Genomic DNA, 115,343 nt, shown 5'->3' with positions numbered 1-115,343 from the left:
AACGCATCTGCAATTTTTTGTTTTGCTTCTGCTTCCGCTTTCCCTTTTGCTAAGGTGGCTTCTGCCTCGGCTTGTCCAGCTAAACGAGTTTGGTTGGCTTGGGCTTGGGCTAAGGCTTCGATTCTAAATTGTTCTGCTTCTGCCTCAGTCACTTCTTTGACTTTTTGCGCTTGGGCTTCTTGTTCTTTGGCGTAACGATCCGCATCGGCTTTTTTCTTCACTTCAGAATCGTATTGTTTTTCACGACGAATGATTTCTTTTTCTTCTAATTCGATTTGTTTTTGACGTTCGACGACTTTTACTTGCATCTCTTGTTCGATTACTTGTTGTTGTTCTCTGGCACTTTCTAAATTATACGCTTGGTCAGCTTTTGCTCGTGCCACATCTTGTTCCTGTTTATAGGCAGCTAATTTCAATTCTTTTTCTTTTAAAGATTCGGCGATCTCTGTTTGGCGTTGTAATTCTGCGGCTTGAGATTCTTTCTCTGCTTCCGCTTTTTTGATACGCGTTTCTTTAAGTGCTTCTGCTTCTGCAATATCTGCATCACGTTTGACTTGAGCAATCCGTGGTTTCCCTAAAGAATCCAAATAACCATTTTTATCACGGACTTCTTTGATCGTGAACGAAACAATGATCAATCCCATTTTTGCTAGATCCACCGAAGCAACTTCTTGCACACTTTGGCTGAATTTGTCACGATTCTGGTAAATTTCTTCTACTGTCATCGAACCTAGGATCGACCGCAAATGACCTTCTAATACTTCACGTGCTTCATTTTCAAGTTCTTCTCGCGTTTTTCCTAGAAATTGTTCCGCTGCTGTCGCAATTTCTTCGACAGAAGAACCGATCTTGATGATCGAAGTACCATCACACATCACCGGCACGCCCTGCTCTGTATAAACTTCTGGGGTAGATACGTCTAATTTACTTGATAATAAACTGATACGATTCGAACGTTGGAAAACTGGTAGTACGAATGCACCTCCACCGCGGACGATTTTGATTTTATTGTTACTCTCGTCGGCATGGACATTTTTACTTCCTAAGTAACTACCACTAATGATCAATGCTTCGTCAGGCTTTGCCGTTTGGTACTTAGCAACAAAGACGATCAATAACATTAAAACGATCAACACTGCTAAAACAATTGCAACAAACACTCCAGATATTTCCATTTCTTCCACTCCTTTACATTTTCAACATACTTTCGTACGGTGTAACATAACAAACACGGTCTCTTACTTCAATGATCAAAACTTTTTCGCCACGTCCGATCATTTTCTCTTGGGGCGTATAAAAACAAGCAGGGCGACTGATTGAACCAGTAACACTTTTTAATTGGATTTCTCCCATTCCTTGGATCGGTATCGGGGTCACGACTGTCGCGATTTGACCTTCTAATGTTTTTTCAGAAGTTGATAGCGTCGATTCTGCGTGCTTCATCGGCATCAAGACATAAAAATTCAACAAAAAAACTAAAACGGTTGCAATAATCGCGCTGATCACGAAAATCACTAACGAGGACTGGTCGGTCAAGGATTCACCTAAATAACCTAATAAACTGGTAAAAGTCAACCAGGGAACGATCAGCATCGGATCAATAGGTCCATCGAAATCAAAGACATCTCCAAAAATAACAAGTAACACTGCAACCCCAGCGCATATGAGTAAAACGTACCAGTAAATCGTGATGATTGCGATTCCTCCTATCATCTCATTCGCCTCCTTTGTGTACAAGATTATCATATCATACTAACCTATATAATTAACCTACTTTGGATAAAGTTTTCACTTTTAGTCCGTTTGGTTTTGGATTATACTAACAAAGGAGGTGAACGAATGAAAAATTTAAAAAAACTATGGGGTACATTGATCTCTATAGTTGTTTTTGGCGCAATTGGCTTTATCGGAATGGATCTAGTGAATGTAGAACAACCGATCTCAAGGGATTACAGTGAATCTAGTTATACTGCTTCAATCGATAGTGAATCGGAAGTTTCCACTGACCAACGATCAAACATGCGTACATATAGTATGGAATCTTCTGATAAACCAGTCGAAAGTACAAGCAAAAGTGAAGCTACTATCACAAGTAGTATACCTGACTCATCTGAACCAAGAAACAACGGCTTACCACAAGAAGAAGACTTAGCACCGACTGGAAACAATCCTGGGCCACAAGAATTAGGAACAGCTTCCTTTGATGGGGCTGAACTCTCAACAAACAAAGGATGGATCGAGTATCATGAGCTTGATCGATTAGGACGTCCCACTGGTGCGGATGCCTTATTGGAAAAATCAATGATCAATACAGGAACCAGCGCAAACCGTGACATCCGTCCTCCTGGATTTATTTCTGGTCCCAGATATGATCATTCTCGCGGACATCTGATCGCTAAACAGTTCGGCGGTAGTGGCGACGACGAAAGAAATCTAGTTACTTTGTTTCAATTTCCAGTCAATGATCCTTACATGAACTACTATGAACTAAAAATCCGTAAGGCGTTGAATCATGGTGAAACTGTACGCTATCGTGTTACTCCACATTATGTTGGCGATGAACTCATCCCTGAAAGTGTCGAGTTAGAGGCAAAAGGAACAGGCAATAATCCAACGATTGATTTTACGGTATTGATACCAAATAAAAAGTAGGTGAAACGATTGTTTGAACAATTGAAGCAACATCGTACATTAGAAGAAACACTCGCATGGCTGGAAGAAAACGAGCTGTTCGATTATGAGGAACTTGTGTTTTTCCCTTCTTACCAACATTTCAAAGCTAGTATTCTGCGAACAATCGATTATACCTCACTGGATGAAGCGGATGTTGCGAATCTCCTTTCATCCTTGCACTTGGTTGCTCGCACGATCGATGGTGATTATCTCTTAGCAAATGAAAAAACGGTTTGTTTGTTTCCCCGCTCTCACCAAAAAGAAGAAATCCAGCGATTTAATGGGAGTTTAGCCGATCTACTAATAAGATACGCAAACTCTTCGAAATCCATTGTCGAATTTTTTACCTTTTCTACTAACTAAGGTTGCTCGCATTAACAATGACAGACTGGGGCTTATATTTGAACATTTAACAAAAAACGTATCGCGCATGTTTAGGTTTATGAAACAAAATATCGTACAAAAAAAACGTCCGAAATGATCATTCTCATTTCGGGCGTTTTTACTAACTTATTTTATAAACTAGTCTCTTCCAATGTTACTTGGGTTTAGTGTGAATAAAAAGCACCTAGTTACTTTGCTATCTTTATATGTTTCATTTCAATAATATGAATGATCAAGCACCTACCCTGTAACTTCTAGCTGATAAAACATATTTTTCAATTTCTACTAAGAAGAATAAAAGTAATCCAGGTAAAAGACTGATGACGACTTCCGTACTTGATAGTAGGTTTGTTCCTAAAGCCATTCGTAATGGTGGGAACCAGATCATCGCGGCTTGAAGCAAGATCATGATCCCAATTGAATAAAACAATGCTGTATTTTTCCATAATCCTCTATCTAAACTAAATTCGCTAATCCTACGACAATTGATCATATAGAAGGCTTGACCAAACACCATTGCATTGATCAACACGGTCTGACGTGCATCGTTTGAGACATATTCCATCGCAGTTAAGCCTAAGATCGTTAAGATCATCCCTACATATAAAATGCGCATCAACGCATATCGTGACAAAATCCGTTCATTCAATGGTCGTGGTCGTCGACTCATCACTTGTTTTTCTGCCCGTTCAAATCCTAAAGCATAGGACAAGGTGATCGAAGCAACTAGATTCAACCATAAGATTTGCACAGTCGTCAAAGGTAATGGGTAGTTTCCGATCAATGAGAAAAGTAACAATAATCCTTGCGCCAAACATGTTGGTAAATAAAAGAGAATCGTTTTCTTCAAGTTGTCGAATATCCGACGTCCTTCTTTGACTGCATAAGCGATCGTCTCAAAATTATCATCGACTAAAACCATATCTGCTGCTTGCTTACTGACATCGCTCCCTTTGATTCCCATAGCAATCCCGACGTCAGCTTTTTTCAAAGCTGGTGCATCATTCACACCATCACCGGTCATCCCAACAATTTCACCTTGCGCTTGTAGATAAGAAACGATTGCCAATTTGTGTTCTGGTGTCGTTCGCGCAAATACATCGTTTTCACTTACTGCTCGTTGCCATTGTTGCTCTGACAGTTGATTCAGCTCTTTTCCTGTGATTGCTGTTTGATGATTTTGCAATCCTAGTTGTTTTGCGATGGCTTTCGCTGTCAGTGGATGATCGCCTGTGATCATTTTGACACGTATTCCTGCCTGTTGCATCGATTTCACTGCTTCAATCGCTGACTCTTTTGGTGGGTCGATCACGCCGCATAAGCCAATCATCGTCAATGCTTCATCTAGTGAATCATGAGATAAGTCTTTATCGCCGATTTCTTTCATCGCAAAAGCTAACACACGTTGCCCTTGACTCGCTAAATCCTCATTTTTCTTATGCCAACGTTTTTTATCGATCGATTGGCTCATACCTCTAGCGTCCATTTGTTGCCCCGCTTTTTCGATCAATACATCCGGTGCACCTTTTACGAACAAGATATTCTTCCCATTGATCTCATGAACAGTCCCCATGTATTTATACGCTGAATCAAAAGGGATTTTGGCAATAGGTGAATGGATTATCGCCTTTTTTGTATTTGTATAACGTAATAATGCAAGTTCTGTTGCATTTCCTGTTGCAGGACAAGCCCCATCTGCTAATTGTGTTTCTTGACAATTATGCATCGCTTGTAACAAATATTCTTCAACTTTTGTATGCGATACTTTCGCAAATGTTTCAGGCGTATACCAATCATTTATTGTCGCTATATGAACTAAAGACATTTCATTTTTTGTCAATGTTCCTGTCTTATCTGAACAAATAACCGTCATCGCACCTAAGGTTTCTACTGTAGGCAATGTTTTTACGATGGCATTCTTCTTTGCCATTCGATTCACGCCGATCGACAAAATGATCGTTAAAATCGACGGCAGGCCTTCTGGGATCGAAGAAACGATCAAAGCAATGATCGCCGTAGCAATATAGCCCCATGTCATACCGTAATAAAAATACGAAACAAGAGCAATTAACAAAATCAATGCACTGATTCCTTTAAATATACTTGTATTCATTTCCTTGATTTTCTTCAATAATGGGGTTTCTTGTTCCTCAACAGTAGATAAAGAATGGCTGATTTTACCGATTTGAGTATTCGAACCTACTTCAACAACTACACCTAATCCATTACCAGACTCAACTTTTGTGCCCGAAAAAGCCATATTTACTTGTTCAGCTAATTCTGTATTTTCAGGTAAGCTCTCAACAGTTTTGCTGACAGAATGTGTTTCTCCTGTTAAAATCGCCTCATCCACTTGTAAATTGAATGATTCGATGATTCGAACATCTGCTGGTACGATATCTCCAGCAGTCAAGACGACTTGATCGCCAACAACCAAGTCTGCCGGATCGATCTCTCGTTTTTTACCATCTTCTAAAATCACTGCTTTATCACTCAATAATCCTTTGATACTATCTAAAGAAGAAGCTGCTTTTCGTTCTTGGAAGTACCCGATCATCGCATTTAGAAAAACAACTAAAAAGATCATGCCACCTTCCATCAATGCACCAGTTGCTACTTTCAATATCGCTGCCCCTAATAAGATGTACATCAACGCATCATGGAAATAAGATAAGAATTTTTGCCATTCTGGTGTTTGATCTTTTTCTTCCATCTTATTTTCTCCATATTTTTGTTGACGTTCCAGCCGATCACTCTCTGTGATATATTCTGTGACTTGAACTTGTTTGATTGTTTCTTCCGTTGACTTGTTATACCATTCCATACTTTTTCTCCTCCAACACTGACTAATCTATAATCAGCTTACAGGTTAGAGTAACTCTAAGGTCAAGGATTTCGTGTAAATAATTTAAAAATACTCGCTTTTTTGAATCAACTAATAGTAAAATGAGGGACAGATATAAAGTATAAATAAAATCAAACGGGAGTGAATCGATTGAAAATCAATGAATTAGCAAAATTATATGATATTACCCCACATACTTTACGTTACTATGAAAAAATCGGTTTGATCCAACCAGATTATGACGATAACGGTTATCGAAATTATTCGTACAAAGAATTAGAACAACTAAATACGATTCGCGATCTGCGATATTTTGATGTTTCTTTGCCTGAGATTGTCGAATACCTGAATAATAAAAATATTGATCGAACAAAAAAACTTTTACGATTTGAAATAGACTCCTTGCATCGTTTGATTGCTGAATCAAAAGAAAAAATCTCCTTATTAGATGATCGCTTACAGTTGATCTATGAAGTGGAAGATACTCCATTCAATCAACCGATCGTGATGGAACATCCGTTACGTCAAGTAATCAAAGACGATGAAATGACGAATAGCGATGATGTCGATTACGCATTGAAACAGCTGCATAAAAAGCATGAGAAACACCTCAGTGCCAACAATCAAAATTTATTTGGAAGTATCTTACATGAAGAGTCAGATCCTTTTGCCTATCAAGTCTTTTATTTCTATCCAGAAACTGCCTCTTTGATCAACGAGGTGTCCACGTTACCATCCGGGAAATACTTGACCTACACTTACCAAGGAGCCTACGAGCAACAAGTCACAGGCATTCAAGAAATAAAAAAATATGCACAAACACATCAATTAGAATTAAAAAGTCCATTTTATGAACTCTATCTCGTAGATTTCCATGAAACCAATGACCAGAATGAATTTATTACACGCTTAGAAGTATTGATCCAATAACCAACTATTTATCTAAAAAACAGCCAAAAGAGAGTAAAGCTACGAGTTGCTTCTTCCTTTTGGCTGTTCATTTATGCTTTTTTACGCATGATAACGTTCAACACCATCTAAATAGGTGGCATCTAAGGTCATGTCAGGATTCAAGACGATGAAATCAGCATCTCTTCCTTTAGCAATCTTTCCACATGTATCGTCGATCTTACAGCTAACTGCAGGAACGTACGTAGCCATCATGATTGCTTGTTCTGGTGTAGCTAAGCCCCAATCTACGACATTTTTGATTGCTTCTTTTAATCTTAGGATACTTCCAGCTAGATTTCCAGATTCTAAGCGAGCCGTTCCATCTTTTACGACTACTGGGAACTCACCTAAATTGTAGTTACCATCAGGCATCCCACCAGCCATCATGCAATCCGTGATCAAAGCCACATGTTCATGTCCTGCTTTTTCCATCAGGATCTGTGCTGCATTTGGGTGGACATGGTGACCGTCACAAATCAACTCAGAAAATACGTGATCCAATGATAATAACGCACCGACCATACCTGGCTCACGATGGTTCAAGCCGCGCATCCCGTTAAACGCATGAACAAATACACTTGCACCTGCTTCAACAGCTGCTTGTGCTTCATTGATCGTTGCATTACTATGACCTAAAGCAACGACAACGCCTTCATCTGTTACTTGTTTTACAAATTCTTCCACACCTGCGCGTTCTGGTGCTAATGCGATTTTTTTGATCAATCCGCCTGAAGCTTCTTGCCATTCATTGAAGACTGCCAGATCGGGGTCGCCAAAATAACTTGGGTTTTGCGCGCCTTTATGCTCTTCTGTAAAGAATGGTCCTTCAAAATAGATCCCTTTGATTTTAGCGCCAGGAGCTTCATGGTACATTTTTCCAATCGTCTCTGCCACATCTTTTAGACGTTCTTTACTAGAGGTTAATGTTGTAGGTAAAAAGGCAGTTACCCCACAAGATAATAAGCCTTCTGACATGGCTTTGATTCCTTCTGCGTCATTATCCATAACATCGTGATTCATAAACCCATGAATATGTGTGTCTACAAGTCCAGGGGCGATCCATTTACCGCTTTGATCAATGATCGTTACTTCACCTGTTGGTTTTTCTGAAAGATATTCGCCAAAAAGCCCATCAGTGATTTCAAGATATCCAGTGTTTTTCACACCAGATGCTAAAAAGAATTTGTCAGCATAGATATAAGTTCTCATTCTATTCTCTCCTTTGATGATCTACCTTTAAATTACTCTTATTTACGAAAGAAGTCAAGAATGGTCTACACCATTTATATACTTTTAGCAATCTTTTTTACTGCTTGAGCTAATTCTTCATAAAACAATGCTTTTGATAGTTCATTTTGCTGTTTGTAGATCAAACTTTTTAGAATAAATAAATCATTTAAATAATAATAGCTATTTTTTTCTTGTGCCCAACGAATCCCTTGATTCACTTGTTCAAGAGCTGCTTGGCGTTCTCCTTGATGAAATAGAAAACTACCATAATTATAAAAAATCTGCGTCAATTCGCTTTTGTTGTGCTCGTTGATCGTATCATGCAAGAGTTGGACACTACGACTTAAATAATATCTTGCTTCTGTACTTCTCCCTGCAACCCCATAGACTTTACCAATACAGCTGATCAATTGGATCTCGATATCACAGACATGTGTCCGATCTTTTTGGCTGGAGTAAGTCAATGCTTCTTTCAAGTAACTAAGTGCCTTTACTAGGTTTTTCCTTAATGTAAATTCACAAACACCTAAATAATAATAATACCGTTGAAAATCCTCAGCTGAATAGAGATTCTCTGTCACCTTCGCTGATTTTAGTTCTTGTTCTAATTTACGATAATCTCTTTTTAAAAAGTAAAGGTCCAGAAGATCAAACTGTCTAGTTGCTGCTCGCATCTTGTCCTTGGATAAGTTCATTACATAATCGATCGTTACACCAAGCCTGTGACAGATTTGGGCCATCACTAATACATTTGGTAACTCTTCGTTATTTTCGATTCTACTTAGCACACTTTGAGAACAAATGCCTTGTGAAAGCATTTGTTGAGTCATTTTTTGTTCTTTTCGGATTTCTTTGATGATCGTACCAAAGGAATCGACTAATGCTTCCATAAGTATCCCCCTCTCAAAAAAAATATGCGTATTCGCATGACTACATGTATTGTACTTGACTACTTTGTAAACTTCAAGAAAAGTCCAATAGCAACGAATCATTTTTCAAAAATTGACATTAAAAAAACGCCTCGGTATCCGGACGGCTTTTAGGTGAAGTCGTATTTACTTTATAAAAAAACTTGCCAATCACATCGTTTTTACTACTCGTTGGCTATTACTCGAAAATGGTTATTGCAGGTGTTAAGTGAGAATAAACCCCAGACAAAAACGGTTGATTTAGTGAAGTAAGCAAACGCCTATAAGAATCGTTGATTCCAATTTTTATAGTGATTCACTTACTTCATAAAATCTTGATTTGTCCCGTCAGTTACTCGCTTGCGCTTAAAACTACCTACTTAATACACACGCACAACAGCCAAAATATGACATTTCCTATCTTTGTTGGTAGGTTGTCAGGAATTCACGCATTTTTTTCGCCGTTACTTTTAGATCGTCTAATTTTGGTAAGTAAACGATTCGAAAGTGGTCTGGATCAGGCCAGTTAAAACCGCCTCCGTGAACCAGTAAAATCTTATGCTCGTGTAGAAAATCTAATACGAATTGCTCATCATTGGTAATATTAAAGCGTTTCGTATCGATTTTTGGAAAGATATAAAATGCTGCTTTCGGTTTAACTGCTGATAATCCAGGGATATCGTTGATTGCATTATAGATGTATTCTCTTTGTTCGTAGATCCGTCCACCTGGCAATAACAATTCATCCACACTTTGGTAGCCACCTAATGCAGTTTGGATGATTTGTTGTGACAGGACATTTGAACAAAGACGCATAGAGGAAAGCATATTCAACCCTTCGATATAGCCTTTTACATTTGATTTGTCACCACTCAACACCATCCAGCCGACACGGAATCCCGCCACACGATGTGATTTAGATAGGCCATTCAATGTGACAACGAATAGATCAGGTGCTAAAGTCGCAATCGGGATATGCTCTAAGCCGTCCATCACTAAACGATCATAGATTTCGTCTGAATAAATGATCAATTGATGTTCTCGTGCGATTTTCACGATTTCTTCTAATAACTCTTTCGGATATAAAGCTCCTGTTGGGTTATTAGGATTGATGATCACGATTGCCTTTGTTCGGCTAGTAACTTTGGATTTGATATCCTCAATATCTGGATACCATTCGGCTTGTTCATCGCATACATAATGAACTGGTTTTCCTCCAGCCAAAGAAACAGAAGCTGTCCATAAAGGATAATCTGGCATTGGCACTAATACTTCATCGCCATTGTCCAGTAGCCCTTGCATACACATCGTGATCAGCTCACTGACCCCATTACCAGTATAGATATCATTGATCGTCACATTTGGAAATTTTTTCAATTGACAATACTGTTCAATCGCTTTTCGTGCAGAAAAAATCCCTTTTGAATCCGAATAGCCTTCTGAATCTCTAGCATTCATGATCAAATCACGGATCACTTCATTTGGTGCCTCAAATCCAAATGGTGCTGGATTTCCCGTATTCAATTTTAAAATACTGATGCCCTCTTCTTGCATTCGCTCTGCTTCTTCAAGAACCGGTCCCCGGACATCGTAACTTACGCCTTCTAATTTGTTGGATTTTTCAAATTCTCTCATAGTGATCCAATCCCTCGTTTCAAAAAAGTTAGAAATTTCTGATTATACCTATTTATTTCCATATCATACTCCATTCATCTGGTTTTTGCCACCGTTTTAAAAAAATCCTAGATGAAAATCAACTTTTTTTACTTTTATCTTTCATGTCGATCGTTCCAAAGATTTGCTGCCCAATCCATAGCGATCCCAATGATCACACCTAAGAATATCCCCATGATCAATTGTCCGAATGCTGATCCAATGATCATGCCTGCCACCATTCCTAAAATGGAAAATTCTCCATCATATTTATTCATGATTTTCCTCTTTCATATCTTGACATCTATTTCGTTACTCGCTATGATTAAAGTGTTGTTTCTTGCAGACGTGATGGAACGGCAGACATGCAAGATTGAGGGTCTTGTGAGCGCAAGCTCGTGTGGGTTCAAATCCCATCGTCTGCATAAATAAGTAAAACTCATGGTTTATGCCATGAGTTTTTTTGTTTTTATTTGAAAAACAAGGCAGTTCAACGAGTCAATTTACATTTTTTTCTACCTATATAAGAGTAATCCATTCGTCATTGCTATCAAACATTGTTTTTGTTCTCTCATTTGATGATCTTCTGTTTAGGGAAGAGACTATTTTCAAAAGCGACAACAATGTTTGGTTTTTCTAATACCGTGTAGTCTTTGACGACAAATTGCTTACGGTTATTATAGTAGCCTTTCACAAATATCTTCATTCCTTCATCGACATCGGCAATAAAATTAAGACTATGATTAGCAATCAAGCAATTCTCTGACCCTAAAGTAAAACGGATCAGTGGTCGTTCCCCTAGTTTGATCGTTCTGATTTTTGAGACCGTGCCATATTTTCTTTCCATTGTCATCTCTCCCCTCATCACCATTATACGAACAAACGTTCCGTTTTTCAAGTGATTTTCCTTGAAAAAACAACTCTAAAAAAAGTATCTTTAACGTCTACTTATTCACTTGGCGATCAACGATTTGTTGAGATTTTTCCGCCGTTTGCTTTGCATCGTTTCTCGCTTTTTCTAATTGTGCGATATAACTTCTCAAATTACTATTTTCTGCTGAAATAGTTTCTAATTGTTTCTTCGTGGTTGCTAAATCAGTTTGTAAATTTGTTTTTTCTCGATTTAATTGGTTGATTTGCTCGTTTAACTGATTGACAGTACTTTGCATCTCTGTATATTTGCCCTGAATCTCTTGGAGTCTAGTATTCCATTGACTATTTAGGGTGTTGATTTCGTTTATTTTTTGAGTGATTTCATTGATCTTATTGTTAATCTCGATTTGTTTGTCATTTAGTTGGTTTTCTTTACTGGTTAATTGGTTTTGTAAATTTGCATGTTCAGCAACCAATTGGCTTTTTTGCGTTTCCAAGTCAGTGATCTTTGTTTGGTATTCTTGCGCTTTTGTTTGTATGTTTTGAAGATCTTGATTTTTTATTGCTAATTGACTATTCAAGTCAGTGATTTTTTGGTTATGGTTTGTTAACTGTTGATCAAGTTTTTCTAAATTTTCGTTGATCTTAGTGATATCAGATTCCCCACCCCAGAATAAAACTTCTCCTGCAAACCGTGTGCCTGTATAACCAATCCCCCCTAGCAACAATGCAATCAATCCAGTAATCATCCATTTTTTTTTCATGTTCTTCTCCTTAATAAATATTATTATTTTATAACCAGCTAAATCTAATCTTTTACTTATCTATTGTCAAGACATATCTATTTTTAATTTTCAAATTCTATAAAACGTTGAAATGAAAGGACTATAAATTAAATTACAGGCAATATTTTAGTACAAATTCTTTAATTGTTTTATAATAATAGTATGTCATATAGGAAAGGGGTAATTTCAATGAAAACTTTAGATATGATTGCTTTAACATTGTTGATTGTTGGAGGATTGAACTGGTTATTAGTCGGTTTATTAGAATTTGATTTAGTTGCGACGATTGCAGGCGGCTCTACGACTATTTTAGCTAAAGCTATATATATTATTGTTGGGATTTGTGCTATTTATTGTTTGAAATTCTTTCCAATGATCTCCAATCGTGTAGAACATCAATAATTGGGATTTGATTTTTTTAGAACATGGGGCAAACATTTGCTCCATGTTTTTTTATTGATTAACTTCTTCGTATTGTCGTCTATAGACTTAAGAATAGCTATTATGATTGATTGATATCCAGCCATTTTATCTTCTACAATAGAAAAAACATATTTATTGCCCGCTTAATATTTTCTTAACTAATTTTTCTTATCAAAAAACGAGAACATACATTCTTTTAATTAAAGGAAAGAAAGCGTTTTTCGGTTACATATGTTTCGTTAAATATTACAAAAAAGGTAGCTTTGTCATAAACTGTTACGTTTTTATCACCTATGAAATGTCTCATCATGGTAAAGTATTACTCGTTAGCGAAAACAGCTAATCAAAATAACTTTTTAAAATACGAAGGAGATCTTTCATGAAATCACTTAAAACTATTCTTTTTGGAACAACTTTGGCCGCCGGCGCTGCATTATTTATGGGTACTTCTGCACACGCAGACGAAGCCTACACTGTTCAATCAGGTGATACTTTATCAACGATTTCTCAAAAATACGTTGGTGACAACTCCTTGATCCAAACAATTGCCGAAGCGAACTCAATCTCAAACATTCACCTGATCTTTTCAGGTCAAGAATTAACTATTCCTACTGGTGAACAAGCAGCTGCTCCTGTCGCTACTCAAGCGCCTGTAGAACCTGTTCAAGAAACAGCTCCAGTTGTGGAAACACCTGTAGTGGAACAAGCTCCTGTAGTAGAAGAAGCGCCAGTTGTGGAACAAGCACCTGCTACTGAAGTAGCTGTTTCAACTGGTACGAACGATGCCAAAGAATGGATCGCACAAAAAGAATCTAGCGGTTCTTACACAGCAACAAACGGACGCTATATCGGCCGTTACCAATTAGACTCTTCTTACTTGAACGGTGACTACTCTGCTGCCAATCAAGAAAGAGTAGCAGAACAATATGTTGCCTCTCGTTATGGCTCTTGGGAAGCGGCACAAGCTTTCTGGTTAGCTAACGGTTGGTACTAAGAACGATTTAACATTGAGTTAAAAGCTAAATAAATAAAAAATGGAAGGCTCGAAAATAGATTATCTATTTTCTGAGCCTTCCATTTTTTATTTATGTTAACTTCAATCAGCGATCAACTAATATTGATTGTACCATCGATCGTTGTTGTATTGACCAATTTTTCTTCGTTATAAATATTGTATAAAATTCTAACATCATGACTGCCAGCATCAGGTAGATTCTCAAAAGGGATAGAGTCTATTCGGTTGTTTGGAGGAATCAATCCTGATTTATACAATTGTTTATTATTGGATGCTAGATAGTATTCTACTTGGATATTGAATGCATTCTGACCATTATTACGTACATCGACACTCGCTTTTCCTTCTTTATCAACCTCTATATCATGTTTCAAAAGAATACGCATTTTGTCTTTATCCACTTGATCTTGCATTGCTTTTAAAATATCTTCATTACTCAATCTTGACAGATTATCATCTAAATCAGGCAACCCTGCCACTACTTGAGGAGGAGATTGATTAAAATAAAAGTATCCGCCAATCCCTGCTACAAGACATACGAGTAGCAAAGAAAACAAGATATAAGTTCTCTTCTTTTTACTATGATTCTTTTTTTCAATATTATTACTATGTGCCATTTTTCTCAACCTCCTTTCTCAAATTATAAGTGAAAAGTCTGTCATTCAGACTCTTTCTACTAAATTAGGTAATGGAATACTTATCAACTTTGCTAAGATTAGTTAGCCAATGCAGAAAAATGGAATGACATCGTGTATGCAGGTGTCACAATAACATCTTGTTGGAATGGACTAGTGATTGCTCCTTCAAATTTCAAGGATTTTGTTTGGCCTGTCCCAATAGTTGTCAAATAAGTACGAGTATCCAAGAACTGTCCAGAAGCACTTTGCAAACGAACCGCTGCTTCATTTAATGGTGTAAAGAACAAATCTTGAGTGATCCCAGTTGAGCTTGTCTCCGCAAAACTTTCTACTTCGATCATCACTCTATGTGAAGTTGAATTATTTGTCATTGCATATAATGGTGAAACGATCTCTGGTTGAGGCGTTCCATCTTCTGCCATCGCATTTGCATATCTTACAGTCGTAGGGATCGTGATATCGATATAGCGTTTATCTTCTGGATCAACTGGATCCCATTCTCCGATCCACCCTGAAACTTGAACATCGGCTTTGTCATCACCTTTAATCGTTTGCCCCGGTGTATTATCTGGTTGTCCAGGAATCCATCCCAAATCATTGGCAGCAGCGTTCATTGATCCAAGTCCCAAACCACTTAATAAAATTGTAGATACAATCGCTAAATTACTTAGCTTCTTCATATTGAATTTCTCTCCTTGCTGAAATAACCTATATTATTTCACTAAATTTTTTGTAGTCGTTCTTCTTTTTGATTGAACGTATAAAACAATCCTATCGAAAAAAGAGTAAGCAATAAACCGATCAAAGCAATTCCATTGGTCAAACGTTCCCCAGTTTGTGGGAAATTAGAGGAAGAACCTTCACTTTTGTTTGATGTTGGACCTGTAGCTTGCTGTTCTTCATTTTGGGTACTCTGCCCTGTGTCGTCTTGATTTTCGGAACTATTACCTAAATCACCGATCGTTGCTTCGACATGAACTGTTTGTATTTCTGATTGTTGAGCATGATAGACAGTTGGGCTCATAACGCATAACAGCAACACACCTATCATGTAATACATCGTCTTTTTTATCTTACCCTTCACCTCCTAATATAAACGACACGATTCCCACAAAACAATTATCCTTAAAAAACCAACACTTTTAAAACCAAGTTTTACCGCCAGTTTGGTAAATAAAATAAGAATATATAGTTATTTATTTTAGTAACAAATACAAACAAGACTTACACTTATTGACTAATACCCCATATATAACAGTGATAAGATAGCATTATAGAGTCCATATGAAACCAAGAAAAAATAAATAACATATTATTTTAACCAACCAGTCTGAACTTTTCTTAATAATTCCCACCAAAAGAAATAATTGAGTAAGATATCGCGGAATCGAATAACTATCCTGAAACAATTGCCAACTGATTTTTGTATAGTAGATCAAATCTCAGCAAGTTCATCCACTTTGATGTGATAGTACTCGACCAATTTATCAATGATCGCTTCATCTAAATAGTTAGAAATCCCAAGAGTAGGCACTTCAAAGTAGTCATTGGAATATATATCTGTCAGAAGACAATCAAACTTTTTTAAATAATCATTTTGTATTTTTGTCGCAGGGTTGAGAATCTCTATACTGATATTATGTCGAAAATAAAATTTGATTTCCTCTTTGAGCATACGCATATGATCATAAGAACTATCTAATAATAGTGCGACATGGAGTTTTATCTTTTGCTTCCGTACTTGTACCCATAGCTCTGACCAGGAAGTCAACAACTTGAAGACGGATTGATGGATCATTTCATCTAGATAGCTATGAAATGCAGATCCTAATGTCTGATAAATCTCAAAAAAACGTTCTTCTAGATCTTTAACTAGTGTGGGACTGTCTCTTTTTACGTTTTGAAAGAATTCTCGTTTCTTATTATGTAAAATATAGGTGGGTCTTACCATATTCATGGTTGTCCAATAAATATCATGAATCAATTGATCACGATTTTCACAAACTATACCAAACTTATTTTCTAAGTATTCTATTACTTGATTAAGTTTATTTTTTTGATTTACTGCATCAACTTGGACATTTAAATATTGTAATCGTAAAGTTGGATGAATCGGTTGATAAAACTCATAGAAAAGTTGTTGGAGGTTTTCTTCTCTTAGATGGACAGCAAAATTTTCATCGATACGTCCTAAAAGTTCTGTTTCATTTGCGAAATGTTGAAAAATAAACGGTACATTCCCCGATATCAACTTATAATCTTGCTTTAAACGAATAAAACATATAAATAAATGAAATTTCATATTTCCTAAAAACAAGTGGCTGTCATTATTGACTAATGCCCAGATCGTATTCTCTTTTACAAATACTTCGATGATATCCGTGATCAGAGAGATATCATCGATTTTCATTAGATTCTCAGGTAAATTATATTTTTCTGCAAAGAAAGCAGAAAAAAAATCTCTAATATTCCCTTCATTACCTACAATATCGAGATGATTATTGATTTTAAAATCATACTTACTGATGACTTGATTAATTCGATTAATAATACGTGATACTTGTGTTTCAGATATATATAAACTATCACTTAGATCATCTTTTGAACTTACTTTTCTAAAAAATAGTGTTTCAAGTAAGGTGTATTCCAAACTCTTACTTGAAATTTTTGAATAGATGAATGCTTTCGGTGTTTTCAGATTTTTCTTTAGCAATACTCCTGATCTAAAGGAGGTTTCAATTGTCAGTGGTGCAATCATCTCATTGATTTGCGAAAGATCATTTCGAGTTGTTTTTTCTGAGCTTTCGATCATTTCGGCTAATTCAGCTGTCGTCATCCACTGAGTATCCCATAATATTTCCAAAATCTTCAACTGACGTTTCAAACGTCCATCTAAGATTTCTCTCATTTCGTTTCCACCTCTCCAAACAAAAAATATTGAACGTCTACATTATTTTTAACATAGTGATTTATCTAAAAATAATCTCAATCTACCGACTGCTTGGTAAAATAACGATAGAACTTATAGGGAAATGTATTGAAAATATCAATAATTCCATCATTAAAAAAATTGGTATAGTTGAATAAAGATAAGGTATTCTCATTTATTCAGTGATTGCTCTATTTACAACTATTTTCAAAGTGAGTATTTACCAATGGTTTATTGGATTTTTATTAATTAAGAACAAGAAAAGATATGCCAGTTTAGGCATATCTAATAAATTGGATTATTAAATAGATTGCATCACAAGTTCTTTTCTAAATAACTGGATACTTTCTTTTCTGTTTATAATAAAAGTATGCAATTTGTGAATGAACTCATTATCGAAATAATGGGGAATACCAATGACCCTCGATTGTTCGACGGACCCTCGGATTGTACAAACATCTGTCAACACACAGTCATATTTTTCTAATTTTGCTTGGCTAAACAGATCAAATGGTGACAAGATATCAACGGAATATGTACTTCTAAAATGCATTTCGATTTCTTCTTTTAACATACGCAAATGACCGATGGGTACATCCAAGATCAATGCGGCTTTGATCTGATGAGTCTTTTTCATCTCGATCCTAAAATCAGACCACTGCGTAACCAAACTATAAATCGATTGATACACCATATTTTTCTTATCAAATGCTTTAAGTTCAAGTTCTTCATATATTTCTGCAAAACACTCTCTTAATTCAATCATGATCGTTTGATTTTCACCCATTAATTCCAAAACAAATTCTTCAATCACATTATTCAATATAAAAGTCGGCCCAGTGATTCGAAAACTACTCCATAAAATGTCAGCAATCAATGTATCACTATGGGAACACTCAATATTAAATCGTTGGGATAAATCTTTGATCAGTCGTTCAATTTTACTATGTAAGGATGATTGGAAAATACCTAACTGTTGACAAGATCCGGTCACTTTAAAAGGTTCGCAATAGTTGGCAAATAAGTTGTATAATACGTCTTCGTTCAGTTTAATTTCAAAGCATTCTTTGCATTTACGTTTTAATTCTTCATCATTCAAAATCGTTTTGTAGCTAAACACAGTTGCTTTTTTTTCAATAAAAGCGCCTTGCTTGCATCGATATAGCGCAGCTAGTACTTTTAAATGTATTTTATTTAATAAAAAATGATGTTGGTCATTCGCTTCAATGATCGTTATGTTTTCCTCATAAAAACATTGGATCAATCGATCGATCAGGTCAAACTCTTCTTTTAAAAGAAGCGTTTCCGCAGACAGATATTTTTCATACATCAAACTAGCAAATAATTTACGAATATTTATCTCTGAACCTTCAATCGTCAATTCGTGACTGATTTGTATCGAAAATTTATCTAAAACTGAATTTAGCTTGGTCAGCAAGCGGTTCAACTGTGTCTCTGAAATAAACAAGCAATCACATAACTCACCTTTAGTAAGATTCGGATTGATAAAAATTTCTTCAATGATCTGACATTCGATGCAGTTTTGTAAAAATAAAGAATAAAGATGTGTCTTTGAGACTCCGAGTGTTTTATCCAAGAAAACACCATGTTTAAAAGATGTTTCAATTTTAAGCGGTTTGATTATTTCATTCAAATGTTTGATATCCGTTCGTATCGTCTTTTCCACTCCCCCGATGACTTGAACAATTTTTGATACGGTCAACCATTCATTCTCCCACAGCAATTCTAATAATGCCAATTGCCTGGTACTTTGTTTATTTAATATTCCTTTCATTTTACTCCCCCAAATCTAATAAAAAAGCACAGTAATAAACAAAAAAATAACACCCCGACTGTGATTTTTCCATTTTTTTCTTATATGATTATTCAATTTTTATTTAAAGTTATCATTGAAATAAGATTTCCCCAAAAATATATGTACTATTACTTAATCATAATTTTAAAATATAAATCACCTTATGTCTACAAGAAAAATGAAGATAACGTGAGATATTTTTAATTTTTGACTAAATAATATCCGTAATGATAAATGATCGAGTAAAAGCATCCAAAAAATTATGCCTTTATTCGATCATTTCTTTATTTGTTATTCTAATACGTTTTTAAATAACTTTTATTGATTTATACCTTCTTTAGTGCAGTTATCTAAATAATTCATGGATCACATATCTAAAACATCCAAATGAATCAAATCTGCTTCCCACTTAAAAATGCAAAGACATTTTCTCTAGATATCTCTCCAATAGGTATTTCTTGCTTGTAGATGTTGACTTTTTCGACTTTTTCTAATTGAGCAAATAATTGTTTTAATGGTGTATCAATCTGAACCACTCTTCGTTGTTCAGTGATCTCTTTCAAAAAAAAGCCAGCAAGAATAAGTTGTTCAACTGTCTGGTCATTGTCTTGGATCGATTCCTCGAAGAAACTACGAACAAAGTCATTTTCAGGATGCATCAATAATCGCTCTGGTGTATCACATTGGATCAATACCCCGTCTTTCATCACAGCGATCCGATCCCCTAATTTGATTGCTTCTTCCATGTTATGGGTAACAAAAACAATTGTCGTACCTAATTCTTTATGAAGTGACAAAACGAGCTCCTGTAAGGAAGTTCTTGATAGAGGGTCCAATGCACTGAAAGGTTCGTCCATCAAGATTACTTCTGGATTTGCTGCTAGAGCCCGAATGATCCCTACACGCTGTTGTTCTCCTCCAGATAATTCTTGTGGCATTCGATCACGATAGACATCGGGATCTAAACCAACTTTTGCCAGTAACTGATCCGAAGTCTCGGATCGTTTCTGTTTTTCCCAGCCTAACATTTCAGGGATCACTTCGATATTCTGCTTGACAGTCATCGTTGGAAACAATGCGATCTGTTGCAAGACATACCCCATTTGCCAACGCATTTTTTGCAAGTTATAGTCCTTTAATGATTTACCTTTGAAATGTACCTCCCCCACACTTGGTAAAGACAGCCCATTGATCATTTTTAGTGAAGTTGTCTTGCCACTTCCCGAAGGACCTACCAATACAAAGATCTCTCCCTCATTGATCGAAAGGTCTAATTGTCTAATTGCATATTTATCATTAAAGATTTTCTGGACGTTTTTAAATTCAATCAGTTCGGTCAATTGTTACCCTCCTTCACTAACCCTTGGTCAACCAGAAATTGTCTTGCCACTTCAGCTGGTTGTTTTTTCTCGACATTTACTTGATAATTCATCGTTTGCATCTGTTCCTCAGTTATTTTACCGCTAAGTTTCTCTAGAGCAGCCACGACTTCTGGATGGTCATTGGCAAAATCTTCATTCATCAATGGTGCGCCTTGGTACGTAGGGAACAATCCCCGATCATCTTCTAGGACGACTAAATCGTATTGTTTCAGTTCACTGTCGGTCGAATAGGCATCCACAACATTGACATCGCCATTATTTATTGCTTGATAACGTAAACTAGGTTCCATGCTTTGGACACTCGGAAAATCTAACTGATAAAGTTCCTGTATCCCTTTGTACCCATCCGCACGATCGATAAATTCTAACGTGAATCCTGCCTTGATTTGATTCTCGATTTTAGCTAAATCAGAAATTGATTTTAATTGGTGTTCATCCGCAAAGTCACGTTTAACAGCAAGAGCATATGTGTTTTGATAAGCCATCGGACTTAAAAGTGTCATTGAGAACTGTTCATTTAACAGTTTATTGGCCTCATGATAAGTTTCTTCTTTGGTTAATTTTTGGTCCTTGACTGATTCAGGAACTGTAACCAAACTCTCTAATACTGTTCCAGTAAACTCTGGATAAATATCGATTTGTTTGTTTTCTAAAGCACTGAATAAAAAACTCGTTTTGCCGAAATTCGGTTTTAATTCGACTTCCGCTTCGGTTTCTTCTTCGATCAACCCTTTGTACATCTGGATCAATATATCTGGTTCTGCACCAAGCTTACCGGCAATCGTGATTTTCTCTTGTTTCAAGAAACCAGTTTGATATATGGAAGCACCTGCGACTAAAGTCAAAATCAAGCCTAAAGTGATCATCGTATAACGAGGTTTCAAGTGTTGTAATAGACGGATCAAGCTACTGAAAACAATGGCTAACAAGGCAGAACTGATTGCGCCGATCAAAGTTAAAACAGGTGTATTCCGATCGATCCCTAACAAGATAAATGTTCCTAGCCCGCCTGCACCGATCAAGGCTGCTAATGTTGCTGTCCCAATGATCAATACCAACGCAGTGCGGATACCTGAGATTATGACAGGCAGCGCGATGGGTAACTCTACTTTGATCAATCTTCGAAAACGAGACATCCCAAAAGCAACTGCTGCTTCTTCGATTGATGGATCGATTTCTGCTAACCCTATATAAGTGCTTTGAAATATTGGTAATAAGGCATATAAAATCAAGGCGATCAACGCCGGTAAAGTGCCGATCCCTACAAATGGAATCAATAATCCTAAAAGTGCAAGTGAGGGAATGGTTTGCAGTACACTCGTTACTTGTAACAAAAATTCTGCCATTCTTTTATGGTTGACTGCCCAAATAGCAAGTGGGATCGCAATTACTGCGGCAATCAATAATGCAATCAATGAAATAGATAAGTGCTGAAATGTTGCTGCGAATAATTCTTCTTTTCTCTCATTGAGCGTTTCGATAAACGTATTCATATGACCTTCCTTTCTGTTCTCCTTTAAGTATAAACATAGCGAAGTAAATCCCCAACTAAGTTGTTTTAAAAAAAACTTGCAATCGACTAGATGGTGAGAAGTGATTGCAAGTTTTGTTTTTGTATTTAGTTATTTTGAATCATACGTAGCTCTATGTTGATAGAAGGTTTCTTCATACCTGCGTTTTCGTTCATTTTGTCGATACTTTTTTTCATCCCACATCACAAACCATAATACAAACGAAGGTAAAAAAATCAATAATGCTGTTTGTAACCCATAATTACCTATAATAATTCCAAAAAATAAAATCAACAACATCGCACCAAAACGTCTCATTGATTGCATCTCTGATCACCTCTATTATTTTATACCGAACAATTGTTCGCTCTTTTATTATACGAACAATCGTTCCCGTTGTAAAGTAGAAGTTGGAATTTTGAACAAAAAAAAACAGCCAGTAACTTTTAAAATCTCGTGGGGGAGATACTTGTTTACTGGCTTGTTCAATAATTATTATACTTTAAGTTGTGTGTCAGTGACCAAAAAAGTAAAAATCGGTTGTTTTAACATCATAATCGTTAAATTTGATAAAATAATTTATGTTTTTTTATCTTTAAATATATTTTTTTATTTATCACGCTCTTTTATTCACTCTTTTTTTATCCCCTAAATTATGCACTACATCTTTTTACAGAGAATCATTTTTGATTTAAATGATTGTTTTACTAGGAGTGATTGACCGAAATTAAATATGCTTCATTATGTATATTTTTTTCTATTTACCTATTGAATTTATAGAGTCGTTCAGTGTAATATAAAGATTGCTGAAAATTTTCAAAAAGAAAAGAGGTTAGAGATGAAACAAGTAAAATTTTTATTAGACTTATGTGGAATTATTTTGGGGGCTGCTCTTTATGGATTAGCGGTAACCGGAATCAATCTCCCTTCAAAATTAGCTGACGGTGGTGTCACAGGAATTGCTCTTTTACTTAATCATTTATTTGGCTTTGCGCCTTCCATCACCTCACTGATCATAAATTTACCTTTATTGCTGATTTCCTTGTTTATTTTTGGAAAACATGCATTTATTCGAACGATCGTCGGAACATTTTCTCTAGTCTTCTTCTTGCATGTATGGGAAAATTTAAATGTCCACTTTGCTGTTGGAAATCTTTTAGTGAATAGTCTAATGACTGGCATTCTTTCGGGAATCGGTTGTGGCTTAGTTTTTCGTTTTGGGGGCAGCACTGGCGGAACAGATATCGTTTATCAAGCAATTGAAAAATATTATCATGTGAATATCGGGAAAAGTCTATTTGTTATCACGTTTGGGATTTTAGTTGTGTCTTTGTTGTATTTGGATTTTACGCATTTTGCCTATACTCTTTTGAGTTGCTCAATTTTATCTTATACATTGAATAAAGTGAAGTACTTCCGCTTCGCTAATCCTTTCAAAAAAATCACAGCTCCATCCCCAACAGTCAATCAATTAGAGCCTCTGGAAGATTCATATATAGATTGAACCATTATCATAAAAAGCAACTACCTTCTCAAATAGTCTTCTATTTTGAGAAGGTAGTTGCTTTTTATAGTAATCCTTACTAGATGTCTTGTAGATCCAGTGAACCACTGGTTTTGAACCCACCCGACAGAACGACTTTTCCTTGTTGGCCACCTTCACTCACCAACTTCATCGCTTGTTCAAGTGAAGCTCGGTTGATACCGTCTGAGTAAACAGTTGTTACGTGGCTATGAAGTTTATTTTCTTCAAATAACTTTGTCAATGTCTCTAGGATCGCGCCTTGTGTTGCGATTTCTTTATTATGATCTGTTTTTGTGAAAACATACTCCCAATGGAAGCTGATTGAATCATTTTTATATTCATTCCAATCGATTTTCTCTTTTGTATTGACGATCATGCCAATATGCCCTAGAGGTTGAATGATTTTTTTTATTTCTGGTAAGTAGGATTCAATATCATACAACACTGCGATATAGTCAACACCATCGCTCCCAGCTTGTTTTAATTGGTCATAAAGAGAATGATGGTAATCTATTGGAACGTCTACGCCATTTTTTTCAAGCCATCTAAAATTTTGAGGACTAGCGGTAGCATACACTTTCATACCCGTCCACTTCGCTAGTTGCGTCATGATCGAACCAACACCACCTCCCCCATTGATCACCAAAAGCTCTTTCCCTTCATTCGCTTTTTCTTGAGGAACTAATTGAAACTTTTCAAATAGCAATTCATAGGCAGTAAGTGCAGTCAATGGAATCCCAGCAGCGGCTTCGTCACTAAGATTCTTAGGAGCTTTCGCAACGATCCGTGCATCAACGATTTGATACTCTTGTTGACTCCCTTCACGTTGAGTCGTTCCTGCATAATAGACACGGTCATTTAGCTTGAAATCCTTTACAGCCGAGCCCATTTCCCGAACATAACCCACGCTATCATAGCCGAGTACGGTAAATGTTTTTTCTTTGACGATTTCTCTTCGCTTCGTATCTACAGGATTGATCGAAAGTGCTACAACTTCGATCAATAAGTCGTGTTCGCCAGGTTTTGGTACCATAATATCTTCTTCAATCAATTGCGGATAAGGGGTCTCACAAGTAAAACCAAACCTTTTCATTGATGAGGGTCTATTTATCATTTTACTATTCCTTTCTACTGCAATAATATAGTCGGTCAAAAAAAAGCTGTTCCACTCCAACCTCCAGACATTTTTTAACAAGTCCTGCTTGTTTCTTATTTGTCTGAATGTTTGAAGGAACAACTTTTTCTCATACTTGAGTAGTCACTACTTATTGGAAATAACCATTGCCTTTCAAGGAATTACCTTGGTCATTGATCAGGCCTTCCAACGAACGATCTAATACTCCGTGAGTTTTCTTACTTGAACTTTTCTCTTGGTTCATTGTTACACCTTGTTTTCCATCATAGGGTGTATTTTCTGTTTCAAATAAAAGATATGCATTCTTTTCTTTTTTGATCGAAGCGAGCAATTCTTCTTCAGAGATTTTATTTTTTTTCGGATCAGGAATGATCGAAGCTGGTACGTATTTAGGTACAAAATAAGAACGTTCTCTTCCCGAACGATTGAATACACTTCGTGATTGGCTTGTTTTTTCCTGTGTTGGTCTTTGCTCTGAAGGACTGGCATGACGAGTATAGCCGAAATTCGTCTGACTGTTTCGTTTTGTTTGTGTTTTTTTACTCTGTCTATAGTCTGGCAAATTTTGTTTATGTTTTGCTAGATTTGCTTTTTGTGTCGAAGCATGCCGAACATTGACTGTCGAATGAGGATTTTTTTCATTTTTTGAATAATCTTCAAAATGAAATTCATTGATTTGTTCGAACAATGGTTTGTCGCTTGTATCGGTCATCAGATCATCTTGCCCGTCAAACAGCACACGTCTATTTTCATTTTTTAACTTTACCCCTATATGATCATCGTATGCAGGAAAGCGAAAATGTTTTCGTTTGATTTCTGTCATGTAAACCATCCTTTTTAAGTGGACTTTCTCTTATAATAGCACAAATCGTCTATTTTCTATAGCTAAGCGTTAGTCTTATTTAACTTTCTTGTCGTTTCACGAATGATCAATTCTGGGAAAAAGTGGCGATATCCTTGGCTTGCTCCTTTTTCAGTAATTTTCTTTAATAACATTTCGCCGCACACTTCCCCCATACGAATGATGTCTTGTTTAACGGTAGTCAGTTTTGGGGAACTGATTTGATCAAGAAATACGCCATCAAAACCAATGACGCCAAATTGATCGGGTAACTGCCCACCAACTTGTGTGATGCCACGAACGATACCAAGCGCTAAGCGATCAGAACTGCAAACAAAACACGTTTTATCTGAAAATTCATCCCAATGTTCTGTGATATATTTTTCTGGTGTGGTGGAATGATTATCAAAACGCAGCATTTTCGGAGTTAGCCCAGCCTCTTCCATCACTTTTAGATAGCCCGCTTCTCTAGATAGTTCAAAAGGTTCTGCTTCATCGATGCCGATATAAACAACCGTTTGATAACCAACTTCTAAGGCATATTGTGTCGCTTTGGCGGTTCCGTATTGATTATCGCTATCAACATAATCATAGCCCATACGATTTTCACCAAATAACACAACTGGCTTTTCTAGACGATTGATCCAATCAAAATCTCTTTGACGCACGCCAGTGATGATATAACCATCGCAGGACCCAACATCAAAAGCATCGTTGGTCACTAATTGCAAGGAATAGTGCTCTTTACCAATCCTTTTGGCAATCCCCATAAGTAAATTCATATAATAGGGTTCCGTGGTATCGATTTCCTCAAGAATAAACAACTTGATGATCTGTGAACGGTTTGAAACTAACGCTTTTGCTGCAATATTCGGACGATAATCCAATTCAGCCATGGCGGTAAAAACTAGTTCCTTTAGCTCATCAGTGACTTGCTCTGGATGATTGATCACCCGAGAAACCGTCATTTTTGAGACATTTGCTCGTTTCGCTACATCTGCCAATGTTGGCATAAGATCTCCCCTTCCATGCCTAATTACATAACTATAGTCATTATAGCAAAGATTCGTGCTAAAAAAGAGCAACTCTCAAGTAGTTCTGAAAAAAAAGTCTACCAAAGAAAAAATTTTCTCTTTGATAGACGTTTTACCTAGTTAGACCTCTTACTTACTATATAGACACAGACATCATTTGGCTCAAAAAATCCGCTGCTTCCTCCATCAATGGGACTTCTACCATATGACGTTTTTCCGAAGAAGCACGAAAGACGATTCCCTTACCATAAGACTTATCTTGGTTTTTTTCGACAAATTTAGACACTTGTCGAAAAGGAATCTTTTCATCTTTTTCACCATGCCAGAAAAATAAAGGACGACCTGCTAGTTTTTCTGGTTGTAAAGATAGATCATAATGGTTGACCCATGAAATCAAGTCAAAATAATCATCTGGCACCTTATATTGAAATTCTTGCGCTCTGCGTGAAATTTCATTGCCATATTCAAGTGGTGCTGGTGATCCCATCAAACAAATTCCGCCAGTGATTTCTGGGTGTTTGGCTAGCAATGCACAAGTGGTCATTCCACCCATTGACACACCACCCACAGCTAATTTATCTGAAAGAAGTTCACGTTTTTTTAGATGTTCGATCAATGTATCAAACTCGAATAGATTCCCGTAGATACTACTCCAAAAAGTAAAGGAAGGAATTTTTGAAACGGGTTGTTTACGCTCGCCATGATTCATCGCATCTGGAAGCAAAACTCGCATCCCTTTTTTAGCCAGTTTTCTACCTTGAGTCAATACAAGCTCCTTGCTTGTCTGCCAACCATGATAGTAGATCACTACTGGGATTTTCTCTGTCTTCAACTCTTTTTGGACAACTTCTAATACGGGTATGTTTTTGATGGTTCGTTTCAAAATAATTGGATTCACTGATTGATTCACCTGATTTTCATTAGATTGGTTGACCGTAAAGACAACCATAAACTTAGCATGACTTGTACAAGGCATAGTAGCCCAAATGCAATAGTATAAAAATCCATCCTTTTGACAAAGAATAACATGGCGAATATTCCTATGATTCCTAATCCTATGGATAAGGCTGGAGAAATCGACATGTTAAAGAAGCTAGCCACACTACCAAAAATATTACCAATAAACACCATTAGAAAAAGAAAAATACTTAATATTACCCCATCAGTTAGTGAGATTGGGAATAACAAGGAATTCGCTTCAATGGGTTGTTGGATCGCATGGGTCCCTAAATACATACTAAGAAAAATACTACATATATGACTGACTCCAATGACCCTGTTCATTCGCTTCATCGCGCTCACCTGACTCTCTTTATAATTCTATTATAATCATTTTATCATTTTTTTAAAGTAATAAACGTTTATTCTTTTCTTCAATCGCATTATTTCTGATATGATGAACATAGACGCTACTGAAAGGAGTTCTTATTATGTTCGATCCAAAAATGTTAGCGATGATCTTTTTCATCAATTTCGCTTACATCACATTAAATACCTTACGCTTTATGTTGACCATGAAAGGCTATCGCTACATCGCTCCATTAGTTAGTATGGTTGAGATCACTATTTATATCGTTGGTTTATCGCTGGTTTTAGACCGCTTAGATAATCCATTGAATTTGTTCGTTTACGCGTTAGGCTATGCTGTTGGGATCAGTGTTGGGATTGCCATTGAGGATAAATTAGCACTAGGATATATCATGGTAACGACGATCCTACCAGCAAATACTTCAGAGGATAAAAATTTGCCGATCATTCTTCGACAAAATGGGTTTGGAGTGACACAAACGTCAGCAACTGGTTTAGAAGGTGAACGGTTAGTCTTAGAGATTTTATCTCCACGTAAAAGTGAACGTGAGCTTTATCGCTTGATCAAAGAAGTCGAAGAACGTGCTTTTATTATCTCCTACGAACCAAAATATATTTCTGGCGGATTCTGGACAAAGAAAGTGCGCAAACGCCGAAGCAATGTGAAATGAATATACAAAAAATAAACGATGATCCGATGAATTTATTTCATCCGACCATCGTCTATTTATTTGTTTTATTAAAAACCATCGACAATTCCTCATCATTTTGTTATTATATTGTATATCATTAAATTTATGGGAGTACTTATGGAAATACAACAAAAAACAACGACCTATCTACATTGGGGATCTGTTTTTGCCGTTTTGAATGCTTTGCTTTTTTTCTTTTATGCTTATTTTAAGACTTCAAGCATCCCTTGCAACTCATTTGGCTGGTTATTGCTTGACCACTCCGAGCTAAACCAATCGACTGACAACCCAACATTCTTGATTCTTTCTACTTTCTGCGGCCTGATCTTCTCGTTATGTTTCGCCGCCTATTTTGCTAAAAAAAAGATGAATACATTTAATGAAGTAAACGTTATTTTCGTGATACTGAAATCACTGAACCTTTTAACAGCTATGCTCTATACGTTTAATCAAGATTCACTTTTTTTCTTCATTATTAACGGTTTAGTTGTGATTTTAACGATATTTACTTTCTTTATTTTTTCATTGATCACCAAGCAATTAAGAATGCCGATGGTCATACAAACCAGCACCTTTTTCTGTTTTTGCTATAGTCTCGTAGCACTATTCATCCTAGCCTTTGCGCCATCGATCAATTCTGCTAATATCCAAATCACTAGTAATATTCTAGATATCTTGTTTATTGGGAATTTGGCTTATATGATGTGGCATTTTCGTAAAACAGCATGATCCCAATGAGATCTGGACAGGAGTGTTTAGCCTCTTGAAATCAGGCAGCATCCACAAAAATTATTTTTCTAATTTTTGTGGATGCTGCCTGATTTTTCGAAGAGGTTACTTCTGTTCTCACTTTTTTTCGGTTTAGTCGGTGGGTTCCCCGACAATTGTTGAGGTCATATTTTCTTGATATAAGAATAAGATTTTAAATCCAATTGCCCCATGACTTCGACTAACGCTTGTTCTTTAATAAAGGCGGCTTGCATCGGCGTTTCCGTTGAAGGTTCATATTTTTGTAGCAATGCGTCTTTCCTATCCTCTGTTATAGGCAGGAGTAATCGATACTGCTCTTCCTGAGCAACAACCCTCGCTAATAATAAAGCATCTAGAAAAATCGACTCACGGCGTTTTTTGTATTTGTTTTCACAAATCCGTTCGATAATTATTTCTATTTGGTCAAAAAAATAGGTTTCATTCACATCGCCAAGCAACTGTCCTAGCGCCTGAAATTCCTTAGATAGTGGAGTTTGCTGTTTTTGAAGATGGAAGTACGTTGGTAAAGATACCACTTCTTCTCCTTGGGTGAGCGTCCTGAAGCGATAGTTCTCATTCCCTGCTTCCAACCGCACAATCGTAGGGACTGAAAAAGTAGTTGCATAAAAATAAGGAGACGTTGTTTCATGACAGAAATCCCAAATTTCTTCTGATAAGAAGAGATTTCTGCGGTGTTCCGGTTGTTTCATTAATTCATTGATTAATTCTTTAGTCAGTTGCTTGATCTCTGTTTGGAAATCTCCTTGGTCATAGACCGGAAAAGCACAGCGGTAACGGCGATTTTCTCGGATGATCAATCCACTATCGATCATTTGATCAAGAAAGTGTTCCATTTTCTTTTGAGGAAATGCTTTCTTTAGTTGGCGTAAAATCACCTCTTGTGAGCCTTGTTCGATCAAATAGTCGATCATTGGTTGGAAGAGCGGATGCTCAATTAGTTTTCGTTTGTTCTCTAAAGAATAAAAATATTGCATGTCTGTTTACCTGCTTTCTATGTGACACCTTGAATGAAAAAAGCGGGAGGTCCCAGTCAACTGGTTACACTCCCACTCCCTTCTTCCAATCTCATTGCCTAATTGAAAACTTCTGTTAATTGAGGTACCACTTGTTTTTTACGTGAAACGACCCCTTGTAAAAATGCGCGATTGTTTTCTAACTTCACGCCAAAAGCTTGTTCAACTTGTTCTTTTCTTTCGCCAGCAATCAATAATTCTGAGTTGCTGTTCAAGATGTCTGTTACAACAAGAACAAAAAGATCATAACCATTCGTCGCAATCTCTGTTTGCATGGCAGTTTCAAGTTCAGCTTGACGATCCATTACTTCATTTAGATCAACTGTATTGACTTGAGCGATACGAACACTTGCTTCACCCATAGGGAAACTTTTCGCATCTAGATCAAGTAATACTTCTGCTGGTTTATCACTTAGATTTGTACCTGCTTTCAACATGTCTAAACCATACGCTTCTAAGTCCACACCAGAGATTTCAACTAGCTCTTTTGCAGCCAATTGATCTGCTTCTGTTGAAGTTGGTGATTTGAACAACAATGTATCTGAAATGATTGCTGATAACATGATTCCAGCGATTTCTTTCGGAATCTCAATTTGATTTTCTTTAAATAATTTTAGAATGATCGTACTTGTACATCCCACTGGTTCAGCACGATAATACAATGGATTCGCTGTTTCAAAGTTGGCGATACGATGATGGTCAACTACTGCTAAAATCGTCGCTTCCGCAATATCTACCACGCTTTGTTGGAATTCATTATGATCGACAAGCATGACATCTGCTTGTTCCTCTTTGATCGATGTGATCACTCGAGGCGCCTCTAATTTGAAGTAATCTAGTGCAAATTGTGTTTCTTCACTTGGCGTGCCTAAAGCGACAGGCTCAGCGTTTACTCCTAATTGATTTTGCAAATATGAAAATGCAATCGCTGCTCCAATTGCATCTGTATCAGGATTTTGATGACCAAAAACTAAAACTTTTGACATTTGACTCGCTCCTTTTTGTTTTCTCCTATTCAATAATAGCAAAAAAACGGAAAGAAGCAATACTTATCTTCCTTCCGTTCGCGTCTATCTGGTTAAATACTTTGTATAATCTTCGATATGAAGAAGACGTTTTGCATTTTCTACTCGTTCTTTTGTCGGTGGTTCGATTCCTTCTAATGGATACGTCAAACCAAGCGTTTCCCATTTGTATTTACCCATTGTATGATAAGGAAGGATTTCCACACGATCGACATTTTCAAGAGTTTTGATGAATGCATCAAGGCGGATCAAATACTCATCATAGTCACTACGTTCTGGGACTAACACATGACGAATCCAGACAGGTTTCTTGATATCTGAAAGATACTGAGCCATTTCTAAGATATTTTCATTGCCCCAATGAGTTAATTTTTTATGTGCTTCGTTATCGATATGTTTGATATCGAATAACAGTAAGTCCGTATAGTTCATCAACTCTTCAAAACGAGAAAAGAAAGGCTCATCATGGCTAAATGGTTTTCCACATGTGTCGATTGTTGTATGAATGCCACGTTCTTTCGCCTTTTGGAATAATTCGATTAGGAAATCGATCTGCAATAAAGGTTCACCACCACTGATCGTGATCCCTCCTTGTTTACCCCAATAAGAACGGTAACGTTCTGCTTGGTCTAAAATTGCATCCGCGGTATATTCTTTTCCTCCACCAATATTCCAGGTGTCTGGGTTATGGCAAAATTCACAACGCATGCGACAACCTTGCATGAAGACGACAAAGCGAACGCCTGGTCCATCTACAGACCCAAATGTTTCAATCGAATGGACATAGCCTTTAGTTTGTTCTTCCATTTTAATCACTTCTTTTCTTTAGTTTCTTTCGTTATGAGCCACGGACAATGTTGCGACTTCTCAACACGCTTCGAAGAAAAGATCTATCTACTCGCCTCTAACACTAGATATATGCTTTTTTCATATAGTTGTAAAAAAGGAAGACAAAAGCTCATGCGGAACTTTTGCCTTTCCTTTTTACACTGCATTGATTGTCTTACATTCTGTCGTGTGACGTTCTCATTAATACGTCTAATTGTTGTTCTCTTGTCAAGTCACGGAATTTAACCGCATATCCAGAAACACGGATCGTTAAGTTTGGATATTTCATTGGGTTTTCCATTGCATCACGCAATAAGTCATTACTGAATACGTTGACGTTCAAGTGGTATGCTCCTCTTGAGAAATAACCGTCTAAGACGTTACGTAAGTTGTCGATTCTTGTTTCTTCATCTTTCCCTAAACCAGATGGGTTGATTGTTTGTGTATTAGAGATACCATCACGCGCGTGTGCATAGTTGAATTTCGCAGTTGAGTTCAAGCTTGCAAGTAACCCATTTTGTTCTGCTTGATAACTTGGGTTTGCACCAGGTGCTAAAGGTTTACCAGCTTCACGTCCGTCAGGTGTATTCCCTGTATTTTTTCCGTAAACGACATTTGATGTGATCGTTAATAATGAAGTTGTCGGAGTTGAATTACGGTAAGTTTTATGACGTTTGATTTGACCCATGAAGTATTCTAAGATCCATTCAGCGATCTCATCGGCACGATCATCGTCATTACCATATTTAGGGAAGTCACCAGTTACTTCAAAGTCAACTGTGATCCCTTCTTCATTACGGATTGGTTTAACTTGTGCATATTTGATTGCAGACAAGCTATCTGCTGCGTGAGAGATACCTGCGATACCTGTCGCAAATGTACGTTTCAAGTCAGTATCCATAACTGCTAATTGTGCTGCTTCATAAGAATATTTGTCGTGCATATAGTGGATGATGTTTAGCGTATTGACATAAAGCTCAGCTAACCAGTCCATGATGTTCATGAAGTTGTGTTTTACTTCTTCAAAGTCTAATGTGTCGCTTGTGATCGGACGATACTCAGGACCTACTTGTGCGCCTGTCATTTCATCCACACCACCGTTGATCGCATATAACAAAGCTTTAGCTAAGTTTGCGCGAGCACCGAAGAATTGCATATCTTTACCAACAACAGTTCCAGATACACAACATGCGATCGCACAGTCATCTGAACCCCATTGTTCACGAAGCAAGTTATCATTTTCAAATTGGATCGAAGAACTTTCGATCGCAATTTTACTTGCATACGTTCTGAAGCCTTCTGGTAAGTTTTCTGAGTATAAAACAGTCAAGTTTGGTTCTGGGGAAGGTCCCATATTTGTCAATGTGTGCAACATACGGAAATCATTTTTTGTGACTAATGAACGTCCGTCTAAGCCCATACCAGCGATTGATAAGGTTGCCCAGATCGGGAAGCCAGAGAACAATTGGTTGTATTCAGGCGTACGTGCAAATTTCACCATACGTAATTTCATTACTAAATGATCGATCAATTCTTGTGCTTCTTTTTCAGTGATCACACCGTTGTCTAAATCACGTTGGATATAAATGTCTAAGAATGCAGAGATACGTCCGATCGACATAGCTGCACCATTTTGAGATTTGATTGCTGCTAGATAACCAAAGTATAACCATTGAACGGCTTCTTTTGCGTTGGCAGCTGGTTTTGAAATGTCATACCCATATTTTGCAGCCATTTCTTTCATTTGAGCTAATGCACGATATTGTTCTGAGATTTCTTCACGAAGACGGATGACCTCTTCACTCATCGTATGGTAGCCTGTATTGTCATGGTCTTTTTTCTTTTGAGCCATCAAATAGTCGATTCCGTACAATGCGATACGACGGTAGTCACCGATGATGCGGCCACGTCCGTAAGCGTCAGGAAGTCCAGTGATGATCTTGTTTTTACGTGCAGCACGCATTTCTGCTGTATAAGCATCGAATACACCTTGGTTATGTGTTTTTCTCCAGTCTGTGAAAATGTGTGTTAACTCTTCTTTTGGCTCATAGCCGTTACTTGTTAACGCATGATTCGCCATGTTGATGCCACCAAATGGCATGAATGCTTGTTTCAAAGGAGTTTCAGTTTGTAGACCGACGATTTGTTCTAAATCTTTGTCTAGGTATCCTGCTTCGTGAGAAGTGATTGTTGATACGACATCTGTATCCATGTCATATACACCATTACGTTCAAATTGGATATCGTTTAATTTTTGTAATTTTTCCCACAAATTTTCTGTTGCTTCAGTGGGTTTTTCTAAAAAGCTGTCATCACCGCGGTATTCTGTATAGTTGTTTTGGATAAAGTCACGTGTATCCACGCCTTCTTTCCACTTAGTTCCTTTAAATCCATTCCATTGTTCCATCGTATGGACCTCCCGTTTCTGTTTTATGTAACAGTTTTTACGTGATAAGTATAACACATGTCACCTCCAATGCAAGGGTTTTCTTGTTTTTTTGTTAACAAATAAAGCGAATATAAAATAATAGTCGTTATTAAAGCTGATATATAGGCATTTGTCTATTGTGAATCTATTCATATTTTGTTTGTGCAAGTCTTAATTTTATGTTAATAAATAAAAATAGCTGGCAACTGTAATAATACAGTTGCCAGCTATTTCATAAAAAACTATAACAGTTATTCCTTGATATCCATCGTTGGAGAATCAATCACCATTTGGACTTCTCCGCCTTTTTTCTCATCTAATACAAATGAACCGTTGGACGTACGATCACCGATTGGATAATCCGTCGGATCAATTGATAATTCTTGTCCTTTTTGATTGATCAACGTCATCGTTTTGGCGTGGCCCTCTGACATATAAATCACCCGATGTGGTTGTTTCTTCAATTCTCGCAATACAGTCACACCTCGTTTGGCACGTGAAGTCTGGCTGATTTCTTGTGCAAGCATTCGTTTTACTGCCCCACGCTGGCTGACGATAACGACAGGCGTATCCCCTTCTGCCAAGACAAGTAAACCATTAACGACATAATCTTCTTCTTTCAAGTTGATCGATTTGACACCTGCAGCCTTCGTTCCAACGACTGGCACTTCAGTCAACGGATAGCGTAGGCCCATTCCTTGATGTGTAACAAGGAAAACATCACGATCTGTTTGTTCTTTTTCAAGATAGACAGCCACTAATTCATCTTCACTGGCTTTTAGCTTCATGCCACTCAATGGACGACTCTTATACGTACGCCATGGTTCAAAATCTGTCATCCGTGTTTGTTTGATCAAGCCGTTTTTACTGATAAATACAAATGTTTTTTCGGAATCGATCTTCTGATAGGGGAATACCGCTAAAATCGATTCATCAACAGCTAGATTCACTATCGTTTGTGAGATATGCTCACCGGCATCTTTCCATTTCAAATCTGGTAGTTCGTGGACTGGGCGATAGATCACATTGGCTTTATTGGTGACCAGTAACAAATGATCTAACGTATTCAGTTCCCCAGCGTATAGAAGATAATCTCCTTCACGCATACCGATTTCTTCTGGTTTTGATGCACTATAGGAACGAAGGCTTGTTCGTTTCACATAGCCTTCACGTGTGACACTGACAATGACATCCTCTTGCGCAACCAATACTTGAGTATCGATTTTGATTTCTTCGATTTCATCTTCGATCATCGTCAAGCGAGAAGAAGCATATTTCTTCTTGACTTCACGTAGTTCTTTTTTCATGACAGAAAATAATTCTTTATCATTTGAAAGGATTTTATTTAATTCAGTGATCAGAGCAATCAATTCTTGCGATTCACGACGTAGTTCAGTAATGTCTGTATTCGTCAAACGATAAAGCTGTAACGTCACGATGGCTTCAGCTTGTTCTTCTGTAAATTGGAACATTTGGACTAAATTGTGCTTCGCATCTTTTTTATCTTTACTCTCACGGATCGTTGCAATGACTTCATCTAAAATCGATAGAGCTTTCATCAGCCCTTCAACGATATGTTGTCTTCTTTGCGCTTTCTCCAAGTCAAACTGACTACGTTTGGTGATCACTTGTTTGCGGTGCTCGATGTAACTACTTAAAATATCCTTCAACCCTACTTGATGAGGGGTCATATGATCGATTGCCACCATATTGAAGTTGTAGTTGATCTGTAATTCGGTATTCTTGAATAAATAATTCAAGATTCCTTGAGCGTTAGCGTCTTTTTTCAATTCCACAACGATCTGTAGACCCGTACGATCACTTTCGTCACGAACTTCTGCGATCCCATCGATTTTCTTGTTCAAGCGTATCTCATCCATTTTTTTGACAAGAGTCGCTTTGTTCACTTCGTAAGGAATCTCAGTGATCACGATTTGTTGCTTGTTTCCTTTGATGGATTCAATCGCCGTTTTCGAGCGTAAGATCACTTTTCCACGACCAGTTTCATAAGCTTTCTTGATTTCATCTTTTCCTTGTAAAATGCCCCCAGTTGGAAAGTCAGGACCTGGAATGAATTCCATCAATTTGTCTAAGCTGGCTTGTGGATGGTCGATCATATAGACCGTTCCATCGATGACTTCTGCGAGATTATGCGTTGGTATCTCAGTAGCATAGCCCGCAGAGATACCGGTTGATCCATTGACTAATAGATTGGGGTATCTCGCTGGTAATACAGTCGGCTCTTTTTCAGTGTCATCAAAGTTCCACACAAGGTCGACCGTATTTTTTTCGATATCAGCAAGCATCTCGCCGCTCAATTTCGATAAGCGTGCTTCTGTATAACGCATTGCCGCTGGTGGGTCTCCGTCCATACTTCCGTTGTTTCCGTGCATTTCTACGAGTACTTCTCGTAGTTTCCAATCCTGGCTCATACGAACCATTGCATCATAGATACTGCTGTCACCGTGGGGATGATAATTACCCATGATATTCCCGACAGATTTTGCTGATTTACGGAATCCTTTATCAAACGTATTGCCGTCTTTGTTCATCGCAAATAAAATACGACGTTGAACGGGTTTCAGACCATCACGGATATCCGGCAAAGCACGTTCTTGAATAATATATTTCGAGTAACGTCCGAAGCGGTCACCCATCACTTCTTCTAACGTTAATTCTTGGATTTCTTGACGTTCTTCCATTAGGTGACCTCCTATTCTACCTCTACTGATTGTTCATTTTTGTTTTCTTCTGCGCGTTCTTCTTCTAATAGGTCATTAGAAACAGACGCGGAAGTCTCAGTTTCTTCTTTTTTGTCTAGAATACTACGTTCTTCTTCTAAGCTGAATTGGACATGATTTTCAATCCATTTACGACGTGGTTCGACTTTATCCCCCATCAAGGTGGTTACGCGTCGCTCTGCTTGCGCAGCATCATCGATCCTCACCCGGATCAAGGTCCGAGAGGTTGGGTCCATCGTCGTTTCCCATAACTGCTCCGCATTCATCTCCCCAAGACCTTTGTACCGTTGCAACATATAGCCTTTACCGACAGTCTTAATGACTGCAGCTAATTCGTCATCGGTCCAAGCGTACTCGACTACTTGTTTTTTTCCTTGGCCTTTGGACACTTTATATAGAGGCGGTAAAGCAATGTAAACTTTTCCTGCTTCGATCAATGGTTTCATGTAGCGATAGAAAAATGTCAACAATAAGACTTGGATATGAGCACCATCGGTATCCGCATCGGTCATGATGATGATCTTGTCATAGTTACAATCTTCCAGTGAAAATTCAGGGCCAACGCCGGCACCGATCGTATAGATCATCGTATTGATTTCTTCATTTTTTAAGATATCTTGCATTTTTGCTTTTTCGGTATTGATGACTTTTCCTCGAAGTGGCAATATCGCTTGGAATTTCCGATCTCTCCCTTGTTTAGCTGATCCACCGGCTGAATCTCCTTCGACAAGATACAATTCATTTTTCTTAGGGTTTCTCGATTGTGCAGGTGTCAATTTTCCAGAAAGTAATGATTCGCCCTTTTTACGTTTTTTCCCGTTACGGCTTTCTTCTCTGGCTTTACGAGCGGCTTCCCGTGCTTCTCTCGCTTTGATTGCTTTACGGATCAGCATTTGGCTCATCTCACTGTTTTCTTGCAAATAGAAGCCCATTTGTTCGCTCATGACATTATCAACGACGGAACGAGCAATCGGTGTACCCAATTTTTCTTTCGTTTGTCCTTCAAATTGTAGCAAATGTTCAGGTACTCGGATCGACAAGACTGTCGCAAGTCCTTCACGGAAGTCACTACCTTCTAGGTTCTTGTCTCGTTCTTTCAACAAGCCTACTTTACGAGCATATTCATTATAGGCTTTGGTCATTGCTGTTTTCATGCCGACTTCATGCGTCCCACCATCTTTTGTTCGCACGTTGTTAACAAACGATAGGACATTTTCAGAATAGCCATCGTTATACTGATAGGCAACTTCTACTTCGATTCCTTCTTTTTCACCAGAGAAATAGACTACTGGCGTCAACGTATCTTTTTCTTCATTTAAATACGCAACGAATTCTTTGATTCCTTCTTCGTAATGAAAGACTTCTTGAACTGTTTCGTCACCTCTTAGATCTGTCAAAGTGATTTTCACACCTTTTAACAGAAATGCAGACTCTCTTAAACGTTCAGATAACGTATCATAGGAAAATTTCGTGGTTGAGAAAATACTATCATCTGGTAAGAAATGAACAGACGTCCCATTGGCTTTCTTCGTTTTGCCAATTTTTTTCAACGTTCCGTCTGGTTTTCCACCTTGTTTGAATGTTTGTTGGTATTCGATACCATCTCGGACGATCGTCACTGTCAGCCATTTAGATAAAGCATTGACGACACTGGCACCTACACCATGAAGTCCACCAGAAGTTTTATATCCTCCTTGGCCAAATTTACCACCGGCATGTAGCACAGTGAAAATAACTTCGACCGTTGGAATCCCTGAAGCATGCATACCTACAGGCATACCACGTCCACTATCCGTAACAGTCACACTGTTATCCTCGTGGATCGTCACAGCGATTTCATTTCCGTAGCCTGATAAAGCTTCATCTACGGCATTATCAACGATTTCATAGACTAAATGATGCAAGCCTCGGCTATCAGTCGACCCGATATACATCCCTGGTCGTTTTCTTACTGCTTCTAATCCTTCAAGAACTTGGATCGAGGCATCATTGTATTCATTTTTAATTTTTTTTGCCAAGGCAAACGCTCCTTCAATAATACTTGCGATATAACCGCACCACGCTTATCATACTAGAAAAGTCCTCAAAAAAAAAGAGGGAAGGTCAGAATTACAAGAAACAACCAACTCTCCCCCTTTTTTCATTCTTCTCTCTCTGCATGCCCATGGTAACGATCAATTACTCTTTTTTTGATAACAGGTCAAAACATTTTTTCATCACCCAGCTAACCTATTTACCAGTAAAAGTGGCACTGAGTATCAGGATATGTGCTTCTGTTACTCCTGTTGTTTATTGTTCCATTTTTGCTAATTCGATCTTGATGCAGCGATCCATGACGATATCATTTCTTCCAGCTGCTTGGAGCATTTCAGCAGCCTCTTCATTTTCAATGCCTAACTGTGCCCAGAAGACTTTCGCATCTGTTTTCAGAAAATCTACCGCTACTTCTGGTAAAAACTCACTACGGCGGAAAATATCCACGATATCGATAGGTTCATTGATATCTGTCAACTGTGCGACAACGGTTTCGCCCAATACTTCTTCCCCTGCTAATACCGGATTGACTGGAATGATACGATAGCCATGTTCTTGTAGTAATTGTGCGATCTGATAACTTGTCCGTTCGGGTTTATTACTTAAACCAACGACCGCGATCGTTTTTGCTTCTTGAAGATAGCGAAAGATATTCGCTTGTTCTGGATTTTTAAATGACATGTGGATGACTCCTTTCGATCGTTCGATTTTTTCGATTGTTTGAAGCATTCTTTCATGCTAAAATATACATTAGTTTCAACTTGAAAGAGGTTAAAAAATGAAAATAATCTTATTGTTTATTGTAGCATATCTTTTGGGTTCCATTCCATCTGGAGTATGGGTTGGTAAAATCTTTTTTAAAAAAGACATCCGCGAACACGGTAGTGGAAATATGGGAACGACCAATACATTTCGTGTTTTAGGTAAAACCGCTGGAACAGTGGTATTATTCATGGACATCTTAAAGGGAACATTAGCTACTGCCTTACCCGTCATTTTCCATGTCTCTTCTGTCAATCCGCTATGGTTTGGTGTCTGTGCGATCTTAGGACATACATTTCCGATCTTTGCTAAGTTCAAAGGTGGCAAAGCAGTGGCGACAAGTGCCGGTATGTTATTAGGCTTCAATCCACTGTTCTTTCTTTATTCATCAGCAATTTTCGTGATCAGTTTATACTGCACGAGCATGGTAAGCTTAACGAGCATGATCAGTGCGGTCTTGATCACTTTATCCACCATCTTCTTACCATACATTGCACCAGCGATCTTACCAGAACCAAATTTACTTTTGACGTTGATTGCTTGTGGTGTCTCCGCTTTTATTTTTTACCGTCATAAAGACAATATTAAGCGCATCAAAAATAAAACAGAAAGCCGAATCCCATTCGGTTTGAATAGTAGCAAAAAGAAATAATCTTTTTGATGAATGATAAAAAACAATGCCTTCTAAACAAATGACTGATCGATTGCTCAACAATTCGTTCATTTGTTCAGAAGGCATGTTTGTTTCATCGAACTAGATCAAGAAAACACATGTAATCGACTTGTGTTTACTTGACAGTGATCGAATATTTCGTCTTGAATAATTCGTGAGCGCCTAATTGATTGATTCCTGCCTTTTCGTTCAACTGCCCATTACTATCAACAGTATCTGCGATTCCAAACCACGGCTCAATACAAACAAATGGTGCTTCTTTAGGATATGGCGACCATATCCCAACGTAAGGCATATCTTTGTAACTGAGGGTGACACTGTGACTAGACTTTTCACTACGGATACTGTAAGCATTCAAACCTCTTGTTTCAAATACTAACGCATCTTGGTCAAACAGCTCCCGAAATAACGCAAGGTTGGTATTCGTTTGTCCAATCGTTTTTTGTTCCATGTCGATGAACGGTCCAGCTAATGGTAAACGCAAACGTGATTTTCTAGGAGAGAAAGCCAAATAAAAGTCTTCAAAAGTTAAACCTTCTTCTAATGGCACATTGAATGCTGGATGACCGCCAATCGAGAAATACATCTCTTCTTCCCCAATATTTTCAACTTGATAATGAACAGTGATCCCGTCTCCCCCTAATTCATAAACAAGTACCAATTCAAAATCAAACGGATAATTCTCTTTTGTTTCAGGGGTACTTTTTAGGACAAACTTCGCACGTTCTTGTTCGTGCTCCACCACTTCAAAATCCATATCACGAGCAAAACCATGTTGACCCATTGAATACGTTTTTCCTTGGTACACATATTGATCGTTTTTCAAACGTCCAACAATAGGGAAAAGAACGGGGGCATGTCTTCCCCAATACTTAGGATCGCCTTGCCAAATATATTCTAGATCATGTTCTTTTGATTTCAAACTGATCAATTCTGCTCCATGTTCGGAAATTTCAGCAATCAGCTGATCATTTTGAATAATAACAGTCATCGTCATCCTCCATCTTTTCTCAGACATTCACTTCTTCGAGTAGCAAGCCTCTGAAAAATCTTCCTTTTAATAACTATGCTTCGTCAGCTCATCTTTAAAACGAGCATTCAATACTTTTAAATACGTGCCTTTCATTCCTAGAGAGCGGGATTCAATGATTCCAGCTGATTCTAGTTTACGTAAGGCATTTACGATGACCGAACGAGTAATACCGATCTTGTCCGCAATATTTGAGGCAGTCAATCGGCCTTCATTACCTTCTAAAGCATCAAAAATGGCTTGAACTGCTTTTAATTCACTGTATGACAACGTATTGATCGCCATTTGGACAGCGGTCGTACTACGAACGTCCGCTTCGATATCTCGTGATTTTTGATAAAGGATCTGCATCCCTACTACTGTCGCGCCGTATTCTGCTAAAACAAGGTCTTCATCGTTAAAGGCTTGTTCCATTCTTGCTAAAATGATCGTTCCTAAGCGTTCACCTGCGCCAAAGATCGGCACTACTGTCGTCAATCCAAAAGGATATTTTTCGCGACTTTCAAATGGAAATGCCGTCATATCGCTTGTGATTGGGATATTGGATTCTGTTTTCGTGATCATATCGACTGTTTCTGTGTAGGCATCAGGAAATTGTTTTTGCACAAACATTGTTTTCACACGATCATTGTTCACATCGTGCCGTTCATTATAACCAAGTAAAACCCCTTCACTGCCAATGATATACGTATTGCTGTCTAAAACAGCACCTAAAGTGACCGCCATTTTATCGTAAGGTAAATCCGCCTGCATATCAAACGTATTTTTTTGTTGCAATAATTTGTTTATCTTTCGAGTGTTCGTCAACAAATCCGTCATTTTTTTCCTCCGATTTTATAATATATAGCGACTTAGATCTTCATTTGCCGCAATTGATCCTAATTTATCATTGACATAGGCTTCTGTAATGGTAATTTCTCCCATTTGCATTTCTGGCGCTTCGAATAACAAGTCTTCCAACAATTTCTCTAATATCGTGTGTAAACGTCGTGCACCGATATTATCGGTATCACGATTCACATCATAAGCGATTTGGGCAATCCGTTCGATTGCTTCTTTAGTAAACGTGACAGTCACATTTTCAGTACCAATCAAGGCAATATATTGTTTGACTAACGCATTGTTTGGTTCAGTCAAGATCTTGACAAAGTCCTCAGCAGTTAAGTCATCTAACTCAACACGGATTGGGAAACGACCTTGTAATTCAGGAATCAAATCGCTTGGTTTTGATAAGTGGAACGCTCCTGAAGCGATAAATAAAATGTGGTCTGTTTGTAAGGTACCGTATTTCGTATTGACTTGTGAACCTTCAACGATCGGCAAGATATCTCTTTGGACACCTTCTCTTGATACTTCCCCAGATTGTTGCGATTTAGAAGTGATTTTATCGATTTCATCAATAAAAATGATCCCGCTTGATTCAGCCAATTTGATCGCTTCACTATGGATATCCGCATCATTGACTAATTTTGCTGATTCTTCTTTGATCAATAATTCTAAGGCTTCTTTGACGGTCACTGTTCGTTCGATTTTTTTCTTCGGCGTCAACGCACCAAGTGTTTCGTTCAAATCGATCCCCATTTGTTCCAGTCCATTGTTCATCATCGGTGCTGGTTTTTTTTGATCTTGGACTTCGATCGTCACTTCTCGGTTGTCAAGCAAGCCTTTTTGCAATTGCTCTAACACCGTGCGACGATTCACTCGAATCTCTTCTGTGACTTCTTCTTGTGTTTCTGCCGGTTGTTGCGAAGCATTGAACATATTCATCATTTGCTCAAACTGGTTGTTTGATTGTTTTTGTTCTTTTTTGATACCTGGTACAAGGATCTTCACTAATTGTTTTTCCGCATTTTTCTTGGCTTGTGGGCGAACACGAAGATACTGATCTTTTTCAACGATCTGGATCGCATTTTCGACAAGATCACGAACCATCGATTCTACGTCACGTCCCACGTAACCAACTTCAGTAAACTTCGTTGCTTCAACCTTAACAAAAGGTGCGTTGACGATTTTTGCCAGACGACGAGCGATCTCTGTTTTACCGACCCCAGTTGGCCCGATCATCAACATATTTTTAGGTGTGATATCTTGTTGCATCTTTTCATCTAATTGAAGACGTCGATAACGATTTCTAAGGGCAACTGCCACTGATTTTTTTGCTGCTTGTTGGCCAATGATATATTGATCTAATTCACTGACGATTTGTTTTGGTGTTTGTTTTAATTCATACATGTCATTCACCTCTATAATTCTTCTACAATAATGTTGTGATTTGTAAAGACGCAGATGTCTGCTGCAATATTCAACGCATTTTCAGCAATCTCTTTTGCACTCATCTCATTTTGTGCATAGTTTTTCATTGCTCGTGCGGCAGCTAACGCAAAGTTTCCACCAGAACCAATGGCTAAGATCCCATCATCCGGTGTAATCACTTCACCTGTACCAGAAACGAGTAACATTTCTTTGTCATTCATCACGATCAACATCGCTTCTAGCTTTTGCATCGACTGTTGTGTACGCCATTCTTGGGCTAATTCAACAGCTGCTCGTTGGAGATTTCCGTTGTATTCATTTAGCTTACCTTCAAATTTTTCTTCTAAAGTAAACGCGTCAGCAACGCTTCCTGCAAAGCCAACGACTACTTCATCGTTGTAGATGCGACGTACTTTTCTCGCACTGCCCTTCATCACGACAGATTCGCCCATCGTTACTTGGCCATCACCTGCCATCGCGAATTTCCCGTTTTTTTCAACTGCACAAATGGTTGTTGAATGAAACTGTGATTCTACCATAGATATTTCCTCCTAATAATGTGATCACGCTCGTGGATGGAAAGAGCGATAATTTTTTTGTAAGCTTTCTTTTGTGACATGCGCATAGATTTGAGTCGTTGATAAATTTGCATGACCTAAAAGTTCTTGCACTGTACGCATATCGGCACCATTATTCAATAAGTGCGTCGCAAAAGTATGACGTAACATGTGAGGATGGATATCACTATCCAAACTACTCTTTTTAATGATTTGATTTAATACATACTCGATCCCAGTAGGTGTGATTGGTTCTCCATGATGATTCACGAAGACATAGTCATGTGACTTATGGTATTTCGTCATTAAGACGCTGCGCCCTTTGGCAAAATACTCTTGCAAAGCATCTTGCGCAAATGAACCCAACGGCGCATAGCGTTCTTTATTTCCTTTTCCATGGATCAACATCACCTCTGAGCCAAAATCGATGGCAGACATCGTCAATTGGCTACATTCACTCAAACGGATACCTGATCCATATAGTACTTCTAATAATGCTCGATCTCTTAATGCTAAAGGACTATCCCCTGTCACACTTTCAAATAAGCTTTGCATCTCATTCTCATAAAAAAAACGAGGAAGTTTAACATTTTTTTTCTTCAAATGAACATACGAAAATGGATTTTCAGCAATTTTTTCTTCACGAAGAAGGTATTGATAAAATGAGCGTAAACTCGCAATTTTCCGACTCACCGAATTTCGACTGTACGACTTATCAGATAGATAACTTAGATAAACTCGTACATCCAAATAGCTGACTTTCAGTAGATCAGATTCCCCCGATTCCGCCAAGAATCGTTGAAAATCATTGATATCTTCTTCATAGGCAGATTTGGTTTTTTCTGAATACCCACGCTCTATGATTAAATAACGCAAAAAATCTTCTTGTAAAGTTGGCTTCATTCTTTTTACACCTACCTTTAGATCCCAAAATAAATTTAGCATAGCCCCAGAGAAAAAACAAACAAATTGTCAGAATTTAACTAATATTTCTAAGTTTGTTCACAATTCAATTCGTTTGCTTGACAATTAAGGGATGAGCTGTCCAGAATCAACATAAAAAAACCATAGTTATTATATAAATTGGCATGAGTTCAGTCAATAACCGAGAAATAAGCCGAAGTACTCAAAAATGGCAAACACCATCCTGAGACACTTCGACTTATTACATAACATCCATTTAACGAGAAGCAAATTCTTTATTCAAGACTTCTTGCTTCACTTTTTCATTGGCTGCTAAGGCACGTTGTGCAATTGCTTCATACCGAGATTTTTTATCACGGATTCGTTCAGGTAATTCTGGGAATAATCCGTAGTTTGCATTCATTGGTTGGAAATGTTTGCCTTCCGCATGTGTGATGTAGTAGGCCATACTTCCCATGGCTGTTTCTTGTGGCAACGTCACAGGTTCCAATTCTTTCGCTAAGCGAGCAGCGTTGATCCCTGCAAGCAAACCACTTGCCGCACTTTCAACATACCCCTCTACACCCGTCATTTGTCCTGCAAAAAATAGATCTTCGCGTTTAGTCGATTGATAAGTTGGCTTCAAGAGTTCTGGTGAATTCATGAAACTGTTGCGATGCATTACACCATAGCGGACAAATTCTGCATTTTCTAATCCTGGGATCATGCGGAACACGCGCTTTTGTTCGCCCCATTTTAAATGCGTCTGGAACCCAACGATATTATAAAGAGAAGCGGCTGCATTATCTTGTCTTAACTGGATGACTGCATAAGGTCTTTTTCCTGTTTTAGGATCTTCTAGGCCGACTGGTTTCATTGGGCCGAATAGCATTGTCTTAAAGCCACGTTGCGCCATTACTTCGATTGGCATACAACCTTCAAAATATTTTTCTTTTTCAAAAGATTTCAATTCAGCAACTTCCGCATTGACCAAGGCTTCATGGAAAGCTTTAAATTCTTCTTCGGTCATCGGACAGTTTAAGTAAGCTGCCTCGCCTTTGTCATAACGTGATTTTAAATACACCTTGTCCATATCGATCGTGGATTTGTCGACGATCGGTGCCGCAGCATCGTAGAAATAGAAACCGTCTGAGCCATTGAATGCTTTGATGCTTTCTGCTAAAGGATGAGAAGTCAGAGGTCCTGTCGCTATCACCGTGATTCCTTCTGGTATCTCAGTGATTTCTTCATTCACTACTGTGACTAAAGGATGCTCTTTGACCTTACGAGTGATGGTTTCAGAAAATGAATCGCGGTCCACTGCTAAGGCACCGCCTGCAGGTACAGCTGTTTCATCTGCTGAATGGATGATCACTGAATCTAAGCGACGCATTTCTTCTTTCAATAAACCAACTGCGTTCGCAAGACTATTCCCTCTAAGAGAATTGGAACAGACTAATTCAGCAAAATTATCTGTATGATGCGCTTCTGTCTTCTTAACTGGTCTCATTTCATATAACTTTACAGGTACACCCGCTTGAGCGATTTGCCAGGCTGCTTCGCTTCCAGCTAGACCTGCACCTACTACATTGACGATTTTCAACTAAAAACCTCTTCTCATTTCTTTATTTTTGAACATCTTCTTCGTAATCGCCATTCGTACAAACCACTTGTTTGCCGCCTTTGACTTTTTTCTCGACCAAATAATGGTCACATTTCGGACAATTTCTGCCGATTGGTTTTTCCCAAGAGGTGAATTCACATTCTGGGAAACGAGAGCAGCCATAGAATAGACGATTTTTCTTAGATTTACGTTCGATGACTTGTCCTTCATGACACACGGGACAAGTGACGCCGATTTCCTTGACGATTGGTTTGGTGTTTCGGCAATCTGGAAAATTACTACATGCATAGAATTTACCATACTTCCCTAATTTTATCACCATCGGATGCCCACACAAATCACAATCAAAACCAGCTGGTTCATCTTTGATCTGGATTTTCTCGATTTTTTCTTCGGCATTCGATAATTCTTTTTCAAATGGTTTATAAAAACGATCGACGACTTCGATCCATTCTTCTTTTCCTTCTTCGACTTTATCCAAGTCATCTTCCATTTCAGCTGTAAAATGGATATCTACGATTTGTGGGAAGAACTCACAGATCAACGAATTGACGATCTCACCTAATTCGGTTGGTTCAAAACGTTTTTGTGTCAACTTCACATAATATCGTCGTTGGATCGTATCTAACGTTGGCGCATAAGTCGAGGGACGACCTACTCCGTTTTCTTCCAATGCACGGATCAATGTCGCTTCACTATAACGTGCAGGCGGTTGTGTGAAATGTTGTTTCGGTTCGATATCGACAGATTGTACCGTATCGCCTTCTGCTAACTCTGGCAAAATGTTTTCTTTGTCTTCTTTCCCATCATCGCGGCCTTCAACATACACTTGCATGAACCCTTTGAATTTGATTTTTGAGCCATTCGCAATGAACCTTACATCATTTTGTTCCAACGTGACTTTCATCGTATCCAATACAGCTGGTGTCATTTGACTTGCAACAAATCGTGACCAAATCAATGTATATAATTTCAATTGGTCTTTATCCAAGTATTGTTTCAACTCATCTGGTGTACGTAATGCACTGGTTGGACGCACTGCTTCATGGGCATCTTGTGCCCCTTTAGAGTTCGTTGCTTTACGTTCCGAATGACTGGAGAATTCTTTTCCGTATGTTTCTTCGATGAACGTTGCGACTTCGGCTTTAGCAGTATCGGCGATCCGTGTAGAATCGGTACGCATATACGTGATCAACCCGATCGTGCCTTGTTTGCCAAGTGAGATTCCTTCATACAACTGTTGCGCCACCATCATGGTTTTACGTGTTCTGAAATTCAATTTACGAGCGGCTTCTTGTTGCAAACTACTTGTCGTGAATGGGTTCGCAGGATTTCGCTTGCGTTCCTTCTTTTCGACTTTTGTTACTGCAAACTCTTTACCAGTGATCCGGTCAGTCACTTCTTTGACAGTTTCGGCATCGGACAATTTTTTCTTTTTGCCATCGACTCCCCAAAAGTTTGCTTTGAACTTCTTACGTTCTTTCTTAAAGTTTCCGTCAATACTCCAATACTCTTCCGGCGTAAAATCACGGATCTCTTTTTCGCGTTCAATGATGATCTTCAATGCGATCGACTGGACTCGACCAGCACTCAAGCCTTTTTTTACTTTACGCCATAAGATCGGACTAATCGAATAACCAACGATACGGTCAAGCGTTCGACGTGCTTGTTGCGCATCGACAAGATCCACATCGATCGTACGTGGCTCTTTAAATGCCGCTTTGACTGCATCCTTGGTGATTTCATTGAAGACAACACGATTCTTATCGTTGAGATCCAAACCTAATAAATAAGCCAAATGCCAAGCAATTGCTTCCCCTTCTCTATCCGGGTCACTTGCGAGGTAAACTTTTTGCGCTTTTTTTGCCGCTGCTTTTAGACTTTTGATGACGTCGCCTTTTCCTCGAATCGAGATATAATGCGGTTCATAATTATTTTCAAAATCGATCCCCATCTTACTTTTAGGTAAGTCACGAATATGTCCTACACTAGCCATTACTTTATAATTACGGCCAAGATATTTTTCAATCGTCTTGGCTTTTGCAGGTGATTCTACGATCACTAAATATTTATATGCCATTCCTGAATGGACTCCTTTCCATTTTCGGGTTCCTACTATATATATGTTACAAGGACTTTTACAAATCGTAGCTTATCATATCCATTCAGAAATCGTTTGTCAAGGAAAGCAATAATAAATCAATCGTTATGATTCCAATTCATTAAGGATATCTTGTCCTGAAAAGGTACATATCGCTCCATCTTGGATCAATTGGTGACAACCAGTGGATTGACCTGTCAAAATATTCCCAGGGACAGAAAAAATCGGACGTCCAATCTCTAAGCCTTGCTCTGCTGTGATCAATGAGCCGCTTTTTGCTTTTGCTTCAATCACACAGATTCCACTTGATAAAGCGGCAATCAGACGATTTCTCATAGGAAAATGAAATTTTTGTGGACCAACATCTGGTAAAAACTCACTTAATAAAAGATGATCTCTAGCAATCCCTCGTTGCAACTGCTGATTTTCTTTCGGATAACTATGATTGATCCCCGTACCGATCACTGCAATCGTTCTGCCTGAACAGCGGATCGCTACTTGATGCGCATAAGTGTCTACGCCTTTCGCACAGCCACTAACAACTATATAGTCTTGGTCAATCACAGGAGTGATCACTCGCTCTACGATTTTTCTCGCATAACCAGATGTTTGTCTACCACCAACGACAGCGATCATTTTTCGTTTCATCAGCGAAAGATCACCTCGATAAAATAATAAGATCGGGGGATTTGCCAAATGAAGCAATTGTGAAGGGTAGATTGGATCAAGAAAAGTTATGTATGGATTCTCTCCTATTCTATTCCGCCAAGTATAGTTGATCTGGCTCCAATAGTCATAAAAACTTGCTCTAGAGCGATTGAAGTGCGAAACTGTCAACATATCATCAACCGACAACCATTCTTTCTTTTCACTCAATAGATGACGGATCACACGCCATTTTTGCTCTCCGCTCAGTCCTTTGACCAATGCCAACTTTGTAATAAATTCATTGTATATAACCATAAAGCGCCACCTTTTCTAATCTTTTTTATAAGATACGTGAAAAGTGGCGCATCACTTATGATAAATATTGTTTGACTGGTGCAAAACTTTTACGATGGATTGGCGTGATGCCATGTTGTGCTAATCCTAAGAGGTGTTCCTTTGTTCCATAACCTGCATTCTTGGCAAAACCATAGCCAGGATATTGTAACTCGTATTCTTTCATCAAACGGTCACGATAGACTTTTGCAATGATACTGGCAGCAGCAATCGAAATTGAACGAGCATCTCCTTTGATCAGTTTATTTTGTGCAATCGGCAGATCTAAAGTCATCGCATCGATCAATAAATACGTAGGCTCTGGTGTCAATTCTTTAACAGCTTCACACATCGCTAATTTACTTGCTTCGTAAATATTGACACGATCGATCGTCTGCTCATCGATCACACCAATCCCGATGGAGAGGGCTTTTTCTTGAATCTGTTCATACAGTTCTTCACGTTTTTTTTCAGATAATTGCTTGGAATCGTTCAATCCGTAAATCTCTACACCTTTAGGTAAAATAACAGCTGCGGATACTACAGGACCAGCCAAGGGACCTCTTCCTACCTCGTCGATCCCTGCAATCAGTTCATGTCCTTGAGCATATCCTTCATTTTCGTAGAAGGACATCGTCTCATATTTTTCACGAAGCAAAGCTTCCTTTGCTAAGCGTTTTTCAAAAGAGCCTAATGCTTGTTGGACACCTTTTCTTGTGTCTAATCTTAGTTGTGTAACTATCGGATCATCAAGTGTTGTGATTTGTTTCAGTTTTTCTTTGATACTCTGGATCGATTCACTCATGAGTAGTCTCTTCCATTTCTTCACAACGATCTAAAGTATAGCGACCTAGTTTCCCTTGGCGGATATCAAAAACAACTACCTCGCTCCCACGGTCATAATCTTGTCGATACCCTCTCCGTTCCGTGATCGTCATCAATAACTCAGGTGCAACTTGTTGCTCTTCTTCTATTGATAATCCATAACGTTCGCGGATTTTATTAGGGTAGTAACGGGCAAAGAAATCTAAGCCGTAAATTGCTAGATCATCAAGGTGTACCAATTGGTCTTTGATTGCACCAGTCAAGGCTAGTTTTTTACCGATTTCTTCATCTTCAAACTTAGGCCATAAAATACCAGGTGTATCTAATAGTTCTAATTCACTTCCTAAACGAAGCCATTGTTGTCCTTTCGTTACCCCAGGCTTATTCCCTGTCTGTGCAATTTTTTTGCCCACTAAACGATTCATCAATGTCGATTTCCCTACATTAGGAATTCCTAGGACCATCGCGCGGATTGCTCGAGGTTTGATGCCACGAGCTGCGTCTCTTTCTCGTTTTTCTTTCAGTGCTTCTTTTGCCGCAGGGATCAACGCTTTGATTCCTTTACTTTCTTGAGCGGTGATTGCTAGGGCTTGATGTCCTTGATTTCTAAAGTATTGTTGCCATAATTTCGTTTGTTGCGGATCAGCTAGATCAGCTTTATTTAATAAAACAAGTCTTGGTTTTTGTTGGATGATTTGATCTAACATTGGATTACGTGAAGACAAAGGTAGTCGTGCATCAACTAACTCAAAGACGATATCAACATATTTCATCTTTTCTGAAACTTCACGTCTGGCCTTCGCCATATGTCCTGGGAACCATTGAATAGTCATTGGTGTTTCCTCCTCTAAAACTTAAAATCTAAAAATTTGCTCTTTTACTTATACAGTACTTGAATGAACTACACTTCTAGGAGTATACAAGAAAAAAACTAAAAATCAAACGTCTTATTCTCAAGTTTCTTCATTTTGCAACTTTCTAAGAATCTTTTTCTCATTATCGAGCAACCATTGACTATCTTGCTCGTATTTTTTTAGATGGCCCTCTTGAATATTTGCTTGAAAATTTGTTTCTCCGCGACTTGCTGCGTCAGTGATGAAATCTATCATATAAGAAAGTCGTCTGATCATCGTGGGGATCAAATCTGGATACGCAGACTCATTTAGTCTGTATGCTTCAACAAATTTTTTTAAACGATGACACGTTTCATCCGTGATCGGATCTCCTTGATTTGCCGCTAAAGGTACCCAGCGATAGGCGGCATAACTTACATCCCAGATTCTTGGTCCTGGTGTGATCGTGTCAAAATCAATGATACCAATGGCTAGACCATTTTCCGTTGTCACGTTGTATGGCGCAAAATCATTGTGACACATTACCTCATGCTCTCCGAATGAATGTAGCATCCACGGTTCTGTGCCACTTAAAGAAGTAAGGTATCCTTGATTCTGGTCGTGGAAGTCTCTTAACAATCGACCTGCTGAACAAATGGCACTGTCCGTCAACAATTGAGGGGGCAAAGGATAATCATAGACCTCACCTGCGAGATAAGATACCACTTCATTTCCTTTCTCATCATAGCCTAGTGGTTCTGGCACATAAGTTATACCTTGGTTCCTTAGGTAACTTAAAAATTTTTGGACCTCCTCCGACCAGACTTTCTTAGGACGAATCACCTGCTCTTCTTGGATCACTACACCGTCTCGTCCTTTTGGTTTCTTTTCGATCATCTAGCTCCTCACTTTCAACTCTTTTCTTCAGTTTATCATATTGATTCCACCTCATGTTCAAAAAATAGAAAGAGAGACATCCATTCAACAAGCAGGTTTCCATCTGTTAAAGTCAATCAAGGAGAATGTTTACTCTCCTAAAAATATTTACTATTGATCCAAGTCTTCATTTCATTCTTATCTCAGAAAGTGTAGCCACAGATGATGAGAGACTCTGGAGAAGAAAATCCATGCTTAATTTATGGGGAATTTGTTCAAGAAAGGTGAACTACAGAAGCTGCAATCAAGGAAGTGACTGATGGCGTGCTTATTGCAAGTCAAAATATGCTTATTCAGATCATACAATGGACAAAAATATTTGATGAGGATGGAATACCTTAATCATGATAAAATACTTTGTCCGATCTATTCACAAGAGGAATACTTCATGTTTCTGATTCCTAGTCGATCTTTTAACGTTCGTCATTAGACAGTTTTTGAAAAAGTCAAACGATCAATCAGCCCATGATAGAAAGAAATCAATAGAAAAAATAACTTGCATAGTAAAGAAAAAAAGTAAGCTCCGTAAAACAATCGACTAAACGATTCGTTCCATGAAGCTTACTTTTTTAACCTGATCCGACTCGAAGTATACAGCTCGTTGACAAGAAGATTCACCTGATTTCTAAAAGTTTTTTAGAAGATTTTTATTTTGCCATAATGACCTTTACTAACGATAGAACTCCTTCATTTGTCCTCATACAGCTATTTATGAATACTTCTTGCAATACGCTTTATTTTTTATAATTCACACTAATTTTATTCACTTTTGAAAACATATCTAAATCTACTTCAATCAGTCCATCATGAACTAATTTCCGCTGATTGACATCAGAATTAGCAGTCTTATATATATCAAGATTTACAAATCCTTTTTGATTACTTCCGTCGACATAGTAGCCAACATATTCACTGTCTTTAGGTATAGTAAAAAGAATAGTCATTTTCTTGTCTTTGAGAGTAATATCTTTGATATCTTCTTTGTTAAAGAGCGCTACATCTTCTGAATGGGCGTTTTCAACTGCATTCAAGACAATCGTCGGTTGATTAGAAAATGAAAAAAATAAAATTGACATGACTAAAACACTCGAACACAGTGCTACTACAAAAAACAATTTTCCTCGCTTTTTTTTCTGATTCACCTCAATTTCTTTAGTAGTATCAATCATCGTGTCAGTCATAGTAGAATTTTCCAATAGTTCGTCTAAAGACACACCTAAGCTTGTCGATATTTCCACTAGTGTATGTATGTCTGGGTAATTTCTGCCGATTTCCCAATTAGAAATAGCTGAACGACTAACATTTAATCTCTTTGCCAATTCTTCCTGTGTAATTCCTGCTTGATGCCTTTTTTCTTTTAATATTTTACCAAAATCCACAACATCGCCTCCTTATTCTATCTCTCATTATAACCATTTCATAAAAGAACTTAAAAGCGAATTATTGAAACGAATCGATATATTTCTTATTATTCGATGTCACAATCTGTGACACCTTGTAAAACAAGGATTCTTGCTATTGAAAATGTGAAACAAAACACTTATTATCAAGAGGTGAACGTTCACTAAAAAATAACAAAAAGGAGTACTTATGAAAAAATTATTTATGTTCTCTACTATTTTCTTATTATTTGGTTTGTCCATTCCACAACAGTCAGTAGATGCAGATCAATTAAGTGTTGAAGCCACAAATACAGAATCAAGTTTAATCAACTTGACCCCTTCGTTGGTCAGAGGAGCCAATGTGCCAACGGCAAACTGGAACGTAGCTTCGTCAGGACGTTGTTCAATATCTGGCACTTATAGTGGCAAATATTATTTATATTCTAACTACAATATATTAGGAAAAAATACGTATAATTATTCCTTCCACAATCAAGGTCGCGGAACCTTAGAAATTCGAATGAGAAATTCTGCCAATCATGCCGTCTTAAAAACACACTTCGTTCCAGCTGGCTCTACGATTTCTAGTACTCTTAGTATGACAGATCAAAGTTCAAGATTTTATTACGAATTTTATAGTACTGTTGATTATACTTTTAGCGGATACGTCCAATAAAATAAAAAATTCTTCCCCAAGTTAAATACTTTGACAACGCTTACCGACGAGCGCATGATAGAGGAAAATTAAAAAGGAGCTGTAGCAAGATGAACACAATGGTTTTTGTCAATTTCCCTGTGCAAGATGTTGGTCGCTCGGTCGAATTCTATACAAAATTAGGATTCAAACAAAATAAAGAATTTTCGACTGAAGAAGCAAGCGCGATGGTTTGGGATGACACATTTTGGGTGATGCTCTTGACACATGACTTTTACAAAAAATTCTTAAAAGACAAAGAAATCGCTGACACAAAAAAAATGAGCGGTGCACTGATTGCTTTTAGTTTAGCAAATGCTGCTGAAGTCAAACGTTTTGGTGAAATTGCAAAAGAAAATGGTGGTAGCTACCATACAGTCGATATGGGAATACCGGAAGAAGAAATGTATTCTCTTGAAGTACAAGATCCTGATGGAAATACATTGGAACCAATGTGGATGAAAATATAATCAAAAAAGAAGACTTTCCAACATATAGTTATTGGAGAGTCTTCTTTTATTTTATCTGATCCATTTGATTTCATTCAATGGGTAATACACAAATCTCGCTTTTCCTAAAATTTCATCTCTAGATATTGTTCCAAATGAACGACTATCTTTTGACACACGGCGATTATCCCCCAAAACAAAATAGCTATCTTCAGGTAATTCTGTATATCCTGTCAACTCTTCCAAGGTAAAATCGGTAGTATAAGGTGCATTTTCGTGGTCCGAACGGATATTTTTACTTAAATAAGGTTCTTCGATTAGTTGGTCGTTGATTTTTAGTTGATCCTTTTCATAACTAATGGTTTCTCCCGGTAAACCAATGACTCTTTTGATATAGATGGTTCCATCTGAAAGTTGGAAAACGACCACATCAAATCGTCTGATTTCAGAGAATTTTTCCATAACGACCATATCCCCTTGTTTAAGGACATTCTCCATCGAGTTCCCTTCCACTGGTACTGGGATCAATATAAATCCTCGTAAAATAAATGCAATCACTATGGAACAAAGTAAAAATTTAATAAATAACCAAAAACGGTCAATATAAAGCTGCTTTTTTGTCAAAGCCCATCAATCCATCCCTCGTAAAATCTTAACCTATTACCCTCATTATATAGAATAACTACAGAAAAAGCGAATGGTTCAATGATCATTTACAGATAGGTGCGAAAAAAGACGGACAAACGTACTATGTTTTAGAAATAATTGAATAGTCCAAAATCACTCGACCAAATAGGGCTATTCAAAAATATTGCCAAAGCAGTACTTGTCTCGTCTTTTTTTAAGTCATACTCTTCATACCAGATCCCATTGATCAGGTGAGATGATTATTCTCTAAATAATGATCCCAAGCCGTATCAAAGATATCCATAGAGGGCAAATAATCAACATTCATTTCTAAATAATCAGAAATTTCTTCATAACTTGTACTATGTTTCGGAAACTGGATATCTTTTCCAGCTTCGGTTGCAAAAGTTGATAACGCATCAGAAGATTTCCCTCCACGAAGAGTCATCAGATAGTGATAGAAGCTGCGATTCATTGATTTCCCTCCCAATTGGCAGCAATAAATGCTGCACGACGCGCATGATTACGCTCAAAGTTCTCAGGATTTTTTTTGTAGTAATCTTGATGCTCATCTTCTGCTAAATAAAAGGTCTCCGCTGGCTCGATCGTCGTAACGATAGGATCAATAAAGCGACCACTTGCTGCAAGTTGTTGTTTGCTTTTTTCAGCTTTTTGACGTTGTTCTTCTGTAGTATAAAAAATCACAGGTCGGTAATTATCGCCTCGATCTTCAAATTGACCAAAAGCGTCTGTAGGGTCCGTTTGTTGCCAATAAAGCTCAAGTAATGCTTCGTATGAGATCAATTCAGGATCATACAAGATTTCTACTGCTTCAGTATGTCCTGTTGTTTTGGCCTTCACTTGTTCGTACGTTGGATTTGGTACATGCCCACCAGTATAACCGGACATGATCGTATGGATGCCTGGTAATGTATCAAAAGGCTGGATCATACACCAAAAACATCCTCCTGCAAATATTGCTCGTTCCATCATTGATTCCTCCCTTACTCTCGAGATATCACTTAATTAGTACTAGATTCGGTCGTTTCTTCCGTCGTTGAGGAATCTTTTGGTAAATACAAACTAAAGCGAATATCGTCGTTGACTAAATCAATTTTGTCCGCTTTGATGTACATTCCATTTTGCATACGGAATTGATCTAATCGTAACATGATCGTTAAATCCTCTGTATTGATCTCGATCCATTCAGGTAGTTTGTAATTTCGCTTGATCATATTCATCACATCTCTGATCGGCAGATTCAATGTACCGATCGATAGACTTTTTGCTTTTAACTGAACATTGCCATTTTCCATTACATACGGATCAAAATACAAGTAAAAGTCGATAGGGAATCCTAACACTTCAAACGTACCATTAAGCAATGCTTCATTTTCTAAATAAAATTTATACTTGATATCTTGTCCTTCTTGGAAATCTGTCAAGAAAAAGCTGATCAGTTGGTTGACTTTTTCTTTTTGAGTATTGATCGTCAATACCGGGTCGCCTTGTCTTTCTGTAATCGCTGGTACTTCTGGCAAATCAGGTTCACGATTGGCGAATATCCGCGTACCTAAGAAAATCGTCGAACCAATGATCAGGCCTAATAAAATCAGAAAGGCGTATTTCCAATAGTTATGCCTTTTGTTTTTTTCAACTGTTGAACTTCGTTTATCCATCCTTGTTTCCCTCCTTAACCAGCCATTTTTCATGCGTTTCGATCAATTGATCTCTCACAGCATTAGCCATCAATTGATAGCCTAAGTTATTAGGATGAAAATGATCTTCTTCATATAACACATTATTTTTCGTCCCGTTCGAACTATCACTAGAAGTTGACTGATCAGAAGCTTCAGTAATTCCGACCTCTTGATTTAATCCTTGGTACAATAGATCATTGATCGGGATAAAATAGCTATTTTCTGCTTCATTTACTACTTGCTGTGTTCCTTCATTCCAGTTATCCACAATCGTTTGCATATCTGTGATCTCAGGGAAGTTCAAATAAAATGGATTGTAGATCCCTAAAATATAGATAGGTACCTCTTTATTTAACCCTCGTATCTCTTCAATGATTGCTTGGACATTTTCTTGATAATTCTTGATTGGTTTATTGAATGAACGAATACTGATACCAAAAAGATTATTTTGGATCACTTTCATTAAATCATTCCCACCAACAGTCAATGTAATAATGTCTGCAGTTTCGATATTCTTTTGGATTTCTTCATTTTTTTTCAATCTTTTTAATATTTGATCACTTCGTTCGCCATTTACACCGTAGTTTTCAATTTCAATGGCTATCAAACCATATCTGTCTTTTATGTCATTTGCGACTAACGGAACAAAACCACCTTGTTTCGTCTGGTCGCCTACTCCTTCAGTTAATGAATCGCCAATTGCTACATAGTGTAACTTTTCTTTTTGATTGCTTTCAGAAGTAACCGACGCTGCCGGTTTTAACAAAGGCTGTGCTTTCGGCACACTCAAAGAGAGTCCGACAAAGAGAAAAACTGCAGTGAATAAAGGGATCAAAACAATCAACCACTGTTGTTTCATTCGTTTCATTGTTTCACCTCTAGACCATGATTGTTTCTTATATTACCAAAATTCCGATTAAAAAAATAGCCCTTTTCTGAAAAAAAGAAAGAGGCTGTTTCTCATCTGCTAAAGGAAGTGGAGCATCTCAAAATGTCTTTTCCTCCTCACTTCCTTACGCTAGTAGCACTTGAACGAATAAAAAGACAGATCACAAAGAACACGTCTATTGGTCTTCACATGATCTGTCTTTCTATTTCTTATTTGACATTCATCAATCGGTATAATACATGATTGCAAAAGCATTTTCCCCTGTATGGGTAGCAATCACTGGATTTGTATGCAATACTGGGATGTCCATATCGGGAAACAATTGTTTCAAGCCTTCTTCAAACTCTCGAGCAAGCTCTGTCGCACCTGCATGTGAGATACCGATCTGGCGAACGTTCGGTAGAGCCTTCAATTCTTTCTTCAAGCTATCGAACCACTTGTCGAAAGTCTTTTTCCCACGACCTTTTGTCACAGGAATCAGCTCTGAGTGAGCGAAGTTCATCACCACACGAATGTTCAACATACTTGATAGTAAACCAGTTGCACGACTGATTCTTCCACCTTTTACTAAGTTATCCAATGTGGAGATACCGATATAAAGTTTTGTATTATTTTTGATCTTCTCGATTTCAGCAAGGATCTCTTCTGCTGATTTACCTTCTTTGGCCATTTCAGCCGCACGAATCACTTGGAAAGATAAACCTTGGTCAGTCGTATCACTATCAATGACTGTGACGTTTGTTTTCGTTAGGTTGCTTGCTTGTCTTGCAGCTTCAACCGTTCCACTTAACCCTTTCGTCATATGGATGGAAATCACTTCACTACCATCTTGGCCTAATTCATCATACGTTGAAATGAATTCGCCGATCGGCGGTTGACTTGTTTTAGGTAATGCTTTTGATTTAGCCATCATTTCCATGAATTTCTCTCCGCCTAGTTGATCGTCATCAGGATATACAACGCCATCGATCATAATTGATAATGGCATAACATGAATATTCAAATGATCTCGTACTGCTTTTTCCATTGTACAAGAAGAATCTGTTACTATTTTTACGTTTGTCATTATTTCACACTCTTTCTTTCACAAAGTGCCTAGCATTTTTCAGGCAGGTCCACTTTCAGTATACCAAAGAACTTCTGTTTTTTCATCAAATTCAGTTATAAACAAGTTTAAAATAAATTGTTTGTTATGATAACATGATTCTATTCAGTTTTCTTTATCTGCTCTACTTTTTTTGATGGAACGACAAAATAAGCGGAAGAAACCTGAATGATAAAAAAATCCATTTCGGTTTCTTCCGCTTTAAATCTATAGGTTCAACGAGACATTATATCTCTTCGGTTGTATGTTCTTCTTTACGTTTATACGTCTCAAACTGATGTGCATAACTATTTTTTTCATCTATTTCTCCCGGACTGATATTGATCAATGACCATGCTTGCCAGTCTACAGCAGGAAAATACGTATCTCCTTCGAAAGAATGATGGATCACCGTACGATACAAAATCGTGCAGTAAGGTAAAAATTCTTCATAGATTGCTGACCCTCCAGCAACAAATAAAATTCCATCTGCTTCTTTTTCATACGCTAATACTTCATTGACATCATGCATCACTAGTACGCCCTCGGCTGTAAACTCACGGTCTCTTGTCAAAACAATCGTTTTACGATTAGGTAGTGGCTTACCGCCCATCCCCATAAATGTTTTTCGTCCCATGATCAATACATTCGCTTCAGTCATTTGCTTAAAAAATTTCAAATCATTCGGCAAATGCCAAGGAAGTCTATCTTCTTTTCCGATCAGGCCATTTTCATCTTGTGCCCAGATTGCAGCGAACATTTTCTCATCCTTTCTTAGACCGCGATAGGTGCCTTTATTGAAGGATGCGGCTCATATCCTTCAACTTTGATATCATCCATTTCAAAATCAAACACAGAGTTTTTTTCTGTATTCAATACTAGCTTCGGAAATGGACGAACTTCACGAGACAATTGTTCTTTCATTTGCTCTACGTGATTGGAGTAAAGATGCGCATCGCCTAAAGTATGGATAAATTCACCAACTTCCAATCCAGTTTCATGTGCAATCAGATGTGTCAATAAAGCATAGCTAGCAATATTGAATGGGACACCTAAAAACACGTCAGCACTTCTTTGATACAGCTGACAACTTAGTTTATTGTCATTTACATAGAATTGAAACATCGTGTGGCAAGGAGGTAACGCCATACTTGGCACATCTTCTGGATTCCATGCTGAGACGATCAGTCGTCTTGAATCAGGTGTCTGCTTGATAGCTTCGATCACTTCTTTGATTTGATCGATGAAACTACCTTCTTTGGTTTCCCAATGACGCCATTGATAGCCATAAATATGACCAAGATCTCCATGTTTTTCTGCAAATTCTTCATCTGCCACTATCTTTTCACAGAATTTCTTGCTTTCTTCTTGATAGACTTTATTGAATTCTGGATCAGTCAAACTACGATGTCCGAAATCTGTCATATCCGGTCCTTGATAGTCCTCACTTTTGATATACCGTTCAAATGCCCATTCATCCCAAATATGGTTATTATTTTGTAAAAGATAACGGATATTCGTATCTCCTTTTAAAAACCATAATAATTCGCTTTTGATCAAACCAAAAGGTACACGTTTTGTCGTCAATAACGGAAAGCCTTTTTGCAGGTCAAATCGCATTTGATAACCGAATAAACTAAATGTTCCTGTTCCCGTTCGATCACCTTTTACATGTCCTTCAGATAACAACTTTTTCCCTAGATCAAGATATGCTTGCTCCATCTTTTCCCTCCTAATTATCTGCCCATTCACTTAAATATTCCCAACGTGACATTTTTTCTTCCAGCAGTTCCTCAGTTGTGGTTACTTCTTTTTGTAATTCTTGCAATCGTGTGAAATCATCCCCTTGATGGTTCATCTCCTCTTGCAATTCATCCAAACGATTCTCTAGTTCAGCAATCTCATCTTCGATTGTTGCCCATTCTTTCTGTTCCATATAAGAAAGCTTTTTCTTTGGCTCAGATTTTTTTTCTTCTATCTTAGCTTTGACTTTTTCTGGTTGAATCTGTTGATCTTCTTTGCGTTTGGCTAAATAGCTAGACATATCGCCATAATAAAGCTCTTGTTTGCCATCTCCTAGAAAAACTAACAGTTTATCAACTACCTTATCTAAGAAATAACGGTCATGAGAAACGGTGATCACCGCTCCAGGGAATGTCCGGAAATAATCTTCCAAGATCGTTAAAGTAGCGATATCTAAGTCATTGGTTGGCTCATCTAGCAATAGAACATTGGGTTGCTGGATCAACAATTTGAGTAGATATAAACGACGCTTTTCCCCACCAGATAGTTTACGGATCAGTGTTCCGTGCATAAATCTAGGAAACAAGAACCGCTCCAAAAGTTCAGCGACACCGATTTGCGTTCCATCCGCCGTTTGGACTTCTTCTGCCGCTTCTTGCAGATAAGCAATCATTCGTTTGTCCGGAGACATTTTTTCATTTTCCTGTGTATAGTAAGCTAATCGAACAGTTTCGCCAATCGTATAGATGCCACTATCTAAGGATAATTTCCCTGCTAAGATATTTAACAACGTTGACTTTCCAGCACCGTTCTCTCCAGTGATTCCTAGACGCTCTCTTGATTGGATCAATAGATCCAAGTGTTGGAGCAAAGGTTTTCCTTCAATCGAATACGAACCATCCTTGATCTCGATCACTTTTTTACCTAAACGTTGTGTCGCGATATTTAGTTCGATATCCGTATCATGATTGACTTGATATACGTTTTCTTTTAAATCTTCAAAGCGATTGATACGTGCTTGCTGTTTCGTCCCACGAGCTTGTACTCCCGCTCGCATCCAAGAAAGCTCCTGCTTATACAGGCGTTTACGCTTTTCTTCTTGTTCGACTTCGACACGATCTCGCTCGGCTTTTTCAATTAGATAAGCTTCATAATTGCCTTTATATTCATAAAGATTCCCAAAGGCAAGTTCAAAGATCCGATTCGTGACACGATCTAAGAAATAACGATCATGGGTCACCATCAATAAGGCACCCCGATATTGTTTCAAGTAAGATTCCAACCATTCGATCGCTGCATAATCTAAGTGGTTTGTCGGTTCATCAAGTAATAAAAGATCAGGTTCATCGATCAAAACTTGTGCTAAGCTCACACGTTTTTTTTGTCCACCCGAAAGCTCACCGATTTTCTTTTCTAGTTGGCTGATCCCTAATTTTTGCAAAATGATCTTGGCATTTGTATCCGTCGTCCAAGCGTCCTCTTTATTCATTCGCTCTTCTGCCAATGCGTAGCGTTTTTGGACTGCTTCATCATCGCCATTTTCAGCTAATGCAATCAAGGCTTCTTCATAGAGTCGTACAGTCTGGATCAATGGACTATTCCCTTGAAAAACAGCTTGTAAGACCGTATCATTTTCTGAAAATGAATCGGTTTGTGATAAATAACCGATACGGTAATCATTCGGATAAAAAACTGTCTGCTGATCACCATCTCCACTGTCAAGTCCAGCAATGATATTCAAAAGACTTGTTTTACCAGTTCCATTAGTACCAATCAAACCGATGCGATCATGTTCATGGATCAAAAAGGAGATCTGATTAAATAATTCTTTTTCTCCATATGTTTTTTTGAGGTCAGTTATTTTTAGCTCTTTCACCAGTACTCCCCCCTTATCTTGGATATTGTAACATAAAACAATTGTTTAAAAGATAGTTTTTTTCGAATATTCTTTTTTTTTAGGTAGCATTGCAGATACGTATTCTCTCATTTCATATAACTGAATATCCAGGATTCACAAACCTGACTTCCAGGATAAACTTAATTATTAAGGTTAAACGACTTCTGTCACAACACCATAAAAAAAGAGGAGCTGTGCTTTGTCACAACTTCCTCTTTTGGTCTTGTTTCAATTGAAATTTCTTTGCTTTCGCTTGGAAAGCAAAGCGAAATGAAAAGCGATCTGTCGGCTGATTCATTGTATAGGACTCCAACAGGTTGATATTTCTTCTGTATTGATTTGCAGAAAAAGTCGTGATTGCTTCTGCTACTTCATATTCATCAATGACTTTTCTTTCTAAATAATAACCTCTTAGCATTTTTTTCGTAAATAAACGATCTTGCTGGATCATCCAAGAGGAAATCAGATTACCACTCATCATCCGAATCCCTTGAGCTTTGCGTTGTTCAATGAAGAATCCAATCATCGATTCATCATAAACATCCGTTAGATTCTCCAAACTTTCAATGATCAACTGAGTATTCTTTTGATACGTCTCTCGAATTTCTTGAATATCTTTCTCAGAAATCATGGTTTGGCGATCACTTTGCCGTCGTTGCCAAAACATTTTTGGATGGAGAATGATCCGCATCAGTCGACGTACTACGATGAACCAAAAACCAATGAATGATAAAATTTGACTTGTGATCGACTGTTCAAAGTTAGCCAGGAATCTTGAATAAAAACGATAGCCATTAGAAGACAGCTTCCCAGAACGATATCTTTCATCCAAGCCATCTCGCTCAATCGATAAAATCAACGCTTGGATTTCTTGGACTTCTTGCTTTTCATCGCCACTCAAATCAGATAAATAGAGCTCACTGATTCTTTCTTGGTAAGTCTCAATCACCGCTTCTATCGCTAAATAAGCTTTTGATCCTGGTTCTTCCGCTTCTTTTTCTAAGCGCAGTGTTTCAATCACTTCTTCCAAGATCATCAAAGCTTTTAAATCAGTTGTCGCTGCTTCTTCTGTTTCAGTCAACATTGGCAATACAATGATCCCGATAATCAACGTGACTAGAATAACACCTGCGGTCAAAAACAGGAGTAATGAACGCTGATTGAATGCCATTTGGTTGATCGTGAATGGTAAAATAAAAATAGTCGCTAAACTGACGGTTCCTTTTACGCCTCCAAAGGTTAAGATCAACACTTCATTCAGTTGTTTCTTAAGACTTTGGAAACCGCCCTTGAATATATAAAACAAGCTGATTGAAACGAAGCGAATGACGAACAGCATGATCGAAATCAATAAGATAATCATTAGCAACAAACTATTCGGATATAAACCGTCACCCCAAACAGGTGTAAAGACTTGTGTCAGTTCGATTCCTAAAAATATAAATACCAGTGCATTCAATGTGAAGGCAATCGTTGTCCATGTACTATTCGACAAAGTTGACAACTCCGCATCAAAGACTGAGATTTTTTTAAATCCTGAGGCTTGTAATACCCCTGCAACCACAGCTGCAATAATTCCTGAAACATGAAAGACTTCGGCTAAAACATATGCTAAGAAAGGCAACAACAATTCAATCAACAAGTAGCCTGTCACGTCACGTGCCGACGCTTTCTCAATCAGACCAATAATTTTTCTTTTCATCCAGACAAGTAAAAAGCCGACGACTGCCCCGCCAATACTTGATAAAATCAATGTAACGCCTGCGTTGACCGCAGAAAACGTTCCAGTGATCAAAGCGGCTAAGGCAAATTGGAAGGCTGTAACGCCAGATGCATCATTCAGTAACCCTTCACCTTCCAAAATATGCATGGCTTTTTTCGGAATGTTCACACGATTGGACAGCGAACTGACTGCCACCGCATCTGTCGGACCTAGTGCTGCACCAAAAGCGAAACACGCGGCTAAAGGGACACTTGGTAACAGAAACGATAACGTTGCTCCGACGCCAATCAAAGTCAATATCACCCCACCAAAAGCGAGAAACAATATCGTATCGAAATTTTTCAAAATCGAGGCGATATCCGCTTTTTCTCCTTCTCTAAAAAGCAAAGGGGCAATGATCATCACTAAAAATAATTCAGGTTCAAAATTGATGGATTCACCCCATTCGGTCAATCCTAAAATCACGCCAAGAAATATTTGGATCAGTGGTGCAGGGATCATCGGCAAGATACGACTTGCTATGTTGGATAGCGTGATCGTGACTGCAAAAACAATCACTAACTCTGCAAATTCCATGCTTGATCCCCTTTATTTTTTATTTTGTGCAAGAACTTTCAAATATTGCTCTTTTTTCTTTAATATTTTGTTTTCAACAACTTCCGCTTGGGTCACTCGACCATCTAACTCACATTGCACACGTTTTGATTCTAAACGGAGCAATTCGTGTTTCAATCGTCCCAATTGACGATACATCAAGATATTTCTTTTACGCAACTTACATAAGATTTGACGACGATCTTCCATTGAAAAAGTACCATAGTGTTCAACCAGTCGTTTCTTTTGTTCTTCAAAACTCTCTCTCATTTTCAAGATCTCCTATATTCAAACTGCACCAATTATAGCAAAAAGTTCTAAGAATGCAACTAAAACCTTTTTACTTTTACAGTGAAGTGTTTGTTTCAATCCCAGAAACTCATTCTAGTCCAATCACTATAAAATATCAACTGGAATCATAAAATAAAGACAAAAGAAAAACACATGCAAAACCTATTCAAAAGTTTTGCATGTGCTATTTTTTTAACGTCATTCGATCTTATTCGAAATATTCGCCATAAACATCGTCAACACGTTGTTCTGGGTTGATCACAATGTATAAGTTACCAGTTTTTTCACTGATTTTTGTTGATTGATATTGATTATCTAATCCCTCTGTTCCTTTGTCCAAGTAAGGGAAGTATACTAGATCAGGTGTACCATTGCGATACAAGATTTCCATACGTTCAATATCTTCATATTTCAAAGCACGATTGAACATACCCATTTCCAAACCACCTAGATTGATATCATGAGTAGCTACTGAATCTCCTTCATGGAAGATCTCGATTTTAAAACCGGCACATGGATGGATCTCGATAAATTCGCTTCCATTGATACGACCAAAACTTGTTGTGATTTGTTTGATCCAAAGGTCGCCGATGTGACGACGATTGATCGTCCATGTTTCGCCGTTACGGAAATAAAATTTTAGCGCTGTCATTTCTTTGCTCATTAAAAAAATCTCCTTTTTTGACGCATTATATTCTGTTTCATTACTAGTTTAGCATAAAACAACAAAAGCGGTCATCTCTCATGTTTGCTTTTCTGTCAGCTTTTTTGATAACAATCCTCCTATAAAAGAGAAGAGGGACATGAAAAACATGCTACAAAAAAGCCAAACGCTTCTATAGATAACTCTCATGCCCTTACTTTAGCCATGTCAGTATATGAATAGCCCGCCAATCAAACGTAATTAGTGATTGCCACGGTTTCATTGACTACCCTTGTTGCTCTTTCAGATAAGTTAATAACGCAGCTTGTTCATTCGGTACCAGTCCGTTCACTACCGCTGACTCCGCAAGTGCTAATGCTTCACTGACCCATTTACCTGGTTTTTTTTCACTCGTAGCTAATAACACCTTTCCATCAATGGACAACTCACTCATTGTCTTGATAGGAAGTGCGTGATAAATGTCTAGCACAGTTGTTGTGTCAGGAGTTTGTTGGAAGTAAATCATTAATTCCTCCACATCCAACGATGCGTCTTTTCCAAGATGATAAATCTCCAATGGTGTTAATCGTCGTTCTTGTCGCTTCGCCAATCCTTTGACCAAACGTTGGACTTCTCGAATCATTTGGTTGGAACATTTCCATGCTTTTAAGAAAGGTGCCACCTCTTGCTCTGCTCGACCGAGCTGGTTGAGCAACAATGCCCAAGCTTGACTTTCTTTTTTTAATGGAATAGATGGTAAATCGGCAAATCGTAGTAATGCCTCACCATCTTCTTTTAATTGTGGACAATAGATGTAACATTTTGTTTCAACAAATGCGACCAAGCCATGATTACGAAAATCCCCTAAAAGCATTTTGATAAATTCAACATTCATTCGTTCAATAGAAATTTTCTCCAATAAGGCATGGTTGTCTTCGATTGCCTTGGCTGTTTCTTCTTCTAATTTGAATCCTAACTGGCTCACAAAACGAAGGCCACGCATCATTCGCAAGGCATCTTCATGAAATCGTTCAAAAGGCCGGCCAACTGCTCGTAAGACGTGATTTTCTAAATCAGCCAAGCCGTCGAATAAATCGATGATTTCACCATCTTCTTTCAAAGCAAAAGCGTTGATCGTAAAATCTCTTCGCTTTAGATCCTCTTCTAGTGTACGAACAAATGAAACACTATCGGGTCGTCGATAATCTTGATAAGTCGATTCCGTACGAAATGTCGTGATCTCATATTGCTCCTCTTCATGCAAGACGAGAACCGTTCCATGTTCGATCCCAATGTCTATCGTTTTTGGAAACAATTGCTTGATTTCTTCTGGAAACGCACTAGTAGCAATATCTACATCATGAATTTTTTGTCCGAGTAACGTGTCTCGCACACTACCACCAACAAAGTACGCCTCAAATCCAGCTGCCTCGATTTTTCTTATTACTGGAATTGCTTTTTTATATTCGATCGGTAATTCACTTAGTCTCATTTTTACTCCTTCTATCCTCTCACTGTTCCTCATCTTTTCGGGCAAAACGATGATGGTCCCTTCGATTGAACTTCTCCATATTTTTTTCAAATACCGTCGTCAAATCAATTCCTAACGAGTTTGCCATGATCATCGTTACAAATAGAACATCGCCTAATTCTTCCGCCACTGAATTACTAGGTTCTGTTGCTTTTTTACTTTTTTCGCCATATGAATGATTGACCTCTCGGGCCAATTCACCTACTTCTTCGGTCAGACGTGCCATTTGCGCCAATGGCGAAAAATACCCAACTTTAAATTGTTGGATGTACGCATCGACCTCTTCTTGCATACTTTTTAGTGAACGCTCTTCTTTCATTAAGAACCCTCCAATCATCTCTTCCTAAAAAACTTTACAGCAAAACCGCAAGAAGTGCAATTGTGAAAACAAAGAATACATGCTACATTATGTTAGGTATACTTAATAAATTCTTAGCATCAAGCCAACTTGGTCTATTCTATAACTATAAAAAATGAATAACTAGTTTCCTAATCCCTAGGTTTATATCTAGGATTTACCGCTTGTTGCACAATGAATCATATCATATAGTAGAAAGTGGGGATTCGATGACATCATTGAAAACAATGAAAGAAGTTTTTTTTATTATTTTAGGAACAAGTATTTATGCTTTTGGACTAGTCTATTTGAATATCGCAAACCAGCTAGCTGAGGGTGGAGTTTCAGGTATTACCCTGATTTTGCGTGCTCTTTTTCATATCGACCCAGCTTATTCTACTTTATTGATCAATATTCCATTGATCCTACTAGGCGGAAAAATATTAGGAAAACGCGCGCTCGCGTATACTGTCTTAGGCACTGTCTCGCTTTCTGTCTTCTTATGGATTTGGCAAAGGATTCCCTTACAAATCAACTTAGAGCATGATTTACTGATCGTCTCTTTACTTGCAGGACTGATTGCCGGAGTCGGCAGCGGGATCGTTTATCGTATGGGAGGTACTACAGGAGGAAGTGACATCATCGCTCGGATACTTGAAAAAAATCATGGAATCTCTATGGGACGTTCCCTTTTAGCTTTTGATGTGATAGTTTTACTTGCTTCATTAACTTATATCGATTTGAAGCGGATGATGTACACGTTAATCGCTTCCTATGTATTTAGTCGTGTCATCGATTTTATCCTTGATGGCGGCTACTCTGCCAAAGGGATTCTTGTGGTCTCAAATAAAAGTGAGGAAATTGCGCCTTTATTGATGACTGGCTTACAACGTGGTGTCACATTCTTGCACGGAGAAGGTGGTTTTTCTGGTGTCGATAAAAAAATGATCTATATGGTAGTAAGTGCCAGGGAATTAAATGAAGTAAAACGGATCATTCATGAAATTGACGAACATGCCTTTCTTTCGATTCTAAATGTCCATGAAGTAGAAGGAGAAGGCTTTACGTATCTCAAACCACAAACGAATCGGTTTAAAAAAATGATAGAATGATTTTGAATCAAGCAACCTGATACTGAAGCTTTCTACGTATATAGAATAACGTGGTTCTGTGTATTCCGCGATCAAGCAGTTGCACATTTCTACCTAGAAATATTCTCAGTTCATTCCAAAGCACTTGGGTGATTAGTTATTTTGTGCTTCCTAAAACCGAATATATAGTATTCGACAAGTTTACCTTAAAAATTATTAATTACGCAAGGTACTTAAAGCTTGTAAATTTACTCCCCAAAAAGTAAATTTACAAGCTTTTATTTATCCAGATATTCTTAGATTTGATCTCCACTTAATGACAAACAGTTCTTAGCAGAGTCTGTCTCTTTCTCTTTGTAGGAAAGTGTGATCTTATTCTCACTTTCTTTAACTGGTACTAACAGAATCTTGTCATCTTCTTTTGCTACTTTATATTCTATTTCTTCTCCACTACCATCAATTTTTCTAATTAATTTATTTCCTTTTAAGCTATATTCAAATTTGAATACCATTTCTTCTGCCATTGATTTTGCTAAATCTTTATCTATCTCTTTCCACCTACCTGTAGCTATATCAATATTAAAAGTAAACACATGATCCGAAAAAAGGCAATCAGCTTATGCCCCACTTTGTCATCCAATCCTTCCGCCATCCATTCATTCGCTTTAAGATCCTTTACTGTAATCAGTTGCTTCTTCATTTACCTTTAGATCCATTGCTGTTTCAATGTTCGTCCATCCATTAATGAATATCAAAGATGCGAGTATCCATAGACCACAGACCACAAAATAATTTTTTTATTTTTAGACAAATTTCCTAGACTTAAGTTAGTCATTTTTTCTTATAAGAAGTCATTAGATGACCGCTTGAAAAATCTTTAATCAATCGAAATTCCAACCGACACAATGCTTCATACACTGGATTTTCTTTGGTGAAAGATGAAGTGATTTTTTATTCTATAGATTATTAATGCACTGAGAATAATTCCGCCAAACACAGATAACCCCCATGAAGTTCTCGTTCCTGTTTTAGGAAGTCTTCTTTCGTAGACGACCGTTTTTTTCCTAAAGTCTTCATCGCTTAGTTTAGTCTCATCTGTATTATGACTATTTTCGATTGTTTGCCCGATTTTGCCTTCTACAGGTAGTTCAACGCTCTTGATTGATTCTGGCTGTTGGAGGCATATAATGCTTATAAAACATACCAAAACAATAATCAATATTGTCTTAAAACTAATCTTATTCAATAGGCTCTCCATCCCAGACATTAGCTCCATTAGGTGTTAGTGGCGTTAGTTTTATGGTCAGTTCATGTTCTGCAACTATACCTTCAGTGATTAAGGGAAAAATACTTCCTATTACCCCGCTAAATTGAAATGTTGTATCTTTTTTCCAACCCAATTGGTCTTCTAAAATCTCATTTTCAGTCACATTAGTTGGATTTGATCCAGCACTTAATTCCATTAGTACATTATTCACCGCCTCTAACGCTGAAGCAGAGCCTTCACTAATCAGTTGTATCTGCTCCGCACCAATACCGTAATTGGGTGTTACTAAATATAAATTTTCAAATAATGGAAAAGTGTCCTCCGTCTCTTTCTTATTGCTATATTGGATTACTTCTACTCTTACTGGTAAAGAAGAATTATTTTTAATCTTATGATCTGCAGAACTAATCTTTTCAGTTTTTGTCGCTCCAAAAAAAAGTTGTTCAGGCAGATCAACTGAAATCATTAACTCTGGCTCTATTGGAAATGTCGGTATTGGATCAGTAGGATTAATTGCCTTTTCACCAATTTTCCCCTCGACATCTATAGTTGCTTCTGAATTTTGTTCATGTGTTTTTGCTTCAACCAATGCACTATTAATTGATAAACCTCCTGCGCCTAATAGTAATCCACTAAATAATGTAATTAAAATATTCTTTTTTAACATTTTTGCTCCTCCTAAATTTATATATTTATCATAAACATTATGTTTAATCTCTATTTTTATTTGCTTAACTTATACTACTTCAATGATTGTCGCAACTGCACCCATGCTACTATTGAGTAATTTTTTATCCAGATCATAGCTCTCTATCGTAACTGTTGCTTTGTATTTTCCAGATTTCAAAGGTTCAGACAATTTAATATTCTCAATAAAACTTCCTGGCTCTATTACTCCGGACTGATATATGATTTTATTACTGTCATCCAATCTGATCACCGCTTGTTGACCGATTTGATTGTCTTTATCATTGTAAAAATACCATTTCCCTGTTTGTCCATCCGCCTCTATGCTAATCAGTGCATATGCAGTGATATTTTGTGTTTCTTGTACCACTTCATCTAGGTTTTCTATTGCTTGGTCACCCTGAACAATTTCTGGCATAGTATCTTTGGAGTATACTTCATTTGTTTTTTGTGAATAATACAATATGGTAAGTATCACTAAGCATCCTGTAAGAATGATCAGTAGGATTATCTTGCGCTTTCTTTTACTTTCATCTTTATACTTTTTGTTCTCCATTGCTTCTCTCCTCATTTGTTATATATATTTCCGTTGATTCGGTACTTTTATTCATTAAAGTTTTGAGCTGATCCTAGACCCAATAATCTTAGCTTCCCCATATATTATTACCATCCGCTGTTAAAGGAATAAATTTTAATTTCAATTCATGGTTGACTGTCCTCAAGTCATTCTCATTAAATTGATCTTCATATATGGCACCATCAAATTGAAAATTCCAATTATTTCTCCAGCCATTTTGTATCAATTCTTCATTTTTTTCCGAGTCGATTACATTAATATTTTGTTCTGAACATAAATTAAATAATGTGGTTTCAGCAGATATATCGCCGTTTCCTTTATCAATTAACGATACATCGTTTCCTTCACTATATTCATCAATTTTTAATTTCAAAGATTGAAACAAGCTGAAAGAAAAATCTGTATCAACATATTCTGTAACAACAACTCGCAATGGTAATCTCGAATTATTAGCAATATTAAATTTATTTGAAATAATTTTTTCGCTAGTTATTGCGCCAAACGATACCTTTTCTGGAACATCTACAGAGATCATCATACTTGGATCGTAACCACTTGCGACATATGTTCCCGCCATATTATTTCCATCATAATTTGTCATTAATTCACCGTTAGAATAGACTTTCCCATTTGGTGTGTCCTCGTCCCCATCTCCAATAGCCTGCCATAAATCCTCATTTTTTCCGTTAAAAGCTGGGGGCAGCTTCCCATCCATATTGTTATTAAAACTAAAATTTTGTCCTAAAATAATCTTTCCCAATTTACTTGTCTGAAAAAACATATGAGATAAATCTGTTACATGGTTCATATCAAAGTTACTTAAATCTATACTTGTCAAACTACTCGCTCCGCTAAACATACTAGACGTATTTGTTACTTTGTTAGTATCAAAGTTACTTAAATCTACACTCGCTAAACTACTTGCTCCACTGAACATACTAGACATATTTGTTACTTTGCTAGTATCAAATCCACTTAAATCTACACTAGTCAAACTACTTGCTCTGTTAAACACGCTAGACATATCGGTTACTTGACTCGTATCAAATGTACTTAAATCTATATTTGTTAAGCTCTTAGTATTCATAAACATATGAGCCATTTTTAATACTTTAACTTTTTCATCTGCTTCATAAAACTCTACTTGCTCAAGGTGCGTCGCATGTCTAAACATGCTGTTCATGTCTATATTTTCATTGCTTAGCTTCCCAAATTTTACTGTACACAGTTGACTCTCATCTATAGTCCCGTCATTATTTTGATCTGTATACTGATCTTGAAACATACTAGACATGTTTGTCACCTTTTCAAGATTTAAATTTCTTAAATCTATATTCGTTAAATTTCGTGCATCCTTAAACATACTAGACATATTTGTTACATTTCCTGTGTCTAATTCATTGATATCTAAGTTGTCACTACTTAATCCCGTACCATAAAACATGGCAGACATCGTAGTTACGTTACTAGTATCCAAACCAGTAATATTCAATTCCTTTAAACTACTAGTTCCTAGAAGCATCGCAGACATATCAGTCACTTTACTCGTATTTAGCCCCGTTAAGTCTAGTTCTTCCAATGCACTAAGACCATAAAATGTGCTATCCATATTAGTTGGATTAACACTGCTAAGGATTAATTTATCTAATCCCGTTATTGATTTACATTTATATAAATTTCTAAATGCACCTGCCAGACTAGATCCTACCGTAATTTCAGAACTGATTTCTATACTAGTAATCTTTTCATTCCAAGAAGCCCATGGTGATTTTTCAACATCAAAATTACTAGATTCCCATTTTCCACCACTTGTCATTTTTAGTTTCCCATCGTCATAAAGTTCCCAATTAACAGTTCCAACCTGTCCTTTTGCACTTACTGCTTTTTCTTTTTGGACATCTTTTATATGTGTATATGTTTTAGTGTTATCTGTATTATCTTTTTGCTCTTCTTGTGTACCATTAAGTCCGCTTGTTTCTGTCGTCGAACTTGTCGGAGGTCCTTCTTCTACGCTCTCAGTAGAATCTTCTACACGGATCTCCTCTTCCTCAGATGACTGCATACTTTCATCTAAAGATTCTGATGAATCCGTAGTACTTTCTTCTGAGGAATCCAATGTAGCTTGTGAATAATCTTCTTCCAGACACATTACAATCGGTGTAAAGTTAGAAAGTAAAAGATTCATGAGTACGAATCCAATAATTGCAAACTGATATGTGCTTTTTCTCTTCTTATCCATCATTCATCGGTCTCCTCTCCGAAAGTTCATCTACACATAACGTTTTAATTTGTACGTTGCCATTTATTGTAGCTTATAATCAACAAATAACTGATCACATAGACAGTGCCAAAACTTGTGATATATGTTGTCGCCAACAGCCAAATAATTTTCCACATATCAAAATAGTGGAAGAGTATTCCATGATTACTCTCATTTGATCCTTTTATCCCAAAAATTTCAGTAATCGCTAGATAATAATCGAGCTGGAAAGCAATGATATAACTTAAACAAAATGCCCCAACAAACATCAGACTCAGGAATACTATATTTTGTAATCTTTTAATTTTCATCCTTTATTACTCCCCCATTGCTCGTTTCACATTTGAAAGCTTAACACCATTTTTTATTTATTCTCTCTTACCTACACAAACAACGAAGAAGTCTTCCTAAACAAAAAAAAAGATACGCTCAGGACATCCTAAACGTATCTTCCACTTTATTCATAAAATTACTTGGTCATCCAAACAATAGCTTTTGAACAACACTTTAACCTTTATTTTTTTGTTTATAGATCATTAGCCCAACCAAGACAGCCCCTAATAAATAGATGACAGCGGCCACCATTTCTTTAGTGTTTAAGACCATTTCCTTATTTGCTGTAAAACGATCATTTTCTTGATCCCTTAATATTTCCATCTTCTGGATTTCTGCTATCGCAACCTCTTGATTATTTCTAAATAATAGAAAAGATAAAATCAGAAAGCCTACAAAGAGAAGAAACAGCACACTACAAACGATTAATAATTTTTCATGTAATACATCCTTTTTTTATTAAATAAGACATTTAAACTAAATCCATTGTTGCTACAAACTTAAAATTTCTTAACTGATGTTTCACTCATAAAAATCAGTGAGTATGGTGGCACTCCTTTTCTCTCATATCCGCATATTTCTAGATTAAAAGATACATATTCTTTTTCGATCAGATGAATGATTTCCTCATCTGTATAACCGAATCGCTCTCCATTTAACCAGATATCTGTCAATTGTATTTTTACATCTAAAGCAATTGCTTTAAAAAAAACGGATTGTAGCGTATCTTCTACTGGCAGATTCATTAATCGAATTAATTCTTCTAACTTATCCTCTGCATAGTGACATAGCGAAGGATAGAGTGCCTTATACTTATTTAAAATTTCAGTATAGTAATTTATGTAATTTTCAAATGATAGTTGATCCATATATTTGCTTCATAACGTAGAATAAAAATAATCAGTCTATTCTTGTCTGACGTTACGCTCCCCTTATTTTATATTTTTTCAAACCTATATGATTTAAGAAGTATACTTTTCTTGTATTGATATTCACCCTCTTAAACTAAAAAAAACTGCTTACCAAAGAAATTAAAGCTGATACTAAAACAAAAGCAGAAAAAGTTGTATAAAACACGCATACTATAAATATCACCCAGATTCTACTAATAAAATTTGTCATCTTCTTCCCTCCCTTTACTAGTACTAGTTCCTCAAGTTTAACAGACGTGATCTATCTTTAACTTCTTATAATTTATTATTTTAAGATAGATATTTCCCATAATGAAAGTTATTTCCTAAAGCATAAAAAATAGAAACCAAATCAACAAAAACAAGCACTTAGGAATTCCTAAGTGCTTGACTAAGTGATTGATACGTTATTATTCTTTTACAATTTATTTATTGCTCTGGAAGAAACTAAACAGATTTCCCCGTTTTTCATGATAAGCTCCCGATTGGTTTTATCAATTTCTGTAATATTATTTTTATTAACAAGAAAAGAACGGTGACAACGATAAAAGGCATCTACTTGCTTTTCAATGTCATTTAGACTTCCGTAAAACTCAATTTGCCGATTTTGCGCGTGCATGATCACTCGATGTTTATTGCCTGACGTTTCAAAAAACATGATATTATCCAATTCTTCTGTGATAATGCGATTGTTCAGTTCAATTTTAAACGTCAAAGTTTCATTGACCAATTTTTGGTACGAGTGGACATAATCGATATTCTCAACGATTTGCTTTCTCATTTCCTTAAACTCACCTTTATTGATGAAATCTAATGCTTCTAATTTGTGTTTGAACGTATACTGCATCAATTCAACATGGGTAGTGACGAATACGATAAACGAATCCTTGTCTTTTTCTCTGATTTTTGAAGCCATTTGTAAGCCATTGATTGTCGTATTCAAATCAATATCAATAAAGTATAGGCCACTGGGCTGATGTTTTTCTACATAGGCTAAAATCTCCTGAGGGTTGTCTGTTGCTAAGGAAATCCTCATATCATATCCTTCAGCATTTATATAGTCATGGATGAAATTTGTTAATTTTCTTCTCTGATCTTTTTCATCTTCACATATAAAAATTTCTATCATAGGTTGCTCCTCTTTAGTAGTTAATCGAAATTTCTTGAAAGAAAAAATGTTTTTCATCGTCCACATACGTATTAAGACTCACATTCTCACAATCAGAGAAGATTTCTCTAAGATTACTTAATCCTAACCCTCGATTTTCTCCTTTTGTAGAAAAGCCTTGTTTAAAGATCAAATGTATAGGGGGAGTCTCTCGATACGTATTTTTAACGAGAATAAAATGCTCATTCTTTTTTTCCACAAAAGATAGATCCAATTGAGGTTCCTCGGATTCTTTCGCTGCTTCCATGGCATTATCCAAGATAATTCCAAGTGCACGACTTAATTTCAGTGTATCCATATGAAAATTTTCAACTGGATCAACTATATCAACGATCAAACGAATCTCTGATTTTTGTGCTTGCAATAATTTTGTTGCTAAAATAGCTTTGATTTCTGGGATTCTTATATAAGTCAAACGTCCTAGTTGTGCATCATTTTTTTCGATTTTTTCTCCCAATGGTCTGATTTTATCAGAAAAGTAGACTTGCAATCCTTTTACATCTTCTTGTTCTAAATATCCAGACATTGTTGTCATGATATTGAGATAATCATGGCGTATCTTTCGAATTTCATCATTTTGTTTTTCCAACTCTTTCATGTATATACTGAGTTGCTGGTTTTGTTTTCGTTCATTCTCGATTTTCAAGTTATTGAAAATCACTCTAAAAAGGATGAACACAACGAGTAATAGAACGATGCTAAAAATTGTAAATAAGATGATGTTTCCTCTAATCCTGTCATCATTTAAAAAATCATCAATTTTTATGAAATAAATGTTTATTGAAAATATGATTTCCCCAAGTAACGGAAATAATATAAATAGGATTCCATACTTTCCATCTAATAAATCATCGATCGAATATCTTCTCATAAATAATCTAGTGATGAAGGAACCAATGATGACAATTGCTGCTGATAGGAAATTTTCGATTACTGTAACCATTATTATTTGTGAAGATTCCTGAATGCTATTTATATCATATATTTGCCATAACAATAATTCTGCAAGGAAGATCGAACTCGTTTGTAAAACCATTGGAATAGAGCAGATAAAAATACTTTTGATTATTTTTTTTGTCTTATAATAGCTGATCAGAAAGAATAAAATGAACAGTATTATACTCAACCCATTAATTTTCGGGAAAGTTATTTTCACAAAAAATAATGGAATAAAGCTAACAGTCATCAAGCTAGTTAACTTCCAACCTAATCTACCTTCACTTAAAATGTATATCCCTATAACTAAAGGGAGAGTTTCAATAACCCAAAATAAAAAAGATAAAAAATCCATGATTATTACTCCTATAATCATTATAGCGCTTACTTACAGCTGATATTATTCAACTAGGAAGTATGCTTTTTAAAGCAATTATTCGTGAATGAACAATCGAGGAACGCAATTTCAAATAAAATACTTTCATTTCAAACGATTTGGTTTTCTCAAAATGCTTGAGCTGCTTAAAAAATCCTCAATAATCCTCAATATAAAACCTCTCTACATTATACATTACATTTATTGATGAAGCGATGTCTTAAAAAATAACCTTCCTACGAGAAGTCCATAACGCCATATTCAAACTTCATTTTAGCTTCATTAAATTATATAAAAGCAGTGGATAAAGTATTCAAAGAATACCTTACCCACTACTATCATTTATTTTTCTAATAAACTCAGCTCTTACTCTTCTGTGGCGCTTGAAGGATCATGCGGTTCACTTCATCTGATAGTTCAAGAAACGCATCTTTATCGCCTTCTTCTAATGCCTGATCGATCTGTTGGTAAAGCATGCTTAGTTTTGCTGCTTGCTCTTTTTCTTGGAAATAATGCTCGATTAATTCTGTTGATTCTTCACTGATTGCATCTTCCCATGAGGCTAACGGATTATCTTCGATGATTGCTAAATATTCTTTCGTTTGCCACGCATTTTCAAAAAGGCATTCGACATAAAGTGGATTTTTCCAGTTCAGACGGATTTCATGGAAGATCTGATCAGTATCAGTAAATTCCTTTCCATCTAAAAATAGCTTCATCGGCTCACCTTCATATGAAAGATCGGTGATCTGTAAACCACGTCTTGTTAAGTTTGCACCTTCAACAAAACGCACATTGTGTAAGATTGCTTCATGATTTGCCAGATAGTTCAAAATCCAAAATACTTCTCTGCGACTGAAAGAGACATGGTTAACCATCCAAGTTAAGAAATTCTTCTTTTCTTTAACATCAATCAACATATTCATCACCTCTCTGTTAAATCATCTAATAGCGACAAGACCTCCATATCCCCCGGTTCATAAGTTAAATATTGTTCCAATAATTCTCGTGTTTTTGCTAATTGACCCTCTTCACGTAAGAATAAAGCATATTCTTTCAAGAAATCTGGTTCATGATCTAATTCATGGGCTGCTTGTTCATAATGGACTGCTGCTACCGCAAAATCTTCTAATTGATTATAGGCATGAGCGAGGTTCCATTCTGCATATGGATTAGCAACTTCTTCCATTTGGTTGACTGTTTGAACAACGTCTTCATAACGTTCTTGATCCAAGTAAAGATTACTCAACGTCAATAACGTTTCATCTTGTTTGTCACCGACGGTCAATGCATCAAGTAGTAACTTCTCTGCTTTTTCTTTGTCATGTAGACGAAAGGCATTTTCCGAAGCTAAGTGATAAAGTTCTACTTGGAATGGGTTCTCTTTGATACCATCTTCTAAGACTTGTTGTGCTTCTTCGATCATCTCTTCTTCTTGAAGGGCCTGACCTAGATAAAGGTATAAAGATTGATACTGTGGATTCAATTCCCGTAATTCTTGCAAATAATTGATAGCTTTTTCGTTCTCATGTAATTGTAGATTCGTGAACGCTAATTGGAACAGACGATCATCTGTCCGTTCTTCGGCTAAAGCAGCTTCCAGTGGTGGGATGGCTGCTTCAAAATCCCCTTGCATACTCAACGATTGTCCTAAGCGTTCTTGCATGGAAATACTAGAAATTTCTTCTATACCATTCGCTAACAACATTTCGTAAAGTGCGGAAGCTTCATTAAAGCGGTCAACTGAAAAATACAATTCAGCTAATGCAAATTGAATCAATGGTTCTTCAGGTAATAATGTTGCGGCTTCTTTCAATTTTGCTTCACTTACTTCAGGAATACCGATTACTTGATACAAGTCGGCGATTGCTAATAATGCTTGCGGATAGTATTCACTATCTTGCTGGATTTTTTCTAAATAGTCAAATGCCTGATCGATCTCATTGTCTTCGATCGCAATTTCTGCCAACGGAATATTCCATTCATCATTTTCAGGCGATACAGTTAGCAGATGCTCAAAAATTGCCTTTGCTTCTTCTAAAAAACCGATGGCTAATAATTCTTCTCCTAATTCCTGTAACACATCAGCCGGATCTTCTTGGAGCGCTTTTGCCAAGTATTCATTTGCCTCTGTCAAATTTTCGTCTGCTAATGCTTGTAGCATTTTTTCACTATTTGTCATCATCTAAATCCCTCTAATCTCTTGAACGATCCTTTCATAGGACGCCATTGTTTTCAATAGTTCTTGTTCGTTTGGCAATTGATATCCATCTATTATACCAATTTTTTCCAAAACGAGAATTTTTTTGCTCTTTTCCGCTAAAACCAGCACATTTTCTAGATAATCCATTTTTGATATCTCTTCAGGCCAAGTAATCGGATAACCTAGATGTTGCAGCCAGATAAAAAAATTCTTCAATTGGAAAGAAAGCGACTTGATTTCTGAATTCCAGATAAGTTGCATCAAGATACCTAAAAATTTTTTCATACTGGCGGAAAGCAAATGACTATTTTCAGTCAGATAAAAAGCTTGCTCAAATAGTTTACCATAATTTGTCACTTGTTCAGCGTCTTCTTGATAAAAATAAATGATTTCTTCTAGCATACCAGCAAAAGGACGATTGAATAATTTTTCGCGATTCGGATAATTTTTGTAAAGATTTTGAAGAAACGGATGATCACAGACTAACCCGCAACAGATAAAAATCAAAAAATCGATTTGTTTCCCTTCGATTTGCTTTTCACTGATCGTCCGATCATAAATGATTCGTTCTGGAAGGTTCGTCGTTTGAAGAGCCGATTCGTTAGGCCTGTGTAATATCTCGCATTGAGGATTCAGTGCCCGTGCCATGGAGCGGATCGAGACGGGGATCAACCAAAGTGTAGTCTGAAGATACGTATGTTTTTGAAAGAAGCCCGCCAACTCCATAATTCCCTCATTGCCAAAACCTATTACTAAAAGCGGTCGATTTTCGGGATAGCGTCTCGCATAGGATAAGAGACTATGCAATTCAGACAATTGATTACACTGTGTATTGCCACAAATATACCAATCAATCGCTAACTTGTTCGTGAATGACTGTGTCATTTTCTCAGCGTATAGATCATAATAACGTTGGTTCGTCAAAAAAAGAATCGCTTGATCAATCGATTCATTTTTCAACTGACTGACAAATGTTTCCCCATAAAAGATTGTTGTTTCTTCTTGTTGGTAGCGATAGGATAACTCCATGTTGCCCTCCCCTTTTCTTTTATTTTACCATTAGTAAGTAAAATAAAAAAAGAATAAGAAAAACTAGTATATGGACCCATGCCTTTTTTGATCGACTCTATTCTTTTATTTGATATGTAAAGAGTTCCATTCGGTTGCTGAACTATTTGGTTGTCGCCTTTCTACTGCTTTCCGCCACTTTTATCCATCTATATAAAAAATAAAGCGCCTGTAGCCGTAGCCACAAGCGCTTTTTTCAACTGTCTTATTTAACAGCGTCTTTCAATGCTTTACCTGGTTTAAATGCAGGTACTTTGCTAGCTGGGATTTCGATTTCTTCACCAGTTTGTGGGTTACGTCCTTTACGAGCCGCGCGTTCGCGTACTTCAAAGTTACCAAAACCGATTAATTGAACTTTTTCGCCGTTAGCTAAAGCATCTTGGATAGTTGAAAATACAGCGTCAACTGCTGCAGTTGCGTCTTTTTTAGTTAAATCTGTAGCTGAAGCAACTTTTTCGATTAATTCTGCTTTATTTGCCATGGATAGATTCACCTCCTCCAACAAGAGATATGATAGGAACATCATTTTAGTTTAAAAACTTTCTGAGTGGTCCAGAAGTTTATAAGAAATATTGATTAAGTTTCAATATTCTGTTATCACGATATCATATGAATCGCTTAATAGCAAGGTTTTTGGCATTATTTAACCGCTTTTTTTAGTCATAAAAACGTAATACAAAAATATGCTTATTTTTTTTGAAAAAAACGGACTACTATGGTAAAATGCCTATTTTCTTCGACGTGGTATAATTCGGATCGAAGTTCCTTCAAACGTAAATGCTTTTCTGATTTGATTTTCCAAAAAGCGTTCATAAGAGAAATGCATCAATTCTTCTTCATTAACAAAAACAACAAAGGTTGGCGGTTTGACTGCGACTTGTGTTGCATAGAAAATCTTTAATCGTTTACCTTTATCTGTCGGTGTCGGGTTGATTGCTACGGCATCCATGATCACATCATTCAAGACTGCTGAAGAAACACGTAAGTTTTGGTTCATACTCACTTCTTCGATCATTTCAGGCAAACGTTCTAATCGTTGTTTGGTCACAGCTGAAACAAACAGAATCGGCGCATAGTCTAAGTAACGGAATTCTTCACGGATCTCTTGTTCGAAGTCACGCATCGTATTCGTTTCTTTTTTGACTAAGTCCCATTTATTGACAACGATGATCACACCACGGCCAGCTTCATGCGCATAGCCAGCTACTCGTTTATCTTGTTCACGGATGCCTTCTTCTGCGTTCAAGACCATTAACACGATGTCTGAACGGTCAATCGCACGCATGGCACGCATCACGCTGTATTTTTCTGTGGTTTCATAAACTTTACCACGTTTTCTCATACCAGCTGTATCGATCATCATGAATTTTTGACCGTCTTCTGAGACGAAGTGCGTATCGATAGCATCACGTGTCGTTCCTTCGATGTCCGAAACAATCACTCGGTCTTCACCTAGGATCGCATTGATCAAGGAAGATTTCCCTACATTCGGGCGACCGATCAAACTGAATTTGATGGTATCATCCTCTTCTTCTTCTGCTTCTTCATCAAAGAATTTCACTGCTTCATCTAAGATGTCGCCGATCCCTAATCCATGACTTCCAGATACAGGGTAGGGATCACCTAGACCTAGTGCATAAAATTCATAGATATCATTTCTCATTTCAGGATTGTCGACTTTATTAACGGCTAAGATAACCGGTTTATTGCTACGATATAAAATTTTTGCTACGACTTCATCTGCATCAGTGATGCCTTCACGGCCACTGACGACACAAACGATTACATCTGCTTCATCGATTGCGATTTCTGCTTGGTGCTTGATTTGATCCATAAATGGTTCATCGCCTAAGTCGATCCCACCAGTATCAATAATACTGAAATCACGACCTAACCATTCCCCTTTAGCATAAATACGATCACGAGTAACTCCTGGAGTATCTTCGACAATCGAAATACGCTCACCAGCGATACGGTTAAAAATCGTCGACTTACCGACGTTTGGGCGACCAACGATTGCAATTGTTGGATTTGCCATATTTTTTCCTCCTCACATGTTTCCAATCTCACTTAGTGTACCGAATACTTCGCGAACTTTCAAGCTTAGATCGGTGAACATTCAAGTATTTTTCTGGATCACTGCCTATTACAAAAGAAAATGGTCTGGGACGTAATCCCCAGACCACTTGTTTTACACATGTACAACTTCCCTTGATGCTGTAAATTCGCGCTTCGGGAACGATCATTCATTTATTTTTCAGAATCATCTGTTGCTGTTTCTTCTACTTCCCCTTTTAAGGCTTCGCCTAAGATGTCACCCATTGTAAATCCTGTGTTTTCTTCAGGTAACTCATAAGACTCAACTTCTTTTGGTTCTTTATCAGAAGCAGGTTTTTCTTCTAATGCTTTGATACTTAATGCAATCCGGTGCTCTTCTGGATTGACTTCTAAAACTTTCACTTGGACATCATCGCCCTCATGCAACACTTCATGTGGTGTCGCGATGTGTTTATGTGAGATTTGTGAGATGTGGACAAGCCCTTCCACTGTTGGAAATACTTCAACAAAGGCACCAAAGCTAGTTAATCGTTTCACTTTACCTTCAAGTACAGCGCCTACTGGAGCTTTTGTTTCGATATCTGTCCAAGGTCCAGGCAATGTGTCTTTGATCGATAATGAGATACGTCCTTGTTCTGGATTGATTGAAAGAACTTTGACTTTCACTTCATCGCCAACAGCTAAAACATCACCCGGTTTAGCAACATGTCCGTGAGAAATCTCAGAAACGTGTACTAATCCATCGATGCCGCCTAAATCAACAAACGCACCAAAATCTGTGATACGAGCAACGCGTCCTTCGATCACGTCATTTTCTTGGATAGTTGATAGTAATTCTTTTTTCTGTGCTTCTTTTTCTGTTTCAACGACTGCTTTGTGTGAAAGGATCAAGCGATTTTCTGATGGTTCGATTTCAACGATTTTGAATGTCATCGTTTTTCCTTTGTATTCAGAAAAATCAGCGACAAAATGATCTTCTACCATTGATGCCGGAACAAATCCACGAACACCGACATCGACAACTAAACCACCTTTAACTACATTTGTCACTGGTGCTTCGATGATGTTTCCAGCTTGGAAATCTTTTTCGATATCCTCCCAAACTTTTTTCGCATCTAAGCGTCGTTTTGATAAAAGGTAACTTCCGTTTTCTTTGTCTTTACCAATCGTGCTGATCACGACTAGATCTAACGTATCGCCAACCTTTACCACTTCGTTGATATCTTCAACCGGTAAAGTAGATAATTCTTTTGCAGGAACTACGCCTTCAACACCCGTTCCTTCGATTCCAACGATGGCTTGTTTGTCTTCAATGACTAAAACTTCTCCTTTGACGACATCGCCAACGCTCACTTCTTGAACGCTATTCATTGCATCTTCCATAGATTGGTCTGTCTGATTTTGTTCAAATTCTGTCATAACACTTGTCCTCCTAACCAACATTCTGCCGTTAACTACGGTACTGCCTATAGTTTAATTGATTATTTGAAAAAAATAAAGCGATTTCGTTTGTTTTCCATTAAAATGGTCGGATTCTTCGCTTTTTTTCTATTTAGTCAAGAAAATATCCTTTTTGTTGAATCACTTCTTTGATCGCTTGGACAACTTCTTGAATCGTTTTACCGGTTGTATCGATCCGTATCGCATCTTCTGCTTGCTTCAGGGGTGAAACTTTTCTAGTAGAGTCATATTCATCACGTGCTTGTATTTCTTTTGTCAATTCTTCTAAGTCTGTCGGAATATTTTTCTCAAGGTTTTCTTTGTGTCGTCTTTGTGCCCGTTCAGATACGCTGGCTACCAAGAAAATCTTCACTTCGGCTTTTGGTAAAACAGCGGTACCGATATCTCGCCCATCCATGACGACACCCCCATCTTCACCGATTTTTTTCTGGATCGCAACAAGAGCTTCGCGTACTTTTGAATGCGCAGCTACTTCAGAGACCGCTCGTGTAACGTCTGGTTGTCGAATATCTGAAGTAACGTCTTGCCCAGCTACAAAGACATGTTGTCCATCTGCCATTTGCTCAAATGAAATAGGGTTTTTATTGATCAAATCGACTAACTCTGTTTCATCTGAAAAAGCAATGTGATGTTTGATTGCCAAGTAAGTGACTGCACGATACATCGCGCCCGTATCTGTATAAATGTAGTTCAATTCATTTGCGATGATTTTAGCTACCGTACTTTTGCCTGAAGAGGCAGGACCATCAATTGCGATACTAATTCGTGTCATTTTTCATAAACTCCCTTTTCTCAAAAAAAAGGGGCTGTGGCTCAAGCCACTGCTCCTTATTTAATTACATTTTATGAAGATACTCTGAGGAAAAACAACTCTTCAGTATTATCTTTTTCACTCCATTTATTGGACTCTAAGTTCTTGTCCTGGATATAACATGTAGTTGTTTGGATCGATTCCGTTCAATTGGAACAATTGATCGACTGTAATGCCTGCGCGTTCTGCTACTTGTCTAGGACCTTCACCCGCTTGAACGACTGTGGTTGAACCTGAAACACCTGCGCCTGCCTCTGGTGTTGAAGTAGGTGTTGTTTCTTGTGGAGCCACACTGCTTGGTGTTGTTTGTTCTGGCTCTGTTACTGTTGAAGATGGTGTTGTTTCTGGTGTCACAGCACTTGTTGGTGTTGTTTCTCCAGCAACTGATTGTGTATCAGAAGTTGGTTCACTAGAAACTGTCGTCGATTCTACAGTTGATTCTACAGTCGAACTTTCTACGATCGATGAAGTCGTAGAGGAAGAAGATGCAGCGGTAGCACTGTTACTTGATCCGTTTCTGATCCAGAAGTAAGCTCCGGCTGGAATCGCAATACATAAAACTAATAAAATCAAAAATAGTGATAAGAACAGGGTGTTCCCTTTCTTTTGCTGTCTTTGCGTACTTCTTGAAGATGCTTCATCCTCTGTATCGTAAATTGGTTGTTCCCATGGTTCTTGTGTTTCGTTATTTTCTGATGATTGATGTCTATCTTTTCTACTCACCTTATTGACCTCCTAAATTCTTTCCTAGTTATTATACCATAGGATAATCTTGATTGTACGAAAAAAATACCTCGCACCATTTTTTTAAAATAAATTTAGTAAAATCGTTTGCCAGTCTTTTACTTCTACGGTTGGACTTATTTGCCCTGTTTCAGTTAGAAATAATGATGCGCCATCTCGGTCACAGCAGTCTTTAGGCTTCTCTTTGAGAGTTTCATCGAAATAGTCCATCAGACGTTCTCGTCTACAGGTCGTTTCATGGATATAATCAAGCATCTGTTGTAGTTGCTTGATTTTCACTTGTTCTTGTTTTTTTAATTGAAGAAGCCATGTATCAGGACTTTGTATTTCATTTACTACCATCAGCCATTTTTGCTGGATCTCATCGAACTGAGGCGCCTCTGCTTGCCCAGTTGACAGATGTTCTTCGAAAATCTGGCGTTGTTCTTTAGACAATTGTTGGAAAAAGTAATGGATTCCTTCATCTCCTGGTCGGTAAAGCAACACAGCGCTACTAGGTCGCTGATCTCGGCCTGCTCGACCAATTTCTTGCATATAATTTTCCAAGCTATCTGGTAGATCATAATGGATGACATACCGAATATCTGCTTTATCGATCCCCATACCAAACGCATTCGTCGCAATCAAAAATTGCAGTTGATTTTGACTGAATTGTTGTTGAAGTTGGCGGCGTTGTGAGGCATCTAGCCCTCCATGATAATACCCCACAGCATAGTCTTTGCGAAACAGTTGATAAAGACGTTCGACTTCTTTTTTAGTCGCACAATAAATGATCATTGCCCCGTCTGCTTGTGCCATCAGCTGACGTAATTGCTGGTCTTTTTCATCTGTATGAAAGACAAATAATGAGATATTTTCTCGATTAACTGAATGTTTGACGAGGGCGGGTTTTATGCGAAAGAGAATGTGTTCGATCTCTTCTTGTACCGGTCGCGTGGCTGTTGCCGTCAAAGCTAAGGTAGTTGGTGATCCTAATTCTTTTGCGACTCTTCCGAGAGATTGATACTCCGGTCGAAAATCAATGCCCCACTGTGAGACACAATGAGCTTCATCGACTACGTACAACGAAATTTTTTGTTGCTTCAGCGCATGAAGTACTTCCGGTTGCTGCAACATCTCGGGACTGACAAAGACAAATTTATATTCGGATAAATGAGCTAACACATACTGTTTTTCACTTCTAGTAAGTAAGCTATTATAGGCAACCACCCTTTTCTCTCCTCGTTTTTGCAATTGCCCTACTTGATCTTCCATCAAAGAGAGTAAAGGAGAAACGATCAAGACCATCCCATCTTGCAAATAGCCAGTCAACTGATAACATAAACTTTTGCCATTACCAGTTGGCAGGATCGCTAAAACATCTTTCTGATTCAATAAGGTGGAAATAATCTCTTCCTGTCCTTGGCGAAAAGAGGAAAAACCAAAATACTGTTTCAATGGATCAAGCAAATCCATTTTTATCCCCTCCTTTAAATGTCTCGATTTGTACCAAACGAAATTCTCCGTAATCGATCGTTTGTTCTTCAAGGTCTTTATATCTTAGTGTAAGAAGTGGTCGCTCCAACAAAGCTAAAGATTTTCTTGTCTCGGAGTGGATCAGTCGTTCAAAAGGAAAATCATCAAAAAAGATGGCCCACTCGATCAAATGATCATTGATCGTCCCTTTCTTCAACCCTCGCTTGATCATCACCTGATCCACTGAATCTCCAGATAAAATCATTGCTCTTGTCGTTAACATGCTTTGATTATAATTTTGTCTTAGCAACGGTGCCAGCAAATCGTATAACAAGAAATCTGAATGCTGTTCGATAATCGCTAATAAGTGATGGATACATTGATCTTGGAATAGTTGCTGTGCTACGCCATCTTCAAGAGTGGTCAGCTGGTACGCGAGTAAGCCTGTTTGCTTTTTACCAGAAAATTGGTTCGCTAAGAAGTTCGCCTGTTCGTCTGGCATCAGAGTAAAAATAGTAGAAAGTTCCTTTGATACTTGAGCGACCAGCTCCGTTTTGGTACACGTTGCTTCTTTCAACCATCTCTTCACTTGGTACGCATAAAAAGGCCCCGTCTCTACTGGTAAATAAGCTGTTTCATTGGCGGATAAGTGAGAGACGACTTGTACAGAGAATTTCAGCAAACGCCAACTAGTAGTAGCTGTACGTCCATACTTATCATAGTGTAGTCCGGTGAGGGATTCTTTTTTTCTTCGCATTTCCCCTTTTTTTGTCAGTTGCAACTCTCGGTCTTCCCACTTTAATAATCCCTCATCTATCATCTGTTGGATCTGTTTATCAAACGTTGCTTGTTCAAGTGAAGGAAAACAACCATGAACAATTAATAATCGCTGAAAAAATCCAAAAAGTAGTACCGAGGATGTACGCTTGCCACTTAATAATTGATAGAGTGAGCTTGCTCGTAACTTGTCACTTGAAGAAAATAAAGATAAAATAAACTCAGTCATAGTAATCCCCTTACGTTAGGATGGTGAATATGTCATTATTATGTAAATTAGTTCCTGAACGTTGTATTGCATGTGGTCTATGTCAAATCGAGGCGCCTGATATCTTTGATTATGATGAAGAAGGAATCGTCTTATTTGCACAAGAACCAGAAGCACATCAACAATTCGTTCAGCCTTTAGAAGAAGCCAACGTAACCAAAGCTTATCAAAAATGTCCGGTTCGAGCAATCTTATTGGAAAAAGAAAATTGACCGCTCTCTTACAACTAACTTTTAGCAGGACTGTCCGATGATGTACTTGTTTTTTCTATCTCACAAAAATAGATGAGGTAATCGTATTCCCCTCAAGTGATAAGGCGTCATCCACGAAAATGATTCTTAAATTTTTTTGTGGATGACGCCTTATTTTTCTAGGAGCTTCCTTTGAGACGTCTGTATCCGCCGATCAGCTTGTGAAATTTTCAATTATAAACGGATCATTCCTTTTCGTCGGTTCGAAAAGTGACGCTCTTACTTGATTTGATTCAGCCAATTCATCATGGTCGTGACGATTGCTGTTTGTTGGTCTTCATTACTGATTGTTGCTTCACCATCACCTTTTTGATGACCATAACTACCAAATCCGCCGTGGTTCCCTCCAGCGATGGAAACAAATTCTGTTTGTTCAGGTAAATAAGCTTTTGCTTCATCAGCTGCTTCTTGGTTCATGACTTTGTCTTCACTTCCGGTGATACTGATGACCGGTAAATCAGTTTTTGCCAATGTCCCCTTTTCATCCGGATAACTTGCCATGAAATAAATACCTTTTAATCGTTCGTCATCCAGATTTGCATTAGCATAACGACTTGCCATCACGCCACCTAAAGAATGTCCCCCAATCACAAAATCTTGATCTTTGAAATCCTCTCTGATTTTGTCTGCTTTGTTGCCACTCAGGATCGCCAGTTCAAAAGGCATTTTAGCAATGGCTACCGTATAGCCATTTTCTGCTAGTTGTTCTGCCCATATACTATAACTTTCTGGTTCAACGAGCGCACCAGGATAAAAAATCACCATTGGATGTTCCGCCGATTTTTGCGATTCGAATAATAAATAATCCTCTTTATCTATTCCTTGCTTAAATGATTGCTCTGCTTGAGTCGATGGTTCGTACACACTTTGTTGCCAATAAAAATAACCTCCGATAGCACCTAATCCCAGTACGATCACTAATCCTATCAGGACCCTTTTGAATATTTTCAAAAAACATCACCTTCCGTCATCTTTCATTTGATACTCTTATACACTAAATAAAATACGGTAAAATTGCAAATGATTTTATGTAAGATGTTATTATTGGATATCTTTGTAAGGAGGAACAAGTGACAATGAAAATCCACCACTACTTTGACAAAATTTCTCAAAATAGTGGTGGTTTCCTACATTGTTATATTAAACTCAATTTATGTATTCACTGTTGTGCATGAACTCGCCTCATTTACTCTAGGAAACGATTAATCAACTGGAAAATCGATGTGGGAACTACTTTGGATTAACTTTTCCTGACCGAGTTAGGTAAGTCGAGACAGTTCGTTTTAATTCATCAAATTCTTTTTTACTAGTAGTAATATCTAAAATGAATTTAACTGCCTCTTGCTGGGTAAAAGTTGTTGTATATCCATTCGCTTGCAAAAATGTAATCATCGATACAAATGCTGTACGTTTGTTACCATTATGAAAAGGATGCTTTGTAGCTAAATTGATTGTAAGTATAGATGCTTTATCAAATATCGTAGGATACAAATCTCTGCCAAAAACTGACTGTGCAGGTTGATTTATTGCCATATCTAGTGCAGTTGCATCTTTTATACCGATTGTTTCACCTTGAGAATATGCTAAAATTACTTTAGCATTTATCTTTATGATGTGTTTTGAAGTCAAATATATCATAGGTCGACCAAATCTTTCAATGCTTGATCATATTGATTCATCACAGAGTCGACAATAGTATCAATATCAATTTCCTCTTGTGCTTTTACTATCCTAACTGCCCCATCTTTATCAAATATATAACTAATGGACTCTCCAGTTTTAACTCCAATATACTCTTTTACTTCATTTGGTATTGTTGTTACATCACTATTTCCAGATTTTCTGATTTTGTATTTACGAATTTTATCCATTAATTTTTTCCTTTCTGTTTATAATATATTCAATATGTAGATACATATTATCATAGTATCTACATTCCAACAAATTTCTGAGTATGTGAAATAGCTATTACGCTTGTTGCTTAATTATGGATGTTTAGATGGTGAAGAAATCCACCACTACTTTGACAAAGTTTCTCAAAATAGTGGTGGTTATTTTTTATAACTCTTATTCGTTTCTTAACTAACTATTGGTTTACTTCCCACACAAGCGATAAACCGCTTCTGCGTAGATTTCCATCGCTTTATACATGCTGCTTAATTCCCATCGTTCATTGGCTTGGTGCATGAAGTCTGGTGTATCAGGGAACATTGCACCGAAAGCGACACATTGGTTCATCGTACGGGCAAAGGTTGCTCCACCAGAAACAAATGGCTCAGTCATGTCCCCTGTGATATCACGGTACGTTCCTAATAAGTTTTGGATCAATTCGCTCTCCAAAGGAACGTATAATGAATCCAAGAAATCAAATTCTTCATATGATAAATCGTATGCTTTGATTTTTTCTGTCATTTTTTCGACAAGTTCCTCTTTTTTGAAGGTTACAGGGATACGCATGTCCACCCCGATTTTTGTTTGCTCAGGTGTGATTTCTAAACTAGCGAAGTTCATCGTCAACTCACCAGATTGTTCGTCAACAGTCTTTCCGACTACTTTTTCACCAGTCGCATTTTCTTGGACTAATTCACCTAAAAACTTAATTGGCGCAAAATCAAAAACTTCAGATAAAGCGATCGCTAAACGAGAAATCGCATTGACACCTTCTGCGGCATCCTTTGCGTGGATACTTTTTCCTAGCACTGTGATCGAGTTACCTTGATCTTCAAAATCGAAGTTGTGTTTCGTTAACGCTGCTTTTACTTCTGCCAATTTTTCGCCCGAATATGGTGCAGAATCCGGCACTACATTTAGTGCCCCACCAGCATTTACAGAAAATTCATTTGTGCCAGGACCTGTCAAGTAAGCTTGTAGCAAGCCTTTTTCTGCATAGATCAAAGGAAATTCTGCATCTGGCGCAAAGCCTTGTGTGATTCCTTCTTCTTTTTCATTGTATTTATCTAAACAACGCCAAAGGTTTTCTTCGTCCGTTCCGAAGATGAAACGAATGCGCGTATTAAATTCTACCCCTGCATCCATCAATGCTTTCACTGCATACATCGCAGCAATCGAAGGTCCTTTATCGTCTTGAGAGCCACGACCAACTAGCCAGCCATCTTTGATCGTTGGCTCAAAAGGTTTAGATTCCCAGTTTTTTTCATCGCCTCCAGGGACAACGTCCATATGGCATAAGATACCAAATAACTCGTCTCCTGAGCCTACTTCTGCATAACCATAGTAGCCTTCGGGATCTTTAAATGTTTTGAAACCTAATCCTTCACTGATTTCTAACACTTTATCTAAAGCTTCTACAACTTTTTCCCCAAAAGGATGTCCCTCTCCAGAATCAGATTCATCCAACACAGAAGGAATTCTGATCAACTCACTTAATGATTCTAATGCTTGTTCATGATGTTGTTCTGTTACAAATTGTTTCATCAACTTTGCCTCCTCATTATTTTAAAAAAAAGATGACGGCAGAAAATACTACTTTGATCCACATGTCCATCTGCTCGAGTGCAATAGGACACTATTCACGAAATTTTCTGTGAAAAAGCCCACGCCTTCGGAAATAAGCGACAAAACCCAAAATCCAAGTTTCGGGTTTTGTCGCTTATTTCTTGGCGCTGGATTCTTCAGTCACCATTTCATCAACAGAGTAACTCGTTTTTTCAAAGGTCTTGTTTCTACCGACGATCTCTTACATACAAGTGATACATCGTACATGGTGAATAAAGGATTCATATCTCTTTATTCAGTCAATAGATAGTGTTTCTTCATTTATCATAGAACTTTGGCTGTCATTTGTCTAGAATTAGAACATTGCTGCTACACCTAAGATCACACAGATAGCAACAAATAAGATGGCAATCAACTTCCCAGTGAATTTCCACCAAACGGAAATATCAAAGCGAGCAATGGCGATTGCACCCATTACGATAGCAGAAGTTGGCGTGATCAAGTTCACTAATCCAGATGCTGATTGGTAAGCAGTGATTACTAGATCTTTACCGACACCAGCAAATTCTCCCATTGGTCCCATGATGCCCATTGTAGCAGCTGCTAAGCCAGAAGTTGATGGAATCAAGAATGACATAGGGATATAGAAGATAAATGTAAGGATCAAGAAGACACTTGATGATAATGAGCTTAATCCTTGTTCTCCCCAATGTAAGATCGTATCTGTGATCAGACCGTTGTTCATCACTACTTGGATCCCACGGGCAACAGCGACAACGATTGCTACACCGATCAAGTCTGAAGCACCTGCTAAGAATTCTTTGACAAAATCAGATTCTTTCATACCAAAAGTGATTGCCACAACGATTGACATTACTAAGAATAACATTGTGATTTCAGGGAAATACCAATCGCCTAGAGGCAACATGTTTTTACCTAAAACAGTTCCAATTACAGGTAGGCCAGTTAACCAATTTGTCAATGACTCAAAAATAGTGAAGTTTTCATTCAATGTTGTCCACGGAATCAAACTAATGATCATGATACCAAAAGTAAGGAAGAACAATACATTCACATGTTTTTGTTTCTTCGTGATCATTTCTTGACGATTGATTGCTTCGATATCAAAGTGTTTCATGTCTTCTTCGCGCTGATTATATACTAAAGATTTGGTTGGATCTTTTTCGATCTTCGACGCATAGCGATACACATAAATAATAGAGATTGTTAGTAAGACAACGAACATAAAGAAACGTAACCCAATTCCTTCACCCATTGAAATACCAACGGCTTGTGATGCAACTCCTGTCGCAAATGGGTTAACTGTTGATGCCAAACAACCCACTTGAGATCCGACCAACACGATGGCTACTGCTGTGACAGTATCAAAACCAACGGCCATCATAACAGGAATCAATAATGCGTAAAATGGAATCGTTTCTTCCGCCATTCCATAAGTTGATCCACCTAAAGCGAATAAAAGCATCAATACAGGAATCAACATTTTTTCTTTCCCTTTGAAGCGTTTCACAACAGTTGCGATCCCAGCATCTAATGCGCCAGTTTTATTGATAATTCCTAAGAAACCACCAACAATTAAGATAAAGAATGAAATTGGAATTGCCGCAGGTGTTTCTTTCGTTAACTCACCCGCTGGTACACCCAACATCCCGTTGACTGGAGCCATAAAGATATCCCAAAGTCCTTGTGGATTTTGTTGGACTCTTTCGTAAGACCCTGCAATGATATTACCGGCTTCATCCACACTGTAGTGTCCTGCTGGGATGAACCATGTAAGTACAGCGATAATGGCAATAATAATGAATAAGACCGAGTACGCTGAAGGCATTTGAAATTTCTTCTTCGTTGTTTGTTCCATTTTCTTCTTCCTTTCTTGTTTCAAAAATCTTTGACACATCGGTATTTTATCAAAAAGATGATAAGAACAAAAATAATAACTAGTAGATTCGATAAATTTTATTCAAAACCCTCGTTTATTGTCCCTCCTTTGATTATTTAATTGAAATGCTTTATTCATACCAATTGTAGCGTTTCCGTCGTCTATTATATCAGGTCCATCTAACAAACAAAAGGAGAAGAATTTCACGTTAAAACGCATAAAATACATTTTTATACAAAAAGGCAAAAAATACTCAGACACGATTTATAAAACGCTTACACAATGTCGGTTATTGAATTTTTTTTCATAACAAAATATTAAGAAAAACTTTAAAAAAATATGTGTTAGCTATAAGAATACCTATGATTGGTCATTTGTTATCATCCCAAAAAACTATCTAGGCTCTATATAAATAACTGGAAATGCCCTTTTTAATAAAAAAAAACTTGAAAGTAGGAACTACTACTTTCAAGTTTACTTGTATTTTCTATATTATAATATATCGTAGTTTTTTTAAAAAAGAGTCGTTTACTTTTATTTTACCACGCTATGTCGTTTTTCTAACTGGTGTTGTTTTCTGCTCAACCAAGGCAGTAGTTTGGCGTGTAAGACAAGGAATGCCACACTAACGATAAATCCTTTGATCAAGTTAAAAGGTACGATACCGATCAAAATGTAATTTGCCAGTGGCATACCTAACATTTGGGTTGCGTTAAGGCCTAAAAATGTTAAATAAAGAGGTGTGATCACAAAATAGTTCGCAATACTCATGAAAATGGTTAGTGCAAGTGTTCCACTGATCACGCCTAAAATTTGATTTTTTCCTTTTTGGTATTTGTTTCTTTTGAAGATGTAGAAAATCGGTAAAGTAAAGACCGCTGTTGAAAAGAAACTAGCGACGTCGCCAACTAGATTCTCCGGACTAAAACCGGTCATGATCAAATGTAAGATCGAACGTAAAAACGCGGTAACGATCCCCGCTAACGGACCAAATAAAAACATGCTGATCAAAACTGGGATATCACTAAAATCGATTTTCAAAAAGCTAAATGTTGGCATGATTGGAAATGAGAAAAATTGCAAAACCAATCCGATTGCAGCAAATAATGCGACCGCAACCATTTTTTGTACTCTGGTGTTCTTCATGTTGAAATCCTCCTGTTGGGATTCCTCTTCAGCGAACTATTCAACCACGTAAACACAAACAAAAAAACTCTATTTTCGCAGGGGAAAATAGAGTTAGAGTCATTTGTACATACGTATGCCAAATAAGCTCTATCTTCTTTATCCAGACTTTACTGTCGGTATCGGAATTTCACCGATTCAGCTACTCGCAAAAGTAGGTCGTGGACTATAACCACCGGTCGGGAATTTCACCCTGCCCCTGAAGACGAACCATATCTAATTTTTGTTTACCTTTTTATTATACTTATTTCATAACAAAAAAGCAAGGTATTTAACCTTACAAAAAGTAAGTTATTTATTTTGATTGATTCAATAACTGACTGATTTCTTTTTTATTCAGCTCACGATACTCACCAGGACGTAAACCTTGCAAGGTCAATTCGCCATATTTTTCTCGTTTTAATTTTTGCACAGGTAACCCGACGGCTTGTAGCATGTTTTTTACTTGGTGGTTACGGCCTTCATGGATCGTTAATTCTACGATACTATGATTCGTATGAGGATCAACAGATAAAATTGCATACTTTGCAGGTGACGTTTTCTTTCCTTCAATTTTGATTCCTTTTGTCAATGGATTCAGCGCTGACTTAGTGGCGATCCCTTTGACTTTGGCAACATATACTTTATCAACTTCATGCTTTGGATGCGTCAATCGTTGCGCAAAATCACCATCATTCGTCAATAAAAGTATGCCAGAAGTATCATAATCTAGTCGTCCAACTGGATAGATGCGCTCTTTGACCATTGGTAATAGGTATGTCACTACTTTCCGGCCCTTGTCATCTGCTACAGCAGAAATGACCCCTTTTGGCTTATAAAGTAAATAGTAGCCATATTCTTCTTGATAGATCGGCACTTGGTCGACTTCCACTGTATCGTGTTTGCCAACTTTTACGCCAAGTTCTTTGACGACTTGACCATTTACTTTTACTCGACCAGCCAAAATATATTCTTCGGCTTTACGGCGAGAGGTAATTCCTGCGTGAGCAATTACTTTTTGTAATCTTTCCATTATATGTTTTCTCCTTCATGCACGCCATCAAAAAATAAATCAAGGGGTGCGTCTTCTTCCAGTGAACGTTCGATATCTTGAATATCGGGTAACTCATTTAGCGATCTCAGACCAAAATAATCTAAAAAATGACTTGTGGTCCCGTAAAGGATCGGACGACCTGGTCCATCGACTCGCCCTTTTTCTTCGATCAGTTGGTGTGCAGTCAAGCGTTGGATCGCGCCAGAAACTTGAACACCACGAATCAACTCAACCTCACTTCTAGTGATCGGTTGCTTATATGCAATGATTGCTAGTGTTTCGACTGCCGCTTGTGACAAGGTATTCGATGTCCCTTGCGCGTATCTTTTGACGATCGGCGCTAACTCCTTTTTGGTAGTCAGCACGAGTTGTTTTTCTGTTTCAAAAAGATGTAACGCTGTGTTGTCATTTGCTTCATAACTAGCTGCCAACTCTGCCACTAAAGCAGTCGTTTCTTCTCGTGTATAGGTCAGTAAGGCACTCAATTCTTCAATTGTCGTTCCTTCTTCTCCTACTATAAATAAGATTGCTTCAAGTTCACTTAATTTCGTCATGTTGTGTATCTCCTACTGCTGGATAAAGCATGATTGATTCATAATTTTTTTCTTGCTGAGCCACGATCTGTCCATTTTTCATCAATTCGAGGATCGCCAAAAATGTTGTGACGACTTCGTTTCTAGAAGGCGTTTCAAAAAAAGATTCGAACAAACAGCCATTTTTTTGAGAGACGATGCGCTGTTGGATAAATGTCATTCGTTCTTCGATTGTCGCATCATCAGGTGCGATCGTTTTTTCTTCTTTTTGGGCAAATTTCTTTCGTTCTAAAATTTTCTGCATGGCTTGAAATAAATCGATTTTTTTCACTTGTCCACGCTTCAATGGTTTTTCTTGACCCAATAACTCATCGATTGCAGAAGGTTCTTTTGTGAAATACAAACTACGTTCTTCTGCCTTTTCAGTAAGCTTCTCTGCTGCATATTTGAATTTGCGGTATTCTAACAGCTGATTAACTAATTCGTCACGAGGATCTTCTTCCCAAAATTCTTCTTCGTCATTGCTCACTTCTTGGATAGGCAATAAAGTCTTGCTTTTGATTGCCATCAGTGTTGCCGCCATGACGAGATATTCTCCTGCCACAGCTAACTCAAGCGTCTTCATCGTATGGATATAGTTCATGTATTGTTCCGTGATAGTGGCGATCGGGATATCGTAAATATCGATCGACATATCTTGGATCAGATGAAGGAGTAAATCTAATGGACCTTCAAAGACATCTAATTTGATATTGATTTCTGTCACATCATTCACTCTTTCTTATTTTCCTTGATCCATCTACTTAAATAAGCTTCTGTGATATCCGTTGGATGGATCAACACATCAGGGTATTTTGCTTGCAATTCATTCAACATTTGAAACCCGATATTCTCCCCCCGGTAGGAAGGATTCAACGAAATATCGTGAATCGTCATCTGATCTTTATCATTCCAATGAACACCAATGACTCCTTGGATATTTGTAGAATCTTCAGGTGTATAGAAAAAAAGTTCATAATCCTCAGCAGATTCATACGTATCGATCTCTTTTAGTAAACTTGATTCTGCATTTAACTTTTTATGAAAGCTCAATAGTCCCATCGCGATTTTTCGGTTTTCTTTTCGATAATGTGTTAACATTTTCTCACCATCCTATAAACTAAGCCCTTGGGAAATGCTGCTTGTAGACATCTGTCATTCTTTTTTTCGTGATATGTGTATAGATCTGTGTCGTTGAAATATCTGCATGACCTAATAGTTCTTGAACGGTACGTAAATCCGCCCCATTCTCTAGTAAATGTGTCGCAAAACTATGCCTCAATGTATGAGGGGTCACGTCTTTGTAGATCCCTGCTTCTCGAACAAGTTGTTTTAAATTTTTCCATATTCCTTGTCGAGAGAGACCTGAACCATGATGATTCAAAAAAACGTGGGTTTCAGATGGATTTTTGACTAGTAAAGGACGAACCTCATCCAAATAACGTTCTAACCATTGAATCGCATAATCGCCTAAAGGGATGATTCGTTCTTTATCTCCTTTACCTAAGGTTTGGACCAGCCCTAAAGACAAGTGCAAATCGCCTAACTTCAGTCCGACTAACTCACTCACACGCATCCCTGTTGCATACATGACTTCTAAAATAGCGCGATCTCTGATCCCTAAATTTTTCGATGTATCAGGTGTTTCGATCAGTCGTTCTACTTCCTTTAAAGACAACGTACTTGGCAACTTTTGGGCTTTCTTCGGTGTCTCGATATGTTGCATTGGATCTTGTTCTGTATACCGTTCTTGTCGCAAAAATTGATGGAATTTTCTTAAACTTGTGATCATACGTGTAATCGTTGCAGAAGCCTTATTTTCCGCATGCAACGTTTCTAAGTATTGGATGACGACAAATCGATCAATTGTTTGCCAAGAGGTTATCTCGTGTTCTTTCAGATAGTGCAAGTATTGATTCAAGTCTCGTTCATAACTTTTTCGAGTATTGAACGATAATCCACGCTCGATACTTAAATAGCGAAGATATTCATTGATTTCTTCTTCCATCATTCTCACCTCATGCTTCTTTATCATATCAGATAGCCTTTGGTTTCGGTAGTCTATTTTTTCGTAGACACTTCAAAGAAAAAGCCGTCTATCAATTCAGACGGTCTTTCTTTCTTTTTTCTTATTATAGCATTCTTGGCAGATACCATGAAAGGTCAAACGATGATCTTTGACAAAAAAGTGGTAACGCTGTTCGATCACTTGTTCAACTTCACTTAGCAGATCTTCTTCGACTTCCTCGATCGTTCCACAATCTAAGCACAGGAGATGATGATGAAAATGTTTGGCTCCTTCTTTTCGCAGATCATACCGAGCCACACCATCATTGAAGCTGACTTTGTCGATGACTTTTAGATCCGTTAGAATCTCCAACGTCCGATAAACGGTGGCCAAACCAATCTCAGAGTTTTTCTTTTTGACTAGAAAGAAAACTTCTTCTGCTGACAAGTGTTCTTTTTCGTTCTCTAAGAGGACGAGCAAGGTTGCTTCGCGTTGTGGGGTCAGTTTAAACCCAGATTCATGTAGCTGTTGTTTTGTTTTTTTCATTACTGACATTGTATTCATGCCCATTTTTCTCAACCCCAACAATTTATAATGATTATAATTAAGATATCTAATCAACCGTTCTAGATTAAAATTATTATAAGCTAGACGAGAAAAACATGCAAGTCATTCTCAATTAGATTTTTTTGCTAATTTCGTCACGCCATCCTCTTGTTTGATCAATCCTTGTTTCAATAAATTACCAATCGCACGCTTAAATGCTCCTTTACTGATTCCAAACGCACGCATGATCTCATCTGGATCTGATTTGTCAGTGAATGCGATTTGTTGATCTGCCGAACGTTCTAAAATCGTTAAGATCATTTGTGCATCATCAGAAATCGTTTCATGTGCACGTGGTTTCAAAGAGATATTCAACACACCATCAGGTCTAGCCCCAACTACGCGTCCTTCTACTTTTTCACCTAAACGTGGTTCGCGGTAACGTTCTGAAGGATGGATGAACCCAATATAAAAATCATCCGTCAGCAAATACGTTCCCGTCAGCTTCAAACGATAAGCGATTCCTGAGATGTTTTTATTTTTCAATTCTTCTGAACCTTGCTTACTTAGTGATTTGAAGATTCTTTCTTCTGCTAAACTTCCCCAAATGCGATCTTTCGCGTCGACACGTAAAGCGATCATCAACTGATCACCTTTTTTAGGCCACAACTCAGTCATTGTAGGTAGCTCATCCAGTGAAACAACAAAATCTTTATCCGGTAAACCAATATCAACAAAGACACCTAGATCTTTTCTTGAAGAAGTGACTGTTCCAAAGGCATAATGTCCGATGCGACTCTTCGGGATCACCGTTGTAAAACGATTTTCTTGTTTTTGATTCTGGTAACCAAACCCTTCGACTGCTTCGCCGATCGTATGCTCCCCTTCCTCTTTACTTAAACGGAAAGTTTGTCCATTTTTCTGGACAAAATAATTTTTTTCATTTTCGTCAATCACCATTGCGGTAAAGACATTTGCTAATAATTCGTTCATCTTTTTCTCCTTTTCTAAAAGGCCTTTGTATTCCAACATTTCTTTGCTATCATAACATAACGACAGGTTTATGGATAGAGATTCTCTATAAAAGGTTGAGACGCAAGCGTTCAACTGAAATAGGCCATAAAACCCAAAAATATCCTCATATTTTTGGATTCTAAGGCCTATTCTTGACGTTATGATAGAAAGAAAAATTGTTTGTGGACCATTGTTGTTTCGCTTTGAGGGAATAGTAAATTAGGTTGATAGAACTCTATGTCATACTAAAGCAAACTAACAATCATCTAGTTGCTACCGTTCCCACCAAACCAACCAGTTTTACAATTGATCGTGACGATATAAAATGGTAGTGCACTTTCGCCGATGCCACTCATCAATGACGATTTAGTTGAAGTCGCATAAAGGTTGTAGTAACCTTCACCGTTTTCGATGCGAGCTTTCTCTAATCGATAACCACCTTCAACGATATATCCTCGTGCAATACTTGTTGCGATCACACTTTCTTTGACTCCTGGCGCCCAATCCCAAGCAGGATTAGATGCATCTGCGACATCACTGGCTCTTGTTTCCATGATTGGACGGTTTGCGGAATTTGTCGCTGGCGTTGTCTGTGTCGACTCAGTTTGTTGAGCAGCTGCCTCTGCTTGTGCTTGTGCTTGTGCTTCAGCCTGTGCCTGCGCTTGTTTCGCTTCTTCGGCTTTCTTCGCTTCTTCGGCTTTCTTCGCCTCTTCTGCTTTCTTCGCTTCTTCTTTTTTCGTCAAAGCTTCATCGACTTTATCCAATTCAGTCGCAAGTGCTTTGACTAATTCTGCATTTTTTACTTTCGCCACTTCTACTTTTGCTGTCTCGTACTGCTCTTTCGTTGCTGAATCTTTTACTTGACCATCTGCATAGATCACAGCAGTTTTTTCTTTTGCTGTTTGAAGTTGTTGATACTGTTTGGTTGCTTCATTTGTCGCTTTGTCGATCAATTGACCAAATGCTGTATCTTCTGTTTCAAAACTTTGGATTGCTTGGTCAGCTTTCAATTTGGGTTCTGCGATCAGTTGATCATCTGCGATAACTGGTGTAACAAACCATTCATTGACCGTTTGGATCTGTTTGATCTTTGATTGGATATCTTCAAAGGTTTTTTCCAGATCTGCATAACCTTTTTCATCTTTGACCTCATTCAATGATGCCCTTAATTTTGACAAGTCTTGATTGATCATACTTGTACGAATGAACTGTTCATCATCATCTAAATAAAACGCAGCTAAATCTGATTGTAATTCAGCCATTTTATCTTGTTTACGTTGGGTTTCAGCTGCGATTTCTGCTTGGACTTTTTGCTGATGATCATAATACATCCAACCACCTGCACCAAGTAAAAGCACTGCCGCACTCGTCAGGTATAATCTTTTTTTGGATTTCTTTGATCCTCGATCATTTGGCAATTCTTCTTTTTTGATGGACGCATTGCTTGTTTCTTGTTCCTCAACCTTTGTCTGTTCCGGCTGTGTTTCCACCAGTTCAGTTGTTTCAGGAGCTTCTTTTGGTTGCGGTGCATCTGTTGAAGCAGCTTTCGTACTCTCAACCTTAGAACTTTCCTCTTCGATCGGTTCAGTCGGCTCTACAGGTTCTTCCGTAGAAACTGGGGCAGTTTCTTCTATATTTGTAATTACGTCTACTTGTTCTTCTGTACTTGTTGAAGAATCTTCGACCACAGTATCTTCAATGATCGTTTCTTCTGTTGGTTTTTCCACTGGTGACTCTTTTATTGCATCCTCTTGAGATTTTTCAGGAGAAACTTGCTCCGTTGTATTTTCCGACAAGCGAATGTCGACTGAATCCTCACCCGTTGCTGCCGCCGTTTCGATCATTCTAAGCAGCTCTTTTGCGTGTTCTTCAGTCGTATCTTCACGATGCGCCTTGATGTAAGCAGCTAGAATGGAATTTTCTTCTTCATTGTTTACTGCTTCTTTTAATTCAGCTACTCGTTTTTTCTGCTGCGCTTTTTCTCTTTGCTCAGAGGTAGCAGAGTGATCTGTCTCTGTTTTTTCTTTGCCAAGATTGGTATTTTCTTTTTTATCTACTTGATCATCCTTTGACTCAGTGCTCGTGTCACTTGAGTCAAACAACTCCATGACAGATTCCAATGGTAGATCTTTTAGTTCTGACCATTCGATTGGATCATTCACGATACTGTCTGGATAAACTTCCTCAGCTGTTTCGTCTAACGATTGATTGTCATCTGTTTGCGGTAATTGTGTTAGTTCATCTTGTTGTGGTTCAAAGTCACATTCTGGACATTTTGATTGATCTTTGATTTTTTCTGATCCACATTTTGGACATTTTTTTATCACTTAGCGATCGGCTCCTTTACTAGGTTTTCGCTACCATTAAATCTACCATAATCTAATCCACACGCCAATAGGATATCCTAAGGATTTTATAAAAAAACAAATAAGTCCTTCAGTAAAAAATAAATAACGACCGTAATGAACTACTCTGTTTAAACGATCCTTTGTTGAAAACCAGTTGAATCATTTGATAAAAAACAAACCCTCAATAGCTGGAGAGATCTCCTACTTTGAGGGTTTTCTATCATTCAAGAAAAATGATCTGTTTTTTTCGTTTAAAAAATTATTTCTTGATTATTCCAAGAAATCTTTCAATTGTTTTGAGCGTGATGGGTGGCGAAGTTTTCTTAATGCTTTTGCTTCGATTTGTCGAATACGTTCACGAGTCACGCCGAAGACTTTACCTACTTCTTCCAACGTACGTGTACGGCCATCATCTAAGCCAAAACGCAAACGTAAGACGTTTTCTTCACGATCTGTCAAAGTATCTAAGACATCTTCTAATTGCTCTTTCAGTAATTCATACGCTGCATGTTCCGCAGGACTAGTTGCTTCTTGGTCCTCGATAAAATCACCTAAATGCGAATCATCTTCTTCACCGATTGGTGTTTCTAATGAGACAGGTTCTTGAGCGATTTTTAAGATTTCGCGTACTTTTTCTGTAGGAAGATCCATTTCAGCACCGATTTCTTCAGGCGTTGGTTCTCTTCCTAAGTCTTGTAGTAATTGACGTTGAATACGGATCAATTTATTGATGGTTTCTACCATATGCACTGGAATACGAATCGTGCGGGCTTGGTCAGCAATTGCACGTGTGATCGCTTGACGGATCCACCAAGTTGCGTAGGTAGAAAATTTGAACCCTTTACGGTAGTCAAATTTTTCAACAGCTTTCATCAATCCCATATTTCCTTCTTGGATCAAATCTAAAAATTGCATCCCACGACCCACATATCTTTTGGCAATACTTACAACTAAACGAAGGTTGGCTTCAGCCAAGCGTTGTTTCGCTTCTTGGTCACCTTCTTCGATCTTCAATGCTAATGCTACTTCTTCTTCTGCAGTTAAAAGGGAGACGCGGCCAATTTCTTTGAGGTACATCCGAACAGGATCATTGATTTTGACGCCTGTTGGTGCAGAAAGATCTTCTGTTTTAGCTTGTTCTGCTTTTTTCTCAGCACTTTTCAGACTGTGGATCGATGGTTCACCATTCTCGTCAACGACGCTGATACCTGCGTCCTCTACTTTTTGGATCAACTTATCCATCTCATCTGCATTTAAAGTGAATGGTGTCGCAAGTTTATTTGATAGATCATCATAAATCACTTGCCCTTTTGGTTTATTTTCTTTAATGAACGCTGCCACTGCTGCTTCATATTTTTTAACATCTGTTCCATTTGCCATAAAAGAAGGCCCCCTTTAAGTAGCTATTCGGCTTGTTTTAACTGTTTCGTTAAATTAATGATCTCAATCGTCAATTCCAATTCTAACTGTTTGTTCCCGGTACGTCGTGCTTCTTGCTGCATCTGTTTTTTTGTTATGATTTCTTCAGCTAAGCCCGATTTACTGATCACTCTCAGTAAGTCTTGGATCTCACGCGGCGTACTTTCTTCCGCCATTCGCATGTATTCGATCTCGACCACTATCCGCCTTAAATTTTCATCTTGCAAGAAGTCTAAAAACTCCGCAAGTTTGAATTCTCCATTTTGAGATACAAACGCATCAAATAAAAAATAGATTTCTGCATAAGTATCATGAATAAATTGAACCCCTTGTTCCTTGAGTAGATTACGCACAGCAAGTTCTTTGAACGCGCGATACAATAGCATTTGTTCTGCTTTTTCAACCTGAGATAGTGGACGTTTTTGTCTGATCGTTCCAGATTTTACGGACACCTGCTCTGTCGTTGGTTGAGCTTGTTCTTGCTTGGTTGGTTGATTCTTTCGGCGCAGATCACGTATTTGTTTTTGCATCGTTTCTCGACTCAGCTGAAATTCTGCTGATAACTGCGTTAAATACATGTCTTGTTCGATTGGCGAAACAACTTTACTCAATTCACTTAGTACCGCTTCAAGATATTCAATTTTATCTTTTTCATTTTCCAGATTTTTTTCTTGCTTCAAATAACGCGATTTAAAAGCAAAAATGGTTTCTCGTCCGTGTAAAACTAATTCTTGAAAAGCATCTTCCCCATACTTTCTCAAGTACTCATCTGGATCGAGTTTTTCTGGGATCGCTACGACAGATAATTGCATTCGACTATTTTGACGCAATAGCTCGATGCCTCGGTTCGTAGCTTCTACTCCCGCACGGTCACCATCATAACAAAACACTAATTCTTTTGTCAGTTTTTCCATCTGCTGAATCTGTTGAGTCGTGAGACTTGTTCCCATGGAGGCTAAACCAGTCTTGACACCCGCTTGCCATGCAGCGATAACATCCATAAACCCTTCGAATAGTAAGATTTCACCCGACTTGCGGATCTCACTACGTGCTTTGTCTAAGTTGAATAAGACTTGTCTTTTGTTGAACAGATCCGTTTCAGGACTGTTCAAATATTTTGGTTGATCTTTTGTATCGTGTTCACCAGCCAAGTAACGACCAGAAAACCCGATCGTCCGACCTTGACCATTACGAAGAGGAAACATGATCCGTTGATAAAAACGATCCGACATCCGTCCATCATCATGGGTCACAAACAAGCCGGACTGCTGGAATACTTCCTCAGAATAGTCTTCATTTTGGAATACTTGTTGTAAAAATGAGCGTTCATTTGGCGAAAAACCGATCTTGAATTCTTCGATCAACTCGGTGGTCAGACCGCGTTCGAGTAAATAATTTAACGCTGGCTCACCTACTTTTGTGTGCAACAACATGTGATGATAAACTTCTACTGCTTTTTCATGAGCCGCAATCAATTTACCAGTAGCTGAATCTCCGGTTTGAGCAGTTGACGTTTGTTGTCGCCACTGATCTTCGAGTTGGATCTGTTCTAAATCAGCGACCTTGACTACTGCTTCTGGAAAAGACAGACCTTCCAATTCTTGAAGAAACGTAAAGACATTCCCACCTTTTCCACAACCAAAGCAATGGAAAATCTGCTTATCTTCCGCCACCGAAAATGAAGGAGTACGTTCTTCATGGAAAGGGCAGAGACCTAAATAATTCTTCCCAGATTTTTTCAACTGGACGTATTGCCCAATCACCTCAACGATATTCGTTTGATTACGAATCGTCTCAATGGTCTCTTGAGGGATCCTTTGAGCCATATTCTCACCCCCTGCATTAGTTGATATCTCATACTCATCGACAAGACATTTCAGGAGAATAACCGGTAAAAAATCGCACTAACGAAAATCAGTGCGATTTTAAAGGACACAATTATACATGTTTCATTGTACCATATTCCTATACTTTTTCAAGTGATAGATACTGGATTATATGACATTTTCTTCCATTTGAGTATGAGGAGTTTTATTTGCATTTACTTTATTCAATAATTTGTTTTGTATGCCTAATTTCCAATATCCTAAACGTAATAATACATTCAAAACCATAAAGCCAACAAAATATGGCCAAGTATTTCCTAACCCAAGATTGACTTCTAATATATGATGGAAAAGCATCGCAGCAACATAAATACCGACCACTGTGGTAACTGCTAAGAAAATCCGTAATGGATTGAATGGCAAGCAGGCTTTGATCACTGCCAGACAGCTGATCCCAATCAATAAATAATACATCAATGTCGTTGTTTCACCAGATGTCCAACCTTGGTTGTGACCGATCAGGTAGATCGCCACAGTATTGAAAGCAACAAGCAATGCATTAGGTAATGCATTGACTAGCGCAGTAGGCAGATAGCGATAATCGACTTTTCGTTTATCATTCTCAAATGATAAGAAGAAAGAGGGATACCCTTCGATAGCAAGATCGATCAACGTGATCTGGATCGGGATAAATGGGAATCCGATAGCCGTCACTGCACATAAAATCGATAAGATAAATGAATAGATTGTTTTAATAAAGAAAATACCTGAAACTTTCGTTACGTTATTCACGACTCGGCGTCCCTCAAACAATACCTCGGGCAATGTCGTAAAATCAGAATCTAACAAGACAAGATTAGCAATTTGTCGTGTCGCTCCGTCTCCTTCTGCCATCGCAATACTACAATCGGCTTCACGTAAAGCCAATACATCGTTTACGCCATCTCCAGTCATTGCAACTGTTCCTCCACTTGCTTTCAGTTCGTTGACTAAGAGTTTCTTTTGTTGCGGACTCACTCGCCCAAAAACTGTATATTGATGCGCCGCTTTTCTGACTTCTGCTTCTTCTGTCAAATCAGATAGATCAACATACGATTGATAGTTGGGCAAACCAGCACGTCGCGCAATATTGGACACCGTAAAAGGATTGTCTCCAGAAATCACTTTCAAGTCTACCCCTTCTTCGTGTAGATAAGCTAAGGTTTCTTGCGCGTTTTTACGGATAGGATCATCGATTTCAAACAAAGCAATCGGTTCAACCCCTTGAGGATCGCCTGAAGACAACGTTTGATTGGGAGCAAGACCTAACATCAATACACGAAACCCGTTGGCCTGGGCTTCCACTAAACTTTCCGGCAACTGATCGTCTGCCACTAACCGTTCCGGAGCCCCGACATAGACTACACCTAGTTCAGGAAATTCCATTGCGCCCCATTTGCGGTCAGATGAAAAGGCTAATTTTTCTCCGACATCGTAACGATTAGAAATCTCGAAATACTCTCTCAACGCACGCATCGTGACATTGTTATCGCTACTTTCAGCTAAATATGTTCCCATAATGGTTGGAATCATTTTTTCATAGGTTTTATTTAAGGGTTCGACTCGTTGGATGCTCATTTTTCCTTCGGTGATCGTCCCTGTTTTATCAAGACATAATGTATCTACATGTGCCAGTGTTTCGATAGAATACATATCTTGGACTAAGATTCGTTTCTTCGCTAGTTTCGTTACACCAGTCGTCAATGCGATACTGATCAATAACACTAATCCTTTTGGTAACATTCCCAGTAAGGCCGCCGCAGAAGCAACGACTGATAGTTGGATCGACGCATTTCGAATGAACAAAGCTTCCAAGAATAAGATGATCCCTAAAGGAATGATCACAAAACTTGTAAACTTAGATACTTTGCGGATCGATTCCACAAGTTCCGAATGAATTTCCTTGTGTGTTTTTGCTTCGTTGGTCAAGCGGACAGCATAATTATCTGCCCCAACACGGACAACTGTAGCAAAGACAGAGCCACTAGTCAGGTAACTACCAGAAAGCAATTCTGCTCCTGACTCTTTGACGATCAAATCAGATTCACCGGTCAGTAAAGCTTCATTTGCCTCTGCCCGACCACTGATCACTTGCAAGTCTGAAGGAATCTGTTCACCCGCACCGATTTTGACAAGATCGCCTAAAACTAGTTCTTTCGTTGCGATCATCTGTTCTTTCCCATCACGAATGACGGTTACTTCCGCCTGGGAGACGATTGATAATCGGCGCACAAGATTACGCGCATGGATTTCCTGATAGATCCCCATGGTGATATTTACAAAAATAATTGCTAAGTAAGCCATATTTGAATAAGCACCAACTAGTAATAAGCAGAGTCCTATTCCTAAGTTCAAAAAATTGAATAATGTTAAAATATTATCGCTAAAAATTTGTTTCGTACTTTTTGTAGCATCCTCTTGGTAATCATTCTGTTGACCAGAGGCACGTCTTTGTCTCACTTCATTTTCTGTAAGTCCCTTTAATTCTTTCATTTCCATATCACGCCAACTTTCAAAAATAATCACTTCAATTAGTCTAGCTGTTTCTACGATTAAAAACAACTCGTTTTTTTTATTTTAAAAAAAGATAGAAAAATCAAAAAACAGCGGATCTGTTTTCTATTTTTCTATCTCACCATATACTTCACCTAGAAAAATCACAGAAGAGAATCGTTTCTTCGAACCATCTATCAAGAACGTGGCTGATTGAATACAACGATCACGTGACTTTTCTTCTTGTGCTTCTTCTACTTATACTGCTCTTCTAATCGGCTCATCCACCAGCCTAGTGCAGCACCAGCAATGAATAACACTGGACATGCCAAGATACCTAAAATGCCAAGTCCACTATAATTTGTAGGAATGATCATGATCGTGGATGCAAAAACAATGCCTAGAATAAAATGGAATAATTTGCTATAAGCTTTTGAGAAAATAAAATCCATTACTTTGGAAAGACCTAGTACACACACGATTCCGCCGATTGCAATAGGAATGATCACTTCTAAACGCACTTCTTTAAATCCATCAGCCATCGCTTTATACAGTCCCATGTAAACTAAAAAATTCGACGGACTTAATCCAGGAACGATCATTCCGAGACCAATCAAACCGCCTGCCATCATCCAGGTATAGACATTTTGTTCTACTTGCCCATCAAATAAACGGGCACCATATAACAAGAAAAGATAACCTAAAATAAATGTCACAACCATAATAATGAGATCTGTATTGTTTCGGCCTTTTTTCCCTGACTCTTTCCATAAAGCGGGCACCGTTCCAGCAATACATCCCACAAAGAACCACAAAATCGTTGTTTCATAGGCCCCTAGTAAAAAACTGACTAAAAAAGACAGCAAGAATACGCCAGTGACACCACCTAAGCCGACTGGTAAAAAGAATAAGACGTTTTCTTTAAAGTTTCTAGTGATATGTGCTAAGAAAGAAATCAGCCGCTCATACATTCCAAATACTGCTGCTAAAGCTCCTCCGCTCACTCCCGGCAAGATAAATCCTGAGCCGATAAACATTCCTTTGAAAAATCTTAATCCCCAATCTTTCGTTGTATTCTCTCTTTTCTCCATTACTTTTTGATTTTCTTCCACTCGTCCAAGCACTCCTTCTTTCCATTCATTGTATTCATTATTCGTCTTGCTTTGATTTGCAGTTGGTTCGATCCAACAGGCTTAAAAAATATTTTCATACCATTCAAGAAACTGTTGGTTCATCTTCACTACATCTGCATAAAACATATTACCACCATTATGGTATAAATACCCACCATTATACAATAATGACTGGATTCGCCAATAGCGATAGGTTTTTTTGTTGTCATTGCCTAAAAGCGGACTCAACACATCCCTAGAATACTCTTCGGCTAAACGGACCGTGTTCTTCCCGCCTCTTTCGTTGACGTAAGCAATATAGTCTTTGCCAAAATTGTACGCTTGGATCGCTGTCGCCAGATCGCAACCTAATGCTTTCGCCTCAGCTATCATCTCTGAGAGGTATTTGACTCCTTGGTCAATACTTCCTTCTTGTGTCGTGATCGCCCCCATCTGTCCATAGGCACTTTCCGAACTTTGCATCAAATCGACACCATTTCCTCTTGATTCAGTAAGTATGATTGCCTTCACTAGATTCTCATGTTCTTGCATTTGATACTTTTCTAATGCTGACGAAATCTCTGGCTGATAATTTTCTACACGCTTGATCGATTGATATGTTCTACCGAATAGAAAAAGAATCGTTGCCAGAATCGTGAAGACAAATAGACCTACGATCATACGGGAGATTGATTTTCTTTTTTTCTTCATCCAAACCCACCTAGCTATTTGACATCTTTTTTTATCTTACTATTTCTTTTCATTCTTGGCTATTTTTTCTCTGTTTTTTCTTATTTAATTTAATAAAAAATGAATGTTTCATTTTCCCTTTCATCTTACGAAAATGATCGTTCGTTTTATAGAGTTTCGATTTCTAAAATAGATAAAGAGCGTTATAATTCAAAATAGTAGGTGATAAATGTGAAAAGAGAAAAGAAATTTGCAAAAATGGCAGATGGTACTGACATCTATTATGAAAAAAGTGGACATGGATTTCCCCTCTTGCTACTTCATGGAAATGACGGGAGCGGTGATTTCTTTTCAGAACAAGTGCCCGTTTTAGAACAATACTTTACGATTTATCTCATCGATAGTCGCGGGCATGGACAATCGACAAATCAAGCAGGAACATTGAATTTTCGTTTGATGGCAGATGATTTATTGACAGTCATGCTGCTGGAACAAATCTCACAAGCGAATATCTTGGGATTTAGTGATGGAGCCAATCTTGCCTTAGTTTTTTCAAGCAATTATCCAGATAGGGTCAATCGCTTGATTTTAAATTCGGGTAATACACGGTTGAATGGGGTTCTCTGGTCCTCACGACTACTCAGTGCTTTTCACTATTTCTTTGTTTGGTTGCGCGCACTGTTCCAGCCACATTTACGTCAGCATTTATTGGTCATCGATTTATTGCTTCATGATATTGGCCTCACGACAGAACATTTAGAAAAAATCAATTGCCCAACACTGATCATCGTCGGTAAAAAAGATGTCATCAAACTGAAACATTCGCTTTATTTAGCGAAAACGATCCCTAATGCTTCATTTGTTCTCGTCACAGGACAAGGACACCAATTAGCTCGCCAAAACCCAGAACGCTTCAATCAAGAAGTTTTAGACTTCTTGACAAAATAAATTTGAAAATAGTAGGTGATTTTTTGTTCAAGCCAATCATTCAGTGGTTCAAAAGCCACTTGAGACTTATCAAAACGATTTTTTTGATTTCTGTATTAGTGATTATTATTCGTGAATTGATGACAATCAGTACTTTGTTATCTGCGGACCAACTAGCTCAAACATTTTCCACGATCCCACTCTGGAAAATTGGTGTCATGTTTTTGATTGGGTTGATTTCTATTCTACCCATGATTGGATATGATTTGATTTTCAACAAGTTACTAAATCAAAAGCAAAAGCCATTATATTTATTTGAAACAAGTTGGATGATCAATACTATTAATAACATTGCTGGATTTGGTGGCTTTGTCAGTATCGGTTTACGATCCGAACTCTACGGTCAAAGAAAAGATAGCAAACAAGTCATGCAAGCTTTATCTAAAGTATTTTTATTTTTGATGGCGGGTTTATCTCTGTATAGTTTAGTCTCGTTTTTTATGGTCTTCTTTACTCCTGTCGCTCCGTTTCTTAAACAGTATTGGATTTGGTTGATTGCCGGTGGTTTGTATTTCCCCATCGTTTTTATTTTTACCACGATCAAAAAAGAAGGCTATGTTGGTGGTCTTTCAATTAAATCCCAAGGGCAATTGTTACTCGTTTCCTTATTGGAATGGACGGGTGTCTTAGGAACCTTTCTTGCAGTCGGCTATTTGATGGAGATCCCCATCGATCTATGGCAAACAATCCCTCTATTTATCGCTGCTTCAGTTATCGGGATCATCTCAATGATCCCAGGAGAAATCGGTAGTTTTGATGTGATGATGATCTTTGGTTTATCAGCTCTAGGTATCCCTAAAGAAACCGTTGTGATCTGGATCTTGCTTTATCGGATCTTCTATTACTTTATTCCATTTTTCATTGGATTAGTTTTCTTCTTTAAAAATGTCGGTGTATCGATCGACCAACGATACTCTGGTATTCCAAAGCAATTAGCGACCCAGATTGCTCGGAAGATCCTGGTGATCTTAATGTATTTTTCTGGCATCATGTTGGTTCTTTCAGCAACGATCCCGCAAGCATTTACTGAGTTTCGTTGGTTGCATCATATCAATCCTATAAAGATGCATTTTATTATGCAATTTCCAAGCATATTGTTAGGCTTCTTGTTTGTTATTATGGGACGAGGCATCGCAGCCAGAGTCAAGCGTGTCTACTGGCCAACCATTTTTTTGATCCTTGTTTCATTAATTTATGTTGGGCTGAATGATCTAAGCACTACTGGCATTATTTTCTTACTATTGCTATTAGGTATCGTGATCGCTTCACGTAATGAATTGTTCAGAGATCAATTTATCTACTCGTGGGAATGGTTGACGATCGATGGGTTGATCATAGGTGCATTGACCGTTTTATATATCGTGATCGGTGTTTATAATATGCCCACTTTCCCACATCGTAATCATCGGTTTATTTCATTTTTTCTATTTCCATCAGAAAAAATTTGGTTGTCTGGTTTTCTAGCAATTTTAGCAGTAGCCTTTATCATGATTTTATTTGTCCACTATCTCCAAGGTAAAAAAGCACAAGTTGGACAAGAGTTAGATGAAGCGGTCGCCACCACGATTTTAGAAACTTACGGCGGTAATTCAGATAGTCAACTGATATTTTTGAAAGATAAACGGATGTTTACCTATGAAAAAGACGGGGAAGCAACCGTCTTGTTACAATTTGCTAGTTATAACAATAAGTGTGTGGTGATGGGCGATCCCTCAGGCAAAAAAGAAGATTTTCCAGAAGCGATCGAAGCCTTTATCGCAGAAACAGATCGCTTATGCTACTTGCCAGTCTTTTATGAAACGAGCGAAGAACTGGTTATGATCCTTCATGAATTTGGCTATGATTTTATCAAAATGGGCGAAGAAGGCCATGTTTCGTTAGCCGACTTCACGACTTCTGGGAAAAAAATGAAAGGCACACGTGCGATACTGAATCGCATCGAACGAGAAGGATTCACGTTTGAGGTACTTCAGCCCCCATTTTCATCCCGACAAATGGCTGAGCTTAAAACCATTTCTGATCGTTGGCTAGGCAGTCGCAAAGAAAAAGGCTTCTCATTAGGTTTCTTCTCAGAAGACTATTTACAGCGAGCACCGATTGCAGTCGTCAAAAACGATCAAGGTGAGTTGGTCGCTTTCGCTTCGATCATGCCGACTTATACGAATGATAAGATCGGAACGATTGATTTGATGCGCTATGATCCAGATACTGCCCCTTCCGGTAGCATGGACTATTTATTCATCCATCTTTTTGAATATATGAAGGAGGAAAATATCCAATGGTTCAATTTGGGTATGGCTCCTTTGTCTAATGTGGGGACCTCAAGAAAAAGTTTTATCCAAGAACGGATTGCGTACTTGGTTTATGAATTTGGGTCACATTTTTATTCATTCCAAGGGTTAAGAGAATACAAAGATAAATATGCCACCAACTGGAGATCTCGCTATACACTTTATTCAAGAGATAGTTGGATCGCTTATGTAATGATCACGTTATTGATCATTGACAATGCGCCCGTTGATCAAAAAACAAAACCTTTGAATGGCTTAAAAAAATGGTTCCGTAAATAAAAAAACGCCTGATTTTGCTGTTTTAGTCAAAATCAGGCGTACTTTGTTTATTCATAAAACATTTTTTCCTTCTGTTATAGATCATCAATCGTATATTCAGAGTAACCTTCATAAAAATAACTCACATCGATTCCTTTCATATAAAGTTCACGATCGGAAATCTTATCTGTCAACGCGTTAGAAATCAAATAGCTGATTTCTAAGTCATTGATCGGACTACGTTCCATTGCAGATAAATAATCCGACTTGTCAATTAGATTCCAGTCAACCACTTTCTGTATCTCCGATTTTAACTTAATTCAGGCAGAAGTCGCCCATCCTCTATAGGTGGGTGATGAATGCCGTTCGGTATGAGGGTTACCGTTGGTAACTCGAAAACCGACATGTAATGCATATTGCCTTTTTATTTTGTACTATGTTATAATCAGTCTATATAAGAAATGAGCTGATATAACAATGGAACTAGATACTAATAATCATTCAGTGTTTCTTCTCTATTATCATCTTGTACTGGTAACTAAATACCGTAGACAAGTGATTGATGATGAAATATCTGAATTTGCTAAAATAACTTTTGTACGAATTGCAGAGTCATATCACATCACTCTCGTTGAGTGGAATCATGATAAAGATCATGTTCATATTATGTTCAAAGCACAGCCAAAAACAGAGCTGACGAAGTTCATCAACGCTTATAAAAGCGCGAGTTCACGCTTGATAAAGCGTGACTATCCTAGAGTAAAACAATATCTTTGGAAAGAAATGTTTTGGTCTAAAAGTTTCTGCCTGTTGACAACTGGTGGCGCACCAATTGATGTCATCAAAAAGTATATTCAGAATCAAGGTAATAACCACAAATAGAGAGTAGGTGAGTCTTATGGAGCGACTAAAAGCATATAAATTCAGAATTTATCCAACAGAAGAGCAGGAAATGTTCTTTGCTAAGTCTTTTGGTTGTGTCCGTAAGGTCTACAATCTAATGCTTGATGA

Annotated in this window: 111 protein-coding genes, 1 tRNA gene, 1 pseudogene and 1 riboswitch (2 of these 114 running past the window's edge); of the genes and pseudogenes, 18 read left to right on the top strand and 95 right to left on the bottom strand. The window is 37.7% G+C overall.

What is annotated here, in order from left to right; genetic code table 11:
• Nucleotides 1-1,175, bottom strand: the 5' portion of a protein-coding gene (locus EM4838_RS05405; RefSeq protein ID WP_071867147.1) for a flotillin family protein. 307 nt of this gene lie to the left of the window's left edge; only the first 1,175 of its 1,482 coding nucleotides appear in the window; it begins with the start codon at nucleotides 1,173-1,175; its stop codon lies off the left edge, out of view.
• 13 nt (nucleotides 1,176-1,188) lie between these two features.
• A complete protein-coding gene (locus EM4838_RS05400) occupies nucleotides 1,189-1,713 on the bottom strand; it encodes an NfeD family protein (RefSeq protein ID WP_071867148.1) in 525 nt (174 codons plus the stop codon).
• A gap of 126 nt (nucleotides 1,714-1,839) precedes the next feature.
• On the opposite strand from EM4838_RS05400, the gene EM4838_RS05395 reads away from it, so the two are divergent.
• Nucleotides 1,840-2,652 carry a DNA/RNA non-specific endonuclease gene (locus EM4838_RS05395; RefSeq protein WP_071867149.1) on the top strand — a complete coding sequence of 271 codons (813 nt, stop codon included), beginning with the start codon at nucleotides 1,840-1,842 and terminating at the stop codon, nucleotides 2,650-2,652.
• Between the two features lie 9 nt (nucleotides 2,653-2,661).
• A complete protein-coding gene (locus tag EM4838_RS05390) occupies nucleotides 2,662-3,036 on the top strand; it encodes a hypothetical protein (RefSeq protein ID WP_071867150.1) in 375 nt (124 codons plus the stop codon).
• 253 nt (nucleotides 3,037-3,289) lie between these two features.
• On the opposite strand, the gene EM4838_RS05385 is transcribed toward EM4838_RS05390, so the two are convergent.
• A complete protein-coding gene (locus EM4838_RS05385) occupies nucleotides 3,290-5,881 on the bottom strand; it encodes an HAD-IC family P-type ATPase (RefSeq protein ID WP_071867151.1) in 2,592 nt (863 codons plus the stop codon).
• Nucleotides 5,882-6,043: 162 nt separating this feature from the next.
• On the opposite strand from EM4838_RS05385, the gene EM4838_RS05380 reads away from it, so the two are divergent.
• On the top strand, nucleotides 6,044-6,832 hold the full coding sequence (locus EM4838_RS05380; RefSeq protein ID WP_233433767.1) for a MerR family transcriptional regulator: 789 nt from the start codon (nucleotides 6,044-6,046) through the stop codon (nucleotides 6,830-6,832).
• Between the two features lie 81 nt (nucleotides 6,833-6,913).
• Here EM4838_RS05380 and nagA read toward each other — a convergent pair whose 3' ends face one another.
• The 4 genes from nagA to EM4838_RS16575 form a co-directional block, all read right to left on the bottom strand.
• Nucleotides 6,914-8,062: an N-acetylglucosamine-6-phosphate deacetylase gene (gene nagA, locus EM4838_RS05375; protein ID WP_071867153.1), complete on the bottom strand. Its 1,149-nt coding sequence runs from the start codon at nucleotides 8,060-8,062 to the stop codon at nucleotides 6,914-6,916.
• Nucleotides 8,063-8,136: 74 nt separating this feature from the next.
• A complete protein-coding gene (locus EM4838_RS05370) occupies nucleotides 8,137-8,973 on the bottom strand; it encodes a helix-turn-helix domain-containing protein (protein WP_071867154.1) in 837 nt (278 codons plus the stop codon).
• 435 nt (nucleotides 8,974-9,408) lie between these two features.
• Nucleotides 9,409-10,626 (bottom strand): pyridoxal phosphate-dependent aminotransferase, encoded by a 1,218-nt coding sequence (locus EM4838_RS05365; protein WP_019724414.1) that lies wholly within the window; start codon nucleotides 10,624-10,626, stop codon nucleotides 9,409-9,411.
• 134 nt (nucleotides 10,627-10,760) lie between these two features.
• Complete coding sequence (locus tag EM4838_RS16575) at nucleotides 10,761-10,922, bottom strand: hypothetical protein (protein WP_169823223.1); 162 nt, start codon at nucleotides 10,920-10,922, stop codon at nucleotides 10,761-10,763.
• Between the two features lie 64 nt (nucleotides 10,923-10,986).
• Here EM4838_RS16575 and EM4838_RS16460 point away from each other — a divergent pair.
• A tRNA-Leu gene (locus EM4838_RS16460) sits at nucleotides 10,987-11,069 on the top strand.
• Nucleotides 11,070-11,215: 146 nt separating this feature from the next.
• Here EM4838_RS16460 and EM4838_RS05360 read toward each other — a convergent pair.
• Together EM4838_RS05360 and EM4838_RS05355 are read right to left on the bottom strand one after the other, a co-directional pair.
• The gene (locus EM4838_RS05360; RefSeq protein ID WP_019724534.1) at nucleotides 11,216-11,491 is read right to left on the bottom strand and encodes a hypothetical protein; all 276 of its coding nucleotides are present in this window, start codon (nucleotides 11,489-11,491) and stop codon (nucleotides 11,216-11,218) included.
• A gap of 97 nt (nucleotides 11,492-11,588) precedes the next feature.
• A complete protein-coding gene (locus tag EM4838_RS05355) occupies nucleotides 11,589-12,281 on the bottom strand; it encodes a GumC domain-containing protein (RefSeq protein WP_071867155.1) in 693 nt (230 codons plus the stop codon).
• 210 nt (nucleotides 12,282-12,491) lie between these two features.
• On the opposite strand from EM4838_RS05355, the gene EM4838_RS05350 reads away from it, so the two are divergent.
• Both EM4838_RS05350 and apf read left to right on the top strand, forming a co-directional pair.
• Nucleotides 12,492-12,704, top strand: a complete 213-nt coding sequence (locus tag EM4838_RS05350; protein WP_010735711.1) for a DUF378 domain-containing protein — start codon at nucleotides 12,492-12,494, stop codon at nucleotides 12,702-12,704.
• Between the two features lie 400 nt (nucleotides 12,705-13,104).
• Nucleotides 13,105-13,719 carry an aggregation-promoting factor gene (gene apf / locus EM4838_RS05345; RefSeq protein ID WP_086334572.1) on the top strand — a complete coding sequence of 205 codons (615 nt, stop codon included), beginning with the start codon at nucleotides 13,105-13,107 and terminating at the stop codon, nucleotides 13,717-13,719.
• Between the two features lie 113 nt (nucleotides 13,720-13,832).
• On the opposite strand, the gene EM4838_RS05340 is transcribed toward apf, so the two are convergent.
• The 8 genes from EM4838_RS05340 to EM4838_RS05305 form a co-directional block, all read right to left on the bottom strand.
• Entirely contained in the window at nucleotides 13,833-14,357 is a 525-nt protein-coding gene (locus EM4838_RS05340) for a hypothetical protein (RefSeq protein WP_071866409.1), read from the bottom strand.
• A gap of 98 nt (nucleotides 14,358-14,455) precedes the next feature.
• Nucleotides 14,456-15,058 carry a hypothetical protein gene (locus EM4838_RS05335; RefSeq protein WP_071866408.1) on the bottom strand — a complete coding sequence of 201 codons (603 nt, stop codon included), beginning with the start codon at nucleotides 15,056-15,058 and terminating at the stop codon, nucleotides 14,456-14,458.
• Nucleotides 15,059-15,099: 41 nt separating this feature from the next.
• Nucleotides 15,100-15,438, bottom strand: coding sequence for an LPXTG cell wall anchor domain-containing protein (locus EM4838_RS05330; RefSeq protein WP_065096554.1), 339 nt, complete (start codon nucleotides 15,436-15,438; stop codon nucleotides 15,100-15,102).
• A gap of 375 nt (nucleotides 15,439-15,813) precedes the next feature.
• On the bottom strand, nucleotides 15,814-17,286 hold the full coding sequence (locus EM4838_RS05325) for a helix-turn-helix domain-containing protein (RefSeq protein ID WP_071866407.1): 1,473 nt from the start codon (nucleotides 17,284-17,286) through the stop codon (nucleotides 15,814-15,816).
• 322 nt (nucleotides 17,287-17,608) lie between these two features.
• On the bottom strand, nucleotides 17,609-19,102 hold the full coding sequence (locus EM4838_RS05320) for a helix-turn-helix domain-containing protein (RefSeq protein ID WP_071866406.1): 1,494 nt from the start codon (nucleotides 19,100-19,102) through the stop codon (nucleotides 17,609-17,611).
• Nucleotides 19,103-19,515: 413 nt separating this feature from the next.
• A complete protein-coding gene (locus EM4838_RS05315; RefSeq protein ID WP_071866405.1) occupies nucleotides 19,516-20,463 on the bottom strand; it encodes an ABC transporter ATP-binding protein in 948 nt (315 codons plus the stop codon).
• On the bottom strand, nucleotides 20,460-21,998 hold the full coding sequence (locus tag EM4838_RS05310; RefSeq protein ID WP_071866404.1) for an ABC transporter permease/substrate-binding protein: 1,539 nt from the start codon (nucleotides 21,996-21,998) through the stop codon (nucleotides 20,460-20,462). Before EM4838_RS05310 ends, EM4838_RS05315 begins: the two co-directional genes overlap by 4 nt.
• Nucleotides 21,999-22,127: 129 nt before the next feature.
• Complete coding sequence (locus EM4838_RS05305) at nucleotides 22,128-22,343, bottom strand: hypothetical protein (protein WP_010735720.1); 216 nt, start codon at nucleotides 22,341-22,343, stop codon at nucleotides 22,128-22,130.
• A 511-nt stretch (nucleotides 22,344-22,854) separates the two neighbouring features.
• Between EM4838_RS05305 and EM4838_RS05300 the strand changes: the two genes are divergently transcribed.
• On the top strand, nucleotides 22,855-23,520 hold the full coding sequence (locus EM4838_RS05300) for a YitT family protein (RefSeq protein ID WP_071866403.1): 666 nt from the start codon (nucleotides 22,855-22,857) through the stop codon (nucleotides 23,518-23,520).
• Between the two features lie 79 nt (nucleotides 23,521-23,599).
• Here EM4838_RS05300 and EM4838_RS05295 read toward each other — a convergent pair whose 3' ends face one another.
• The 5 genes from EM4838_RS05295 to EM4838_RS05275 form a co-directional block, all read right to left on the bottom strand.
• Nucleotides 23,600-24,655 carry a zinc-binding alcohol dehydrogenase family protein gene (locus EM4838_RS05295; protein ID WP_081367410.1) on the bottom strand — a complete coding sequence of 352 codons (1,056 nt, stop codon included), beginning with the start codon at nucleotides 24,653-24,655 and terminating at the stop codon, nucleotides 23,600-23,602.
• 151 nt (nucleotides 24,656-24,806) lie between these two features.
• Nucleotides 24,807-25,499, bottom strand: a complete 693-nt coding sequence (locus EM4838_RS05290; RefSeq protein WP_066025374.1) for a hypothetical protein — start codon at nucleotides 25,497-25,499, stop codon at nucleotides 24,807-24,809.
• 62 nt (nucleotides 25,500-25,561) lie between these two features.
• Nucleotides 25,562-26,530, bottom strand: a complete 969-nt coding sequence (locus EM4838_RS05285) for a LacI family DNA-binding transcriptional regulator (protein ID WP_010735724.1) — start codon at nucleotides 26,528-26,530, stop codon at nucleotides 25,562-25,564.
• A 157-nt stretch (nucleotides 26,531-26,687) separates the two neighbouring features.
• Entirely contained in the window at nucleotides 26,688-27,449 is a 762-nt protein-coding gene (locus tag EM4838_RS05280; protein WP_071866401.1) for an alpha/beta fold hydrolase, read from the bottom strand.
• 8 nt (nucleotides 27,450-27,457) lie between these two features.
• Nucleotides 27,458-27,844: a hypothetical protein gene (locus tag EM4838_RS05275; RefSeq protein WP_071866400.1), complete on the bottom strand. Its 387-nt coding sequence runs from the start codon at nucleotides 27,842-27,844 to the stop codon at nucleotides 27,458-27,460.
• Nucleotides 27,845-27,981: 137 nt separating this feature from the next.
• On the opposite strand from EM4838_RS05275, the gene EM4838_RS05270 reads away from it, so the two are divergent.
• Both EM4838_RS05270 and EM4838_RS05265 read left to right on the top strand, forming a co-directional pair.
• Nucleotides 27,982-28,530, top strand: a complete 549-nt coding sequence (locus EM4838_RS05270; protein ID WP_019724126.1) for a DUF2179 domain-containing protein — start codon at nucleotides 27,982-27,984, stop codon at nucleotides 28,528-28,530.
• Nucleotides 28,531-28,668: 138 nt separating this feature from the next.
• Nucleotides 28,669-29,280, top strand: a complete 612-nt coding sequence (locus EM4838_RS05265; protein WP_071866399.1) for a hypothetical protein — start codon at nucleotides 28,669-28,671, stop codon at nucleotides 29,278-29,280.
• Nucleotides 29,281-29,444: 164 nt separating this feature from the next.
• On the opposite strand, the gene EM4838_RS05260 is transcribed toward EM4838_RS05265, so the two are convergent.
• The 7 genes from EM4838_RS05260 to EM4838_RS05230 all read right to left on the bottom strand — a co-directional run bounded on the left by EM4838_RS05260 (nucleotide 29,445) and on the right by EM4838_RS05230 (nucleotide 40,072).
• Nucleotides 29,445-30,296 carry a DUF1803 domain-containing protein gene (locus EM4838_RS05260; protein WP_071866398.1) on the bottom strand — a complete coding sequence of 284 codons (852 nt, stop codon included), beginning with the start codon at nucleotides 30,294-30,296 and terminating at the stop codon, nucleotides 29,445-29,447.
• 98 nt (nucleotides 30,297-30,394) lie between these two features.
• Nucleotides 30,395-31,321, bottom strand: a complete 927-nt coding sequence (locus tag EM4838_RS05255) for a manganese-dependent inorganic pyrophosphatase (protein WP_019724232.1) — start codon at nucleotides 31,319-31,321, stop codon at nucleotides 30,395-30,397.
• Between the two features lie 84 nt (nucleotides 31,322-31,405).
• Nucleotides 31,406-32,167: a pyruvate formate-lyase-activating protein gene (gene pflA / locus EM4838_RS05250; RefSeq protein ID WP_019724233.1), complete on the bottom strand. Its 762-nt coding sequence runs from the start codon at nucleotides 32,165-32,167 to the stop codon at nucleotides 31,406-31,408.
• Between the two features lie 196 nt (nucleotides 32,168-32,363).
• Entirely contained in the window at nucleotides 32,364-34,595 is a 2,232-nt protein-coding gene (pflB, locus tag EM4838_RS05245) for a formate C-acetyltransferase (protein ID WP_071866397.1), read from the bottom strand.
• Between the two features lie 272 nt (nucleotides 34,596-34,867).
• Complete coding sequence (gene parC, locus EM4838_RS05240) at nucleotides 34,868-37,318, bottom strand: DNA topoisomerase IV subunit A (protein ID WP_071866396.1); 2,451 nt, start codon at nucleotides 37,316-37,318, stop codon at nucleotides 34,868-34,870.
• An 11-nt stretch (nucleotides 37,319-37,329) separates the two neighbouring features.
• Entirely contained in the window at nucleotides 37,330-39,375 is a 2,046-nt protein-coding gene (gene parE, locus EM4838_RS05235) for a DNA topoisomerase IV subunit B (RefSeq protein ID WP_023519491.1), read from the bottom strand.
• A gap of 271 nt (nucleotides 39,376-39,646) precedes the next feature.
• Complete coding sequence (locus EM4838_RS05230) at nucleotides 39,647-40,072, bottom strand: CoA-binding protein (RefSeq protein WP_010735735.1); 426 nt, start codon at nucleotides 40,070-40,072, stop codon at nucleotides 39,647-39,649.
• A 97-nt stretch (nucleotides 40,073-40,169) separates the two neighbouring features.
• On the opposite strand from EM4838_RS05230, the gene plsY reads away from it, so the two are divergent.
• A complete protein-coding gene (gene plsY / locus EM4838_RS05225) occupies nucleotides 40,170-40,805 on the top strand; it encodes a glycerol-3-phosphate 1-O-acyltransferase PlsY (RefSeq protein ID WP_071866395.1) in 636 nt (211 codons plus the stop codon).
• A 136-nt stretch (nucleotides 40,806-40,941) separates the two neighbouring features.
• Here plsY and EM4838_RS05220 read toward each other — a convergent pair whose 3' ends face one another.
• The 12 genes from EM4838_RS05220 to EM4838_RS05165 form a co-directional block, all read right to left on the bottom strand.
• Nucleotides 40,942-41,817: an aldose 1-epimerase family protein gene (locus EM4838_RS05220; RefSeq protein WP_071866394.1), complete on the bottom strand. Its 876-nt coding sequence runs from the start codon at nucleotides 41,815-41,817 to the stop codon at nucleotides 40,942-40,944.
• A 66-nt stretch (nucleotides 41,818-41,883) separates the two neighbouring features.
• On the bottom strand, nucleotides 41,884-42,675 hold the full coding sequence (codY, locus tag EM4838_RS05215) for a GTP-sensing pleiotropic transcriptional regulator CodY (protein WP_010735738.1): 792 nt from the start codon (nucleotides 42,673-42,675) through the stop codon (nucleotides 41,884-41,886).
• A gap of 15 nt (nucleotides 42,676-42,690) precedes the next feature.
• Complete coding sequence (gene hslU / locus EM4838_RS05210; protein ID WP_010735739.1) at nucleotides 42,691-44,088, bottom strand: ATP-dependent protease ATPase subunit HslU; 1,398 nt, start codon at nucleotides 44,086-44,088, stop codon at nucleotides 42,691-42,693.
• Nucleotides 44,089-44,099: 11 nt separating this feature from the next.
• Nucleotides 44,100-44,648, bottom strand: coding sequence for an HslVU peptidase proteolytic subunit (gene hslV, locus EM4838_RS05205; protein WP_010735740.1), 549 nt, complete (start codon nucleotides 44,646-44,648; stop codon nucleotides 44,100-44,102).
• A 24-nt stretch (nucleotides 44,649-44,672) separates the two neighbouring features.
• Nucleotides 44,673-45,569, bottom strand: coding sequence for a tyrosine recombinase XerC (gene xerC, locus EM4838_RS05200; RefSeq protein ID WP_023519490.1), 897 nt, complete (start codon nucleotides 45,567-45,569; stop codon nucleotides 44,673-44,675).
• Between the two features lie 277 nt (nucleotides 45,570-45,846).
• Nucleotides 45,847-47,172 carry an FADH(2)-oxidizing methylenetetrahydrofolate--tRNA-(uracil(54)-C(5))-methyltransferase TrmFO gene (gene trmFO / locus EM4838_RS05195; RefSeq protein WP_023519489.1) on the bottom strand — a complete coding sequence of 442 codons (1,326 nt, stop codon included), beginning with the start codon at nucleotides 47,170-47,172 and terminating at the stop codon, nucleotides 45,847-45,849.
• Nucleotides 47,173-47,194: 22 nt separating this feature from the next.
• The gene (gene topA / locus EM4838_RS05190; protein ID WP_019723732.1) at nucleotides 47,195-49,273 is read right to left on the bottom strand and encodes a type I DNA topoisomerase; all 2,079 of its coding nucleotides are present in this window, start codon (nucleotides 49,271-49,273) and stop codon (nucleotides 47,195-47,197) included.
• A 126-nt stretch (nucleotides 49,274-49,399) separates the two neighbouring features.
• The gene (dprA, locus tag EM4838_RS05185; RefSeq protein ID WP_071866393.1) at nucleotides 49,400-50,257 is read right to left on the bottom strand and encodes a DNA-processing protein DprA; all 858 of its coding nucleotides are present in this window, start codon (nucleotides 50,255-50,257) and stop codon (nucleotides 49,400-49,402) included.
• A 55-nt stretch (nucleotides 50,258-50,312) separates the two neighbouring features.
• On the bottom strand, nucleotides 50,313-51,080 hold the full coding sequence (locus tag EM4838_RS05180) for a ribonuclease HII (RefSeq protein WP_071866392.1): 768 nt from the start codon (nucleotides 51,078-51,080) through the stop codon (nucleotides 50,313-50,315).
• Nucleotides 51,073-51,933 carry a ribosome biogenesis GTPase YlqF gene (ylqF, locus tag EM4838_RS05175; RefSeq protein ID WP_071866391.1) on the bottom strand — a complete coding sequence of 287 codons (861 nt, stop codon included), beginning with the start codon at nucleotides 51,931-51,933 and terminating at the stop codon, nucleotides 51,073-51,075. Before ylqF ends, EM4838_RS05180 begins: the two co-directional genes overlap by 8 nt.
• Nucleotides 51,934-52,053: 120 nt before the next feature.
• Nucleotides 52,054-52,830 carry a phosphotransferase gene (locus EM4838_RS05170; RefSeq protein WP_071866390.1) on the bottom strand — a complete coding sequence of 259 codons (777 nt, stop codon included), beginning with the start codon at nucleotides 52,828-52,830 and terminating at the stop codon, nucleotides 52,054-52,056.
• 773 nt (nucleotides 52,831-53,603) lie between these two features.
• A complete protein-coding gene (locus tag EM4838_RS05165; RefSeq protein ID WP_071866389.1) occupies nucleotides 53,604-54,248 on the bottom strand; it encodes a helix-turn-helix domain-containing protein in 645 nt (214 codons plus the stop codon).
• Between the two features lie 211 nt (nucleotides 54,249-54,459).
• Between EM4838_RS05165 and EM4838_RS05160 the strand changes: the two genes are divergently transcribed.
• Nucleotides 54,460-54,927, top strand: a complete 468-nt coding sequence (locus EM4838_RS05160) for a hypothetical protein (RefSeq protein WP_071866388.1) — start codon at nucleotides 54,460-54,462, stop codon at nucleotides 54,925-54,927.
• 89 nt (nucleotides 54,928-55,016) lie between these two features.
• Complete coding sequence (locus tag EM4838_RS05155) at nucleotides 55,017-55,415, top strand: VOC family protein (protein ID WP_071866387.1); 399 nt, start codon at nucleotides 55,017-55,019, stop codon at nucleotides 55,413-55,415.
• Between the two features lie 51 nt (nucleotides 55,416-55,466).
• Here the strand turns inward: EM4838_RS05155 and lepB are convergent, their stop codons facing one another.
• The 14 genes from lepB to EM4838_RS05085 all read right to left on the bottom strand — a co-directional run bounded on the left by lepB (nucleotide 55,467) and on the right by EM4838_RS05085 (nucleotide 68,435).
• Nucleotides 55,467-56,018 carry a signal peptidase I gene (gene lepB, locus EM4838_RS05150; protein WP_071866386.1) on the bottom strand — a complete coding sequence of 184 codons (552 nt, stop codon included), beginning with the start codon at nucleotides 56,016-56,018 and terminating at the stop codon, nucleotides 55,467-55,469.
• Between the two features lie 250 nt (nucleotides 56,019-56,268).
• Nucleotides 56,269-56,496, bottom strand: a complete 228-nt coding sequence (locus tag EM4838_RS05145) for a YozE family protein (RefSeq protein ID WP_071866385.1) — start codon at nucleotides 56,494-56,496, stop codon at nucleotides 56,269-56,271.
• Nucleotides 56,493-57,011 carry a peptide-methionine (S)-S-oxide reductase MsrA gene (gene msrA / locus EM4838_RS05140; protein ID WP_071866384.1) on the bottom strand — a complete coding sequence of 173 codons (519 nt, stop codon included), beginning with the start codon at nucleotides 57,009-57,011 and terminating at the stop codon, nucleotides 56,493-56,495. The genes EM4838_RS05145 and msrA overlap by 4 nt, the downstream gene beginning before the upstream one ends.
• Nucleotides 57,012-57,043: 32 nt before the next feature.
• Nucleotides 57,044-57,700: a YpmS family protein gene (locus EM4838_RS05135; protein WP_071866383.1), complete on the bottom strand. Its 657-nt coding sequence runs from the start codon at nucleotides 57,698-57,700 to the stop codon at nucleotides 57,044-57,046.
• The gene (locus EM4838_RS05130) at nucleotides 57,693-58,589 is read right to left on the bottom strand and encodes an SGNH/GDSL hydrolase family protein (RefSeq protein WP_071866382.1); all 897 of its coding nucleotides are present in this window, start codon (nucleotides 58,587-58,589) and stop codon (nucleotides 57,693-57,695) included. Before EM4838_RS05130 ends, EM4838_RS05135 begins: the two co-directional genes overlap by 8 nt.
• Nucleotides 58,590-58,833: 244 nt before the next feature.
• Complete coding sequence (locus EM4838_RS05125; RefSeq protein ID WP_071866381.1) at nucleotides 58,834-59,676, bottom strand: DegV family protein; 843 nt, start codon at nucleotides 59,674-59,676, stop codon at nucleotides 58,834-58,836.
• A 265-nt stretch (nucleotides 59,677-59,941) separates the two neighbouring features.
• Complete coding sequence (locus tag EM4838_RS05120; protein ID WP_062805396.1) at nucleotides 59,942-60,454, bottom strand: dihydrofolate reductase; 513 nt, start codon at nucleotides 60,452-60,454, stop codon at nucleotides 59,942-59,944.
• Nucleotides 60,455-60,468: 14 nt separating this feature from the next.
• A complete protein-coding gene (locus EM4838_RS05115) occupies nucleotides 60,469-61,416 on the bottom strand; it encodes a thymidylate synthase (protein WP_071866380.1) in 948 nt (315 codons plus the stop codon).
• Nucleotides 61,417-61,426: 10 nt separating this feature from the next.
• The gene (locus EM4838_RS05110; RefSeq protein WP_071866379.1) at nucleotides 61,427-63,313 is read right to left on the bottom strand and encodes an ABC-F family ATP-binding cassette domain-containing protein; all 1,887 of its coding nucleotides are present in this window, start codon (nucleotides 63,311-63,313) and stop codon (nucleotides 61,427-61,429) included.
• A gap of 223 nt (nucleotides 63,314-63,536) precedes the next feature.
• Entirely contained in the window at nucleotides 63,537-65,633 is a 2,097-nt protein-coding gene (locus tag EM4838_RS05105) for a cation:proton antiporter (protein ID WP_071866378.1), read from the bottom strand.
• Between the two features lie 12 nt (nucleotides 65,634-65,645).
• A complete protein-coding gene (locus tag EM4838_RS05100) occupies nucleotides 65,646-65,921 on the bottom strand; it encodes a hypothetical protein (protein WP_071866377.1) in 276 nt (91 codons plus the stop codon).
• A 229-nt stretch (nucleotides 65,922-66,150) separates the two neighbouring features.
• Nucleotides 66,151-66,606: a hypothetical protein gene (locus EM4838_RS05095; RefSeq protein WP_010735761.1), complete on the bottom strand. Its 456-nt coding sequence runs from the start codon at nucleotides 66,604-66,606 to the stop codon at nucleotides 66,151-66,153.
• 265 nt (nucleotides 66,607-66,871) lie between these two features.
• Nucleotides 66,872-68,077, bottom strand: a complete 1,206-nt coding sequence (locus EM4838_RS05090; RefSeq protein WP_071866376.1) for a CCA tRNA nucleotidyltransferase — start codon at nucleotides 68,075-68,077, stop codon at nucleotides 66,872-66,874.
• A 19-nt stretch (nucleotides 68,078-68,096) separates the two neighbouring features.
• Nucleotides 68,097-68,435, bottom strand: coding sequence for a nucleotide pyrophosphohydrolase (locus tag EM4838_RS05085; RefSeq protein WP_010735763.1), 339 nt, complete (start codon nucleotides 68,433-68,435; stop codon nucleotides 68,097-68,099).
• Nucleotides 68,436-68,683: 248 nt separating this feature from the next.
• Here EM4838_RS05085 and EM4838_RS05080 point away from each other — a divergent pair, with 248 nt between their 5' ends.
• Entirely contained in the window at nucleotides 68,684-69,565 is an 882-nt protein-coding gene (locus EM4838_RS05080) for a YitT family protein (protein ID WP_071866375.1), read from the top strand.
• A gap of 275 nt (nucleotides 69,566-69,840) precedes the next feature.
• On the opposite strand, the gene EM4838_RS05075 is transcribed toward EM4838_RS05080, so the two are convergent.
• The 20 genes from EM4838_RS05075 to EM4838_RS04980 form a co-directional block, all read right to left on the bottom strand.
• Nucleotides 69,841-70,137 (bottom strand): hypothetical protein, encoded by a 297-nt coding sequence (locus tag EM4838_RS05075; protein ID WP_161325698.1) that lies wholly within the window; start codon nucleotides 70,135-70,137, stop codon nucleotides 69,841-69,843.
• A gap of 317 nt (nucleotides 70,138-70,454) precedes the next feature.
• Nucleotides 70,455-70,790 (bottom strand): LPXTG cell wall anchor domain-containing protein, encoded by a 336-nt coding sequence (locus EM4838_RS05070; protein ID WP_071866373.1) that lies wholly within the window; start codon nucleotides 70,788-70,790, stop codon nucleotides 70,455-70,457.
• Nucleotides 70,783-71,478, bottom strand: a complete 696-nt coding sequence (locus tag EM4838_RS05065; protein ID WP_071866372.1) for a hypothetical protein — start codon at nucleotides 71,476-71,478, stop codon at nucleotides 70,783-70,785. Before EM4838_RS05065 ends, EM4838_RS05070 begins: the two co-directional genes overlap by 8 nt.
• A 69-nt stretch (nucleotides 71,479-71,547) precedes the next feature.
• Nucleotides 71,548-72,054, bottom strand: a complete 507-nt coding sequence (locus tag EM4838_RS05060) for a hypothetical protein (RefSeq protein ID WP_071866371.1) — start codon at nucleotides 72,052-72,054, stop codon at nucleotides 71,548-71,550.
• A gap of 88 nt (nucleotides 72,055-72,142) precedes the next feature.
• Nucleotides 72,143-74,317 carry a BspA family leucine-rich repeat surface protein gene (locus EM4838_RS05055; protein ID WP_071866370.1) on the bottom strand — a complete coding sequence of 725 codons (2,175 nt, stop codon included), beginning with the start codon at nucleotides 74,315-74,317 and terminating at the stop codon, nucleotides 72,143-72,145.
• 41 nt (nucleotides 74,318-74,358) lie between these two features.
• Nucleotides 74,359-74,646 (bottom strand): hypothetical protein, encoded by a 288-nt coding sequence (locus tag EM4838_RS05050; RefSeq protein ID WP_071866369.1) that lies wholly within the window; start codon nucleotides 74,644-74,646, stop codon nucleotides 74,359-74,361.
• 196 nt (nucleotides 74,647-74,842) lie between these two features.
• On the bottom strand, nucleotides 74,843-74,992 hold the full coding sequence (locus tag EM4838_RS16455) for a hypothetical protein (protein ID WP_157811372.1): 150 nt from the start codon (nucleotides 74,990-74,992) through the stop codon (nucleotides 74,843-74,845).
• Between the two features lie 176 nt (nucleotides 74,993-75,168).
• A complete protein-coding gene (locus EM4838_RS05040; RefSeq protein WP_071866367.1) occupies nucleotides 75,169-75,537 on the bottom strand; it encodes a DUF7006 family protein in 369 nt (122 codons plus the stop codon).
• A gap of 460 nt (nucleotides 75,538-75,997) precedes the next feature.
• The gene (locus tag EM4838_RS05035) at nucleotides 75,998-76,708 is read right to left on the bottom strand and encodes a LytR/AlgR family response regulator transcription factor (RefSeq protein ID WP_071866366.1); all 711 of its coding nucleotides are present in this window, start codon (nucleotides 76,706-76,708) and stop codon (nucleotides 75,998-76,000) included.
• Nucleotides 76,709-76,721: 13 nt separating this feature from the next.
• Nucleotides 76,722-77,690 (bottom strand): sensor histidine kinase, encoded by a 969-nt coding sequence (locus tag EM4838_RS05030; protein WP_071866365.1) that lies wholly within the window; start codon nucleotides 77,688-77,690, stop codon nucleotides 76,722-76,724.
• 728 nt (nucleotides 77,691-78,418) lie between these two features.
• Nucleotides 78,419-78,979, bottom strand: coding sequence for a YpiB family protein (locus EM4838_RS05025; RefSeq protein WP_071866411.1), 561 nt, complete (start codon nucleotides 78,977-78,979; stop codon nucleotides 78,419-78,421).
• Between the two features lie 5 nt (nucleotides 78,980-78,984).
• Entirely contained in the window at nucleotides 78,985-80,244 is a 1,260-nt protein-coding gene (locus EM4838_RS05020; protein WP_071866363.1) for a tetratricopeptide repeat protein, read from the bottom strand.
• Nucleotides 80,245-81,291: a hypothetical protein gene (locus EM4838_RS05015; protein WP_071866362.1), complete on the bottom strand. Its 1,047-nt coding sequence runs from the start codon at nucleotides 81,289-81,291 to the stop codon at nucleotides 80,245-80,247.
• Nucleotides 81,292-81,535: 244 nt separating this feature from the next.
• Nucleotides 81,536-81,811, bottom strand: a complete 276-nt coding sequence (locus EM4838_RS05010; RefSeq protein WP_002290178.1) for an HU family DNA-binding protein — start codon at nucleotides 81,809-81,811, stop codon at nucleotides 81,536-81,538.
• A gap of 246 nt (nucleotides 81,812-82,057) precedes the next feature.
• The gene (gene der, locus EM4838_RS05005) at nucleotides 82,058-83,368 is read right to left on the bottom strand and encodes a ribosome biogenesis GTPase Der (protein WP_010735768.1); all 1,311 of its coding nucleotides are present in this window, start codon (nucleotides 83,366-83,368) and stop codon (nucleotides 82,058-82,060) included.
• 212 nt (nucleotides 83,369-83,580) lie between these two features.
• Nucleotides 83,581-84,807 carry a 30S ribosomal protein S1 gene (gene rpsA / locus EM4838_RS05000; RefSeq protein ID WP_071866361.1) on the bottom strand — a complete coding sequence of 409 codons (1,227 nt, stop codon included), beginning with the start codon at nucleotides 84,805-84,807 and terminating at the stop codon, nucleotides 83,581-83,583.
• A gap of 133 nt (nucleotides 84,808-84,940) precedes the next feature.
• Nucleotides 84,941-85,621: a (d)CMP kinase gene (gene cmk, locus EM4838_RS04995; protein ID WP_071866360.1), complete on the bottom strand. Its 681-nt coding sequence runs from the start codon at nucleotides 85,619-85,621 to the stop codon at nucleotides 84,941-84,943.
• 126 nt (nucleotides 85,622-85,747) lie between these two features.
• On the bottom strand, nucleotides 85,748-86,383 hold the full coding sequence (locus EM4838_RS04990) for an SAG1386/EF1546 family surface-associated protein (protein WP_034688017.1): 636 nt from the start codon (nucleotides 86,381-86,383) through the stop codon (nucleotides 85,748-85,750).
• An 84-nt stretch (nucleotides 86,384-86,467) separates the two neighbouring features.
• Nucleotides 86,468-87,859, bottom strand: a complete 1,392-nt coding sequence (locus EM4838_RS04985) for a RecQ family ATP-dependent DNA helicase (protein WP_071866359.1) — start codon at nucleotides 87,857-87,859, stop codon at nucleotides 86,468-86,470.
• Entirely contained in the window at nucleotides 87,846-88,865 is a 1,020-nt protein-coding gene (locus EM4838_RS04980) for a helix-turn-helix domain-containing protein (protein ID WP_071866358.1), read from the bottom strand. The genes EM4838_RS04985 and EM4838_RS04980 overlap by 14 nt, the downstream gene beginning before the upstream one ends.
• A gap of 29 nt (nucleotides 88,866-88,894) precedes the next feature.
• On the opposite strand from EM4838_RS04980, the gene EM4838_RS04975 reads away from it, so the two are divergent.
• Nucleotides 88,895-89,116: a ferredoxin gene (locus EM4838_RS04975; RefSeq protein WP_010735774.1), complete on the top strand. Its 222-nt coding sequence runs from the start codon at nucleotides 88,895-88,897 to the stop codon at nucleotides 89,114-89,116.
• Between the two features lie 258 nt (nucleotides 89,117-89,374).
• Here EM4838_RS04975 and EM4838_RS04970 read toward each other — a convergent pair whose 3' ends face one another.
• The 19 genes from EM4838_RS04970 to EM4838_RS04880 form a co-directional block, all read right to left on the bottom strand.
• The gene (locus EM4838_RS04970; protein WP_065096588.1) at nucleotides 89,375-90,106 is read right to left on the bottom strand and encodes an alpha/beta hydrolase; all 732 of its coding nucleotides are present in this window, start codon (nucleotides 90,104-90,106) and stop codon (nucleotides 89,375-89,377) included.
• A 279-nt stretch (nucleotides 90,107-90,385) separates the two neighbouring features.
• Nucleotides 90,386-90,793, bottom strand: a complete 408-nt coding sequence (locus EM4838_RS04965) for a type II toxin-antitoxin system death-on-curing family toxin (RefSeq protein WP_071866357.1) — start codon at nucleotides 90,791-90,793, stop codon at nucleotides 90,386-90,388.
• Nucleotides 90,790-91,026 carry an AbrB/MazE/SpoVT family DNA-binding domain-containing protein gene (locus tag EM4838_RS04960; protein ID WP_071866356.1) on the bottom strand — a complete coding sequence of 79 codons (237 nt, stop codon included), beginning with the start codon at nucleotides 91,024-91,026 and terminating at the stop codon, nucleotides 90,790-90,792. The genes EM4838_RS04965 and EM4838_RS04960 overlap by 4 nt, the downstream gene beginning before the upstream one ends.
• Nucleotides 91,027-91,249: 223 nt before the next feature.
• Entirely contained in the window at nucleotides 91,250-92,590 is a 1,341-nt protein-coding gene (locus EM4838_RS04955) for a M20 family metallopeptidase (protein ID WP_071866355.1), read from the bottom strand.
• A 376-nt stretch (nucleotides 92,591-92,966) separates the two neighbouring features.
• Nucleotides 92,967-94,490, bottom strand: coding sequence for a YfcC family protein (locus EM4838_RS04950; protein WP_065096592.1), 1,524 nt, complete (start codon nucleotides 94,488-94,490; stop codon nucleotides 92,967-92,969).
• A 555-nt stretch (nucleotides 94,491-95,045) separates the two neighbouring features.
• Complete coding sequence (locus EM4838_RS04945; protein ID WP_019723230.1) at nucleotides 95,046-95,657, bottom strand: ECF transporter S component; 612 nt, start codon at nucleotides 95,655-95,657, stop codon at nucleotides 95,046-95,048.
• A gap of 127 nt (nucleotides 95,658-95,784) precedes the next feature.
• Nucleotides 95,785-95,907, bottom strand: a riboswitch (FMN riboswitch).
• Between the two features lie 84 nt (nucleotides 95,908-95,991).
• Entirely contained in the window at nucleotides 95,992-96,708 is a 717-nt protein-coding gene (locus EM4838_RS04940) for a pseudouridine synthase (protein WP_071866354.1), read from the bottom strand.
• On the bottom strand, nucleotides 96,708-97,283 hold the full coding sequence (gene scpB, locus EM4838_RS04935; RefSeq protein ID WP_010735780.1) for an SMC-Scp complex subunit ScpB: 576 nt from the start codon (nucleotides 97,281-97,283) through the stop codon (nucleotides 96,708-96,710). The genes EM4838_RS04940 and scpB overlap by 1 nt, the downstream gene beginning before the upstream one ends.
• The gene (locus EM4838_RS04930; protein ID WP_269149416.1) at nucleotides 97,267-98,037 is read right to left on the bottom strand and encodes a segregation/condensation protein A; all 771 of its coding nucleotides are present in this window, start codon (nucleotides 98,035-98,037) and stop codon (nucleotides 97,267-97,269) included. Before EM4838_RS04930 ends, scpB begins: the two co-directional genes overlap by 17 nt.
• Entirely contained in the window at nucleotides 98,034-98,402 is a 369-nt protein-coding gene (locus EM4838_RS04925; protein ID WP_071866353.1) for a GNAT family N-acetyltransferase, read from the bottom strand. Before EM4838_RS04925 ends, EM4838_RS04930 begins: the two co-directional genes overlap by 4 nt.
• Nucleotides 98,403-98,421: 19 nt before the next feature.
• Complete coding sequence (gene xerD / locus EM4838_RS04920) at nucleotides 98,422-99,309, bottom strand: site-specific tyrosine recombinase XerD (protein ID WP_071866352.1); 888 nt, start codon at nucleotides 99,307-99,309, stop codon at nucleotides 98,422-98,424.
• Between the two features lie 96 nt (nucleotides 99,310-99,405).
• Nucleotides 99,406-99,879, bottom strand: a complete 474-nt coding sequence (gene fur / locus EM4838_RS04915; protein ID WP_023519469.1) for a ferric iron uptake transcriptional regulator — start codon at nucleotides 99,877-99,879, stop codon at nucleotides 99,406-99,408.
• Nucleotides 99,880-99,984: 105 nt separating this feature from the next.
• Complete coding sequence (locus tag EM4838_RS04910) at nucleotides 99,985-100,848, bottom strand: CvfB family protein (protein ID WP_071866351.1); 864 nt, start codon at nucleotides 100,846-100,848, stop codon at nucleotides 99,985-99,987.
• Nucleotides 100,849-101,135: 287 nt separating this feature from the next.
• Complete coding sequence (locus EM4838_RS04905) at nucleotides 101,136-103,196, bottom strand: cell division site-positioning protein MapZ family protein (RefSeq protein ID WP_071866350.1); 2,061 nt, start codon at nucleotides 103,194-103,196, stop codon at nucleotides 101,136-101,138.
• 291 nt (nucleotides 103,197-103,487) lie between these two features.
• Nucleotides 103,488-104,597 carry an RNA polymerase sigma factor RpoD gene (rpoD, locus tag EM4838_RS04900; protein ID WP_010735787.1) on the bottom strand — a complete coding sequence of 370 codons (1,110 nt, stop codon included), beginning with the start codon at nucleotides 104,595-104,597 and terminating at the stop codon, nucleotides 103,488-103,490.
• Between the two features lie 23 nt (nucleotides 104,598-104,620).
• Complete coding sequence (dnaG, locus tag EM4838_RS04895) at nucleotides 104,621-106,462, bottom strand: DNA primase (protein WP_071866349.1); 1,842 nt, start codon at nucleotides 106,460-106,462, stop codon at nucleotides 104,621-104,623.
• Nucleotides 106,463-106,630: 168 nt separating this feature from the next.
• Nucleotides 106,631-109,000, bottom strand: coding sequence for a cation-translocating P-type ATPase (locus EM4838_RS04890; RefSeq protein WP_179948053.1), 2,370 nt, complete (start codon nucleotides 108,998-109,000; stop codon nucleotides 106,631-106,633).
• Between the two features lie 248 nt (nucleotides 109,001-109,248).
• Nucleotides 109,249-110,085 (bottom strand): DUF368 domain-containing protein, encoded by an 837-nt coding sequence (locus tag EM4838_RS04885; protein ID WP_066025637.1) that lies wholly within the window; start codon nucleotides 110,083-110,085, stop codon nucleotides 109,249-109,251.
• A gap of 102 nt (nucleotides 110,086-110,187) precedes the next feature.
• Nucleotides 110,188-110,817, bottom strand: a complete 630-nt coding sequence (locus EM4838_RS04880) for a lysozyme family protein (RefSeq protein WP_071866347.1) — start codon at nucleotides 110,815-110,817, stop codon at nucleotides 110,188-110,190.
• A 210-nt stretch (nucleotides 110,818-111,027) separates the two neighbouring features.
• Between EM4838_RS04880 and EM4838_RS04875 the strand changes: the two genes are divergently transcribed.
• On the top strand, nucleotides 111,028-111,744 hold the full coding sequence (locus EM4838_RS04875; RefSeq protein ID WP_010735792.1) for an alpha/beta fold hydrolase: 717 nt from the start codon (nucleotides 111,028-111,030) through the stop codon (nucleotides 111,742-111,744).
• Between the two features lie 23 nt (nucleotides 111,745-111,767).
• Nucleotides 111,768-114,353: a bifunctional lysylphosphatidylglycerol flippase/synthetase MprF gene (mprF, locus tag EM4838_RS04870; protein ID WP_071866346.1), complete on the top strand. Its 2,586-nt coding sequence runs from the start codon at nucleotides 111,768-111,770 to the stop codon at nucleotides 114,351-114,353.
• Nucleotides 114,354-114,427: 74 nt separating this feature from the next.
• On the opposite strand, the pseudogene EM4838_RS04865 reads toward mprF, so the two are convergent.
• A pseudogene (locus EM4838_RS04865) lies at nucleotides 114,428-114,646 on the bottom strand (protein adenylyltransferase Fic); the annotation flags it as partial.
• Nucleotides 114,647-114,809: 163 nt separating this feature from the next.
• Between EM4838_RS04865 and tnpA the strand changes: the two are divergent.
• Nucleotides 114,810-115,214, top strand: coding sequence for an IS200/IS605 family transposase (tnpA, locus tag EM4838_RS04860; RefSeq protein WP_071866345.1), 405 nt, complete (start codon nucleotides 114,810-114,812; stop codon nucleotides 115,212-115,214).
• 16 nt (nucleotides 115,215-115,230) lie between these two features.
• Nucleotides 115,231-115,343: the start of an IS200/IS605 family element RNA-guided endonuclease TnpB gene (gene tnpB, locus EM4838_RS04855; RefSeq protein WP_071866344.1), read on the top strand. 1,030 nt of this gene lie beyond the right edge of the window; 113 of the gene's 1,143 nt are visible here — the first part of the coding sequence; its start codon is at nucleotides 115,231-115,233; its stop codon lies beyond the right edge, outside the window.

Origin of the sequence: Enterococcus mundtii (genome assembly GCF_002813755.1) — a bacterium.
Classification (GTDB): domain Bacteria; phylum Bacillota; class Bacilli; order Lactobacillales; family Enterococcaceae; genus Enterococcus_B; species Enterococcus_B mundtii.
The sequence above is the reverse complement of the archived record's forward strand: the minus strand, read 5'-3'. Positions and strand labels throughout refer to the sequence as shown.

Coding starts and splice junctions, on each gene's coding strand:
- EM4838_RS05400 (WP_071867148.1), bottom strand. CDS start 1,713: ATGATAGGAGGAATCGCAATCATCACGATTTACTGGTACGTTTTACTC.
- EM4838_RS05395 (WP_071867149.1), top strand. CDS start 1,840: ATGAAAAATTTAAAAAAACTATGGGGTACATTGATCTCTATAGTTGTT.
- EM4838_RS05385 (WP_071867151.1), bottom strand. CDS start 5,881: ATGGAATGGTATAACAAGTCAACGGAAGAAACAATCAAACAAGTTCAA.
- nagA (WP_071867153.1), bottom strand. CDS start 8,062: ATGAGAACTTATATCTATGCTGACAAATTCTTTTTAGCATCTGGTGTG.
- EM4838_RS05370 (WP_071867154.1), bottom strand. CDS start 8,973: ATGGAAGCATTAGTCGATTCCTTTGGTACGATCATCAAAGAAATCCGA.
- EM4838_RS05365 (WP_019724414.1), bottom strand. CDS start 10,626: ATGAGAGAATTTGAAAAATCCAACAAATTAGAAGGCGTAAGTTACGAT.
- EM4838_RS16575 (WP_169823223.1), bottom strand. CDS start 10,922: ATGAATAAATATGATGGAGAATTTTCCATTTTAGGAATGGTGGCAGGC.
- EM4838_RS05360 (WP_019724534.1), bottom strand. CDS start 11,491: ATGGAAAGAAAATATGGCACGGTCTCAAAAATCAGAACGATCAAACTA.
- EM4838_RS05355 (WP_071867155.1), bottom strand. CDS start 12,281: ATGAAAAAAAAATGGATGATTACTGGATTGATTGCATTGTTGCTAGGG.
- EM4838_RS05350 (WP_010735711.1), top strand. CDS start 12,492: ATGAAAACTTTAGATATGATTGCTTTAACATTGTTGATTGTTGGAGGA.
- apf (WP_086334572.1), top strand. CDS start 13,105: ATGAAATCACTTAAAACTATTCTTTTTGGAACAACTTTGGCCGCCGGC.
- EM4838_RS05340 (WP_071866409.1), bottom strand. CDS start 14,357: ATGGCACATAGTAATAATATTGAAAAAAAGAATCATAGTAAAAAGAAG.
- EM4838_RS05335 (WP_071866408.1), bottom strand. CDS start 15,058: ATGAAGAAGCTAAGTAATTTAGCGATTGTATCTACAATTTTATTAAGT.
- EM4838_RS05330 (WP_065096554.1), bottom strand. CDS start 15,438: ATGTATTACATGATAGGTGTGTTGCTGTTATGCGTTATGAGCCCAACT.
- EM4838_RS05325 (WP_071866407.1), bottom strand. CDS start 17,286: ATGAGAGAAATCTTAGATGGACGTTTGAAACGTCAGTTGAAGATTTTG.
- EM4838_RS05320 (WP_071866406.1), bottom strand. CDS start 19,102: ATGAAAGGAATATTAAATAAACAAAGTACCAGGCAATTGGCATTATTA.
- EM4838_RS05310 (WP_071866404.1), bottom strand. CDS start 21,998: ATGAATACGTTTATCGAAACGCTCAATGAGAGAAAAGAAGAATTATTC.
- EM4838_RS05305 (WP_010735720.1), bottom strand. CDS start 22,343: ATGCAATCAATGAGACGTTTTGGTGCGATGTTGTTGATTTTATTTTTT.
- EM4838_RS05300 (WP_071866403.1), top strand. CDS start 22,855: ATGAAACAAGTAAAATTTTTATTAGACTTATGTGGAATTATTTTGGGG.
- EM4838_RS05295 (WP_081367410.1), bottom strand. CDS start 24,655: ATGATAAATAGACCCTCATCAATGAAAAGGTTTGGTTTTACTTGTGAG.
- EM4838_RS05290 (WP_066025374.1), bottom strand. CDS start 25,499: ATGACAGAAATCAAACGAAAACATTTTCGCTTTCCTGCATACGATGAT.
- EM4838_RS05285 (WP_010735724.1), bottom strand. CDS start 26,530: ATGCCAACATTGGCAGATGTAGCGAAACGAGCAAATGTCTCAAAAATG.
- EM4838_RS05275 (WP_071866400.1), bottom strand. CDS start 27,844: ATGAAGCGAATGAACAGGGTCATTGGAGTCAGTCATATATGTAGTATT.
- EM4838_RS05270 (WP_019724126.1), top strand. CDS start 27,982: ATGTTCGATCCAAAAATGTTAGCGATGATCTTTTTCATCAATTTCGCT.
- EM4838_RS05265 (WP_071866399.1), top strand. CDS start 28,669: ATGGAAATACAACAAAAAACAACGACCTATCTACATTGGGGATCTGTT.
- EM4838_RS05260 (WP_071866398.1), bottom strand. CDS start 30,296: ATGCAATATTTTTATTCTTTAGAGAACAAACGAAAACTAATTGAGCAT.
- EM4838_RS05255 (WP_019724232.1), bottom strand. CDS start 31,321: ATGTCAAAAGTTTTAGTTTTTGGTCATCAAAATCCTGATACAGATGCA.
- pflA (WP_019724233.1), bottom strand. CDS start 32,167: ATGGAAGAACAAACTAAAGGCTATGTCCATTCGATTGAAACATTTGGG.
- pflB (WP_071866397.1), bottom strand. CDS start 34,595: ATGGAACAATGGAATGGATTTAAAGGAACTAAGTGGAAAGAAGGCGTG.
- parC (WP_071866396.1), bottom strand. CDS start 37,318: ATGGAAGAACGTCAAGAAATCCAAGAATTAACGTTAGAAGAAGTGATG.
- EM4838_RS05230 (WP_010735735.1), bottom strand. CDS start 40,072: ATGTCATTTAAAAATCCAGAACAAGCGAATATCTTTCGCTATCTTCAA.
- plsY (WP_071866395.1), top strand. CDS start 40,170: ATGAAAATAATCTTATTGTTTATTGTAGCATATCTTTTGGGTTCCATT.
- EM4838_RS05220 (WP_071866394.1), bottom strand. CDS start 41,817: ATGACTGTTATTATTCAAAATGATCAGCTGATTGCTGAAATTTCCGAA.
- codY (WP_010735738.1), bottom strand. CDS start 42,675: ATGACGGATTTGTTGACGAACACTCGAAAGATAAACAAATTATTGCAA.
- hslU (WP_010735739.1), bottom strand. CDS start 44,088: ATGTATGAATTAAAACAAACACCAAAACAAATCGTCAGTGAATTAGAT.
- hslV (WP_010735740.1), bottom strand. CDS start 44,648: ATGGTAGAATCACAGTTTCATTCAACAACCATTTGTGCAGTTGAAAAA.
- xerC (WP_023519490.1), bottom strand. CDS start 45,569: ATGAAGCCAACTTTACAAGAAGATTTTTTGCGTTATTTAATCATAGAG.
- topA (WP_019723732.1), bottom strand. CDS start 49,273: ATGGCATATAAATATTTAGTGATCGTAGAATCACCTGCAAAAGCCAAG.
- dprA (WP_071866393.1), bottom strand. CDS start 50,257: ATGGTTATATACAATGAATTTATTACAAAGTTGGCATTGGTCAAAGGA.
- EM4838_RS05180 (WP_071866392.1), bottom strand. CDS start 51,080: ATGAGTGAATCGATCCAGAGTATCAAAGAAAAACTGAAACAAATCACA.
- ylqF (WP_071866391.1), bottom strand. CDS start 51,933: ATGACTATTCAATGGTTCCCAGGACATATGGCGAAGGCCAGACGTGAA.
- EM4838_RS05170 (WP_071866390.1), bottom strand. CDS start 52,830: ATGATCGAAAAGAAACCAAAAGGACGAGACGGTGTAGTGATCCAAGAA.
- EM4838_RS05160 (WP_071866388.1), top strand. CDS start 54,460: ATGAAAAAATTATTTATGTTCTCTACTATTTTCTTATTATTTGGTTTG.
- EM4838_RS05155 (WP_071866387.1), top strand. CDS start 55,017: ATGAACACAATGGTTTTTGTCAATTTCCCTGTGCAAGATGTTGGTCGC.
- EM4838_RS05145 (WP_071866385.1), bottom strand. CDS start 56,496: ATGAATCGCAGCTTCTATCACTATCTGATGACTCTTCGTGGAGGGAAA.
- msrA (WP_071866384.1), bottom strand. CDS start 57,011: ATGGAACGAGCAATATTTGCAGGAGGATGTTTTTGGTGTATGATCCAG.
- EM4838_RS05135 (WP_071866383.1), bottom strand. CDS start 57,700: ATGGATAAACGAAGTTCAACAGTTGAAAAAAACAAAAGGCATAACTAT.
- EM4838_RS05130 (WP_071866382.1), bottom strand. CDS start 58,589: ATGAAACGAATGAAACAACAGTGGTTGATTGTTTTGATCCCTTTATTC.
- EM4838_RS05125 (WP_071866381.1), bottom strand. CDS start 59,676: ATGACAAACGTAAAAATAGTAACAGATTCTTCTTGTACAATGGAAAAA.
- EM4838_RS05120 (WP_062805396.1), bottom strand. CDS start 60,454: ATGTTCGCTGCAATCTGGGCACAAGATGAAAATGGCCTGATCGGAAAA.
- EM4838_RS05115 (WP_071866380.1), bottom strand. CDS start 61,416: ATGGAGCAAGCATATCTTGATCTAGGGAAAAAGTTGTTATCTGAAGGA.
- EM4838_RS05105 (WP_071866378.1), bottom strand. CDS start 65,633: ATGGAATTTGCAGAGTTAGTGATTGTTTTTGCAGTCACGATCACGCTA.
- EM4838_RS05100 (WP_071866377.1), bottom strand. CDS start 65,921: ATGAGAGAGAGTTTTGAAGAACAAAAGAAACGACTGGTTGAACACTAT.
- EM4838_RS05095 (WP_010735761.1), bottom strand. CDS start 66,606: ATGAGCAAAGAAATGACAGCGCTAAAATTTTATTTCCGTAACGGCGAA.
- EM4838_RS05090 (WP_071866376.1), bottom strand. CDS start 68,077: ATGAGACTAAGTGAATTACCGATCGAATATAAAAAAGCAATTCCAGTA.
- EM4838_RS05085 (WP_010735763.1), bottom strand. CDS start 68,435: ATGAAAGAAGAGCGTTCACTAAAAAGTATGCAAGAAGAGGTCGATGCG.
- EM4838_RS05080 (WP_071866375.1), top strand. CDS start 68,684: ATGACATCATTGAAAACAATGAAAGAAGTTTTTTTTATTATTTTAGGA.
- EM4838_RS05065 (WP_071866372.1), bottom strand. CDS start 71,478: ATGTTAAAAAAGAATATTTTAATTACATTATTTAGTGGATTACTATTA.
- EM4838_RS05060 (WP_071866371.1), bottom strand. CDS start 72,054: ATGGAGAACAAAAAGTATAAAGATGAAAGTAAAAGAAAGCGCAAGATA.
- EM4838_RS05055 (WP_071866370.1), bottom strand. CDS start 74,317: ATGATGGATAAGAAGAGAAAAAGCACATATCAGTTTGCAATTATTGGA.
- EM4838_RS05050 (WP_071866369.1), bottom strand. CDS start 74,646: ATGAAAATTAAAAGATTACAAAATATAGTATTCCTGAGTCTGATGTTT.
- EM4838_RS16455 (WP_157811372.1), bottom strand. CDS start 74,992: ATGGAAATATTAAGGGATCAAGAAAATGATCGTTTTACAGCAAATAAG.
- EM4838_RS05040 (WP_071866367.1), bottom strand. CDS start 75,537: ATGGATCAACTATCATTTGAAAATTACATAAATTACTATACTGAAATT.
- EM4838_RS05035 (WP_071866366.1), bottom strand. CDS start 76,708: ATGATAGAAATTTTTATATGTGAAGATGAAAAAGATCAGAGAAGAAAA.
- EM4838_RS05030 (WP_071866365.1), bottom strand. CDS start 77,690: ATGGTTACAGTAATCGAAAATTTCCTATCAGCAGCAATTGTCATCATT.
- EM4838_RS05025 (WP_071866411.1), bottom strand. CDS start 78,979: ATGTTGATTGATGTTAAAGAAAAGAAGAATTTCTTAACTTGGATGGTT.
- EM4838_RS05020 (WP_071866363.1), bottom strand. CDS start 80,244: ATGATGACAAATAGTGAAAAAATGCTACAAGCATTAGCAGACGAAAAT.
- EM4838_RS05015 (WP_071866362.1), bottom strand. CDS start 81,291: ATGGAGTTATCCTATCGCTACCAACAAGAAGAAACAACAATCTTTTAT.
- EM4838_RS05010 (WP_002290178.1), bottom strand. CDS start 81,811: ATGGCAAATAAAGCAGAATTAATCGAAAAAGTTGCTTCAGCTACAGAT.
- der (WP_010735768.1), bottom strand. CDS start 83,368: ATGGCAAATCCAACAATTGCAATCGTTGGTCGCCCAAACGTCGGTAAG.
- rpsA (WP_071866361.1), bottom strand. CDS start 84,807: ATGACAGAATTTGAACAAAATCAGACAGACCAATCTATGGAAGATGCA.
- cmk (WP_071866360.1), bottom strand. CDS start 85,621: ATGACACGAATTAGTATCGCAATTGATGGTCCTGCCTCTTCAGGCAAA.
- EM4838_RS04985 (WP_071866359.1), bottom strand. CDS start 87,859: ATGGATTTGCTTGATCCATTGAAACAGTATTTTGGTTTTTCCTCTTTT.
- EM4838_RS04980 (WP_071866358.1), bottom strand. CDS start 88,865: ATGACTGAGTTTATTTTATCTTTATTTTCTTCAAGTGACAAGTTACGA.
- EM4838_RS04975 (WP_010735774.1), top strand. CDS start 88,895: ATGTCATTATTATGTAAATTAGTTCCTGAACGTTGTATTGCATGTGGT.
- EM4838_RS04965 (WP_071866357.1), bottom strand. CDS start 90,793: ATGATATATTTGACTTCAAAACACATCATAAAGATAAATGCTAAAGTA.
- EM4838_RS04960 (WP_071866356.1), bottom strand. CDS start 91,026: ATGGATAAAATTCGTAAATACAAAATCAGAAAATCTGGAAATAGTGAT.
- EM4838_RS04955 (WP_071866355.1), bottom strand. CDS start 92,590: ATGAAACAATTTGTAACAGAACAACATCATGAACAAGCATTAGAATCA.
- EM4838_RS04950 (WP_065096592.1), bottom strand. CDS start 94,490: ATGGAACAAACAACGAAGAAGAAATTTCAAATGCCTTCAGCGTACTCG.
- EM4838_RS04945 (WP_019723230.1), bottom strand. CDS start 95,657: ATGAAGAACACCAGAGTACAAAAAATGGTTGCGGTCGCATTATTTGCT.
- EM4838_RS04940 (WP_071866354.1), bottom strand. CDS start 96,708: ATGGAAAGATTACAAAAAGTAATTGCTCACGCAGGAATTACCTCTCGC.
- scpB (WP_010735780.1), bottom strand. CDS start 97,283: ATGACGAAATTAAGTGAACTTGAAGCAATCTTATTTATAGTAGGAGAA.
- EM4838_RS04925 (WP_071866353.1), bottom strand. CDS start 98,402: ATGTTAACACATTATCGAAAAGAAAACCGAAAAATCGCGATGGGACTA.
- xerD (WP_071866352.1), bottom strand. CDS start 99,309: ATGGAAGAAGAAATCAATGAATATCTTCGCTATTTAAGTATCGAGCGT.
- fur (WP_023519469.1), bottom strand. CDS start 99,879: ATGGGCATGAATACAATGTCAGTAATGAAAAAAACAAAACAACAGCTA.
- EM4838_RS04910 (WP_071866351.1), bottom strand. CDS start 100,848: ATGAACGAATTATTAGCAAATGTCTTTACCGCAATGGTGATTGACGAA.
- rpoD (WP_010735787.1), bottom strand. CDS start 104,597: ATGGCAAATGGAACAGATGTTAAAAAATATGAAGCAGCAGTGGCAGCG.
- dnaG (WP_071866349.1), bottom strand. CDS start 106,462: ATGGCTCAAAGGATCCCTCAAGAGACCATTGAGACGATTCGTAATCAA.
- EM4838_RS04890 (WP_179948053.1), bottom strand. CDS start 109,000: ATGGAAATGAAAGAATTAAAGGGACTTACAGAAAATGAAGTGAGACAA.
- EM4838_RS04885 (WP_066025637.1), bottom strand. CDS start 110,085: ATGGAGAAAAGAGAGAATACAACGAAAGATTGGGGATTAAGATTTTTC.
- EM4838_RS04880 (WP_071866347.1), bottom strand. CDS start 110,817: ATGAAGAAAAAAAGAAAATCAATCTCCCGTATGATCGTAGGTCTATTT.
- tnpA (WP_071866345.1), top strand. CDS start 114,810: ATGGAACTAGATACTAATAATCATTCAGTGTTTCTTCTCTATTATCAT.